This is a genomic window from Rummeliibacillus suwonensis, from assembly GCF_007896435.1.
GTDB lineage: Bacteria > Bacillota > Bacilli > Bacillales_A > Planococcaceae > Rummeliibacillus > Rummeliibacillus suwonensis.
On sequence record NZ_VCBL01000001.1, the window covers coordinates 1,755,942 to 1,871,284 of the forward strand.

Below are 115,343 nucleotides of genomic sequence, written 5' to 3' on the forward strand. Positions count from 1 at the left end.
TATTCCACATGCTAACGCTTCTATATTCGTTGTTCCCATCACTTCTTCTAATGTCGGATTGACAAAAACATCTGCAGCTGAATAGATTTTGGCTAGTTCCTGAACATTTCGAGTATTGCGTATGCCAATGATGTTTTTGGGTAGCTTCTCCATTTGTTTTGGTGTTAGCCCTACTAAAACAATGACTGTATTGAGGCTAATTCTTTTTGAAAGCTCTATAAAGTAGTCAAATCCTTTTTTAGCATTCCATACATTCGCAACGCCCAAAATGATGAACTTGTCCTCTAAATTAAAAGTTTTTCGAAAATCACTTTTAGTAGGCTTAAAAGCTGCTAGATCAATCCCGTTATTGATAACTTTTATAGGATATGCTCCTAAAAAAGAATCTTTCACTAGATTTGCAAGCCACTTTGACGGAGTCGCGATTGTTAAGCTTTTCACCCCTGTAAATGTTTCCTGCTTTTTTATATAATTTTCACTAGAATTATCATAAATATAGCTAGATGGGTATGAGCTTGTCTGCGGACAATACCCGCATCCGGTTTGCCATTTTCTACATTGAATATAATCAAAGTGCGCACAGTGGCCTGTAATTGCCCAACAATCATGGAGAGTCCAAATAACAGGTTTATTTGCTTCTTTCAAATAGTCAAATAACATTTCAATATTGATATAATATCCATGAATGTTATGCAAATGGATAATATCTGGATTTAGTTTTTCTACTTTTTTAATAAAATCTTTTGTTGCTTTTTTGGATCCGAACCCATGCTGATCATATATACGTGTCAAAGCAACATGCGCATAATTATCATACTTCGTCCCTATCCTAATGATTTTTTCATCCTGTATCGTTGAATCTCTACCATATGCGATGTAACTATCATATCCTTGTTCAAGTAGTAACTGATGAATATCTGTCGCGATTCGGCCTGTACTACCAATCCCACAAACAGAGTTAATCTGCAATATTTTCTTCATCCATTGGTCCTCCAAACAACTCGTTTCACATAATCTGTATAAGATAAGATGAGTCGAAGTATTTTATCAGATACATTCGGGATTTCGTAATCGGTCACAGGATAAAGCGTATGTTGCTTTTGAGTTTCTAAAATAGATAAGCCCTGTAAGATCCGCTCCTTTTTTAAACCGACCATCATAACGGAAGCCTCTTCCATCGCTTCAGGTCTTTCATGAGCTTGTCTTATATTAAGTGCTTTAAATCCTAATATGGATGATTCCTCGCTGATTGTTCCGCTATCACTTAAAACAGCCTTTGCTTTTATTTGAAGCTTTACATAATCATTGAAGCCCAATGGTTTTACTGTTTTTACGAGTGGATGAAAAGGAACCTTTTTTGCCGCAATCCTCTTTCTTGTTCTGGGATGTGTGCTAAAAATAATAGGAAGATGATAGATTGTCGCCATTGCATTGATGCTTTCTACTAATTCTAGGAAGTTTGTTTCTGAGTTTATATTTTCTTCTCTATGGGCTGATAACACAAAATAATTTCCTTCTTCAAGCTCTAATTCTTCTAGCATGTTTGAATTTTTAATATCCTCTTCTCTTGAATGGAGGACTTCAAACATGGGACTACCTGTCTTAATAATTCGGTCAGCAGGTAATCCTTCTCTCAACAAATAGTCTCTAGCTATATCACTATAGGTTAAGTTAATATCAGCTATATGGTCGACAATTTTCCGATTTGTTTCTTCGGGTACGCGCTGATCAAAGCATCGATTTCCAGCTTCCATATGAAAAATAGGGATATGCCTTCTTTTCGCGGCAATGGCACATAAGCAACTGTTGGTATCACCTAGAACCAGAAAGGCATCTGGTGTTACTTCTTCTAGAATAGGATCGATTTTCGCTAAAATATTGCCAATCGTTTCAACCGGCGTACCTGCTGCTGCATTTAAGAAATAGTCGGGTTTTTTCAAGTTAAAATCATGGAAAAATACTTCATTTAACTCATAATCATAGTTTTGACCTGTGTGTATAAGCGTATGTTCAATAGCATCGGACTCTTCTAATTTACGAATAACAGCAGACAATCGAATGATTTCGGGTCTAGTTCCAACAACAGTCATGACACTCAATTTCTTCATTCATTAAACCTCCAGGAAGTAAGTATCCGGTTTGTCAGGTTCAAAGCATTCATTTACCCACATAACGGTTACTAGATCCCTGTCGCCCACATTGACAATGGAATGTGTATAGCCAGTGGGGATGTCCACAACTTCCAGTTTTCCTCCACTTACTCGATATTCAATGATTTCATGTGAATCCAGTTTTCTAAAACGGATCAGTCCTTCGCCACTCACCACTAAGAATTTTTCGTTTTTCGTATGATGCCAGTGATTTCCTTTTGTTATGCCTGGCTTTGAAATATTGACGGAAATTTGGCCTCTTTCGGGTGTTCTTAAAAATTCTGTAAATGCGCCTCGATGATCTGCATTCATTTTCAAATGGTATGAGAATTCTTTTTCAGGTAAAAAACTTAAATACGTACTGTAAAGCTTTTTCGTTAATGCATCCTCCATATTGGGAATCGTCAAATTCTTTCTACTTTCTCTGAAACTCTTTATAAGCTCTGCTAATTTTCCAAGCTTCACTTTATAGGCTATAGGTATAGCACAGAAATGATCTTGAGCATTCACCCTCCCTGCTAGCAGCTTTAAGAACTCATCGATTACATCATCGATATAACATAGAGTGAGTTCTGCATCTGGATTACTAATTTGAATATCTATATTTCTTGAGATATTATGACAGAATGTTGCGATGACTGTGTTATAGTTGGGTTTACTCCATTTGCCAAATACATTCGCAAGACGGTAAATATAAACCTCTGCACCTGTCTTCGAGGAATATTCCAATAATAGATTTTCCGCTACTCTCTTACTTTTTCCATAAAGATTCTCTTGTTCAGCCTGAATGGAAGAAGTAAAAAGAACTGGCGCTTTGTTTTCATATTTTTTTAGCTTTTTTAATAAATGATCCGTTAAATGGTAGTTCCCCTCTAAAAATTCTTTTTCATTTTTCGGTCTATTCACACCTGCTAGATGAAAAACAAAATCACATTCTTTCGTATACTGATCAAGTAAAGAGGGATCACTTTCTCTTGTGTACTCGAAAATATCGGTAAAGCCTTTATTTTTTAACTCAGCAATCAGATTTTTCCCTATAAATCCCTTAGCTCCTGTAACAAGAATTTTCATCTATTCATTCCACCTTTTATCTGAGTATATGAATTTCACTGTTCCATTTTTTCAACTCATTTCGCACATAATCCAGTTTTAATAATCTCTCTTTTATTTCATCAATGTTTAAAATATGTGTATTATTAGAATTGTATTCTTCTACTTTTGTGAGTTTTTGACTACCTTCAATAAAGTATTTATCGTAATTCAGATTTCTTTGGTCTGCAGGGACCTTAAAAAATCCTCCTAAATCTTCAGCGACAATATATTCTTCTTTTGTCAGAAGTGTTTCATACTGTTTCTCACCATGGCGTGTGCCAATCACTTTGATGTCATTTTCGGCATGAAAAAGTTCTTTTACTGCTTGTGCTAAATCGCCTATTGTACTCGCCGGTGATTTTTGGACAAAGATATCTCCTGCATCCGCGTGGTAAAATGCAAAAACCACTAGTTCTACTGCCTCTTCTAAATTCATCAAAAACCTGGTCATGCTTGGATCTGTCACCGTCAACGGTTGTCCACTTTTAAGCTGTTCGATAAATAAAGGAATAACCGATCCTCGTGATGCCATCACATTCCCATATCTAGTTCCACAAATAAGTGTTTGCTCTGAGTTGACTGTTTTAGATTTTGCTACAAATACTTTTTCCATCATCGCCTTAGAAATGCCCATCGCATTGATCGGGTAGGCTGCTTTATCGGTAGATAGGCATATCACCTTCCGAACACCAAATTCAATGGCCGCTGTTAAAACATGGTCCGTTCCTATTACATTGGTTTTAACGGCTTCAAGTGGAAAAAACTCACAGGATGGTACTTGTTTTAATGCTGCTGCATGGAAAATATAATCGACATTGTGCATGGCATCTTTTACACTCGCTAAATCTCTAATATCTCCTAAATAGAATTTGAGTTTTTCACTTTTATAGATTTTTCTCATATCATCTTGCTTTTTTTCATCTCTAGAAAAAATACGAATTTCTTTTATATCCGTATTTAGAAACCTTCTCATCACTGCATTCCCAAAAGAACCAGTACCCCCTGTGATCAGCAATGTTTTTGCTTTGAACATTTTTAGCCCCCCAACTTGAATATGGATGATTCTAAAGATGATAGAAAATTTTCCTTACGAAAATGTTTCGTATAATAAGCGTAGGAATTTTCACCCATCCATTCTTTTTCATGACTTTGACAAAACTTTAGAATCATATTGGCCAATTCTTTTTCATCCTCAGCAGGGCAACAAAATCCACAGTTAGCTTCTTTTATGACACGGCTTGTCTCCCCGTTGATGGCGCCAATTATTGGTTTACGAGCAGCCATATAGGACTGTACTTTACCCGGAAGTGTATAGGATATTACCTGGTTATTTTTTAAGGTAATAAGCATCGCATCTGCCATGCTATAAAACTTCGGCATTTCTGTGATAGGCCTTCTGCCATAAAAGATCACATTGTGTAACATTAATGCTTGGCTCAGTAATTGGCATTCTTCAAGCCTTGAGCCATCTCCAATAATATGAAAAATAATATCTTGATATTCACGTAATAGATGTGCAGCTTTGATGATAGTTTCTACACTTTGCATGTCACCAATATTACCAGCAAAAACTAAATGGAAACGATTGTGCTCCCTATTTTCTTCCACCTCCAAATACACATCTTCAGCATATTGAGGAAGGTAATCGATTTGATCGATATCCATTTCAAAAGTTGTTTTAAAATAGTCTTTAAACATGCAAGAAGTAACAGCGATAGCATCTACAGAGTTATAAATCCACTTCGACATTTTTAAAAATGGTTTATAAACAATCGAATTTTCTCTAATTCCTCCAGCAGATAAACTAGCAGGCCATAAATCTAAACAATAGAGCAAAATTTTCGTTTGATATTTTTTCTTATAAATAATAGCTGGAATACTCATTGTGACAGGGGAAAGCTGGTATACTAAAATTCGATCAAACTTTTCTTTTAATAGCAGTGTTTTGAAAGATGCCGAAAGCGTGAAGCTTAAGTAATTCATGAATAATCGATATTTCCCGCTGCCTCTCCCTATTTCAAAATTTCGGATAACCTTTACCCCATTGATGAGTTCAGCTCTTTTTTTCCCCTTACGATATTCTTTTACCACTATTCCTTCTGGGTAATTTGGAAGACCTGTCAAAACGGTCACATCATGTCCTTTTCCTACTAGCGACTCACAAATATCCGTAATTCGAAAGGGCTCTGGATAATAGTATTGGCAAATGACTAGTAATTTCATCAGCCTCTAATCCTCCTTGTTGATTGGTATGAAATGCGGCTTTACCTCTATTCGATCTGTCATTTCGATGTCATTGTTTGCCTGTGTGCTTCCTTCGACAATGCCTTCACGTTTTACAATATATAGGATCGTTTTAAAGAAGCATGTCACATCCATCCTAAAGCCCATTCTTTCTACATATTGACCATCTAATCTTGCTTTAACATGAATAGGTAGCTCATCTCTCCCATTAATCTGTGCCCAACCTGTTAAACCTGGTTTCACACTATTAGCACTATATTTTTCTCGTTCCTCTATTAAATCGTATTGATTCCACAATGCTGGACGTGGACCAATGATACTCATTTGTCCGATCAAAATATTCCAAACCTGAGGTAGCTCATCCAACGAGCTTTTTCTTAAAAATTTTCCTATCCGCGTCATGTATTGATCTGGGTTCTTGAGAAGATGTGTTGGAATATCCTGTGGTGTGTCGATTTTCATTGTTCGAAATTTTAGGATTTTAAATTGCGACTGATGAATGCCCATACGATTTTGCTTAAAAAGGATAGGCCCTTTAGAATCGAGTTTTATCGCTAGTATTAACACGACAAATAAGGGTGATAAAACAATTAAACTGCACGTGGATAATACAAAATCTATCAATCTTTTTATCTTTCCATACATTTCGTTGTTCCCTCCACTTGGCATAACCATTGTTACTAAGAAAAGAAATACCTTATTCCACTGCACAAATATAACTTTCCTACTCTTTACACCCTTCGTTATGGAAGTCCGATGCCATACACTTCTCTTTTAGCTGCATTTATCCTTTGTCCAAAGAAATAAATGATTATTTTGATTGAGGGTTTCCTCTTTATCCAATCTCTCTCGACTTAAAAAGGAATGAATGTCGGATGATCGGAGGATTTTAGATGGTTTCCTTTTCATCCTGAGAAAATTCGACTAACTTCATAGCCAGTGACTGAAAAAAGAGAGTTTGTCCCAAAGAATACATATCATCTTCAACGCAAAAATGGAGTCAATCTTTAAAATGATATGGAGTAAAGTTCATGAACTATCCAATATGATCCATAACTACAGGTTGCTTAGCTTTTCCACGGGACATTAAATTTACTTCCTGAATTAACACCGCACGAAGGAGATGCGTATGCATGGACTCAGGCACCACTCCGCTCCAATCCATAAATGGAGTAAAAAATATTGTGTTCTATACATCTGACATCGAGTAAATCCTTATGAATCCGATTGAAACAGGTACTTCTTAGTCAGTTCTATAGATAAACTTGGCTATTTGGTCTGTTGGCCAAAAGTAGTAGGACTACATGCATCATATGAAATGGAGTATGCTGTTATTCATGAATTGTTTTATTTTAGTGGGATAGTTTGAGGAGTCAAATGGAGAAAGTATGAACAAAAAATAATTGGTTCTTTTACTAAGTGAATGGATGCATTAAAAAATCCCTTATCTATGTTATAGATTGGATAAAGGATTGAACAATAATGGAAACAAAAGAATCGTTTTATGTAAATAAAAATAAGATCATAATCTAGAAGTATTTATGAATTATTTTTTTCTTGAATTTCAATATTGCATTTCCTATTATCATTGCTAATATAAAACTCCATACATAGAAACTTAGCTTATCCGGTAAAAATTTTAGTACCAATATGGCCATCATAATAGTTGAAAGCGTAAGGTAATTTATCTTTTCCTCATGTTCAAACTTTTGGATCTACGTCAAGTTTCTGGACACACAAAAGTTTATTTTTTTCTGCGCAACCTCCATTTTGGAGTGTTCCACGTCCCAAGTAGCCCGTCAAAGTAAAAAGAGCCTTTGATCGCCTACTTGGGAATGTGGAGCAAATCATTCATAGAGGTTGTTCCACAAAAATTAGGGGGGAGGTTCAAATCTTTTATTAACTATTATGTTGAATCAATTTCATAATGCAAAATTTAGATGAAAAACACGAACATTTCGAATCAACATGAACATTAATATTCAGAAGTTTTTGTTCCGCTCCAGACGGCGCTTTCCACGGGCTTGGCTTCAATCTCCTCGTCACTACGTTCCTGCGGGGCTTTCAGCTCAAGCTTTTCCCGTAGGAATCGCCGTCTTCCGCTCCACAACTATCAAAATTAGTTATTCTTAAATGTTCGTATTTTTTAAAAAGAAAATGATTTATGAAATTGATTCGTTATATTATTATTTCGTTATTTGTGTTTAAATAGTGAAATAGTTTAAATTGAAGTTTACTAATTATTAATTATATAAATAAGCCTCATAGACGCCATCTATGGCATTTATGAGGCTTATGAGTTCAAATTGTTGTACGTTAATAGGTAGGTAGTTTACTTATTTATATATGCAATTGCGTTTAATTCATTATCATAGCTATCTCCTTTGTTACCCATTTTAAATTGGATAGAAGGGACTTTACCATACTCAAATGTGAATCCATCTATCGATATTACCTCACTAGTTATTTGATGTGTAAAAGCCCCCTTAATATTTACTGTACTATAATCATAATTTTTATTTGCAAATGTAAAATCAAACCAAGAATTATGTCTTAAATTAACTAGATTGCAATATTTTCCTCCATATTTATAATCATCTTTTAAATTTTGTACTAGCGCAGCTCCGGAAAATGAATTATTCACCCAATTTCCACTACTAGCCGAATATTGAATAGTGTCAGAGTCATAGTTTGGAAAATAATTACCGTATGAATCATATGCATCTGATTTATAATATTGTGTTCCGCCCCTCTTTGAGTGATCAACGTTCCAAAAATCTGGATATCTAATTGAAGCACCTATAACATCCATTTTCCTAGTTTTAGGTATTGTTAGCCAATTTAAAGTAGTATTTGAACGGTATCTTCCAGTTGATAATTTTGAAATTGTTACTGTTAATTTTTTATAGCTTGTAGAATCGACTCCTGTTTCAGTTCCAAAAGTTGAAATCCCACCTTGAGATTGTAATTTTTTAAATTCTTTAACCTCTTTATTCGCTTCTTCTTCGGTTAATTCTGTGTTTACAAACGTTGTCGGTTGAGCACTTGAGGAAGCGACAGTGCCTTTATCGTACACAGCAGTAGTTTTGATATACTTAACAGTTTCTGAAACTTCTGTCGCTTGAATATCTTTATTTAAATCAAAAGCCTCTTGGCTCATGATTTGAATATCTATAGGTTCAAATCCCTGAGAAATCAGATTCTTATACTGTTCTTCATTAATTTCAATTCCATTGTCATTAACATAACTCCAATTTGGATCATCTTTAGTTAAAGGTGATGCTGCTGAGACAGTAATTCCAAAATTACCAATAAAAAGACTACAACAAATGATTATGCTACTTATTGATACTAAAACTTTTTTCAACTTCATCTCTCCCAACCTACTTAGTCATAAGGAACCTACTTAATATCAAAATTATGTCTTAATGTTTGTATGTGTTTAATTAATTCAAAGCAAATAAAAATCATAGCGCAATACATTACGATAAATAAAAAGTAAAAAAAACGTACTTCAATTTCGAAAGTCAAGCACCTATCAGCATTTTCCCTCCTTTCCAGTCTTATATAGTTCCTGCTACTAATGATTTACCTAAATATTTGCCATTTAGATATTTCCAATTATTTATAACAATTAACTATATATTTACATTTTAACTATATTTACAATTTATTGCAACTGAAAATAGTTGAGTTCTATGAGTGGTTTAACAACCCTTAAATTATTGAAAATTGAAGTATCATATATTGACCAAAATTAACGGAATTACTGTTTGAACCCTCTACTTCCAAAAATATATATCAAAAAATCCAATTTCTAATTTTAAGAAATTGGATTTTAATTATAAATGGAGATTTTTTATTGATTGTTTTAGCAAAGATACAGTATTAGAAATAACGTCTATTTATCATTTTTAATATATTCCTTACATAAAATAAACAAACCTATTATCCAAATCCCTAGTAAAAACAAAATTAAGTATTGCAAGTGATGGTTTTTGATAAAATATGTTAAAAACCATTTCTTTTGGGGCCCATCATAACTTAAAACATATTCCATAATTCCATTGATAATAGGCGCTAATGCGATTGAAGCTGATAATATTAAAGAGAAACCAAGCATTGTTTTCTTCATATATTTTCCTCCTTACTTCTATAATGTAAAATACTCGTTTATACAGTAATGTATATTTTTATAATATGTGCAACTTTATCAAGTTATAATATAGTGAATGTAGTATAGATGTATGGACACACTCGAGTTAAATTAATATGATAGAACAAACGAGAGGACGTGTCCAAATATGAAAGCAAAAAAACGGGATTGATTTCTATCAGTACCTCGTGAAGCTATTCAGCGAGCTCCCCAATTTACCAATCTATCATTAGCCAGAACTTTTAAATGATTACATGCCTTAGTCAAAAAACATCCAAGCGACTTGTGCAAAATAGTCAACTATCCGAAAAAAATTTCAGATAGTTGGCTATTCATCGAGCGTACCGAAAAGGTATTTTTTATATTTCGGGCTTACGGAACATACAAATCTGAATATTGATATCCATATTTATAGGGAACGTTCGTGTTTTCATCTAGATTCTGCATGATGAAATGAACCCGATTATAAAAAAATAAGTTTTCTAGCGATAAGTTGCTCATATAATGATGCTAATGGCAGGCCGACTACATTTAAATAATCTCCTTCAATTCGATCAATCAAAAAAATACCATCCGTTTGGATCCCATATCCACCCGCTTTGTCAAATGGGTCGCCGGTTGCTACATAAGCTTCTAATAGTTCATCCGAAACATTTTTGAAAATCACCTTTGTCGTCTCCACAAAAGTTGTTTCTATGCCGTTTTCATCAATAATAGCAACAGCTGTTAACACTTGATGAGATGTACCTAGGAGTGAGCGAAGATGAGATATAGCTTCATCATGACTTGTTGGTTTATGAAGTAATTGATGATCTTTCACAACAATTGTATCTGCCCCAATAATGACGCTTCCAGGTGATTTTTCCCTAACATCTCGCGCTTTTAATAAGGCTACCTCTGTGACATATTGTGATGCTTCAGATGCTTGGACACTTGTTTCTTCTACATCAGATGTCACGATTTCAAACGGTATATGGAATCGAGCAAAAATTTCCTTTCGACGTGGCGATGCAGATGCCAAAACAAATGATTTTGTTGTATGAAATTGCATTCCTTTCACTCCTTCTTTTGTTAGGATACAAAAACCAGAAGGATTTTTAAACTTTAATCTACATGTTGCTTTTTAGAAAATTCCATAGATTCCTGAATCATTTGCTTTAATACTTCGATATCTATATCTGCTAATTTATTGACATAAACGCAGCCCTTGCCGGCTTTATATTTTCCTAATTTTTCGAGAAAGGCGCTTTTCTTATGTTCTTTCATTGATAAATATAGAGAAAATTTCGTTTTTCGAGCTGCAAATCCTGTTAATGGAGCTGTCCCCTCACGACCACTATCATAACGATAATGATAACTTCCGAACCCGATAATATCTTTCCCCCATATTTTCGGTTGAAGCTGTGTGACCTCTTGAAAAATAGCTAGCATGTGAAAACTATCTTCACGCTTTCTTGGATTTTCAATTTGATCCAGTAGCTCCATTACATCATGATCCGTTTCCTTTGTCTTGGTCTTATACATTGATAGCCACCTCGTTTATTATTGTGATATTGATTTAAATATCTAGGCATGTTGATTAGGGAAAAAACAGGTGATAGATTGGGCATAATTCTAAAAAGTCATGTATTTTTAGCTCCATTTATGTAGCTCCTTATTGCGGCTAGCTCGTTTCCTTCATGCAATGAATATACTTCGTTGAAGACAATCCAATGTCCCGCGGAAAAAGCGAATATATCCTGTGAGAGCGAATAAACTCTCCGAAAGAGCAAATAAACTCTCCATGAGAGCGAATAAGTCCTCCGTGAGAGCGAATTAATCCTCCGTGAGAGCAAATAAATCCTGTGAGAGCGAATAAATCCTGTGAGAGCGAATAAACTCTCCGAAACACTAGGTACGGGGCGATTGGGACATGCATTTCAATTTTATATATATTTTTCCATAATATATGGACCTATAAATTATTTCCATCCTTCCCTATTTATTATAAGAGAAAAAAACACCTATTCAACGCCCTTTTGTGTCCCTCATGTTTTCATTTGCCAATTCAGAGGTACACCGCGCTTATTTTTCGTCAAAATGATTTATCGATTATGCGAATAATGTCCTGGATTCGGGATTGCTCCAATTGTACTGACCCAGCGATTTGTGTAGTTGAAGAAACCAACAACGAATGCTGCTTCTAAGATTTCGTGATCATTGAAGCCAACTGACCGTAATCGATCGACTTCTTCTGTTGTCAGTTCAGCTACATTTTTGGTCGCTCGATAAGCGTAATCACATAAAGCGCGCTGCTTTTCTGTTAGCTCAGCTGACCGATAATTATAAGTAAGTTTATCCATCCATGCTGGATTTTTGGTGAGACCACGCAATGCGTCACCATGTGTTGTTAAGCAATAATTACAGCAATTTGTAGAGGATACAACAAGCCCCATCATTTCCTTATCGATATTGCTCAAATAACAAGTTTGTGGATCGAACAAAGACTGTTTAAATGCCAAAAATCCTTTATATTGTCGTGCATTCAATGGTAAGACCTTGAATCAATTACGCCTCCAGCGTAATTGCGTCCGGATTTTTTCGAGCTTGCTCGAAAAGCTCCCTTCAAAATCCGTGACATCCGCCGGAGGCTTTATCTTGATTCAGCAGACATTTGTACACCCGCTGAATAAGGAAAAACAAGCATTCATCTCAGCACCTATTGAGGGTGGGTGTCTTCTGCTGAATCAAGATAAATGATTGAAAAAACCTTGTTGTTCTTCTTGTGCCTTAATCGCTTCATTGAATTCTTGTTGTAATTCTTCTGGTATATCCGCTTCATTCGGCGGTTCTAAATAAGAATATTTTTCTTCTGTCATTCGAATCTCTTCTCCCTTCCATGCAATTGTAAAACGACCTGTCCAAAAATCTGTTAAATCTGAATTTTGATATGGCAACTTACCACCTGTTCATGCGGGGCATAGTGAAACTTCTCCCAGGAGGATTTTTTCTCCCCCTAGGTGTTAGTTGAACCAGTCGGGCTTTAACAGGCAGTTGGCTTCTCTTACTGCCTGTTAAAGTAAGACAAATTTCTATTTCAATCGTGTTTTCAATTTTTCACAGATACGATTGCCCACTTGCTCAGTCGTTGCATGTCCACCGAGATCTGGCGTTACAAATTTTTCTTGAATGACTTCTTCCATTGCAAGAATGATTGCTTTCGCGGATTCTGGATGTCCAAGATGATCGAGCATCATGCTTGTACACCAAATCGACGCGAGTGGATTGGCGATACCTTTTCCGGCTATATCAGGAGCAGATCCATGCACTGGTTCAAACATGGATGGATATTTTTTCTCAGGATTGATATTGGCAGAAGGGGCAATACCCAATCCTCCAACAATTGCCGCTCCTAGATCTGTTAAAATATCCCCAAATAGATTGGAGGCTACAACGATATCCATTGTTTCTGGTTTACTTACGAAAAAGGCTGCTAACGCATCGATATGGACAATATTACTCGTCACATCCGGATATTCTTGATTGATCTTCTTGACATATTCATCCCAAAAAGGCATCGTATGATTGATGCCGTTCGATTTTGTTGCTGCCGTAACATGCTTCCTTTTTCCCTGTTTTTGCGCCAGATCAAAAGCGTATCTTAATACCCTTTCCACCCCTTTTCGCGTGAAAACACTGTTTTGGATGGCCATGTCCGCATCCGTACCTTCATAAATCCGCCCACCAATATTGGAATATTCTCCTTCGTTATTTTCTCGAATAACGATAAAATCGAGATCCTTAGAAGTTTTTCCTGCCAATGGAGATTGAATCCCTTGTAACAATCTTACAGGACGTAAATTGATATACTGTTCAAATTGTCTCCTTATTGGCAATAGTAATCCCCATAATGATACATGGTCTGGTACGCCTGGATACCCAACAGCTCCAAGAAAAATCGAGTCAAAATCTTTCAATTGTTCCAAACCATCTTCAGGCATCATTCGACCGTGTTTGGCATAGTATTCACAACTCCAATCGAATTCCTTATAATCAAATGAAATACCTCCATGTAGTTCACTAACAGTATTTAATACTTTTGTTCCTTCTCTCACAACATCTACACCGATTCCATCCCCTGGAATTAAAGCTATTGAATAGTGATCCATCATCATTCTCCTATACTCGTTTCATTTTTTAGCACTTCTGGATTTGCAATATATTGTGATGGCTTTCCCTGTAATATTTTTAAGACATTTTCTGCAACTGTCGAAGCCATTATCTGATTGCTCTCCACTGTCGTTCCTGCAACATGTGGCGTAACAATTACATTTGGCAATCTCAAAAGTGGTAAATGTTGATCAGGTGGCTCTGGGTCGAACACATCAAGACCTGCTCCCCTTATTTTACCATTTTTCAGTGCATTATATAAATCCTCTTGATGAATAATTGCACCCCGTGCTGTATTGATAAGATAAGCAGAGGGTTTCATAATGGATAAAAGCTTTTGATCAATCAACATTCTTGTTTCATCTGTTAATGGCAGATGTATTGAAATAAAATCACTATCCTTGAAGACCTCTTCTATATTCGTATGAATATGGATACCCATCTGATGTGCAAGTTGATGTTTTTCCGATTTATAGGTACGGACCCATGCAGTAACATCCATTTCAAAACCCATTTTTAATATTTTGGCGACTTCTTGTGCAATATTGCCAAATCCGATTAACCCAACCTTTTTTCCTTTTACTTCTCTGGACAGAATTGAAATTCGAGCATCGTAATGACCGTTCTTCAACTGTTCATGAAATGGCAATACTGATTTTGCTAAGGCGAGAATCAGCATAACAGCATGTTCTGCGGTAGAAGTTTTATTGACTGCAGGAGCGTGTAATACAGGAATGCCTTTTGTTGTAGCATACTCCACATCGATATTATCCAGTCCAACACCTGCACCTGAAATCACCTTTAAATTCGGACCTGCATCAATTATTTTCTTCGTAACTTTTGCTGGCGCTCGAAGGACAATCCCTTGAACATTTTTGACAAGCTCGCATAAACACGCAATGTCATATTGATCCGTTCTGATGACTTCTGCATTCTGTTGTAAAATCTTTTCCCCATTTGGGTGATACATAGAGAGAATCTGAAGAATTCGTGGTTTTTCCATATTTTCATCCTCCGATGATCAGACTCTTAAATTTTCAACAATGGTAGCAATTCCTTGACCTCCGCCGATACAAGCAGTGATCAATCCATATCGCCCGCCTCTTCTTTCGAGTTCATGCATTATTTTGACGGTCAAAATAGCCCCCGTTCCCCCTATTGGATGACCTAATGCAATGGCCCCACCATTTACATTTACTTTTTTCTGATCAATATTTAATTCTCTTAAAACAGCGAGAGATTGTGCGGCAAAGGCCTCATTCAATTCAATGAGATCCATATCATCTAATGATAGTCCTGCCATTCTTAATACTTTTAATGTTGCAGGTACCGGACCAATCCCCATAATTTCGGGTGGTACACCTACAGATGCCTGCGCTATTATCCGAAGTCTTGGATGTAATCCCTCTTTTAGTGCCTTTTCTTCTGACATCAAAACCAGTGCCGCGGCCCCATCATTACGTCCGCTAGAATTACCAGCTGTCACTGTTCCGTCCTTTTTAAAAACTGGTTTTAAAGCAGCTAATTTTTCAAAACTTGTTGAGCGAGGATGTTCATCGGTCTCAAATTGAATGGTTTGTTTGTTCCTTTTAATATCAAAAGGAACAATTTCAGCTTTAAAATTTCCTTGTTTTATCGCGGTAGCTGCTTTTTCCTGACTTTCAAGTGCAAAATAATCTTGTTCTTCTCTACTAATATTATATTTAACTGCCAGATTCTCAGCTGTTAACCCCATCGTTAAATTTCCATATTTCTCAATAGGTTGTGCGCGAGGTTGACTTTCTGTGTTTGGGTCGACTAACTCTGCATTTCCTGCCCCATAGCCATATCTTGCTTTTCGTAAATAATAAGGTGCATTACTCATGCTCTCAGCACCCCCGGCAATGATGACATCTGAAATACCACAAATAATCTGTTGTGCAGCATTATTAATGGCTTGCAATCCTGATCCACATTGTCTCTGAACCGTATAACCTGATACATTAATAGGGAGTTCCGCTCGTAATGCAGCGAGTCTCCCTAAATTTGGCACATCTGAACTTTGTTTCGCATGTCCCCAAACAACTTCTTCTATTTCTTCAGACTTCACATGACTTCTTTTGATCGCTTCGCGTATGACTTTTTCTGAAAGAAAATCGACATCAATATCCTTTAGCGATCCTCCCATGCGCCCAATCGCTGTTCGTACACCATCCATAATCACTGCCTTTCCCATCCTAGCACCTCCCCGGTTTATTCACATTCGCCCATCACTCTAAACAGGGCTTATAGAAATGCTCGTTTTAGTTCTCCCGCAATAATATTTTTTTGAATTTGGCTTGTACCCTCATAAATTTTAGTAATTCTCGCATCTCGGTAATATCTTTCGATTGGATAGTCCTTCATATAGCCAATGCCTCCATGGATCTGTACGGCTAAATCGGCCACTCGATTGTATACCTCTGAGCCATATAGTTTAGCCATCGCTGCTTCTTTCACAACCCTTTTTCCCTGATCTGCCATCCATGCGACACGATAAGTCAACGAACGTAGTAGCTCAATTTCAAGGGCCATATCGGATAACATATGTTGAACTGCTTGTTGTTCGAATATCGGCTTGCCAAATTGAACGCGTTGCCTAGCATAATCTAAACTGTGTTCAAGCAATTTTTCACAGGAGCCGAGATTTCGCGCGGCAAGTCCTGCACGCCCATTGGCTAAAATTTTCAATGCATTGATATATCCCTTTCCTTCTTCGCCAAGAACATTTTCCGCCGGTACCTCTAAATTTTCAAAGAATAGTTCAGCAGAATGCGACCCACGAAGCCCCATCTTCTTCTCAACATTGCCAACAATAAAACCTGGAAAATCTTTTTCAACGATAAAAGAAGTAATACCCTTTGCTCCCTTACTTGGATCTGTAACAGCCATTACAGTAAAAATATGACCACAAACTGCATTGGTAATATAATGTTTGGAGCCATTAATCACATATTTTTCGCCTTTTCTTTCTGCCCGTGTTTTTAAATTGGCTGCATTGGACCCTGCACTTGGTTCTGTTAGGGCAAAGGCACCGATCCATTCTCCACTTGCCATTCTAGGAAGATACTTTTCCTTTTGCTCTTTTGTGCCGAGTTCAACAATACCGACAGTTCCAATCCCTGTATGCGCTCCTATCAATGTTGTATAACCATTATGCGTTTTCCCTAATTCTTCATAGATCGCACATTTTCCAACCATATCGAGTCCAAGTCCACCATATTCTTCAGGAATACTCAGTCCAAACAATCCCAATTCTTTTGACTGTTCGACAACAGACTTAGGGATCTCATCATTTTCTTCGATTTCCATTGCTACTTTTTCAACTTCACGTTGTACAAAATCATGAACAATCTTTTTTAATAGTTGAATATCCTCTGGTAATGTAAAATCCATCGTAGAGACCTCCTATTTTCCTTTAAATTGTGGTTGTCTTTTTTCAAGAAATGCTTGCGTTCCCTCTAGCTTATCTTTGGATTCCATCAAAATAGTTTGGGAAAGCTTTTCTAAGTAAAGAGCAGTGGCCATTTCAAGGTCTGCACCGCGATTGACTGCTGCTTTTGCTAAACGTAAAGCTAAGGGACCTTTTACACTGATTTTTTGGGCATATTCTTTTGCTTTTGCCATCAATTCTGTTTGCGGTACAGCCGCACTTACTAATCCTATGTTTTTGGCTTCTTCTGCTGTGATAATCTCACCTGTCAGAATAAGTTCCATTGCTTTCCCTTTCCCAATGATTCTAGAAAGCCGCTGCGTTCCACCTGCCCCTGGGATAATGCCAAGCCCCACTTCCGGCAATCCCATCTTTGCGTTTAAAGACGCAACCCTAATATCACAGGCAAGAGCCAATTCCAAGCCCCCACCCAAAGCAAATCCATTGATAGCGGCGATGGTCGGCTTATCATATTCCTCTATTTTGCGAAATGTAGCAGTCATATTAGGTTGAAGCGCTTCGATCATTGTTCTTTTGTTTAATTCTTTCATATCTGCACCTGCTGCGAAAGATTTCTTACCGGCACCTGTAAATATCACGACATGCAAATTTTGATAAGATTTCCATTCATCTAATGCTTTTTCGATTTCAAGCAATGTTTCTAAATCTAAAGCATTACGTAATTTAGGACGATTGATTTGGATAAAACCTAACTCGCTTTTTTGTTCTACAATAATATTTTTATATGGCATTTTCTTCTCCCCCAACTATCAATCTATTAGCATCGTCTGAAGATTTTTTGAAACAGTAAAATGAGCATCGGTTAAACGTTTGATTTCATCCAAAGATGAATCTGCTGCCATTTCTTCTAAAATGAAAGAATCATTTTTGATTTTAAAGACAGCTTTATCTGTCACAATAACATCTGCTGTACGTATACCGCTCATCGGATAGGTAAGCCTTTGAATGATTTTTGGGACATGATCTTTTGTTGCATGTGTCATCGCGATAATAATTTTCTGCGCACTTGCCACTAAATCCATCGCCCCTCCAACACCTAAAATATCCTTACCAGGCACTGACCAATTGGCGATTTCACCCTTTTCACTAATTTGAAGCGCTCCCATAACCGCAATATCAATATGTCCGCCACGGATCATGGCAAATGAATCTGCACTTGAGAAAACAGAGGAGCCTATTCCTAATGTGACGGGCTGTTTGCTCGCGCTTATTAGATCCATATCGATTTGTTCTTTTGGAGGCGTTGGTCCCATACCTAAAAGCCCATTTTCAGATTGAAGATACACCTGACTTTTGGAATCAAGAAAATTGGGGATCAGCGATGGAATTCCAATGCCTAAATTGACTACTGAGCCCGCATGGAGTTCTTTTGCCACCCTTTTTGCTATCCTGTTTTTAATGAATGATGGATCAATGTTTGCCGCGCTCAACATATTCACCACCCATTTTTTCATATCGATCATTTTGCACGATATAATCAACATAAACGTGCGGTGTAACGATTTGTTCAGGATCTAACATACCAGCTTCCACGATGTCATCCACTTCTGCGATCACTAAGTCTGCTGCGGTCGCCATCATTGGATTGAAATTACGTGCGGTCTTTGCATACACTAAATTGCCCATTGTATCCGCTTTATCTGCTTTGATCAGCGCAATTTTCGCTCGGATTCCTCTGATGAATAAATATGTTTCTCCATCAAACTCTCTTTCTTCTTTTCCTTCAGCTAACTTTGTTCCGACTCCCGTTTTTGTATAAAACCCAGCAATTCCTGCTCCGCCTGCACGAATAGCTTCTGCAAGTGTACCTTGTGGGATCAACTCGATTTCCAGTTCGCCCTTGTTCCATGCTTTAACAGCATCACGATTTGTCGTAAAATAGGAGCCAATTGCTTTTTTGATATGTTTTGAGATTAATAATTTTCCAAGTCCTTTCCCCGTTTCCCCTAGATTATTACTGATAATAGTCAGCTCTCTAGCATGATCTGATTCAGCAATGACATCGATGAGCGTAAAAGGGGTACCACAAATACCGAATCCACCAACTAATAGACGATCTCCGTTTTGAATCATGTTTACAGCATCTTGTGCAGATATTCTTTTTGCACAATCTCCTATCTTCACGATGAACTGAGCCTCCAATCATCCTTCGTTGTATCAATTCTCATAATTGTAAAATCCCGAACCTGATTTGCGCCCTAAACGTCCTGCTTTCACGTACTTAATCAGAAGGGGGCTAGGTCTATATTTTTCGCCTAAAGTTTGATAAAGATATTCCATATTGCGTAAGCGAACGTCTAAACCTACTAAATCGGCTAATTCTAATGGCCCCATTGGATGATTTAGACCTAGCTTGATGGCTTTATCAATATCTTCAACAGACGCTAATCCCTCCATTAACATATTCATCGCTTCATTTCCAATAAGACAATTCATCCGACTTGTGACAAAGCCGGGGTGTTCATTGATTTCAACTGTTTCTTTCTTTAATCTCGCGCCAACTTCTTTTACTTTTGCGCATGTGTCATCTGAGGTTTCAAGCCCTCGAATAATTTCGATAAGCTTCATCTTGTGAACTGGATTGAAGAAATGCATGGCGACGCATTTTTCTGGTCTAGTTGTTTGAGCAGCAATTTCTGTTGGACTCATCGTTGATGTATTAGTCGCTAAAATGGTATGTTGGGGGCAAATTTGATCCAGTTTTTTAAAAACGTCGATTTTAATGTCAATTAATTCAAAAACAGCTTCGATCACGATATCTGCTTGTCTAGCACTAGCTACTAAATCTGTTGTATAGTTCAAGTTTGCCAACGCTGTTTTAACCTGTTTACTTGTTACATACCCTTTTTCAGCACTTTTGTTCAGTTCCTTTTCAATATAGATTTGAGCATTGTCCAAATTTTCTTGCTGCACATCATTTAAGACAACATTGAAACCATTTACTGCTGCTGTGTAGGCAATGCCTCTTCCCATGACACCCGACCCAACAACCGTTAAATTTTCCATGTTCTGCACCCCTTACATACATTAGATAACCTGCATTCCATTGGCGGATTGCAGGTTATTTGATTATTTATCTAGCCATAACAGTCAGTAATTCAGCGAAAGAAAAGAAGTTAGGTGGGAGATCAACTGCCGCATGCGCCCGATTGGTTTGGGCGGCCAGAATGTTGGTCACTCAGGTGTTGCCACAGGACGTGGCGCTTTTCACTTCCGTTCCTCTATTTCAGTGGGGATGAAGAACCCTCCTGATTAAAGTTTCACTTTATGTGGATTCGTAATTGTCGATTTGGGCCCGTTGTAATTTTCCACTGTAGTCAACATAGACCGCCTTCCACTCTGTATAGACATCTAACGCTGCTACACCTGAATCTCTATGCCCATTTCCTGTACCTTTCGTACCCCCAAATGGCAGATGAATTTCAGCACCTGTCGTTCCAGCATTGATATAAACAATACCTGTGTCTAAATCTCGTATTGCCGTATAAGCTTTATTGACATCCACTGTATAAATAGCACTAGAAAGACCGAATTCTACACTGTTATTCACTTCAATGGCTTCTTCTAAATTCTTCACTGGTAATATGGAAATGACAGGGCCAAAAATTTCTTCCTTCGCAATACGCATTTCTGGTGTAACATCTGTGAAAATCGTTGGTGCATAGAAATTGCCCTTATCTAAGCTTTTTTCAGTTACGATAATGCCACCTGTTAGGAGTTTTGCTCCTTCCTTTTGGCCAATCTTCACATATCCATCAATTCTTTCTAAGGCTGCCTGATTGATCACAGGTCCTATTTTGACTGTTTCATCAAGACCGTCGCCCAATTTTAAAGTTTGAATACGATGAATCAGCTTTTTTTCAAGTTCTTCTTTCACCTCTTGGTGGACAATGACTCGACTCGTGGCTGTGCATCTTTGACCTGCTGTTCCAAATGCTCCCCATAAAATCCCTTCTACAGCAAGATCCAAATCAGCATCCTCTAATACGGTAATAGCATTTTTCCCGCCCATTTCAAGCGATGTGCGTTTTAATAATTCACCTGCACGTCCATTGATGACCTTTCCGACCTCGTTAGAGCCTGTAAATGAGATCAAGTCAATAGCAGGATGTTCAACCATTGCGGTACCAACAACACTACCGGAACCATTCACAAGATTGATCAGTCCTTTTGGTAAACCAGCTTCCTCATAAATCTTGACAAATTCCTGTGCAGTCATGGGTGTTTCGGTGGCTGGTTTCCAAACTACTGCATTACCAGAAACGAGAGCAGGGAGGGATTTCCATGACGCGATGGCAATCGGAAAATTCCAAGGTGTAATGATACCAACCACACCAACTGGCACTCTTACACTCATCGCAAATTTGTCGCGAAGTTCAGATGGGATGGTTTGACCAAATAAACGGCGTCCCTCCCCTGCCATGTAATACGCCATATCGATCGCTTCTTGTACTTCTCCCCGTCCTTCATCAATGACTTTTCCCATCTCACTTGTTAAGATTTGCGCAATGACTTCTTTTCTCTCTTTTAATAAATGAGCCACTTTATATAAAATCTCTGCTCGTTCTGGAGCAGGAACTAATCTCCATCGCTTTTGTGCATTTTTGGCAGCCTGCACTGCTTGGTGAACATCTTTATCTGAGGACTGTGTCACTTCTGCTAGTACTTTTCCATTGGCCGGATTAACAACTGGAACAAATTTTTTTAATGAGCCTTCAAGCCATTCACCGTTGATATAATTTAAAACTTTTGACATTTGTATCCCTCCGGTAACGTAATCATTCGCCTTCATAAAGTAAAGCTTCCATCAGCGGGGGTTTTCTTCATCCCCCACAGAAATAGAGGAACGGAAGTGAAAAACGCCACGTACTGTGGCAACACCTAAATGACCAACATTCTACTCGCCCGAACCAATCGGGCGCAGGAGGCAGTTAATCCCCCATCTACCTTTCCCGTTTCTCTCTAAACCTTGAGATGGGGGTCTTACTGCCCGTTAAAGCAAGATAAGCTATCTTTCATGGAAAATTGAATGCTACAGCTTCTCTACAATAGCTCTTATAAAACTAGATTATTTTTCATTTTTGGTGGTTATGCATACTACCTCGTAATTTTTCTAGCAGATATTTTGATAGGCATTTCTTGCTATTACAGTGGCTTCAATAAAAAGAGAATATGAAGGGATAAAACATGGAAGGTTTTTCTCATATTATTTCAGACATGTTGATTATCCAATTTAATCCATAAAAATAGAGGAATTCGTTGATTTCCGCTCCGGCTTGCTCGCTTTCCTGCGGGCGAATGCTGGGGGCAACAGGATGTTGGTCACGGAGTCGTTGCCACAGGACGTGGCGCCATTAGACTCCGTTCCTTAATCGCTACGCTGCGGGGTCTCATCTACTCGCTTTTCCCGCGGGAGTCGAGCAAGCCTCCGCTCCAATCTTTATAATTGGTCCTGAAAATACAGGGTTTTTCAAAAATTACACCAAATAAGAATTCCTGATTTTTGTAAAATCAACACGCCTGATATCATTTATCATTTTTGCAGAAAGACCAAACATGACTGATTGCAGAAATACAACAAGAAGTCAAAATAATTGAAACAAATTGAGGTAAAGTGAAACCTTCTATAGCGAGTTTTTTCTTCAGCTTATGTATATTAATGAACCAATGAATTGTGGATCTACGCTGATTGCTTACGTCTTGAGGCGGGTTCTTACCGCTCGTTCATAGGGATAACCACTTGCTAAATATGGAAGAAGGATAGAAAGACTCTATCATAACTATGTCTTGAAGGAGATCTATATGCGGAGTTGCATGGAAGTTTAAGTCCTTTTTCATGACCAAGAAAAAGGAGTAGCCATATAAAACTACCCCTTTATAATACTCATATTGATGAACTTTTAAGATGTTCAGAAAGATTATTTCATGTTGATCCTTGTGAAAAATAATAGGGTCATTTTTGTTTTTCAACACGTGATTTAGATTTAATCTTAAATTGCATGGCTAGAATAATAATTGTAAGAAGTGCAATCATTACATTTACGATAAAAGAAAGATTTACAGCTTGAACATAGTCACCGCTATACTTACTGAGTCCAATATTAAGCAATAGGATACCGACAGCCGTCCCTGTCACTTGTCCAAAATTTCTTATCGTTGCAATTAGACTGCCAGCAATTCCAGACTGAGATGGTGGAAGACTCTCGATTACTGAAACATTATTAGGTGAAGCAAATAGTGAAAACCCGATCCCAAGAATCAGCATGACAACAACAATTTGATGGGGAGTTGTTGTGCTATCGAATTGACTTATTAGTAATAAATCTAATGCAATAATAGCCATTCCGATTAATGCAGGAATAAGGGTACCAATTTTATCTGCTAACCAACCACTTAATGGTGAGGCAATAATCATGACAATTGCTTGTGGGGTCATTAATAACCCGATATAAAACACTGGAAACTTTAAAACATGGCTTAAGTACAATGGCAGTAATACATAAGTTGACATCATTAAAAAATAGTAAAAAAAGGTAGCGATAATTCCAATGGTAAACTGTCTATTTTTGAAAAATTTTAAATTGATCATCGGATTATCTGCCGATTTTTCCCTACGTACAAAAATAATCCATGCTAGCACTGATATAATTAATAATGATAATCCACCTAAACTGCTCCATCCTATTGTTTTTTCATTTGAAATGAAAAACAATAACGTGCTCATTGCTAGGAAAAATAACAATGCACCACTTAAATCAAATTGCAATTTTTGCTTTTTTTCTGAATCAAAGGAAGGTAAGAAAAATATTGATCCTAAAATTGAAATAATCCCTAATGGAATATTAATCAGAAAAATAGAGCGCCATCCAAATTGTGAGATGAAAAAACCTCCTAAAGAAGGACCAATAATTGTACCAGCTGCTACGACCGCTCCAATCATTCCTAAAGCTTTCCCTCTATTTCCCCTTTGAAAAATATTCGCTACAATTCCCATCACATTCCCCATAATCATCGCCGCTCCTACAGCTTGAATGCAACGAGATACAATCAAAAAAAGAAGATTGAAGGCTAATGCACTGAGTGTTGACCCAATGATGAATATGACTATACCGAATAGAAAAAAACATTTTCTTCCTTTTTGATCTGATAAACTCCCTATGAAAGGAAGAATGCCAGTAATCAACAACAAATAGGCTACAATAACCCACTGTACTTGTTCTATAGAAACATGAAATGTCTTTTGTAATGTCGGTAACGCAACATTAATAATACTGCTATCAATATTTACCATAAATGTGCCTATTGTAACAAAGATAAAAATGATCCAAGGATTTACTGAATGAGTAGTTATTTTTTCATTCATTTCCATCACCTTTTTGTCCTTCTTCATATTTTTCTATAAAATAATCGAGCATTTGTTTTCTTCCAAGGATGTCTTCATACCATTTATCTAATTCTTGAAGACCTGACTCATTGATTTCATATATTCTCTTAGGACGCCCCTCGCCTTCTGTGATCCACTCAGAGGAAACAAAACCCTCCTCCTCTAATTCTCGTAAAACTCTATAAATCCCACCTCCATCTACCTGCATAGAGTTCGGTTTAATCGTCTGAAAAATTTCTAATATTTGGCTGCCATATAATTTTTGCTTTCTTAAAAAAAGTAATATGAATGCAGGTAGATGGCGAGATTGCTTTCGATTCAAATGTTTGGACAAAACAATCACTCCTTTAAAATGTTAATAACATTATAATGTTATTAACACTATAATGCAAAAAACATGCTCAAATCATTTTTTACTTATATTGTTTGATGACAAATTGTACATTAAGAGCTACACCTAAATTCCAGCATAAAGGTACCTATAAAGTGAAGCTTCCATCAGTGGGGGCTTTCTTCATCACCACTGAAATAGAGGAACTCAGGTGTTGCCACATCCTGTGGCAACACCTGAGTGACCAACATTCTGTCCGCCCGGAACCAATCGGGCGCATGCGGCAGTTGATCCCCCACCTATCTTTCTCATTTCTCTCTAAACCTTGAGGTAGGGGTCTTACTGCCCGTTAAAGCAGGATAAAAACATCGTATAAAATAAATTTCCACTCCAATATTTAAACGTGGAAATCATTCAATTAGATTTATTTTTCTTGTGGGGGACTTTTTGTGAGACTCTTTTCCCAAAAGTGTGATAGAATCTTTATTGAATCGAATACAATGCTTACAGAGCAGGAGAGGTACTAGAACAACCCTCTATAAAAAACTAGGGATAACTATATCTTTAGGGTATAGTTTTTTTATTTTTCTAGCATTCTCCTTTTTAGAACGGCAGGAGGAGATGAAAAAATGAATTTTCCATATAGTAAAGGATGATTACATCAATTACGCCTCCAGCGTAATTGTTATTTAAAACATTGACTTTTAAGTACATGGATGAGCGCATTCGTTTTATCCCATATATCAACGACCATTTATCATGTACTTTATTTTTTTTAAAGGAGACTTTTCAATGAGAATCATCTTATATCTTACAGCAATTGTTTTAGCAAATGTTATTACAGCAAAGTTTGCACCACTTCAATTGGGTGTCTTTATTATCCCTTACGGTTCTTTTCTAATTGGAGCTACGTTCATTTTACGTGATCTTGTACAAAACAAATATGGTAAAAAAAATACCTATCTTTTCATTGGTCTTGCGTTATTCTTATCCGCGATTTCTAGCTATGTTCTAGGCGATACACTGTGGATCGTTTTCGCAAGTGCCATTAGTTTTGCAGTTTCCGAAACAACAGATACTGAAATATATTCAAGATTAAAGACATCCATCAACTTACGGATCTTATATAGTGGTATATTTGGAGGGATTTTGGACTCTTCTATTTTCGTCATTGTTGGTCTATCCCCAATTGGTGCAGGCATGGTTCCATGGGACGCTGTTTGGATGGCGATCTTGGGACAACTTATGATCAAAATTGGCATGCAATTCTTAGGAGTACTTGTTCTTCGTTTGACCAATTTCTCCAAAATAGAATGGGCAAATTAAATCAGGAGATGAATGATAGTGTTAAGAGATGAAAAAGCAATCGTCGTATTTAGTGGTGGACAAGATAGCACGACTTGCTTATTTTGGGCATTACAAACTTTTAAAGAAGTAGAGGCTGTTACATTCAATTATCAGCAACGACATGTAGCTGAAATCGAATGTGCAAAAGAAATCGCAAAAGAATTGAATGTGAAACACCATATTTTAGATATGTCCTTACTCAATCAGTTAGCACCTAATGCGCTTACTCGGGATGATATTGAGGTCAAAGCAGGAGAAAATGGTGAATTACCTTCAACTTTTGTTCCTGGACGAAACTTGTTATTCTTATCATTTGCTGGTATTTTAGCGAATCAAGTAGGAGCCAAACATCTTATTACAGGGGTATGCGAAACTGATTTCAGTGGCTATCCTGACTGCAGAGATAACTTTATCAAATCATTGAATGTGACATTAAATTTGGCAATGGATGAACATCTTGTCATCCACACACCGTTAATGTGGCTGGATAAAGCAGAAACTTGGAAAATGGCCGATGAGATGGGAAAATTGGAGTATGTTCGTACGAAGACTTTAACATGCTACAATGGTATTAAAGGCGATGGTTGTGGAACATGCCCAGCGTGTCAGTTGCGCTCAAACGGTTATCAAAAATATATGGAAATGAAGAAAAAAGAAAAGACGCTATTTTAAAGGGGTTTCTGGCAATAAGCGAAAATGCCTAGCATCAAAATACTCTGAATGAAGAGAAAAAATCTGCTCATATCTAACTAGTAGAATGAGCAGATTTTTTTTAATTGATTAAAGGATTATTTTGCGAAACAGGATTTTTAGAGAATCCTGTTTTTTTATATTTAAAACATCAATGGAATACAATCGTTTTATTGTCTTCCACGATAATCCGATTTTCTATATGCCATTTGACAGCTTTTACTAAGACGCGACGTTCGATTTGCGCACCGATTTTTTTCAACTGTTCTGCATTATCACGGTGATCTACACGTTCTACATCTTGTTCAATGATTGGGCCTTCGTCTAAATCATTCGTTACATAATGGGAAGTAGCACCGATTAATTTAACACCTCGCGCAAATGCACGTTGATATGGATTTGCTCCAATAAAAGCTGGTAAAAATGAATGGTGAATATTAATGATGCGATTTTTAAAGTGATCGACAAACTCGGGGGTTAAAATTTGCATATAGCGTGCTAAAATTAAAACATCCACATTATATTCTTCCACTAATCGAATTTGTTCTTTTTCTACTTGCTCGCGAATATTTTTATTGGCAGGAATATAATAGAATGGGATGCCTAATGCTTCAACCATCGGACGCGCCGTTTCATGATTGCTAATAACGAGTGCAATATCCATCTCTAAATCGCCATTTTGCCATTCCCATAAAAGTTCTAACAAGCAATGTGGTTCTTTTGATACAAAAATGGCAGAACGTTGACGGACATTTCGATAGTAAAAATGATATTCCATTTGGTAATCTTCTGCGATTCTTTCAAATTCCTTTTCCATTTCTACAGCTTTTGCTGGCAAATTGTCACAGTGATATTCAATGCGAATAAAAAACGTACCGTTCTCTGGATCTGTTGAAAATTGGCTAGACTCAATAATATTAGCATTGTGATTATGTAAAAAAGAAGATAATACCGATACGATACCAGGTTTATCCGGACATTTTACTAACAGGCGTGCTCGATTTTCTAATCTATTCGAATGATTTTCTAACTTTTCATTATGTTCAAGTTTATTCGTCATCTAAGTACATCTCCTAGTTTCAATATACCTTAAATTATCAAATAATTTCAGTGAATATTCAAGTTTTTTCTTTTCACAATGACAGTTATTCATTTCTTTTTATTATTTTCTTTCATAGGCGCGTTAATTAGCCAATTTTACTTGTAAAAACAGGAAGAATTCGTTGGTTTCCAGCTACGACTTGCTCGCTTTCCTGCGGGGGTAGAGCAAGAAGCCACAGCGAAGATCTATATAAATGGAGCTAATAATCCATATTTTTGAAGGATTATGTCAAATATATTTCCTGATTTCTGCCCAATCAACACGCTTGGCATGGTTATTCACCTGTACGAAATGAAAAGCAGTTGGATATACTTGTATGAAGACACATTTATCCTATTGAAGGAAAGAAGCGTGAACGATGAATCATTCATTTCATTACGATCCTTTTCAAAATCTGCAAGAAAAAAATATGACTTTCGAAGATGTTTTTCAATATATAGCCAATTTTATGCATCAAAATCCAAAGGGACAATATCGTTTAATTATTGGAACCGATTCACAAGTTCATAAAACGTATACCATATTTATCACTGGTATAGTTATTTTACGGGAAGGAGATGGCGTGTGGGCTTGTATAAGGAGAGTCATTGTACCTCGAAAAATGTTGCATCTACATGAAAGAATTTCATTAGAACTTTCATTTACAGAAGAAGTTGTTTCCATGTTTACAGAAGAAAAAAAGAAAGAGTTAATTGACATTGTTTTGCCCTATATATATGATGGTTCAACTTTTGCAATGGAAGGACATATCGATATAGGAGCTGGAAACCGCAACAAAACGCGAGAATTTGTGAATGAAATGGTTACTAGGATGAAATCTATTGGAGTGGAACCAAAGATTAAGCCCGATGCTTTCGTCGCTTCAAGCTACGCCAATCACTTTACAAAATAGCATGACATAAAATGGAACTTCCATAAATGGAAAACACTGATGAAGATGAAGAATAACGATATTCTGATTTTCATTTTCTAACGAATCTCAAATGACCACAACTAATGAAAAATCCATCCAGCAATATACACGCTGAATGGATTCTTTTATTCATCTCACATGAATAGACAGTTTGCACACTTTAAAACACAAGTAAAAAACAACTATCTATTTATAAAGAACTTCTACACTGAATGAAAAAAACACCACTGTGTCAAGCTTCTTTATAGTACCTTTCCTAAAAATGCTTTTGTTCTTTCGTTTTGCGTATGACCAAATACTTCTTCTGGATGACCTTCCTCGACAATATAGCCACCATCCATGAATATGACACGGTCTGCTACCTCACGGGCAAATCCCATTTCATGTGTGACAATCACCATTGTCATTCCTTCTTCAGCTAGTTGCTTCATAACATCCAACACTTCCTTGACCATTTCAGGATCAAGAGCGGATGTTGGTTCATCAAATAGCATAATTTTAGGTTTCATCGCAAGAGCTCGTGCAATCGCCACACGTTGTTGTTGCCCTCCAGAAAGCTGATCGGGATAATTATAAGCTTTTTCTCGCAGTCCAACTTTATCCAATAGTTCCAATGCTAATTTTTCTGCATCTTTTTTAGCCATTTTGCGAACTTGAATAGGTGCCATTGTGATATTCTCAATAACCGTCATATGAGGAAAAAGATTGAACTGTTGAAAAACCATCCCTACTTCTGTACGAATTTCATTGATATTCGTTTTTGGATCATTTACTTTAACATCGTCTATGTAAATTTCACCATCTGTCATTTCTTCTAATAAGTTAATACATCTTAAAAATGTACTTTTTCCTGATCCAGAAGGTCCAATCACACAAACTACTTCTTTTTCTTGAACTTCATAATCAATACCTTTTAAAACTTCAAGATTTCCAAAACTTTTGTGTAGGTTTTTAATCTTTATCATACCGCAGTCCGCCCTTCGTCATTGTTTTGCGGATGATCTAGTTTTCTTGAACGTCTTTTTCTTGGATTATAATGATTGCTAAAACGTTTTTCAATGTAAGCAACAAGCTTTGTTACAATATAAGTTAAAATTAAATATAATGCTGCTGCTACTAAATAAGGCTCCCAGAAACGTTGATAAGCACCTACTACCACTTTACTTGCATACAGAATATCGTTAGCAGCGATAACCGTTACAAGTGATGAATCTTTTAATAATGCAATAAACTCGTTACCTAATGGGGGAATCATGCGCCGGAACGCCTGTGGTAAAATAACTTTTACCATTGCCTTGCTATGTGTTAAGCCTAATGAACGCGCCGCCTCCATTTGACCTTTATCAATGGACTGGATTCCCGCACGAATAATTTCTGCAACATATGCAGCACTATTTAGAATAAGCGCAGCAATACCTGATACCATATATCCATAGGACTGTCCAAAAATAGAAGGAATCACTGCTAAATGAATGATTAAAATTTGAACAAGCATTGGCGTCCCGCGAAATAGATCAACGTATATTTTCGATGGCCAATAAATCCATTTACTTTTCGATGTTTTACCAAGACCTAATAAGATTCCTAGTATAAGGCCACCCAAATAACCACAAATGGTTAAAGAAACGGTTACCCATATCCCACGTAAAAATAAGTCACGGTAGTTCCAGACTATATCCCAGCGTAAATCAAAGAAGTTCATCTGGTATACCCCCAATCAATTATTTAAGTTCTTGGCTTGTAATCTTAGCTAGTTTGCCATTTTCTTTCATTTTCTTTAGTCCTTCATTTAGGACATCCAATACCTCTTTATTGCCCTTTTTCACCATAAAGCCATAGTACTCTTTTTCAAATGCGTCATCTTCCACTGTTTTCAATTTAGCATCCGGATTATTTTTCAAGTATTCGATGACAACAGCATTATCCCCGATTGCAGCATCAACCGAACCATTGATCACTTCTTGGAATGCAAGCGGTTGGTTTTCATAAGCTTTAATTTTTGGACTTGTTTTTCCTTGTAATTTTTGCGCAGCAATATGACCTGTTGTATTAATTTGAACAGCAATTTTTTTATCTTTTAAATCTTGAAGTGATTTAACTTTTGAGTCTTTTTTAACAACGATTAGCTGAGTCGCTTCATAGTACGGTTCTGTAAAATCATATGTTTCTTTTCGTTCATCTGTAATCGTAATACCAGATGCACCTAAATCGATTTCACCATTCGTTACTTGTTGGAAAACAGGTTCCCAGCCAATATTTTTCACTTCGAATTCCTTACCTGTTTCTTCTCCAATAGCTTTTAAAACGTCAACATCAATTCCGACAACTTTACCGTTATCATCCATTGATTCAAATGGCGCAAATGTTGCTTCAGTTCCTGCTACTAGTTTCTCTTTTTTATTCGAGTCTTTACTTGAAGAATCCTTCGCCCCATCAGAGCCACAAGCTGCTAAAATCATTGAAACAGCCATCACCAACATTAGCATTGATAATAATTTTTTTCTTTTCCCCATAAAATGGACCCCCTATGTGTTATCACTCTATTAATATAAAATTATTAAGCTAGATCAACTATCACTAGTAAGTCCAATTATATAAAATTAAAAATAGTAAAACAATATTTATTTTTTTGATAAATCAAAACTTCACATAGTTGGGTGTTCTTTTTCTTACATTGTATGTTAGTTGTACAAATCGAGTTTTTACCAATATCTGATTCTATACTCATTTTCTTCTAAATGTTAGAAATCTTTCCATCTGGCATATCTGGCAATACATGATAAATAGAACAGGTGTGTTGATTATCCAATTTTGTCCATAAGGATAGAGAGAATTCGTTGATTTCCGCTGCGGATTGCTCATTCTTCACTTGTCTTCCATTTCCATTACAAATAACATATATGACTATTATTACTCAAATTCCAATTTTCTCTTACATATTCACATAAGTATTTCAAGAAAAAGCCAACGAAAACTTTATGGTTTACGTTGGTTCTTATATATCAATATATGAATCCTTGATGAATGTTCTTCTAAATTAACCCTTTTTCGATTAAAATTTTCGATAGTTTCTCAACGCATTCTTCAATTGAATACTTTTCGGTATTCAAGGCGATTTCCGGGTTTTCTGGGGCTTCATAAGGCGCTGTAAGTCCTGTGAAATTGGGTATTTCTGCATTTCGTGCTTTCTTGTATAAACCTTTTGGATCTCGTTTTTCACATTCTTCTAAGGAACATTCGATGTAAACTTCAAGAAACTCCCCATCTTCTACAAGATTTCGCACTACTTCTCGATCTTCTCGAAATGGAGAGATAAATGCAGTGATCACAATTTGACCACTATCAACGAATAATTTTGATACTTCTCCAATACGGCGAATATTTTCTTTTCGATCCGTATCTGTAAATCCTAAATCATTGTTCAAACCATGACGAATATTATCACCATCTAAAACATACGTTTGTAAACCCCGATCGAATAGTTTGCGTGCGAATGTATTTGCAATGGTAGACTTTCCCGATGCAGAAAGACCCGTAAACCATAGGATGAAGCTTCCATGTTTATTTTTCTTACGGCGTTCTTCTTTCGCAATTGACGCCTCATGCCAAACAATATTCGAACTCATTACTTTCCCTCCATTAAATAGATACTTCTTGTTTTAACCCTCTGATCAATACTTCCACCACTTCTTTACGGCTAAATGTGCTTGGAGGTACTTCTCCGTTTCTTAACATTTCACGTACTTTCGTTCCAGATAAAATAATACGGCTTTTCGCATCATGCGGACATGTTTTAGTTGTAGCCATTCCTTCGCATTCCGTACAATAAAAACTATGTTCAAATTTTAACGGTTGAATGCCAATTTCCTCTGGTGTAAATTGATCGAATAATTTTTGGGCTTCATATGTACCATAATAGTTACCTACTCCAGCATGGTCACGACCAACAATAAAATGTGTACACCCATAATTTTTCCGAACTAATGCATGAAATATGGCTTCACGTGGTCCAGCATATCTCATAGCAGCCAAAAATACGCCTAATTGAACTCGTTCTTTTGGATAATATTTATCTAATAATACTTCATAACTTTCCATACGTATGGAAGCTGGGATATCATCTGATTTGGTTTCACCAACAAGTGGATTTAAAAATAAGCCGTCAACAATTTCCAACGCTGTCTTTTGAATATATTCATGTGCACGGTGGACAGGGTTGCGTGTTTGGAAACCCACAATTGTTTTCCAGCCTTTTTCTTCAAATAAGGCACGTGTTTCTTGCGGCTCAAATGTATAAGTAGGAAATTGTTTAGGGGATTTTTTGATTAACGTGATTTTTCCACCAACATACGTGTTAGGACGACTATAAAGTCTTTTAACGCCTGGATGTGCTTCATCTGAAGTACCATAAACGTTTGTCGCCTCTTTCTCTTTATCAGGTGTATAAATATCTGCTATATCGATAGTGCCATATACTTCTCCATCATATAGCAATTTTGCTTGTTCGCCGATTTTTAAAGTTGCTGCTTTTTCTTCAGTTACTGGTAATGTAATTGGAATACTCCATACTATTCCAGTTGATAATCTCATATTTTTGACAACAGACTCATAATCATCTTTCGTTAAGAAACCTTCGATTGGACTGTAGGCACCAACACCTATCAGTTCTAAATCACTGAAAGAAATCGCATCAAGATCAATTTCTTGTTGAATCTTTGTAATGTCTTTTAATGGTTCATAGCGTTGAATTAGTTGACCACCGTGTGGTTGAATACTCATATTTTCTTTCCCTCCGTCATAATTGATGCTGTTTTAGCTGATCAATTCATGTTCATGCTGTTCACTTTTTTAGCTTTCGGTATGTAAGCCACATTCCATTTTAGTCATCCCTTGCCATCTTCCTGCACGTAGATCTTCCATGGAGAAGACCGGCTTTGTACAATATTCACACCCAATGCTTGGATATCCTTGATCGTGTAGTGGGTTATAGGTTAATTCATGTTTTGACACATAGCGCCAAACATCTTTCCATGTCCAATGAATCAGTGGACAGATTTTAATAGAATGAAAACGATTGTCTTTATTGATAAATTCGACGTTTTTTCTCGTTTCTGATTGGTCACGTCGTAAACCTGAGATCCAAGCTTTTGATCCTGTTAAAACTTCATTTAACGGATCCAGTTTACGAATTTGGCAGCACTGATTTGGATTACGCTCCCATAATTTATCACCAAATTGTTCCTTTTGTTGTTCTAATGTGATCGCTGGTTTTTTTAGCACGATATGAAGTGATGGATATTTTTCACGTACACGGTCAATCGTTTCATAAGTTTCTTTAAAATGAACATCTGTATCAAGAAAGACAATTTGTGCATCGGGCTGAACTTTAGAGATTAAATCAATTAACACAATTCCTTCAATACCAAAGCTGCAAGAATAGACGATATCTTTACCATAATGTTGGTAGCTCCACTGAAGGACGTTCAATGCCCCCTTATAGATGTCATCTACATCAAATGACAGGTCCTTCCGATCTTCCCAAGTATCATATGTCAGCATTGTTGTCTCCCTCCTATATGACAAAATCTTCTGGAATAAATACTTTCATTTCTTTTGGTCGTACATATACGAATTCGCCGACAGATAAATTGAGCTGTTCGTATTCCTCTTTTGTAAGTTCTACTTCTACATATTCATCCATATTTTCACGCTTTAATTCCACATACCAAACCGGACCAATCGAATGGCAAAAGAATACCTTTGCGGCAATTGCATCATCGCTTTGTTTTTGCCGATCGATTTTCATATGATGGGGACGGACATATCCTACTGCTTCTTTATCAGATATATTTTGATATTCGGGTACATTTAGTTCTACAGAGCCCACCTTAAGCTTACCCTGATCCAATCTTCCATGGAATAAGTTCACATCGCCTAAAAAATCGTAGACAAATGGACTTTTAGGAGAGTCATAGACTTCTGAAGGTGTACCAATCTGTTCGATTTTCCCTTCATTCATAATGACAATACGATCGGCTACATCTAATGCTTCTTCTTGGTCATGGGTGACAAAAACACTTGTCACATGCATTTCATTATGTAATTTTCTTAACCAACGTCGCAATTCTTTTCTTACTTTGGCATCAAGTGCTCCAAAGGGTTCATCTAGTAATAAGATTTGTGGTTCAACTGCAAGCGCTCTCGCTAATGCTACGCGTTGTCTTTGTCCACCGGATAACTGAGAAGGATAGCGCTTAGCAAATCCACTCAACTTTACAAGATCTAATAATTCATAAACTTTCTTTTCAATTTCAGCTTTTTTAGGGCGCAATTTCTTTTTCCTTACGTTTAAGCCAAATGCTATATTGTCAAATACCGTCATATGCTTAAACAACGCGTAATGTTGAAAGACAAAACCGACATCTCGTTGGTTGACGTGCGTATTCGTTAAATCTTTGCCATCAAAAGAAATTATTCCCTCTTCAATCGATTCAAGACCTGCAATCATTCGAAGTAATGTCGTTTTACCCGATCCTGATGGCCCTAATAGTGCTACTAACTCCCCTTTTGGAATTTCTAGATTAATATTCTGAAGGGCTTGAAACGAACCATATCGCTTTGATACATCCCGTATTTCAATTGTCATTTTGCATCATCCATTCTTAATGTTTTTCCGTACGCCATTCAATCCAAGTCTTGATTAAAAGTGTAACAAGAGCGAGTAATGACATTAAAGATGCCACTGCAAATGCGGCTGAAAATTGGTATTCATTGTAAAGGATCTCAACATGGAGAGGCATTGTATTCGTTTCACCACGAATATGACCAGATACGACAGACACAGCTCCAAACTCACCAATTGCGCGTGCATTACAAAGGATCATTCCATAAAGTAATCCCCATTTTATCGAGGGCAACGTGACACGTAAAAACATCTGCCAACCATTTGCTCCAAGTGATATGGCTGCTTCTTCCTCTGTTTTTCCTTGTGCCTGCATAACAGGAATAAGCTCCCTCGCAACAAAGGGCAGCGTCACAAACATGGTCGCAATGATGATACCGGGAACGGAAAAGATGATTTTCAATCCAAATTCATCTAAAAATGGTCCAAGCACCCCACGAGGTCCAAAGAACAGCACTAAAACTAACCCAGCGATAACAGGTGATACCGCAAAAGGTAGTTCAATTAAAGATAATAAAATCTGCTTACCTTTAAATTGAAATTTCGTAATAAGCCAGGCAGCTGCAATACCGAATACCACATTTAACGGTACAGAAATAATCGCCACTAAGATCGTCAACTTAATCGCTGACAGTGCATCTGGTTCTGTGATGGCTGCGAAATAGACTTCTGCTCCCTTCTCAAATGCTTTAACAAAGATGAAAACAAGTGGGATTAGAAGAAACACCACTAAATATAAGAACATCAATGACATTAAAATATACTTTGTCCAATTGACTTCTTTCTTTGCATGTTTGATGCCATCTGTTGATTTAACTTCCTGTCTGACCAAATCAGTTGTCATTCTTTTATCCTCCTATTCGCTTTGGAATTCATGTTTTCGACTCCATTTTTGAAGTAGATTAATGACAATGAGGCAAACGAAGGATATAACGAGCATGACAACTGCTATAGCGGTTGCCCCTGCATAGTCAAATTGCTCAAGCTTTGACATGATCATAAATGGTGCAATCTCCGTTTTCATCGGCATGTTTCCTGCAATAAATACGACTGAACCATATTCCCCTAAACCTCTAGCAAAGGCCAGAGAAAAACCGGCTAATACCGGTGGCAACAATTCAGGAAAGATTACTTTTAAAAAAATCTGTTGCTTTGAAGCTCCTAAACTTGCAGCAGCCTCCTCTACCTCTTTTTCCATGTTTTCAAGTACTGGTTGCACCATTCTCACAACAAATGGCAAGCCGATAAACATGAGTGCAATTGTAATACCGATTGGAGTAAAAGCAATTTTGATATGGAATAGGGAGAAGAATTGTCCTAACCAACCATCCTTACCATATAACGTCGTTAAAGTAATGCCCGCAACTGCTGTTGGCAAGGCAAATGGTAAATCGATAAATCCATCAATAATACGCTTGCCTGGGAATCGATAGCGAACTAAAACCCAGGCAATCAATAAACCAAATACCGCATTCACCAATGCTGCAACAAAAGCCGTCGCAAAACTTATTTTGTAAGCATGAAAAACACGATCGCTTGTTACAATTTTGATAAAATCATGCCAGCCAAGCTGAGAAGACTCGATAAATACCATGGACAGTGGGATCAATACGATTAAACTCATATACAGCATCGTGATTCCCAATGAAAGTCCAAAACCGGGTAGGACGTTCTTTTTTTTATATTTTTTCTTCATATATTTATACCTCCTACCATTCCAAGCACTTACTTACTATAAATTTGGTCGAATACACCGCCATCATTAAAGTGTTTTTCTTGTGTATCTCTCCAACTACCAAATACATCATCGATAGTAAATAATTTAATGTCAGGGAATTGATCTTTGTATTTTGCTGCAATTTCTTTATTGCGTGGGCGATAATAATTTTTCGCCGCAATCTCTTGACCTACGTCACTATATAAATATTTCAAATATGCTTCTGCCACTTTTGTAGTTCCTTTTTTCTTTGCAACACTGTCTACCACTGCAACATTTGGTTCAGCTAGGATACTAACAGAAGGATTCACAATCTCGAATTTATCTTTTCCAAGTTCTTTTAATGAAAGAAGTGCTTCATTTTCCCATGCGATTAGCACATCACCAATACCCTTTTCAACAAAAGTAGTTGTAGCCCCACGAGCACCAGAGTCTAGAACTTCTACATTTTTATAAAGGTCTTTTACAAATTGTTTTGCTTTTTCTTCATCATTGTTATTTTTTTGAAGTGCATAGCCCCAAGCTGCTAAGTAATTCCAACGAGCTCCTCCAGATGTTTTAGGATTTGGTGTGATAACAGAAACGCCCTTCTTCGTAAGATCATCCCAATCTTTGATACCTTTCGGATTACCTTTCCTTACTAAGAAAACAATCGTTGAAGTGTAAGGTGCTGAATTATCATCGAAACGATTAATCCAATCTTTGTTTAACAGCTTCTGATCAGCAATCGCATCAATATCATAAGCTAATGCCAGTGTTACCACATCTGCTTCTAACCCATCGATAACAGAGCGTGCTTGGCTTCCTGAACCCCCATGAGATTGTTTAATCGTAACTTTCTGACCGGTTTCCTCTTTCCAATGTTTCGCAAATTCTTTGTTGTATTCTTGATACAATTCTCGTGTTGGATCATAAGATACATTCAAAAGTTCAACGGATTTCTTTGCACCTGATCCTTCTGAATCTCCTTTACCGCACCCTGATAATAGTAAAAAAGTGGATAATACCACCGCTGCACTAGTAAATAATTTTCTCTTTTTCATTCGTAATTCCCCCCATATAAACTTTTTCTGAACGAATTAAATATTTGCCGCCAACTAAAAGCAATTCTAAAGTATGTAAAATGCCTTTAGTTTCTCTAATCAGCATTTAAAATATTATAATTCCAATTAGTTAAATAGGTATTTAGAAACAAAAAAAGACTCCACATCAAAAGAAATATAGAAAAATATTTCTTTTAACGTAAGAGCCTCTAGTCTTCTAGTGAGCTTTACAATCATTTAATTCCTACTAACATAGTAACGATAGTATATTTTTTTATAGAGAAATTGTCAATACCTTTTTGGAATTTTCAGTTGAATCATCCGCTTTTTAATGTATTCTAACATGAAAAAGAAAAAAGATTTAAACTTCTAACTGAATCAATTTCATAAATCATTTTCTTCTTAAAAAATACGAACATTAAGAATAACTAATTTTGATAGTTGTGGAGCGGAAGACGGCGACTCCTACGGGAAAAGCTTGAGCTGAAAGCCCCACAGGAACGTAGTGACGAGGAGATTGAAGCCAAGCCCGTGGAAAGCGCCGTCTGTAGCGGAACAAAAATTTCTGAATATTAATTTTCATGTTGATTTGAAATGTTCGTGTTTTTTATCTGAATTTTACATTATGAAATTGATTCAACTATATGAAGGAATAATTCCTATTTTCCGTTAATGAGCATTTAGAATTATTTTTATCATATGTGTTGATTATCCAATTAATAGGGATTAAAATCGCATTCATCTTGACTCTTATTGAAGTGGTGTCTTCTGTACTTGTCGCTACGCTTTCATTACAAAAAGGATTTGCTAAATTAAGATAAATAACCCATCCTTAGAACTCTATTTTAAGATGGGTTATGTTTGTTAGTAGGTTAAATACTCATCCCTACGTCTTCAAAGGTTGGCATATTTTTCATCATGCTACATGCAGCTTCGATAATTGGAAAAGCTAAGGCAGCCCCAGAGCCTTCTCCTAAACACATGTTCATCTTTAGCATAGGTTCCTTGCCAAGAAGTTCGCTCGCCTTTTTCCCACCTGGCTCGTCCGTTGCATGTGAAGTAATGAGGTAATCCTTTACTTTTGGCTCGATAGTCGTTGCGATTAAGGCAGAGGCTGTTGAAATCAGTCCGTCTACTACCACTGGAACTCGATTCGCTGCAGCTGCCAGCATAACGCCAGCCATGCCTCCGATTTCCAAGCCACCAACCTTTGCTAATACGTCAATGCCATCAGCTGAATTGGGTTGATTGATAGTAATAGCATTGCGAATGACTTCTATCTTATGAACTAATCCACCTTTGCCCAGTCCAGCACCTCTACCTGTTATTTCTTTCGGGTCACAATTGGCTAAAACAGATAATATAGCCGTACTTGGAGTTGTATTGCTAATACCCATTTCACCTGTACCTAATAGATTAGCACCTTGTTGTATTTCTTTTGTCGCAATCTCAATGCCGACCTCTAGAGCTTTAATAGCCTCTTCTCTTGTCATAGCAGGTCCTTTAGCCATATTGTCCGTTCCTTTTTTTATTTTCCGAATAATAACTCCAGCATCACTTGGGATATCTTCTTTGATTCCAATATCTACTGCTACAATTTTAGCTCCAGAAACTTTGGCGATTGTCCCTACACCTGTAATTCCTTTGGCAATATTTAATGTTTGTTCAATCGTTACTTCTTGCGGATTACTTGTAACCCCTTCCTCATATACACCATGATCTGCAGCCATTACAATCATTACTTTTTGATCGACAGCAGGAAAAAGTTCTTTCGTAATTCCTGATAATTGAACAGCGATATCTTCTAATTTTCCTAAACTTTTTGGGGGTTTGATAAGGCTGTCCACTCTTTCTCTAGCTTTTACCAACATTTCTTGATCCAAGTCTTCTACTTTTTCAATCGTTTGTTGTAATAAATTCACTTTTCATCTCTCCCGAATAAAATTAAAAGCCTGCAGCTTATTTGCATCGCAAATAAACCGCAGACTTTTCCATCATCTGTGTCATTCAAGTAATAAGGCAGGTCTCCTGGCTTGGGGTCATCATTTGAACAAACCTTCCCAGAACAATGTCCAGTGGTATTTTCGAACAAACTTCCCTATACAGTGGCGGGTCCGCTGAAGCTTTTCACTTCATTCCCTATTCTCCTTAATTAAAGGCACCTTACACTTTTATGAATTTTCTATCATTATGATACTAGGAAATTGAATGGAAAGCAATATGTAAAGGATGACTACTCACATTTCAAATAATTCATTCAGGCACGTTGATTATCCAATTTTCTCCATAAAGTATAATGTATTCGCTGATTTCCGATACGGCTTGCACGATGTATGCGTGATGAGTCTACTTAGCAGGAAGCCTCTGAAAAAGTTAATCTAGCTTCCAAAATATGATAAGCATCGACTTTTTTAGCTTATAAAATGAAAGAAAAGGTAGATTTTTATCGCTAAAAATGGCAATTCTATAGTTTCCCAGTGTCCTCCTTAGCGAAGTTGCGGAGACTCGAAGGCTCAATTGTTCTCTTTTCATTTGGGTTTATTCGCTCTCTTTGGTATTTATTCGCTCTTTCGAAGACTTTATTCGCTCTTTGAGACAATTTATTCGCTCTCTCAAAGACTTTATTCGCTCTTTCCGCAGGACATTGGATTGTTTTTTTATCGAGTATGCGCTACATAAAAGGAACAAGTAAGCCTTCGCTCCCATCTATATAAATGGAACTATAAAATATATATTTTTAAGGATTACGTCAAACACATCTCCTAATTTTTTCCTAATCGATACACCTGGAAGAGCTTATTTAATTGATAGGGATTCAATGAGTTAAATTCTACGAAAAAAATAGAGCACAGAATACCATCTTAGCAGTATTCTGTGCTCTTTGCATAAGCCCCCACGGACTATTTTTAAAAAAATTTCTCGAACAAGCACTTAATCTATTTAAAGTTGACCGATTAACTGATTCGTAGTGGTAATCGTTGAACATCTTTTAGCAGCATAACGTATCGCCATCTGATGATCTTCTACTGAAAAATCCGCAACTGCATCCTTTACAAAGAATGGTTTAATATCATACATAAAAGCATCTGCTGCTGTTAATAAGCAGCCAATATGTGCATATACACCACAAATGATCAGTTGATCTCGATTCCATGTTTTCATTAGCTGCTGCAACTCACTTTTCTTAAAAGCGCTATAACGCCATTTGGTCAACATTATATCATTCTCGCTTGGAGAAAGTTGGGGAATAATGGATGTTTGCTCTTCCTTCTCTTCAAGACCTGTCCCCCAAAAATCTGTTAAAAGCGCACGATCTTCCACCTTTTGATTACCAGGTTGGGCGGTGTAAATAATAGGTATTTTAAGTGACTCACATTTTTGTTTTATTTTTTGAATATTAGCGATCAATCCAGGAATAGGCGATTGTCGTTGATTATAAAAGTCTAAAAAATATTGTTGCATGTCATGTATTAATAATACGGCCTTATCAGATTGAGGCTCCCATTGAACGGTATTTTCAACTTCTAAATTTATCGGCATTTCATAAGACTTAATTTTTGGTATTGACATATAAACACTCCTCAAGATAGATAGGTTCAAAATAGTTTATAAAGAGTAATATTTCCTCTTATTCATTTAATTTACATTTAAAATGATAAATGTGGATTCTCGATTTGATCCATGAATTATAGATGGTCCATTATTTCCGCTACGGATCTAGTTATTTTCTCCTGTAATGCCTATTGCATGAAGCATTGTTTGAAATTTCGCTCCTGTTTCAGCGCGCTCCTCTTGTGGTACAGAAGATTCTACAATGCCGGCTCCCGCATAAATGGTAATTTGATTTTCTTTCACTTGGGCACAACGAATCGTCACGATCCATTCCCCATCACCATTCGCCTCCATATAGCCCACAATGCCGGCGAAGAATTTTCGGTCAAATGGCTCTATTTCATGAATAAGCTGAAAGGCTTCTTCTCTCGGTTCTCCACAAACGGCTGGTGTCGGGTGGAGAGCACTAGCGATCGTAAGCGAAGTCGTTTGTGGATCTTTCAGCTCTCCAGAGATTGTTGTCGATAGATGAATCATGGAATCTGTATATAAAATCGATGGTTGATCCGGTGCTTGAATCGTTTTAAAGAATGGATTTAATTCACGGCAAACCATATCGACCACTACTTTATGTTCATGTAAGTCTTTTTCTGAATTTAATAGACTAGCAGCAAGTCTTGCGTCTTCATCTTTGTCATGCGTTCTTTTTCTTGAGCCTGCGAGAGGATTAGCGATAATCGTATTGCCTTTCTTTCGAATCAGTAATTCTGGACTCGCTCCGACCAATGTATTGATTTCTTTCTCACCTGTATTGATGGCAAAGGTGTAGCCACTTGTATTTGTTTTTGCTAAAGATTCAATAAGTGGTGGCAGATCGACTCTGTCACTCGTAGAAATTTGTAAAGTCCTTGCTAACACTACTTTTTCAAGCTTTGTTTCACGAATGCGATGGATGGATTGTTGTACCATTTCTTCATACGTTTTTGCTGAAGGAACTTGCTTGATTTTTTTGACATCCAAAATATAGGGTAAATCCAATAGATCTTCAGAAATATTTTCTCTTTCTAGTACTAGAGTTTCTTGAGGAACTATTAAAACAGGGCGTTTTGTTGTATCAAATGGAATAGCACCGATCACTAAAGGATTCTTCTCTCCATTTTCATGATACTTGTTCAAAGCTTTTTGAATGATCGCATCCAATTTTTCAAATGAACAAGGTTCATCAATTATCATTTTTTCTTTATATCCTTTTCCTAAAATCGTTTTGATCGGTGTTTTTAAGAAACTATCACCATCTTGATAATTAGCAATTACTTCTGATAATTTTTTCTTTTCTTTTAATTTTTTCATTTGCTTCCTCCTTCTACATCAATGTCAACTGTCAACCGTTTGATTCATTTTAGGCATGTGATTGAATGTTGTTTTCTAACACGCGTGTTGATCAACCGATTCTATCCATTAAATAGGATAGGTACCATCAACTGATTCGCGCCATGATTGCTCACTTTTCCCGCAGGAATTTGAATGTTCTCTAATTCTTATCATTTATGACTATTGAAAGCTAAGCGTAAGAGCCGAGTGTAGCACCACCATCTACAACAATATTGCTCATAGTAATGTGATTTGAATACTCAGATATCAAAAACAAGATGACCCCAACAATATCAGATGGTTTAGCTATTTTCTTCAAAGGAATACCTACTTTATAATTTTCAAGGTTGCCTTCAATCACTTTTTGTTCACTTGACTCATCTGCCCAAAGTGACGTTTGCATATCCGTATAGGTTGATCCTGGTGAAACCACATTGCAGCGAATATTATATGGCGCCAATTCTAATCCTAGACTCTTCATATACATGATTGCTGCCGCCTTAGATGCGCCATATGCACCGATTCCAAGGCGTGGGACTGATGCAGCATTTGATCCAACTGTCACAATCACTCCTTCATGGCGCTCCTTCATATAACGACTTACTGCCTGTGTAACATGAAATACACCCTTCACATTGATATCAAAAAGATCATCCCACTCTTCTTCACCAAAATCACAAAGTGTCCCTTCATGAAGAATACCTGCCACATGAATTAAAGTATGAATAGCTCCTATTTCTTCTTCCACTTGCTGAATGACCGTTTGCACTTTTTGGCGATTGCGTATATCGACAGGATACGCATGAATCTTTTTACCCTTTTCAAGCATTTTCGCTGTACGTTTTTCCAACTCAGATTTGTTGTAGTCAAAGACAACTACATCATCAAAAAGGTTGGAAACTTGCTCTACAACTTCCCCGCCAATTCCTTTTGCTCCACCTACAACTAACACGACTTTTCCCACGATCAACACCCATTTCTATCTATGATTTAAAACATATAAAGAATTATTCTTTATTTTGAAATTGACATTTTTACTGATACCGATGCATACTCCTTTGTTTTCTTTTCTGGCATACAAGCATATGCCAGAAAAGCTAAAAACGCAGGGATTGAAAAAGCGATAAAACTCCAATAACTTTCCCCATTAGATGCTAGAAGCAAGCCACCAATAGTAGGTCCCATTATGGCACCTAATCGTCCTACCCCAAGAGCTGTTCCAAGCGCTGTAGATTTCATATTGGAGGGGAAAAAAGTTGAAATACATGCATTATTTAAATTTTGTGCTCCAATAGAAGCTGCTCCACAGCAGCCGATTAATAGATACAAGACAATTACGGTTGGATTGAAAGCAAGCAGAATCAGGCTCGTTCCTCCTACAAAATAAAACAGCATCAGTACCTTTTTTGTGCCCATTTTATCTGCAGCGATCCCTCCAATTATGGAACCTACAATAGCACCGACATTTAAGCATAGTAAAAAGCCTAAACTAGAAGATAATTTAAACCCTGACGCAACCATCAATTGCGGTAGCCAAGTGGTTAATCCGTATACTAACAGAAGCCCCATAAAACAAATCATCCAAAAAAGCAATGTCATTTTTGTTCGTTTATCTTGAAATAATCGTTTTATCGGTACGCCTGTTGTCTCCATTTCTGTCACTAACATTGTATGATCGTTCAATGGATAGGTAGGATTTATTATTTTGACAATTTTCTTCGCATCTTCCTGTTCTCCCTTATTGACCATATAATATAAAGATTCAGGCAATGTTTTCATGATGAACGGGAGTGCTATCAGTGGAAGGGCACCAATATAGAAAAGAGATTGCCATCCATATGTGGGCAATAGCTGAATCCCTAATAGTGAAACTAGAATCCCTCCAACAGAATAGCCGCTGAACATGATCCCGATCATTAGATTTCGTATCTTTTTGGGAGAATACTCAGATGTTAACGTCACAAGTAATGGAGGAATACCTCCTAATCCTATGCCAGCTAAAAATCGTAAAACTGCAAATTGCGTTATATTCGTCACGAATGCATTTGCAAATGTAAAGACACCGAAAATGGTAATACATGCTACAATAATGTTTTTACGCCCTATTTTATCCGCTACGATACCGCAGATGAGAGAACCTATTAAACTTCCAATAAGGGTTAGACTTCCCACAAACCCTAAAATTGTCGTGGAAACTCCCCACTCCAGATGTAATGATGGAATAATCGCACCGAGTAAGGCTAGATCGTAACCATCAAATAAAATAAGTACGATACACCACGCTAACACGGTCAAATGTACTTTGCTAAATCGGCTGTTATCGATTATTTCTGATATATTGACTTTCTTCACTCATTACCCTCCAAAAAGGTTTTCAGATTTTGAATGGATATGCCTTTTCCTTTTTTATTTTCATATTTGTCCTTCATACAAATGGATACTGTATATGTCTCACTGAAATATTGAGAAATATGCCAAGGTGTGAGGAGATGTGATTTTTTTACTGCACCATTTGAAAGGACTCGGATATCTTTCACAGGATAGGTCAATCCGATGCCAAGGGCCTTTGTATAACTTTCTTTCGCTGTCCAAAATTTATAAAATGTAGCAATTGGATGATTACTTCTGCAAATTTCTTGGTATTCCCATTCATTTAAAACAGAGTGGAAATTTAAAACGTTGATTTCTTTATGCTTTTCAATATCAATCCCAATGGGCTTTTTTGAAAAAGCGGCAACTACATAATCTCCTGAATGTGCGACATTAAAGTGAGCATCCTCTCGGTTCAGACATATAGGTTTTCCGTAGTCATTTTTTGCAAAGAGCAATTCATCATTTGTACATTGTAATTGTTGGACTAATTCTGCACGCACAAGTAAGGCTGCTAGTAAAGAACGTTTTGCATCGTCAATATATTTGTATCGCTTTAAACGTTGTCGTCTTTCCTTGGATACAAATTTGGTAAAAGATTCATACTGATTATCTGTCAGCTCGTTGATATTGATATATATCCACTTCATCGTGTCTCTTGTAATCCCTCTAAGCCAACTTTTCCTTTAAAGACTTTGGTCTTAAATCTGTCCATGTTTCTTCAATATATTGCTGACAATCTTTTTTAAGAGACGAACCGAATACAAGCTTCCATCCATCAGGAATAGTCATAAATTCCGGCCATATTGAATATTGGTCTTCCTCATTTTTTAAAACGATAAATTGAGCATCTTCGTGATCAAACGGATTGTGCATGACAAACACTCCTTTTCAATAAATGTTGTAATTCCTTCCCTATGACTTTTAAAGGTTCTGGCTGACACATATCTTTATGGCGACAGCGAACAGGATAAACCGAAATTTGACCAACATATGGTTGCCAATCCGCTATATCGATTGCTTCAAACCATTCTGGTACAATAGTAGATTGAAATAAATGCATGTCACAGGATGTTTTTCTAGGATGGTGCTGCTTCAATAATGTTATGGAATTTTGATAAGTGGTCATTAAACGTTTCATCGTATCTTCCGATAAGCTAGCTAATGCACTACCATCCTTTTTCAATAAACGAATAACATTAGCTAACGTCAATTCTCCCTCTACAAGTTCAGGATCATATCCACCTAATGCCAATAGTGCCACCAATGATTCTTCTGAAATATTACTTGGCTGATCTTTTCGTTCTTTATGATGCGGATAAGCATCTAAAATGGCTAATAATCCCACTTCATCTCCAGCGCTTTCCAGTTGGACCGCCATTTCATGTACAACATTTCCTCCTAATGACCAACCCAACAAATGATAAGGACCTGTAGGCTGAATGGTTTTGATTTGTTGAATATATTCTTTCGCCATTTCAGCTAAGGTTGATGGTAATTTCTCTTCTTTTGCAATACCACTGGCCTGAATTCCATATAATGGTTGTCGAATATCCAAATGCTGCATCAATCCTGCATAACACCAACTTAAACCGCCAGCTGGATGGATACAAAATAGTGGTGCTTTTTGAGTGATTCCATCCCTTAATGGTAATACGTTGTTTAAAGCAGAATGTTCTTGTTCATGATTCAATCGTTGACAAAGCTTTTCGACTGTTGGTGCCTCAAATAAATGTCCAATCGTCAACTCTTTTCCGAATACTTCTTTAATACGAGACATTAGTTGCACGGCTAATAAAGAATGCCCGCCAAGTTCAAAGAAATGATCATCAATGGCTATTTTTTCGATATTCAATACTTCTTTAAATAACTGACACATTAGTTCCTCGTTTGGCGTTCTCGGTAATTTTGAAGACTTCGAATGATAAGCAGGCTTAGGTAACGCTTTTTTATCTAATTTCCCGTTATTGGTTAAAGGAAATGCCTCTAATTCCACAAACGCACTTGGCAGCATATAATCAGGTAAATCTTTTTGAATAGCTTGTCGAGTACGGCTTTCTTCAAAATCCGTCGCAACGACATAGGCTATAATACGTAAATCATCCTGCTGATCTTCTCTTACAATAACTGCCGCTTGATGAACATTCGGCTGACGTAATAGTACCTCTTCAATCTCGCCTAATTCGATTCGGAATCCTCTGATTTTAACTTGATGATCGATACGTCCAATATAATCAAGCTCACCATCAGTAGTCCAGCGCGCTAAATCTCCGGTACGGTAAAGCCTGCTACCTGGTTTACCAAATGGATTGGCGATAAAACGCTCGGCTGTCAGTGCACTGCGCCCCATGTAGCCACGTGCAAGACCTGCTCCCGCTACATACATTTCACCGATTACACCTGGTGGAACAGGTTCGAGCCATTCGTTTAATACATAGATTTGCAAGTCTGGGATGGCTTTCCCAATCAAGCTTTGATTTTCACCATTCAATAATTTTTGACCTATTTTTTGATAACTAACATGAACGGTTGTTTCCGTAATACCATACATATTCATAAGCTGTGGAGAGCTGTCCGAATGATTTTGATACCATTTTTTTAATCGATCAAATGACAATGCTTCCCCACCAAAGATTACATAGCGCAAGGATAGTTCTCCACTTTGCTGATGATCGTTCGCATCCACTTCTATTAACTGATAGAATGCAGAAGGTGTTTGGTTCAACACCGTCACTTTTTCCTGAATGAGTAATGACAAAAATTGTTCAGGTGCTCGGCTTGTTTCAAAAGGTACAACAACGAGTTTCCCACCATATAAAAGGGCACCCCAAATTTCCCAAACCGAAAAATCAAATGCATAAGAGTGGAAAAGTGTCCAGCAATCATACTCGTTAAAGTGATACCAATCATTTGTGGCATCCAATAATCGAATGACATTTTGATGCGGAACAATGACGCCCTTTGGCACTCCTGTAGAGCCCGATGTGTAAATCACGTAAGCTGCTTGCTGTGGTTGAATAGATATCCCTAAATTTGAAACCGGCTGTTGAGCAATCTCACTCACGAATTCTTGATCCTTCCACACAATTGTTTTAAAAGAAGATATTTCTTTTAGTTCCTCACTAATGATGAAAAGTGGTTTTGTATTTCGAACAATAAAATGAATCCGCTCCTCTGGATAAGTAGGATCAATAGGTACATAGGCAGCACCTGTTTTTAAAACACCAATGATTGCGACTACTAAGTCTACTGATCGGGGCATGAGTAAAGCAATGTAATCCTCTGCCCCCACACCCTTATCTTTTAAATAATGAGCAAATTGATTTGCTTTTTCATTTAATGTTCGATAAGTGATCTCTTCTTGCCCCATTTTCACGGCCAGATGATCAGGAAAACGTTCCACCATTTCTTCAAATCTTTTTATAATGGATGAAGATTCTATCAATGGAGCTTTCGGATTCCAATCATGCGTTATTTGTTCAAACTCACCCTCAAGTAAAATGGAGTAATTGGAAATATTTTTCTGAGAGTTCTGGACGATTTGCTCTAAAACTTTGTTGAATCGAATGAGCAACTTGTCAATCGTTTGTTTTTTAAATAAATCTGTACGATATTCTGCCATAACTTCAATGCCCTGAGGCTCTTCCTGAAGATGCTTTTCACGCATATCAATCGTCAAATCGAATTTAGATGTATTGGCAGAGATAATTTGGGTTTTCCCTTTTTGTCCTTCCAAAACAATATTCATCTCAGGCGTATTTTGTAAAGCGAACATGACTTGGAACAACGGGTGTCTCCCAGGAACACGGGTTGGGTTATGCAGTTCCACTAGTTGATCAAATGGGATATTCTCATTTTGATACGCTTCTAAATTCATTTGTCGTATTCGTTGGACAAGTTCTTTAAATGAAGGATTTCCTGAAGTATCCATTCGGAAAACCACTGTATTGATAAATAAGCCCAGCATATCTTGTAACTCCGCCTTAGAGCGTCCTGCGACTGGACTACCAATTGGTAAATCTTCTCCCGCACCCAATTTCGTCAATAAAATGGCAAAGGCGGCCTGCAAAATAACAAATAAACTGACTTCATGCGATTGCGCTAATAATTGTAATTGGGCATGAAGGTTTGGTGAAATGGTAAAGTCGATCGCATCCCCTTTAACAGAAGATTGGATTGGACGTTTGTAATCATATGGAAGATGTAGCTCCTCTGGTAGATCAATAAGTTGTTGTTTCCAATATTGACGCTCTTTTTCGAGAAGATTTGGATATCCCTTCATCGGTAATTGGAAAATTTCTTCTTGCCAAAGAGTATAGTCTGTATATTGTAATGGATCATCTCGAACAATCGACTGATGATAAGCATTTTCTACTTCTTTCAAAAAGGTACTTAAAGACCAGCCATCAATACTAATGTGATGGAAGGTAAAAATGACTACATGGTAGCGATGATCTACATTTAAAACAGTTGTATATAAACTCGTATCCGTTTCTAAGCAAAATGAATGTCTTGCTGCTACTAGCTTTTCCGATGCTAGTTTTTCAGAAGAGATATTTTTTTGCATCATTTGGATACCTGGATTTTTTAATATCACTTGGTTAGGTTTACCGTTTTTTGTGATATAAACAGTTCTTAAAATCGTATACTTTTCCGTTACTTGATAAAGCGCTTCTTTTAAGGCAAACGCATCTATTAAAGATGGGAAGGTAATCACAAGTGGTATATTATACACTGCACTCGGTCCTTCTAGCTGTTCCACAAACCAAAGTCTTTTTTGAGCAGCCGTTAATGGAGCTTTCTCTACTTTCTTCTTTTTAACATTTGGTAGAATATCGATATAATTGTCGAGCATCGTTGCTAATTTTTGAACGGATGGAGCTTCAAAAATAGAGGCTATCGATAAATTTACTCCATGCAGTTTACGAATTTTAATGATCAGTTCTGTTGCAATCAAAGAATGACCACCTAGTGCAAAAAAGTCATCTGTTATCCCAACTTTATCCACCCCTAAAACTTCAGAGAAAGCTCTGCAAAGATTTCTTTCCATATCGGTTTTAGGTTCGACATAATCACGTTCTATCCATTGTGGAGCTGGCAATTTTTTACGATCTATTTTGCCATTGTTCGTTTGTGGGAATTTTTCTATTGGCATGATGAACATAGGAACCATGTAATCAGGTAATGTTGCTGCGAGCTGTTCTTTGACATCTTCTGGTTGAACGTTTTTCCCTATGACATATGCCACTAATTGTTGCTGTTCCATTTTATCTAGGTGGATCATCACAAGGGCCTGCTCTATATTGGCCAGTTCTTCTAGTTTATTTTCAATTTCTCCTAATTCGATCCGGAAACCACGAATTTTAGTTTGGAAATCCGCTCTACTGATATAACTTAGTGTACCGTTATGATTCCATGCTACTAAATCACCTGTACGATACATCCTTGAACCGGGCTCTCCAAACGGATTGGCGATGAATCGTTCAGCAGTCAATGCACTGCGATGGTGATAGCCTCTTGTAACCCCTTGACCTGCTATATACAATTCACCAATAACGCCTACTGGAACAGGTTGCAAATGATCATCCAATACATACAATTGGGTTTGTGCAAGCGGTTTGCCAAGTGAAGGCATTTCTTCTATCATTCCATCGATTTCTTGACTTGTAGACCATATCGTGGTTTCAGTTGGACCATACATATTCCTTACTTTCGCTCCACAGGCTTGCAGATCATTGGCTAGCGAAATAGGTAATGCCTCTCCACCAACTAAAATAGTTAAATTTTTTAACGCATCTGGCGCATGTTTGACCATCATTTTCCATAAAGTTGGCGTCCCCTGTATCATCGTAATCGAGTTTGTTTGAATCGTTTCCGCTAATAATTGTGGATCATGAATGGTATCTGATGTAGCGATTACTAGTTTTGCACCATGTAATAATGGGAAATAGAACTCTAATATTGAAATATCAAATGAGATCGTTGTTGTTGCTAACCAAGCATCTCCATTGTCTATCTTCAATTGCTGATTCATCGCATGGAGGAAATTTGATAAATTATGCATCTCTACAACGACACCTTTTGGTTTGCCAGTGGACCCAGATGTATAGATCATATAGGCTGCGTCAAACACGGAACGTTTGATCGAGAGATTATTTGTGGGAAATACCTTCCAAGAATCAGAATTTAATAACAAAGCGTTTTCGAATTGGCTATTCTCTTCTGTTGTTACGATACATTTAGGTTGAGCGTCCTGACACATATATTCGATTCTTTCTTTCGGATATGTTGGATCGATTGGGATATAAGCTGCTCGTACTTTTAATGTAGCGATCATCGCAATGAGCATTTCAATAGAACGATCGGCTATAATGGCAACAAAATCGCCTGGTTTTATATTTTGACCGTATAACCATTGTGCACACTGATTAGTCGCTTTCCAAAGTTCTTCATAGGTAAGCGTTTTGTTTTTAAATTCAATGGCTATTTCTTGTGGCGAACGCCTTACTTGTTGTTCTAATAGATCAATAACATCCTCGTCTATGAAAGTATTTCCTTTTTCATTCCATTGTTGGATGACAAGTTCTAATTCTTTGTCACTCATCATTTGATGTAAGAACATTGGACGATCCGGATTTTCTATTAATGCTGTCAACAAATATAAATAATGTTCAAAGTGATCGGCTAAGGATCGATCATCATAACTAGCACTATTTCCTAATAGGTCCACTGTATAATCGCCATTTGCTTCAGCAAAAATATTCAATGAAATATCTTCAATGGGTCCAATGGCAATTTTCTTTGTTATCGCCGAAGCTTCTCCAAATTTGAATTCATCATAAAATGGCATAATATTAATTTGAGCCGAGCAAAATCGTTCATCTTTTGGAATTTGTAAATCTCTACGAATCTGTTCATATCGATAATTACCAAAGCGTTTTGCTTCTTTTGTTTTCTCCTGAATGGCATCGACTAACTCCTTAAAGCTAGATTGCTTGTTCATCACAATGCGTATGGGCAACATATTCATCATTGTACAAGGCACATTCATGGAAACGTTGCCAAAACGGTTCATAAACGGCACATTCAATACGACTTCATCTTTATGGCTAAACCTCGCAATATAAAGTGCCCAACTAGCCATTAACAAATCATGAAATGCCATTTTATTCGCTTTCGCAAATTGTTTTAATGTCGTTACAAATTCCAATGAAAATTTTTCATGATAACGAATAACTGGCGCAAATAATACAGGCTTCTTTTCACTCAAAGTTGCTAATTCATCCATTTTTGCTAAATCAGATTGCCAGTATTCTTTTGCCTCTTTATAGGTAGCGGAAGATTGATCCTTTAATGATTCATGTATAACTTCTTCGAAAGAACCAAAGGAACGTTTCATAGGAGTTTGTTCCAATAATGCTCTATATTTTTCTTGTACAGCACGTTCTAGTAATTGATAGCTATACGCATCACTGACAATATGATGAATCATCAAAAACCAATAATGTGTGTGATCATCCACCTTATATAAGGCCGTTCTATAGATGGGGCCATTTTCTAAATCTAATGGTTCCTCCACAAATTGTTTCATCAGATTCAATACGAAATTCTGTGGATCCTTTTTTATCGAATAATCAAAATAAGGAATATCTACTTTGTCTGGTACATGCCATTGTTGGTAAAAGACACCCGCTTGATCACTAAACCTACTATGCAATGCTTCTGCTTCCATAATCGTATGAGAAGCAGCTTTCCGAAAAAGATCAATATCTAATGGACCTTGAATTTCCAAATATTCACCAGTGTTATAAGCTACATTTTTTTCCTTCATCTGCTGAGCGAACCAGATGGATTGCTGTGCTTCTGTCAATGAAAACATTTGATCAACTCCCATTAATTTGTATGAAGTGTAATTGCGTTATACCAGCCTTCAAGAGATGGCTTTTCTGCAAACTCCATAAAATTCACATTTATACCAGTTACTCTTATATCATCAACAATCGCCATCATGCGGATGGAATCCATTCCTAAATCTAGTAATGATTCTGTCCAATCTACTTCCTCCAGATCCTCATCCAGATACTCTTGCACTAATGTTTTTAATTCTTGTTTTGTCATAGGAAGTCACCCTTTCACTGAAACCTTGCTCTTTTGATCATTTAGTTTTTCTTGAATATATTTTCGAAGGTCTTTTTTGCTTACTTTACCTAGATGAGTTTTTGGAAATGCGTCAATCCATTCGATCCGATCAGGTATTTTATAAGAAGCAAGCCCTCTCTCACGTAAAAAAGCTTTTAATTCGCGCTTTTTGATTTTTTCATCTTTTAAAATAACGAAAGCACAACTTTTCTCACCCAAGTATTCATCAGGCATTGCAACGATCGCCACATCTAGTACACTTGGATGTGCTAATAAATGGTTTTCGACTTCTTCTGCGGCAATTTTTTCTCCACCACGGTTGATCTGGTCTTTATTTCTTCCTTCAACAGTCAAATAGCCTAAATCATTTATACTAACAAGATCGCCTGTACGGTAAAAACCATCTTTTGTGAAGGCTTTAGCATTATGTTCTGGTGCTTTATAATATCCCTGAATGGTATAAGGGCCTCTTGTCAATAAATGGCCTACTGCATTTCTTGGCACCTCTTGATCATTTTCATCCACCACTTTTACTTCATCGTAAGGAGAAAGTGGACGTCCCTGTGTCTGAACCACCAGATCTTCAGGATCATCTAATCTTGTATAATTGACCAATCCTTCAGCCATACCAAATACTTGTTGTAACTGACAACCAAATGTAGGCGCAATCTTTTTAGCAACTTCTGCACTCAACTTAGATCCACCAACAAGAAGAACCTCTAGGCTCGATAAATCTTCTTGCCTATTGCGAGCTACACTTAACCAGTGAATCGCGATTGGGGGCACTAAAGCACACATCGTAACTTGTTCCTTTTCAATTAAAGGAAAGGCTTCATCAGGGCTTGACCCATCACTTAGAATAATCCGACCGCCACCATAAATAATGCCTAAAAACCCCGGTGAACTCATAGGATAATTATGAGCAATTGGTAAAACGACTAAAAATCTCGTTTTCTCTGTTACATGACAAATTTCTACACTTCTTTTTAGCGTGTAGATATATTCATCATGTGTTCGTGGAATTAGTTTCGATAAACCTGTACTACCGCCAGATAATTGCAAAAAGGCAACATCGCTACTTTTAACATCCGTCGTTTGGAGTGATTTCTTTGCGTAAAGCGCAGAGAATGATACACAGTCTTCTGCATCATCTCCTACAAGGATAATATGTTGTAATGAAGCAGTTTCCGATTTTACGCGTTTGGCCAACGTTTCATAATCAAAAGAATTATAAAATTTTGGACAAATATAGGCTTTTGCTTCGGTAAACTTACAGAAATACGAAATTTCAACATATCGATGTGATGGTAATGCAAAAACAGGTAAAGCTCCTATTTTATATAGTGCAAAGCAAGTTTCTATAAATTCGATCCAGTTAGGTAATTGCACGACAACTCGATCTTCTTTTTCAATTCCTAACTGTTGAAAACCACTTGCTAACTCGTCTGTTTTATCATCTAATTGTCGATAAGTGACCTGCTCCCCATATGCTGAAATAACAATACGATTTGGGAATTGTTCAGCACGTTGAGAGAGCATTTCTCCCAATGTGATCCCTTCCCAACACCCATTTTCTCGATATTGTTTGGTACGTTCTTTTGGCCAAGGTACAAAACCTTCTAACATATGTACCCTCCTTTTATAAAATTATCTTATCAATGATAATGAGAATCATTATCACTAAACAATATATAGAATAGCGCTTGGCTTTTTTCTCGTCAAGAGCTTCCACAACATTCCAGCCTAAATACTTATGTAAAACTTATAAAATGCTACTTTATGTGGATAAATTTTCTAAATACATTTAATGGATATATTATATTTAGTTCTTTTAACCTATTATGTAATTTTTATCAAAATTTTATCATTTATTTTATTCCAAAGAGGTGTTCAGAAGATATTAAGTAGTTCGTTTCGCATTCCATTTAATAGTAATTCCTAAATCTTTGGTTTCCGTTGCAGACGACCTTTTTCCGTAGGCAATATAAAAACACCATTTGGGACAAAAACTTGAAAAAATCACAAGCTCAACGTATACTAAAATAAGAAAAGACATACATTAAAAAGGCCGCTTGATGTCAGTACATCAAGCGGTCAAATTGATAGTTGATTCCCTTTTAGGGGATTAGCTTAAAGGATAGATAGCCCACCCTGTAGAGCCGTCAACTCAAGGATGGGTTATTTTTTATGATTAAATGACAGAATTGAAATCACCAATGTCGCAAATGCAATCGCGAACATCAATGCTTCAAATACCGACATAGCATCACCCCCTTTCATAGTGGGAGTGTGCTAACCACCCTTGAGCACCAACTATCTAACATAAATTATAACAATTATTCATTCTATTTTATACTATTTTCCATAAAACCCATTAAAAACAATTATTTGGACATGTTCATGCGAAACAAGAATTCTTTTCTTTAGATTAGCAACTCAACCCATCCTCTATTTTCGAATCAACTATGCCAGACCTTATAGCTACAAAATCACTCGATCATCTGCTACCCTAATGTGGTTTTAGTATGTACCCCAAATTACAGATTATCATCCTTAAATAGCTCTTTGAAAACAATTTCGGGATTCTGTAGAAAACGTTTTGTCAAAATATAATGAATGGTTTCTTCATATCGAATCTTTTCAATCTCTTCACTATCAAAATTATAGATCGTAGCATTTGGATAACCAAGTAAGATAGGCGAATGTGTCGCAATAATAAATTGTGCCTGATGTTCTAAATCTTTCATGATTTTCATAAAACTCAGTTGTCTCACAGGGGAAAGTGCGGCTTCAGGCTCGTCTAATAGATAGATAGCTTTTCCTTTGAACGAATGCATAAATAACGAAAGAAAAGATTCCCCGTGCGATTGGTGATGCAATGATTTTCCTCCATAAGCTGCATATTTTTTTGGATCTTCTAATGCATCAATATAACTAGCAAAGTGATAAAAAGTTTCTGCACGAAGGAAAAATCCTCTCGTAACTTTAGGACTCCAGGACAATCGAATATAATCACCTAATGCAGATTCTGCCTGATCCACATCAAAAGTATTATTTCTTCCCCCTCCTGCCGTGTTAAATTCACATTTATCTGCAATAGCCTCCAAAAGCGTCGATTTTCCAGTCCCATTTTCACCTACAAAAAATGTGACGTTAGAAGGAAAATCAAGAAACTTAAATTTTTGCAACCAAGGAATGTTGAAAGGATAAATCGAGGAATCTATTTCTTGATTTTGTAAATAAGAAACTTTTTTAAGATACACTATGCCCCTCCTCTCCATGACAAGGTGGTATTCATTTTTAAACAGTTAGCACCAAATGAAAAAGCGATTTGCCTTTCACCTTTTTGTTTAAGTCAAACGTGTTTGTGGTCCAAATTCATCCGACCTATCTTCCCTAATCAACAAATATAAGCCATTTAATCAAACAATGATAGCTGCTCTATTTCACCAAGTCGTTCCAATGCTTCAGGTGCGTGATCTTGGAAAAAGGCTTTTTTCAATTGCTTTTCTTTTGTCATCACTTGCTTAGAAGAGTTTTCAATGTTGGATAAGCGGCAACTATAGACAATCGGGAAATAATCATTTAAAAATTTTCCTTCTGCATGAGCCGTCAGAGCAATGATCTGGAAGCCTAATTGTTCTGCGATGAAAAAGACTGGGCTTAGCACATGACTACTTGAGGCTTTACCAAATGGGTTGTCTAGTAATACTGTGCGATTCCTTTTGACATTTGATTCTATCCGTTTACTCTTTTCAGCGATAAAATTCAATATCCCCAAATACAAGGCCATATGTTTACTCCATTTTTCACCACCAGACCATTGATTGGACATTTCCCATGAATAATAGTTGCTTGAAATCTTTGAATCACTTTCTACTTTGCGACATTTTACTTTCATCGTATGATCACCAATAACAATACGAAGAATCGGAACTGTTTCAAATGATTTCTCTAAAAAGTGACGGATCTTAGCGGCATCCTCATCACCGTTAACATCTAAAAATTGCGGCGATTCAATGCTCGTCAAAATCCAATCAATATAATCCCGTATTTTTTCTTTTCCACTTTCTTCATCCCAATCTGGAATCACAAATTCATAGATTGGTTTCCAATTATCCTCTATCTTTACTTTTGTTTTCTTTGGAATTTCTAACAGATTATCACGAACGATTTTCAAATGCTCATGAATATATGTGACAAACTGTTGTAATTCCGCATCATAATCTCGAATTGCTGCTTCCGAAATTTGCATGGTTTGTAAAATTCGGTTTTCGAGTAATTGTTGATGCTCCATTATTTCTTTATAGGTATGTTTACTTTCGACACCCTCCATAGCCGTCTTTTTCAAACGTGGGTCGTGCAATGTTTTGCAGAAACTATTCAATTTCTCCTTGGCATAGTCTACATTTTTTCGTTCATTCTCCACCAATTGTGCCTCATGTTGAAGCGTATCAACCGTTTGCCCGATCACGTTTAACATACTATAACGAAACTGATTGCTTTGTTCTTCCGTCAATAATCCCTGATTCAAATTTGGGTCATTAATTTTATAAACAAGTTCATACCGATTAAAAATAGACTCCCCTTCTGAGCATATTTTTTCTTCATTTTGGTATCGTCTCTGTTCATTTTCTAAAAATTGATGAAGTTTTTCCAGCTCTATTTCTTCTTCTTTCAATTTGTTTTTCACAATTAATAACTCTTCATGGAATTGTTCAAGTTCTCTTGTTTGATAGTTTTCTAAATAGTTTTTGAATAATCCATCTATTTTATTTTCCACTGTTTTCGTGGCTACTGCCGCATCTTGAATCTTCTGATTGTGCTTTTGTATCATGTTTTCAGCTTGATTTATTTTTTTCAAAAGCTCAGAGCTGTACTCACCTGCTTGTACAGGCAAATTATAATCCTTATCTAACGATTCAAATTGTTCAAGTAAACGTTTCTGTTCCTCTTCCAATTCAGCCATTCTTTTTTCGCTATTTTTTGTTTGAATTTCCCAAGAATTACGGCTTGTTTGTATTTGCTTTAATTGATCTGTGAGATGATTGTAGCTTTGTTTTAATGTTTCTCTGTGGATTGTATTCGCAATCATTTTGAACGATTTTACTGCTCTAAATAAGGTATTTTCCTCAATTTCATAATGAATCGCACTTTTGATCTTTGAAATTTCATATTGGCAATCATTCAGCAAATCTGTGACTTCTTCTAGATGACGTTCTGTTTGATTCCATTTTTTATTTTCTTCTTCAAGTTGTGCAAATAAGCTTTTCAAATAAGTACGCAGCTGAGATACTTCTTTTTCTTTTTGCGTGTACTCTTTTGCATTTGGAATTTTCACATCTTGCAAATAATGCATCTTTTTTTCATTCTCATTGTGCTGCACTTCGTATTGTTTGGCTAACTCTTCATTGATTTTCATCATTTCTTTTACATTCTTAAGTTGTATCGAGATGTTTTGTAGTTCATGTTTTAACTCATTGAAATGATTTTTTTCTGCTAAATAGGTTTCGTTCGGATATTGGATGAAAAATGTATCAAAAGATGATTTGTATTGTCGTAATTCATTCCATTCATCTTCCAATTCTTTTCTCTCTTGTTCCTTTAATTTTGCTTGTTGCTGAATCTCTTCATTCCAATTGGCAAAATAAGTGTCGTCCAGATTGCTTTGCCAAATGACTGGAACAACTACTTCTTGATCATTCGACACCCCTTTTATCATATTAGCAGCTTCACTTGTTGATAAAATGAAAATAGGGAATGTTAATTCATGTTGAATAGATGAGACCTTTTCAACTAGCATTGTTTTTTCTTGAGTCGTCGTAATAAGTGTCGTACTCCAGAAAGGATAGGCTGTCAGATCTACCTCAAAATCTTCTTGCATGGACTGGATATAATCTGTCCCCGTTTCTAAATGGGAGAATTGGTTCCACTGATCCATTTGTTTGGCAATATAAGGATCCGCAAAAAACTGCTGTTGATCTGCGTAATCATCTACATAGCGCTTCGCTAATCGCTCTTTTTGAAGGGCTTGTTCTCTTTCTTTTTCTGTTTTCTGTACCTTTTCTTCTAACTGTATATGGAGCGTCTCATATTTTTCATAAAGTGACTGTATATATCCCCATTGCGAAAATTTTTGTACTAGGCTAGATCGTAAAGATTGATGTGCTTGTTCGTACTGATGAATCGTTTGCTCCACTTTTGCCATGGAAACTTTCACATCATTTTCTCTATTTTGAAGTTGCTCCGCTTCCATCTTCTCCTGCTTTATTGTTTGAGTTGATTTTTTGATCTGTTGTACTAGTTCTACATTTTCATTATCTAAAGTCGTCACTTCATCAATCCAGCTAGAAAGCAATAGATGAATATTCTCATTTTCATTGGAAACAAGTTGTTTTTTTAGTTTTCGCATCATTTCTTCAGCATCATTTTTCTTTGCTTCCGTTTTTGCTTTTTCTACATTCGTTTGTTGTATAAGCGCTTGTTGTTCTTTAGCTGTTTTCTTTAATGCTTGTTGCTCGTCTTCTAATTGTCTCTTTTTGAGCTGTTGATCCCGTAATTGATGTTCAAGTGATTCTTTGTCGTTCAAAAATTGATAGTGAAGTTGTCCTTTGACTTGCTCTAATTGGTTATTGATTTCTTCAATATTTTCATCTTGCTCTAACTTGGCTAATTGTTCACGATAAAAATCCAAATTACTAGCCACTTGGCTATATTTTTCACGTTTTTCCGCATATTGAATGGAATAATATTCGTGTTTCCACGATTGTAAGCGATGTTCAAGATTTTCTAGCTGTTCATGTAATTCTTGTTCTTCCTTTTTTAACACATCCAGCTTGTTTTGTTGTTCCAGAATTTCAACAGAATGACGTTTTTGATGGAATTGCTTTAATTTGTTGTGATAGAGTTTAAGCTGTTCCTCATTTTGAGATAAAGCCTGTTGAATACTTTCAATGGTTTCAACAAGCAATGTATGATAGCCTTTTGCGATACTTCTTGAGGCATTGTACTGCTGTTCCTTATCATCTAGTTTTTTAAATTGTGCCACATATTTTTCTAACTCTTTTTGGAGTAATTTATTTTCTTCAATTTTTTCACGTAATTTTTTATATTGTTTTAATTGTGCTCGTTGGTTTTCAAATATATCTGCAAATTCATGTTTCGTAAATCCTGCAATTCCTAGTTCTACAGATGGAATTAGTAAGCGATCGATTAATTCATTCGTTTTCTTACATTCCTCGAAAAATTCTTCGATACTTCCTTCCGATGCGTTAATATTAACAATACTTTCCCATTCATTACGGACGATAAAATAATGATCTTCAATATATTGTTGAAAACTTCTGATGGATTTCGGAAACGTTTTTGCTTTTATTGGATATTGACTTGCCATATAAGAATAGTATTCTGCCATTTCTTTTCTGCTTGCTACCGTTGTCCCTTCAGATGTTTCCTCTGTAAATGGAATAGACTCAATATTGTGAGGATCATTGAGTCCATATTCATATACGTAACGAAGTGATTCTAGATTATTATTTCTTTTGTAAAGCGAAACAGCTGTCACAACATAACGGCGTGGTTTATCGTTTATAATCCATTCAATAGCGATATGAGCGGGCCCATCCTCTAAATAAAGCGTATCTTTAATCTTTCTTTCAGCTAAATTCGTATGCGGGATCACTGCTTGTAGAACCGTTTGGATAAATACCGTTTTTCCTCCACCATTTTCAAGTAAAATCGCTCCGTTAAAACCATCAAATATGAAAAGCTCATCATGATAGCGTTTTTGCCCTTGCTCATAAATAACATTTGTCAAACGAATTTTACTGATTGTTGGCATGCAATCCCTCTCCTTCTCCTGGCATATCTTCTTTTACTTCAAAAGAATATAGGAATTCAAGAATTCCTCGGTTAAAATCCTGATCCATAAAATAGCGACCAATAATCACTTTTGTTTTTTCCGTTAACTCCAGTTCGCCATTTCCAATAGATGTGATGATATCTTCTTTTTCTAGAAAACGTCTAGTCGTATCAATAAAACTAAGCCTGCTTATTGTATTCCCTGTTTGTTTGGTAGAAGTTTCTTTCACATCGTCTAGTGCATCCCATTTCTCCACTAATGTTATCCAACGATACGAAAATTCTTTTTCTAATTTTTTTAGTTGTTCATCATCATGTTCTTTTAAACTAGCCATACGCTTATTTACTTCTTGTAGCCATTGATCCATTGTGATAAATCTTAATGTTGGTTCTACTGAATGATAACTGTCATAAAAAGAGCCAAGTAGTACAATCGTACAAAAATACATTAAATATAGATCCACATTCGTTGCCTTTGAATATAAGTACGTTTTCTTTAATTCCTCATTGCTTATATGGAAGGGTGATAATTTTGTTTCGGGTATTAAATACAATTCCTCCCCAACAGAAATACAAACGGCTGCCATTTCTCCAACAAAGTGGTCTGTTAATGAACGAACAGGTTCCTCAATTTTATAAGCGCGTGCTAAATCACCCGAAACAACCCCATTTTGTGCAAGCTGCGTAAAAAGTGAAAAGGCTTTAAAAATATGTTCTTCTTCGTACCGCACTACATTCTCTCCTCCAATAAATGTTGATATTTCAACGTTTTGATCCGTTTTTTATGATAGAAAAACCTATTTATAAGATGATTCTTTCCATCATTCCATATGTAAATACATATTTTGAATTTCATACCGATCACTGCCTGATAACACGTCGGGTAATTCTTTTACAATCAATTTTCTACCATGTAATTCTTCTAATGCTCCATCTAATAAATGAAGAGATTCCTCATCATCCCAATCATTTTCAGCATATAATGGGCTTCTTTGATGACAAAGTATAAAAAAACTATAAAATAGTCGTTGATCGAGAAATGGATGCTTTAATTCTTTTAATTTTTCGATAAATTGACTAAGTGTCCAATCTGTTTTCCCTTCCAACATTTGAAGCATTTCTCGCATAATTTCCGCATAAAAAGCGCGAACCATTTTAGCGTATTTTTCTTTTTGTTGTTCATCTGCTACTTTGGCAAAAATATTTTTGTTCGTTGTTTGCTCTTCTTCTGACCAAGAATGCGGTGCAAAGATCGATAAAAGCGACCATGATTTTTTCTTTTTCAGTGATAAGAAAGGCATTAGTATCCCTTTCATCGATTCGAGCGGGAGCGGTGTACTAACAATTCGCGACGTAATATCTTGGTCAAAATTAAATGTATCAATCCCTACATAGTAAAGTGATTCTTCTGCCGCTTGTAAAACTTCTCTTTTTAGAATCAAACTTTGATTTAATAATGCTCGATGTTGTCCATGAACCAGTGATAATTCTTTCTCAATTTGAGTCAGTAATTCAAATGCTTCTTTTTCTTTATTTTGAGCTGGTTGATAATAATAATTGGCTTTCATCTCATTGACAAACTGCTTTAATTCTTGAAACTCTTCATTTTCACGATTAAGTCGAAAATTTCGATCATCAATCGCTTGGATAAAGCGATTTTGCGTTTCGATCGAGACGATATTTCGCTTGACTTCATGTTCTAATTTAACAAGTCGTTCATAAATCGTTTCAACATCAATCTGCATTTCATTAATTTGTCTTAATGCTCCCTGGAATTCTCCCTTTTCTAATAATTTTCGCAACATTAACTGATGAATGGATAATTGAAACTCTTGGAAATACTCTTTCGTCGCAAAAACAAGCTCCAATCCATCATCATCTAATGTGTAATATTGTCGATTGGTTTGTACATCAAAATCCGTCGCTTTTATATAAGAAAATTCCAGCGAATCTTCCTTTCTACTTTCCCAGTTAAAAAATGTATAGGCCTTTATCTTCCCATTGGCAGGACGAAAAACATTGATAATTTCTCGAACGATCACTTCCCACTGTTTATCATTCAAGACATATGATTGAACCGTGATAGACTGCAATAATTCTATAATTTCAGCGATGCCTGTTTTCCGTTCTCGGATCAACTTCATCTCATAAAAATAAAGTAATGTAAATAACCCCAAACTCCTCATATCGACAGGATGACCATTTTGATCGGATTTTCTTTTTTGGGAAAGTTCTTGGATTGGTTCAAATAAAAGGATCCGCTTCATTCGCTCTCTAAAGTCTTTTTGAATGATTTCGGAGAAGGATGACTCCATGTGTTTTCACTCCAAATTTGTTTTAATTGAGCAGAAGATAACACCTCCTGCGCTAAGTAAAGATGGTTATGTAAAATAGTATCGATTTGCTGTTGATCTTTCTCTGAAAAATACTGCAAAAAATCTTGTAACGCTTCTTCATTTATCTTTTGTTTTGTCTTGATCGGCATTGCTTGTTTTTGTAGACTTGCCTGATAAAAGGGGATGGCTGGTATAACCTGAATTTTATTCATCAGTAAATGCCATATTTGAATCCCTTCCCAGTCAAGATCTCCGAAGTAATAAATGGTATGTTCTACATTTGGGAGAGGAATCTGTCTTGTGAAATGCTCCATGCTTTTGATAATTTTATAACCTTGTCCATAGATAAGCGTAGAAAAAGGGGTATCAGTTAACGCACCTAGTAATCCATCATAAGTTGTCTTATTTTCGACGACTAAATGGAATTGGTGCTTATTTTGCAAGACTTGAGGATGAATGGCAAAACTTAAAGGATCATGTACAGGAACAATCTTCATACGTTCCCATATTTGCAAACGTTCCAGTACTCTTTTACCGTTTTTCTCTTGTATCCATTTTTCATCTCCCGTAAGTGCGAGACTACGTTCAGGTGCAGGTACTTCTTCTTGCGGCCAATCATGCTGCATAATGTATTGATTAATTTTTTCAATATAAGGGAGATCTTCTTCCCATGCCGATGGTGGCAAACTGTAATAATTATCCAAGGAGAGTTCTCTATGACATTTGATTTGCAATTTTTCAATTTGCTTATGTGTTTTCTGATGAAGTTTTGTTCTTTGAATTTTATATTTATAAGAAAGCGATGGCATACGACCATTATTACCAGCACTTTTCACTGGAACCAATATTCCTTGTTCTTCAAGCCGCTGGATTTCTTGTGCAAATTGTTCATACGTCATGTTGGATGAAACCGCTTTTTCAAATACTTCTAATGGGATAAATGTTCTTTTATAGGTTGAAAGCATCTCCATAAACATACGGCATACACCACCTTCTTGAAAGATTGATCAACACAAATTTGTGAAAAGTTCATCTTCGTTTAGATCAACAATTGCGCCTAAGTCAAATGAGTTCTTTCTTTTTAGTATTTCTTATTCGACAAAATCCTTCTTTTATCATAAGCTATTTGCCAGTTGTTTTTCAAAAATTTACGAGAAAATTGTTTTAGTTTTTTATGTTTTCATTGTAGTTAGATAGAAGAGTTATTTTTTCTTCATACATTTTTCCTTAATCTACCTTTTTATCATTACATTTTGAAATTGAAATTTGAACAAGACAAAATCCATCCAATTTTTTAAGCAATCTTTTAGCCGCAATCCAATATTTAGTAATCTGTAATCACTGTTAATTGGCAATGATAAAAGTGGTGAACATCCAAGTCCCACTATAATCTTTATTGCTTTTTCAAATCGCTCATCGTTATAGCCTAATCATAAAAACTATCCTTGTTAATAGGCGAAAGAAAAATTTCCTTTTCTGATTCCTTCTCTACCTTAAATCAATCATCACTTCTTGAAAAAATAACAGCCTCAACGTATACTAGAAATAAAAGAAACATATGCTAAAAAGACCGTCGATGTTAGTCCATCGAACGGTCAATGTGATAGTCAGTTCCTAAAAGGGATTAGCTATACGGGATGATAACCCATCTGAGCCGTTAACTCAAGGATGGGTTATTTTTTATGATTAAATGACAAAATTGAAATCACTAATGTCGCAAATGCAAGTGCAAACATCAATGCCTCAAATATCGACATTGCATCACCCCCTTTCAAATCGGGAGTGTGCCAACCACCCTTGAGTACTAACTATCTGGAAAATATTATAGCAAACATTTGTTCTATTTAAAACTGTAGATGCGCGAAAATCTATTCAATCATCAAAATTTAGACTTATGAATCAGGTCAAAGTGATTACTTGTCATCATAAACTCACTAGTATTTTATAAATAGTGATAGAATTTTTATTTTTCCATAGAAAGAAGCATCTAGTTTCCTAGTGATAACAATGATTAAGACATTTAGATGAAAAACAGAACTGAAACGAAAGGAAATAGGTAGATGAACTTAGCTAATTACGAAAGAAATATATTTTTGCTCTGTCTTAGGTGGTGCCGGTATGGAATACGGTTTAGCCATTTATATAGGTGCTAAAGGTTGGAAAAACATCAATGATATCATGAGTGATCAAACAACAGATGACTTCTTCTATCAATTAGATAGTTTGTGTGTTTATTATGTCAATCGAGATGAACTTGAGAAATCTGACTATGAACTAATTAAAGAACAGGAGCTTTCTTTTAGAGGCGAACACAATTGGATTCAATTCCGTAGCTATAAACCTGGTTTTGTTCCATGGCATCCTGATGTGGAAGATACAAAAACGCTTATTTTAGTGCTTCAACAAATGATTCAGCTTGTTGAGCAATGTAAAAATGGCTGGCAACTGCCCTTTTTTGAGGATTCAAGCTTGTGTGTCACTCGCCATATAGATAGTCATGGAGAATGGATTGAAAGTGTGTTTCAAATAAAAGATCCATTGGATGAGGATGTGCAGATCTATCCTGCATTATCCGATTTTGAAATTGTCCAAATCAAGAAAAAAAAGCATAGCAATCTTCAACTAGAATTTGAACTATTCTATCTACCTCAAGCCGTAGAAGACCCAACTTATAATCGCCCATTTTTCCCTGTATTTTGTGTCGCAATTGATCGAAATACGGGCATGGTTTGCTATCAACAAATATTGCCTCCGCAAATAAATGCAGCGATAGCACAAGGAGAATTCGTCGATGCACTTAAACAATTGAGTGCCAGACCTCAAACGCTATTTGTTACTCCGAAGATCAACCATTATTTAGAACCTTTAGCCCAAAAACTAAACATCACATTGAAATCTTCCGAGCCATTAGTAGAAATACAACAGTTTAAAAATTACATGCGCTATCAATAGTAAATGTTTTATTATGTTCAAAAATATGAAGTCGAGCGCGCTTTATAAATATTAGTCGTCGTCCTTTAGCATTTTTTAATTTCCTCTTCCATCCAAACTTGAAAAAAGGCCAAACTACACGTATACTAAAGATATCAATCGCATACATTAAAAAAAGACCGTCGATGATGCTACATCGAACGGTCAACATGATAGTTGGTTCCTCCAAGGGATTGGCTGTTTAGAGTGTGATAACCCATCAGAGCCGTTTACTCAAGGATGGGTTATTTTTTATGGTTAAATGACAGAATCGCAATGACTAACGTTGCAAATGCAATGGCAAACATTAATGCCTCTAATACTGACATGGCCTCACCCCCTTCAGAAGAGGAGTGTGCCAACCACCCTTGAGTACCAACCATCTTTAGTATTATAGCAAACACTCATTCTTTTTTGTGTACATATTTATTGAGACTTAAAATCCCACTAAAAACAAATGATCTAGTTTTTAGTGGAATTTTATATTTAAAGACAATTATCATTAGATTACGGTCATCTGTTTTTGATGATTTTTAATAAGTTCTATTTATATTTTATCCTAATCAGTAGGCCTTTTTAAATGGAATTGTTACAATGAACTATATATTAGAAAAATTGGATGTGAAAATGATGGATGTGGAAATGGTGATGCAGGAACTCGAACAACTTGGAAAAGAACGAACGAAAAAAACATATATACGTAACGGCGCACATGAACCATTGTTTGGGGTAGCTACTGGTGCTATGAAGCCACTGTTCAAAAAAATCAAGAAAAATCAACCATTAGCAGAGCAATTATATGCCACAGGCAACTATGATGCTATGTATTTTGCTGGGATGATTGCAGATCCATCGGTAATGACTGTGGAAGATTTTGAACGTTGGATAGATGGCGCTTATTTTTATATGCTGTCCGATTTTGTAGTTGCTGTCACTTTGGCTGAAACAGACATTGCACAAGAAGTTGCTGATCAATGGATCGCAAGTGGTGAAGAACTCAAAATGTCAGCTGGTTGGAGCTGTTATTGCTGGCTATTAGGAAATCGAGCAGATAGTGAATTTAATACCACAAAGATTGCCAATATGCTTGATCAAGTAAAAAAGACGATTCATCATTCTCCTGACAGAACAAAATCCGCCATGAACAATTTTGTTTACACAGTGGGCATTTCATATGTGCCGCTACATGAAAAAGCAGTGGAAACAGCGAATGCTATAGGCCCTGTTGAGATAAACCATACAGGCAAGAAAAAAACGATTTCCGCCTCTGAAAGTATTCAAAAAGAGGTTGAAAGAGGAAAACTAGGTTTCAAACGGAAATATGTCAGATGTTAAAATTAACTGTGATTCCACGATCCAAAAATGCATTGATGGTACAAGCAGATTCGTGAATTAACTCAAACAGTTCCTATTGTCCATCCTAACGCGTCGCTTGTAACTCTAAAAGTAATATTAGTACCAAATTATTCCAAAAATACTGTTGATGGTTTCGCATCGAACGGTCAATATAATAGCCGATTCCTTCAAAAGGATGGGTTTATTAAGAGAAATATACCCCATCATGAGCCGCTAACTCAAGATGGGGTATTCTTTTATGATTAAATGATGACTAAGTGTCACATACTTTCCTCTGAAGACTGATTACTATACAAAGAGAAAGCTAGGTCTTTTTCTTACTCTACATATGCTTTAATAGAGTCTGGGTCAAATCCTAATACCCAGTGACCATTGATGTTTGTTTGAGGCACACCAAGCTGCCCAGTAGCTTGCACAAGTTTTGCTGCAGCGTTTTGGTCTAATTGAACATTAACCTCTCTATAAGGAAGACCCACACTGTTTAAATAATTTTTAAGCATCGTGCAATATGGACATGTACTCGTTGTATAAACTGTAATATCGTTCATGAAGATTCACCCTTTCAATTTATAATATACCTATATGGGTATATTATAATGACAGGAACAATTAGTCAATGATTATGTTCTTTATTTATGGTTCAACATAAAAACTAGGCAATTCATTATATCATCTTATCCTCAAAATATAGCTAATTCATTGATCTCTGCAACAGCTTGCTTTCCTATGGAATGTTGAATTTGCTTCCTTAACTAACTCTGCTCAAAGTGAACGAGTATGCATTTTCGAAGACTTGAACAATCCTCCCACTTCAAACAACCATAAGGTGCCATTGAAAACATGAGTTAATGTGTTCTTTCGCATTTTATGTATGATGAAAAATCATTATTCAAATGAATCAATTTTACAAATCATGTTCTTCTTGAAAAATTGGGCCATTTAATGCTGACTGATTTTAATAGTGAATTTTGAAATTGACTCGATCATTTAAATTTTATCGATTTTTCGATTGTTTGATTTCAAATTTTTATGTAAAAACTAAAAATTATTATTACCTTATAAATAGTTTATACATGATATAAACATCAAAAAAATACTATTTTTTAGATATTATATTCTATAAATTATCAAATAAAGGATTTATTATCAAACAAATTTCACAATAAATAAGGTAATACCCCTATATGTATTTTTATATATAATAGTAAAATCAATGATGGAATTATTATTTTTTAAGAAAATACATTTCATTCATATTTCTATTGAAAGGACGTTTTATAATGTCAAAAGTTGTGATTATTGGAGCTGGCTTTTCCGGTCAAACCGCTGCTCTGTATTTAAACAAAAAATTAGGAAGTCAACATTCAGTCACTGTCATTAACCCATCAGATAGCTTTATATATACTCCTTCTTTAATCTGGGTTGGTATAGGCCGTATGGATCCTGAACGAACAACATTCAGTTTAAGTGAGGTATATAAGAAAAAGGGGATTCACTTTATAAAAGGATGGGCACAAGAAATCCATCCAGATGAACAATTTGTGCTTGCGAAAAAAACGGATGGAACATCGGTAAAATTAGAATATGATTATTTAATCAATGCTACAGGCCCACATCTAAATTTCGAAGGTATACCTGGTTTAGGACCAAAACACGGAAATACGTATTCTGTTTGTAATGTTTCACATGCAGTTGCTTGTCGAAACCAATATTTAGAACAAGTAAAACGAATGGAAACCGGAGAACAAGTGAAGATTTTGATTGGGACAGGTCATGGCGGCTCCACTTGCCAAGGAGCAGCACTTGAATACATTATGAATATTCATACCGATTTAACCAAACGAGGATTACGCGATCACGCGAAATTAATGTGGTTTTCAAATGAACCAAAATTAGGTGACCTTGGTGTAGGTGGTATTAACGCACGGAAGCATGGGTATGTGATGCAATCAGAAAGTTTCATCAAATCTTTATTTGCTGAAATGGATATCTACTATCAAATTCAATCAGCTCCGACAAAGGTTGAAAAAGGAAAACTTTACTTTGAAAATTATGAGGGAGAAGAAGGTACTATCGACTTTGACTTTGCCATGCTTATTCCGCAGTTTTTAGGTGTTCGTTTAAAATGGATAAACAAGGATGGGGCCGATATAACTTCGACTGTCACAAATCCAGCTGGTTTTACTTTGGTTGATGCAAACTACGGGAAAAAATGGGAGGATTTAAAAGCTAGTGATTGGCCTTCTACCTATCAATCTCCTATTTATCCAAATGTTTTTGCAGCTGGAATTGCTTTTGCACCACCAGGGCCTATTTCAAAACCACACGTTACGAAAAATGGAACTGCTATTTCACCTGCTCCTCCTCGTACAGGGATGGCATCCGGTATTATTGGTAAAGTGGTTGCTTTAAATGTAATAGATATGATTCATGGGAAAAAACCATCTCATCATGAAGCAATGACAGAAATGCCAAGCGCATGTATTGCTTCTGTTGGTAAATCCACTATAAATGGAGCGGCAGCAACAATGGTCATGTATCCTACTGCACCTGATTATAAACGTTATCCAGAATACGGGCGTGATTTGTCTGTCACAAGTATGGAAGTTGGTTTAGCAGGAGCATGGATTAAACGTTCATTACACACGATGTTCATTTATAAAATGAAGGGAAATCTTGGTTGGAGCTTTATTCCAGAGTAAAACAAGGAGAGATTAATATGCAAAAAGTACATGAAATGAGACCTACAAAAAGGACGATTCACATTCGTCAAAACAAAATTATTCAGTTATATCGTTTTATCGTATTAAATACAAAAATTTTAAAAACAGCTTTCTTCCCACCCAAAAAATAATGGAAGAGATTCTCTTAAATGTAAAAATAGGACGGAAAACCGTATGAAAATGAATAAACCGTATGAAATCAGATTTATAACCCTGTTCTCATACGGTTTTATTTAGGTATAATGAAAATACCATTTTATCCAATAAATACTTCTTTTTATTACAAGTATATGTTTGGGTAAAATCCGTGAAAAAGACACCCAAATCTAAATATTGATCTCAGACATATTGGTGAGTAAAACGTGAAAAACTTCCAATTAGGTGTCCCACGTGAGAAACGAAACAGCTCATAATAAATGTTCATATTTTTTATATAGATCCTGCTTTATGATATTGATCCTATTATAAGGCTTTTTAGAAATCTACCTTCTAATAGATATCTAAAAGATTGTATTGTTTAGCGAACTCAATCCAATAGCTTCGTTTAGAATTACCCAGTTTGTTACTTATATTTCTTCGATGATTTTCTACTGTACGAACGGAGATTCCTAATTTCTCAGCAATCTCTTTTTGAGAATTGCCAAACACTGTTAAGATAAACACATCTTTTTCACGTTGAGTTAAAGGAAGATCCCATGGCGTTTTTTTATCGTTCATCACTTTTCCATCTTTTTCTACGATTTGTTGATTAGCAAACAATTTTTCGCCATGAATAATCTTTTTTAATTGTTCCACTAATTCATCTCGCTTTAGCTGCTTGATCAAATAGCCATCTGCACCAGCTTCATAGGCTTTTCGTTGATATACCTCTTCATCGTACATGGAAAATATAACGATTTTAGCGTGTGGAAGAATCCGACGTAGCTCCCCAATCGCTTGCATACCATCCATTCCTTCAGGCATTGACAAATCAAGTAAAATCAGATCGAATGAATGATTTAGAGCTTTCACAATTGCCTCTCTTCCATCCTCAGCGAAATGTGTTTCTTCAATTTCAAACAAATCTTCTAACAAAAATGCTAATCCATCTCTTACAACTGGATGATCATCTACAATTAATATCTTCATCTGTCAGTTCTCCTTTAACTTGATCGAGCCTATTACTTTCGTCCCCTCTCCTATATTACTTTCCCAATCGATTTTGCCACCAATCATTTCCATTCTCTCGATCATATGATAAAGACCGAATCCATTCTTTTTAGATGCCAACACATTAAAACCTTTTCCATTGTCTTCTATTTTAAAATAAAGTGTATCTGCCTCCACTTTAAAAGAAATATCGATAGCTGTGGCTTGTCCGTGTTTGACTGCATTTCGAACAGCCTCCTGGATAATACGATAAATATGCAATTCTTTCTCCTTATCTATCATGGCGATATCTTCTATATGTAAGGCAATCGCAATTTTATAAATATATTCCCAATCCTTAACGCTATCCTGCAGAGCTTGTTTGATCCCTAATTGATCGATAATAACCGGTCGAAGTTGTTTGGATAAGCGCTTAATGTCTTCCATTGTTTGCTGTAGAGTATGGTCTAATAATTGCAGATGTTTCTGATACCTGTCATTTATCGTCGCCCCTTTTAATCCTTGCAAACCTAAAAATACACTATATACACTTTGACCGATATGATCATGCAATTCTTGGGTCAAGCGTTTTTGGGTTTCCTCTTGAGCTCTTAAGGTATCATGGACAAGCAGCCTTTTAATCTTATTCTTCTCTTTTTCCATATTCCATTTAGGATCACGAACAGTAAGAATAATATAAGATTCATCCTCAATTTCAATACGCGACGAACTCATTTCTAATGATTCATCCACACCTTCATAGGTAGGCATATGCGCTTGGAACAGAGGAAGGGGATTATCTAATGCTAATATACAACGCTGTTCTCCAGGCTGAACTTCTCGAATCCGACAATAAGAACAATAAGGTACAAGTCCACCTATATGCCAGCCGGTTAAATCTTTTGCTTTTTGATTTAAATAGTAAATACTACGTTGTTCATCCATTAAAATAACGCCATCTGATAAATAATTAAGGATGATTTGAAAAGCTTGCCTATCCATTTTGATTGCCTCCTATACAAACCCTATAACTCGACCGTATCAAACAAAAACCATTAAGTCAAAAATGAAGATTTCAATCCGTTTTCTCGATAATTCAAGCGTTATTTTAATGTAAAAAGGTGGACAAAGTACAAGTTAGTAACTAATTGATGTTAGTATTAATTTTTGAAAATAAAACCGTATGAAACCAAGGTTTATAAAGTGAAACTCCATCAGTGAGGGTTTTCTTCATTCCCCACTGACGGGCAGTTGATCCCCCATCTATCTTTCTCGTTTCTCTCTATATCTTGAGATGGGGGGCTAACTGCCCGTTAAAGTGGGATAAATTTGATTTCATACGGTCTATTTATTTTTAAGAAGGTTATGTTCCAACCTTCTCATCATATCTTATTGCAAAATCATTGAATGTCTCGAACCCATTGGCTGTATCCACCTGTCATGTTCACTACATTTTCAAAACCTTTTGCTTTTAACAAGCTAATAGCAATTGCTGAACGTGCACCAGCCTGACATTGAAGGATTACTTTTTTGTCTGCAGGTACTTCGCTTAGTCGATTCTTCAATGTCCCAACCATGATATGTTTAGCACCTTCGATATGACCTTCATTAAATTCTGTTAAGTTGCGTACGTCGATCAATTCAGCATTTTCTTTTTCTAATATTTCTTCTGCTTCAAGTGGTGTTACATTTTCATAGCTGTCTAATTTTTCAGCTTGTTCCATCACTGAATCCACATCTGCATAACCTAACACATAATCAATACCGATTGAACGTAAAGCGATTAATATATCTTTCATTTGTTCCGGTTTTGCTAATAGGTAAAGTGGTTCTTTATACTCTACAATCCATCCAGACCAGTTTGTAAAAGAATTATTGAATGGAATGTTTACTGTACCAGCAATAAAACCTTTTGCATATACATCAGATGGACGAGTATCAATTACTTGGTTGCCCTCTGCAATAAGTGTTTGTAGTTGTTTGTAAGACTCTATTACTTTTACTTCTGGTAAATTTTTTATTAATTTGATGCCAATTTTATTTACTGATTTCATCACAGCAAAGTAGTATGGCGGTTCTGGTTGACCGTCTAATAAATCTTTGATGAAATCTTCCTCATTATCATATTGCATGGCCCAGTTGAATTGTTTTTCATAACCAACAGTTGAAGATGGTACTGCTCCTAATGCTTTACCACATGCACTACCTGCACCGTGAGCAGGCCATACTTGCAAGTAATCTGGTAGTGCTTTAAAGCGTTCAATTGATTTGTACATTGCTTTTGCACCAACATCTGCAGTCCCAGCTATACCGGCTGCTTTTTCAAGTAAATCCGGACGACCGACATCACCTACGAATACGAAGTCGCCAGTGAAGATCCCCATTGGTTTGTCAGCTTTGCCACCTCGATCTGTTAATAAGAATGAAATACTTTCTGGCGTATGACCTGGTGTATGCATTGTTTCAAAAAGTAGATTGCCAATTTTAAATTGATCACCATCTTTTAATAGTTTATGTGAAATACCTTCTAAATTTTGATATTTCCAGTTTTCATCACCTTCGTCAGAAATGTACATGGTTGCATCAAAACGATCCGCTAATTCTCGAGAACCTGCTACAAAATCAGCGTGTATATGTGTTTCAAGAGAACCTACAATTTTCATGTTTTCTTTTTTGGCTAATTCAATATATGGTTCAACATTACGCATTGGATCAACTATTACTGCCTCACCAGCTTTTTGACATCCAACCATATACGAAGCATGTGCTAACTTTTCATCATAAAAATAACGTAATAACATATGGAATTTCTCCCCCTTTTTTATATACGAAAATGGCTAAGTCCAAGGCCCTCATTTTTTCTAATTAAATTGATTGCTATTTACCTTTTATTTTAATGAGAAAAATCAACTTATTGAGTACATATCTTCTTTTAAATAACCATCTTCACAAACTAATTTATACCCCAATAGGTATTTTGTCAAACAATATAGATATGGCTTGTTTTTAAACTCATTAGAATCTCTAGATAGGCATTTTCTAAAGGCAATTATTCGATCTTATGCTAGCTTAATGTGCCGCTTGTATAATTTTCTAGCTGTAGCTTCTCACTCTTCATCTGCGATTAGATGCCATCTATGTAGCTTTGCATATTCGACACATCATTGGATAATTATTCTATATCTTTACTTTGATTATAATTAAATGGATGGACTTTTTCTTCAATATGTTTCAATGACCTATCAGCCATATAAAATTAAAAAATCCCCCAATCTCTATACTTGCGAAAGGGGAATTTTATAACTTAAATTGTATTCTATTATTGTCTGAATAGTTTTGGGGACAGGATCTGCTTTTTCATAAATCAGCCGTTGCCACTATATTTAGCTTTCTATGAGCATCACTCAGATTTATATAAGTTATCAAAGAACTCATAAAAACTATTTGCGAGGATAAACATATTATCCATTTCTTCTTCGGATTCTATATCATGAATCCCAAAATATACTTTTCCTTGATACTCTCCACTAACTCCTAATAAAATCTCATTTCCTGCTGGATCATTGGCACTTGAAATGAAATCCTCTGGTATTTCACCTTCTAAAACATCATAAACTTTACCTAAATTACTTTTCATATCCCCAACTCCATAAAACCCTATTTACTAAACTTTCTCCCTCATCATCTGAGATTTTGAAGCCAGATTCTTGTGGAAATCCTCCATTATATTCTAGTAGAGATTTGACATATTGCTTAGGTAGTGCAATATCATACTCTTGTTCAAATTATTTTATATCCTGTAAAGAAATTTTTGGATTTTCACTAAGTATTTTTGTCATATTCCCGCTCCTATATTATTACTTATTTTTTCCATTAACTTTTGATTGACCGTCAATGTGTCTAAACTCTCTGTGGATATCTTCATCTACTAACATCATAGTCTTTCCATCTTGATAATAATGCCATATGCAATAAACACTACTGGAACCTTCTCATAAATCTGTTTCTTCCTGAAATATGTGATTTAAATATTGAATGACGTAATCATATCCTTTAAGGCTTCTCATTACTAGACGTTATTGATTTTGTCTTTATAAACTTTTAAAATTATCGTGTTTAAATCACTGATTTCTGAGAAATGCCATTCAAACGTCGTTAGAATTCTATGAAGTTCAAATAACATTTTCTCTATTTCATCACCATTGTTCATATCTAATGAACCAAAATTGTTTAATATAATATCTAAATCTCTAGTTAACACCCTAAAATCCTCAAGGTTCTCGTACTGTTCATCTAAATCTTCTTTATTTACAATATTAATATTTGAATTAAGTTTATCTAGTATGTCCAATATTCCTTCTAACTTTTTATCCATATAAATTCCTCCACTATTATTTCCACTCCTTAACTACTCGTCCAAGTGCTTTCTTAGTCTTGTCAGGATTTAAAGTACCATCTAAATTCAATACGTATTTCACATCCCCTGTCTTATCTATTACTTCCAAATGGTCTTTGTGTAATGCGTCAAGATAAACTCCATAACCCTTTTTCAGATATTGGTTATCAGTTTTCTTTTCCACCTTATAAATTGATTGTCCATCATACTTTACTTTTGATTTTGATAAGGAATTACTTATTATTTTTCCAAATTCCATATCAAAAAACTCATTCATATTTGATACAGGTTTAACAATACCCTTAGTAACCGCACCACTTCCCTTACTTTCCACCTTCGCCATAGAAATCAACTGATCTCTCAACCCAACACTATTCACCGTATTATAAGGCACAATACCTGCATTTACACCGGCTAATTGATGTTGGGGCGCATAGGGATACAGGTTGAGTGTCGGGATTTTTTGGGCTGCGCCTTTTACCTTGTGGACGCCTACTTTGGTAGTGGCTTTGACTGTTTTGGATACAGCCCCTAATCCTTTGGTACCCACTGCGGATAATACGACATTTCCTAATGCATAGGAGATCCATTCCGCACGTGACTTGGCATCCCCATTGATGACATCTCACTGAAAAGAATCAGTAATGGATTTCGAAAGGTAATCGTACGTTTCGATGGGATGAACAATGGCATCCATTGTCCTTTCTATTGTTTTTACGGGATGAGTGGCGAAGTCAAATATGCCTTTTACAAAGTCTTTTCCCGCTTTAAGGAGACCCTTTGAGATGCCCTCCGCGGTTTCCAGCATAGCGACGGTTTGTTTCTGGTCATCATCGAGATTTTCGATGCCTATTTCTTTCGCGATTTTTAAATACTCATCTGGCGTGGAAGCTTTCTCAATCTAATTAAAATAATTCGAATTTAAAAAGCCTTCAATCTTTGTAGAGATTAAAGACTTTATTTGTAGCTTATTGTCAGAATTGTGTGGGTGCCTGTAATTGTGTGGGTGCCTGTCACTTGAACTTAAAACCTAAAAACTCTTTACTACTTTAAAAACTTGCACATTCTACCACCTAAGTTTACCCAGATATAATTTCTTAATATTTTTTCAGAGGTTAGTTATCTTAACTTCTTATATATTTCATATAAATCTAATAATTGTTTTCCAAGTTCGCTATTAAAATCCCATGAATCTGTAATAGCTCTTGGATATGATGGAATATGACTTTTGCTTTCAATCATTAGTTCTATATCTTTATAGAAATTTTTAAGTTGACTTATCGTTCCATCTTTACCTTGACCTAATTCATGAGCTTTCATTTCACACTCTAACTCCATTTTCACTTTTTCAGCTTCATTTATAAAGTTTACGGTTTTATTAGGCTGTCTAGGTTCGTTATATACCATTGTTCTACGCCTCCAATATATTGATTTCCCATTTGAAACTGCGGACCTGCTTTTCCTTTAATTATAATTGTGTCTGGTTTAACTTGCCATTGTTGAATACCTGTCATTCTGTTCCAATCTGGTGGAAGTGCTAAATTACTTCTGTTAACTTGTGGTGAAAATGTTTCAAACAAATATCTTCCTCTTGGATAAGCATTAATATTATCATAAAATCTTAATCCATAAGTATTTGAACCTGCAACATCAAGCCTAATTGTACCGATTTCAAATGATTCTAATGTAGTCTTTCTGAATTGACGTGGTACTCCTTGTGATTTTAAATATTCAGATGCTTGTTTTACCCCAATGTATGGATCATTAAAGTTACCCTTACCGCTACCACTTGCCTCCACCTTCGCCATAGAAATCAACTGATCTCTCAACCCAACACTATTCACCGTATTATAAGGCACAATACCTGCGTTCACCCCGGCTAATTGATGTTGGGGCGCATACGGATACAGGTCAAGCGTCGGGATTTTTTGGGCTGCACCTTTTACCTTGTGGACGCCTACTTTAGCAGTGGCTTTGACTGTGGTCATTCCTGTCTTCGTTACAGCGCCTAATCCTTTGGTGCCCACTACGGATAATCCGAGGGTTCCTAATGCGTAGGAGATCCATTCCGCACGTGACTTGGCATCCCCATTGATGACATCCCGCTGAAAAGAATCAGTAATGGATTTCGAAAGATAATCGTACGTTTCGATGGGATGAGCAATGGCTTGGATAGTGCCCTCTATTGATTTTCCAGGATCGTCTATAAAATCATCAATTCCTTTTAAAAAGTCTTTTCCCACTTGGAGGAGGCCCTTTTGGATGCCCTCCGCGGTTTCCAGCATAGTGACGATTTGTTTTTGGTCATCATCGAGATTTTCGATGCCTATTTCTTTCGCGATTTTTAAATACTCACTTGGCGTGGAAGCTTTTGCGAGTTTCCTTTGCAGTTCTTCGATTCGATCCACTTTTTCTGTCTCTACTCTTGAACAGGTACTTCCTACCTCATCCTTCAGCCAGCCATCTAGCTGATACCGGCTTAATGTGCCAATGGTATAGTTTTCTAGTTGTAGCTTTCCACTCTTCATCTGCGCTTGGATGCCATCTATGTAGTTTTGCATGTTCGACACATCATTGGATAATTCTTCTAAGGCTTTACTTTGATTGTAATCAAATCGATGGACTTTTTCTACTGTCGTCTGAATTTGTTTTTGGGCGTCCGTCACTTCCTCCAGAAAAGAGACATCATTTAATGACGGTGTAGCCACAATGTCTTGGATGGAAAGAATCGTCTGGTTAGCCTCATCTGTGAGGGTGATGGTACGACTGGCTGTGCTTTGGAGGCTAGTTTTTAAGTCTTCTGTTAAAAAAGCTTCGTCAATCCGGCCATTTTTGGCGGATTCTAGCTTTTGCAAATCATGGTCCATAGTCTTTAGTTGACGCTCGTAATCGGCTATAAAAGCTTGGTAATAGGAGATAAATGGAAGGTGTACTTCTTGATAATAGGCCCGAATTGCATCCCCACTTTGTCCTTTAAAGGCATCTTCTAGCGCCAGTATCCCTTGTACCGCTTTTTGAATCTCCGCCATCTCAGTTTGTTTATTTTTTAAGGACTTGAGCGTTTTCTCGATGCCATTCTGTAAACCTGCAACATCTAGTACCTTTGTGATAACGATCCACCTTCCTTTACATATAGTAAAACTTGATACCGTTTTGTATTTCACTGTGTGCTAGCTAAACCGGTCGGGGGTATCCACCACTTTTTACTACTTCGTAATGAAATGGATTTTCCTACCTCTTCTACCCCTTCATAAACGGCTCATTTCAGCATTTGATGGTGATCTCCCAGCTTTTCATCCAGTTCGATCATGCTCTGAACAGCTTGGCGGCTGGTTTCCTCGTTTTGTATTAATAGAACTTTGTAGGATTCTAACACTTGTCCAAGCGCTTGATGAAGGCCTTTCCATTTCTGGATGATCGTTAGAACATTATCCTCACCGATTGCAGAAGGGAGCGAAGTATGAAGCGTATTTGTGGAGGATTTCATCTTAGAAAGGGCTTGGTCAATGTCCGTTTGTTTGATTTTAATTTCCGTACTCATCCCATCGCGTCTCCTTTGATTTCAGTTATTTTGCTCTTGCTTTCTCTTTCTCCTTTTCAGCGGCAAGAGCTTCTTCCAGACTTTGAATCGTCTGCTTGATCGTACTGATTTCACTTTGTAAGCTGCTCGTCTTGTCGCTTATGGCCTTATAAACAGCATCAAATTGTTGCGTGTCTAGCTCAAGATATTTTGTCTTCATTTGTTCATGGCGAGTTTGATCAAACTTATTACCTAATACCCCTTGCCAGGTATGACTGGAGAGGTCAGGTTGTGTCAGCTTTTTTTCATACCCAATCAATTCTTGTTGATATATGTGTAGCTGATTGCTACAGGTCTGAAGCCTTTGAAGTTGATATTGCTTTTCACTTAAAAGTGCATAGTAATACGTTAAAGACATAAGTTCCTCCCCCTTTTATAAAGTGAAGCTTCCATCAGTGGATGGTTAGCTAAACCAATCGGGCTTTTATGGGCAGTTAATCCCCCACCTATCTTTCTTGGTTCTCTCTAAACCTTGTGATGGGGATCTTTACTGCCCATTAAAGCGGGATAAAAAACAAAAGTTCTCTAAACTCTTTCAGAATCATTCAATAAGTGAATCAATTTCATAATGTAAAATTCAGATAAAAAACACGAACATTTTAAATCAACATGAATATTAACATTCAGAAATTTTTGTTCCGCTCCAGACGGCGCTTTCCACGGGCTTGGCTTCAATCTCCTCGTCACTACGTTCCTGCGGGGCTTTCCGCTCAAGCTTTTCCCGTAGGAGTCGCCGTCTTCCGCTCCACAACTATAAAATTAGCTATTATTAAATGTTCGTATTTTTTAAGAAGAAAATGATTTATGAAATTGATTCAAGTACCATCCATTAAAAATAAAATATTATTATGTTAATATTTATCAATTATACCATGTAAAAAATCGACTATTGAGATTAAATTCGCCTATTTGTTCCAATGTAAAATAGGAAATATAAACTAATTACTGGCACCCAAATCTAAGACTATCTAAAGAAAAAATCCTTAACCCCTGAAGAGATGAAGGACATCATTTGCACCCTATTGTCTGAATTGTTTCAGCACCTATCACCTGTAATTCGAGCTACACAATATGCGATAGAACAATACCTCCGTATAGAAATGCCGCTAAAATAACGAAAGCTGGATGCACTTTTCGAATATGCATCGCAAAAAAGGCTACCGCTGCAATACCAAGAAATTGCCAAATTCCAATAGTCGTAAAAGATTCTTTAGCTAATTGCCATGTTACAATGAGCATCATGATGGTTAAAATCGGTTGGACTAGCAATGTCATCCCCTTCACAATGGGTGATTGACGATGTTTATTTAATAAGTTCATCAATAAAATAAGGAGAATCGCAGAGGGTGCAATCGTTGCCAGAAGTGCAATGATAACCCCTAACCAACCGTATTCATCGTACCCAACGAATGCCGCAATTTTTGTGGCAATAGGTCCTGGGAGCGCATTACCTAATGCTAGCATATTTGAAAACTCACTATTGTCTAACCATTGATAATGTTTGACGATTTCATCATACATCAATGGAATCGATGAAGGTCCTCCACCATAGCCAAGTATATTGGCAGTGAAAAAGGCGAAAAATAAATAAAGCAGAATCATGTCATCGCACCACCTTTTTTCCATTTCGTTAGCAATTTAAAATGGAACATACCATAAATAAGGAACAATACCACTGCTATACCTGAGTTCAGATGAACCACTTGCAATAGGATATAAGCAATAGCAAAAGCAATGATCCCCAGTACAATACCAAGTCCCTTTAATGTTTTCTCTCCAAATCTATAAGCCATTTCTCCAAGCATCACCGCAACGACTGGCATGACAGCGGCAATCATCCCTTCAATAATTTTAGAGTTACTTAAAATAGAAACAATAGAAAATAATGTGATCATAAAGAGGGTACTCGGTAAGATGTGACAAATGATTGCCCACACAGCACCTGTTTTCCCCTTTAACATATAGCCTAAATAGCCTGCCATTTTAGTGGCAATAGGTCCCGGTAATGCATTCGCAATGGCTAAAATTTCTCCAAAATCTTCATCATCCATCCATTTATATTTTTTCACCGCTTCATGGCGAAAGAGTGGCATTACAGAAGGTCCACCGCCAAATCCTAAAATACCTGTTCGAATCATTGATATAGCAAGTTGTTGATAAGCTTTCTCCACGATCTTCCCCCCTATAATTTCATGCCAATACGGCTTTTATAACGTTTAATCAATATTTGACAATCGACGCTCATAATACCTGGTAATGGATATAATCGCTTCTCCAAAAATTCTTCCATTTCTCTATTATCTCGAAATAATCCATGCATATGAAGTTTACTAGGTCCTGTCATATGATATAAGCTCGATACTGCTGGATCACTTGCTAAAATTTCCGCTACTTCTTGCAAATTTTTGGGCTCGACTTCTACATTAAAAAAAGCAGAGACTTGAAAACCAATTTGTTCTGGATTAATAACAGCCGTAAAACGTTCAATAACACCCTTTTCTAATAACGCTTGAATACGTGCTTGTACTGCAACACGTGATAGATTAACTTTTTTCCCTAAGTCAGTAAATGAGATACGGCCGTTCTGATTTAAAAGCTCAATAATTTGGTGATCCATTTCATCTAATTGTATTTTTCCCTCATTCATCATGTCATCCTCCTCATTTCTTTTCGTACAACTTCATCTATATTTTCTTTCAGTACGAATAATATTTGAAAATAATCAATTCTTTTCTTCGTAAAGAGAACAATAACATTTACGAAATGTCCTTTTTCTTACACTTTATATTATCGTAAAACATCACGTTTTTTTATAAAAAATGCAATTTTCTGCAATTCATTAATAGAAAACGGTTTCAAATATCTATTATTTAACACAATGTATTAAAAAATGATCTTATTCATTCAATTCGTAATACAAATTTATATAATACTTTTCCTTTCGTCTTATAAATAACGGTTAAAGCCTTCTTTTTTTACAAAACAACATTGACATCGCATAAAGTGTTATGTTTAATAACATTTAAAAGTTACTTTTTTTATCATTTATAATTTTTAAAATTAAATGTCAGAAAAAGTAACACAAAAGGAGGAGATTTCTATGAAAACGAAAAACCCAATTGTCTTGATTGTTCTTTTTTCACTTGGTTGGGCATTTATGTATGCGGATCGGAATATTCTGTCACCTGTTATGAGTATTATTCAAACAGATTGGGGGTTAAACAAAGGTGAACTTGGATTAATTTCTACAGTATTTTTTATTGCTTATGCCTTTATGCAAATTCCAGCTGGATTTTTAGCTGATCGGTTTGGGCGTTTAAAAGTTTTAGTTATCGGTTATATCTTATTTGGAATAGGAACAATCCTTAGCGGCTTTGCACCAAGTTTAATGATCTTTTTATTGGTGAGAATTATTACAGGACTTGGCGAAGGTATGTATTATGGACCTCAATATGCTATTTCTTCCAGTACCATTTCTAAGAAATACCGAGGGATTTCTTCGGCTCTTATTAATAGCGGGATGGCAATTGGGATTTCACTAGGGTTTATTGCATCTAGTTATTTCACATTTACACTAAAGAAAGATTGGCAATTCTCATTTTTCTTTTTTGGAATACTAACTGTCATTGTTGCTGCTTTAATTGCGTTTTTTATAAAAGATGACTATAAACCTATCAAAAATTCACAGGCTGTTTCAAAGAATCAAAGAATAAGCATCAAAGCATTATTCAATAAAAATCACATTATCACTTATATCCTAATTTTCTGTTCACTATATGGTTTTTTTAGTATGATTACGTGGCTGCCATATTATTTACAAACAGAACGCGGAATTGAAGGTTCTAAAACTGGAATCATCTCTTCACTTGTTCCATGGGCCGCTATTCCAGGAGCTATCTTATTTGGCTATTTATCTGATAGAATAAAAAATAAAAAAGGCATTGTAATTTGCCTTGCCTTATTAGGGACTGCCTGTCAATTTATCGTTCCTTATACCGAAAATTTCTCACTCATGATTGCAGGGTTAGTCATTTATGGCTTAATCGGTAAGTTGGCATTAGACCCCGTTTTAATTGCCTATATTGCAGATAACACACATCCATCTATGTATTCTAGAGCATATAGCATCTTTAACTTTGCAGGCATGACATCCTCAATCTTTGCTCCATATATCACTGGTTATTTAGCAGATATTACTGGGCATATTGAAATCGGATTTTATTTATCTGGTGTATTATTGCTTATTGGCGGGATTGCCTTCTTATTTACAGACAGTCCACTAAAAAAGACAATGATCACGCCAAATGATCCAACCCATCCATTTCAACACTCAGATAAAATCGCACATAGTTAATAAATATTAAAAATAAGGAGAGATGTATATGAATCAAACAAAATCGACGATTGGCACAAAAACAATGATTGTTAGTCCGCATTATTTAAGTTCAATGGCCGGTGCTCGTATTCTAGAAAAAGGCGGAAATGCATTTGATGCAGCTGTTGCTGTAAGCGCGTGTCTAGCAGTTGTTTATCCACATATGACAGGTGTTGGCGGAGATTCATTTTGGCTGACGTGGCATGAAGGAGAAAAAAGTTTACGAGCTTACAATGGTAGTGGTCGTTCAGGCTATAAAATTCATCGTGGTTTATACGAAGAGGAAGCAGAGATTCCCACACGGGGGATTCGGAGTGCTATCACAGTCCCTGGTATGGTAGACAGTTGGAATGCTATTTTAAAAGAATATGGTCGTTTAACATTACAGGATGTCCTCGAGCCAGCAATTGAATATGCACGAAGAGGTTTCCCTTTATCACCTGATCAATATACTACCACCAATCAAGTGGCTGATGTGTTACGTGCAACAGAGACGACTGCTCATATCTATTTAACAGATGGAAGCACACCATCTCTTCACAAAAAGTTCATCCAAACAGATTTAGCAGCTACTTTGACGACGATTGCTATAAAAGGACGTGATGCTTTTTATAAAGGGGAAATTGCAAAAGAAATCGTTTCATATATCCAACAACAAAATGGTTATTTAACCCTAGACGATTTTGCCGATCATCATGGTAATTGGACAGAGCCCATTTCAACAACTTATCATGATTATACTGTCTATCAAGTCCCTCCAAACTCACAAGGTTTTTCTGCTTTAGAAGCGCTCAATATTTTAGAAAATTTTGATTTTGAGCAGATTGAGCAAGATTCCTATGAATATTATCATATTCTAGTAGAGGCATTAAAAAAGGCATTTAAAGATCGTAATACTTATTTAACAGATCCAGATTTTTATCAGGCACCATTCGAACGATTATTAAGTAAGACTTATGCAAAAAGACTTGCAGCCGACATCCATATGAAAAAAGCTCACAATTTTTCCACTGTACCCCTTGGTCAAGATACAGCTTATGCAGCTGTTGTTGATGAGGAAGGAAATGCCGTATCATTTATTCAAAGCTTATATTTTGAATATGGTTCAGGTGTAGTTGCTGGTTCAACAGGGGTATTGTTGCAAAATCGAGGTTCTTTTTTCTCACTTGACCCAAATCATGTCAATACATTAGAGCCTCATAAACGGACATTTCATACCTTGATGCCCGCCATAGCTTTTTTAAATGAAAAACCTCGAATTATCTATGGCACACAAGGCGGTGAAGGACAACCGCAAACTCAGACCCTTATGTTTACACGCATGGCTCATTATGGCATGAATCCTCAACAAGCTGTTTCTGCACCACGCTTTGTTTGGGGGCGCACTTGGGGTCAAAAAAGTGAAGCATTAAAAATCGAAAATCGTATACCACAGCAAGTTTATAAAACTTTAATAAATGCTGGACACAACGTTCAAATTGTTCAGCCCTTCGACGGCGTAATGGGTCATGCGCATGCAATTCTTATCAATGATGACGGTTTCCGATGTGGTGGCACAGATCCCCGCTGTGACGGTGCCGCAATTGGCTGGTAAAGGAGAGAGACATATGAAAAACGATTTAAACGCATTTATCGATGCTGATATTACAATAGAGGCAACACAAAAAGGGGTTTTAGATGATACAACATTTGCAGTCAAAGATGTTTTTGCAATAAAACAGCACAAAAATGCTGCGGGTAATCCCGATTGGTTAAAAACACATGATGCTGCCACATCCAACGCCTACGTGATTGACCAATTACTAAATTCGGGAGCTACGTTAACAGGGATTACTCATACAGATGAGCTAATGTATAGCTTAAACGGTGAAAATATTCATTATGGTACGCCAGTAAATCCGCGATATCCAAATTGTATTCCAGGAGGATCTTCTAGTGGCTCCGCTGTCGCCGCCGCATCAAGGATGGTTGATTTTGCTATTGGTACGGATACAGGAGGTTCTACTCGTATCCCCGCTTGTTATTGTGGTATTTATGGATTCCGCCCTTCCCATGGTACTATTGATATGGCTGGCATTATACCACTAGCGCCTTCTTTTGATACTGTGGGTTGGATGTCCGAAAAAATAGAAACTCTAAGTAAAATCGCAAATGTACTTTTGCCAATAGATCACTCTTCTAATCACTTTCAAACGATTTATTTAGCAGAGGATGCGTGGCAATTAATCGAAGAGAATGCAACAAAAACTGTTCTACAAAAACAACTTTCATCTCTAATTCAAGATCATTTTACTGTAAAAACGATCACATTGGCTGATGAATCACTTGCTGCATGGAGTAAATCATTCCGTTTATTACAAGGGAGAGAAATCTGGCAGACCCATGGTGAATGGATCGCCAAAGAAGATCCAATATTTGGAACTGATATTGCAGACCGCTTTCAATGGGCTTCGACAATAAAAGAAGATGATACATGGCAACAAGCAAAACAATTGCGCCGTTCGATTCAACAAAAATTAGATAATTTGTTAAATAAAAATGGATTACTGGTTATTCCGACAACACCTGGATCTGCCCCAGAAATTGGTCGCTCATTAGTAGATGTTGAAAATACACGTACTCGTACAATGCAGTTAAGTTGCATCGCAGGGCTGTCTGGTTTACCACAGTTAACAATTCCAATAACCACTGAAGATGGTAAAGCAGTTGGCTTATCCATTATCGCAGGGCGAAATCAAGATCTCGCTCTACTTCAATGGTTACTAGAAAGAAAACATCTATTGATGAATTAAACGCAAAGCAATGGTACAAAGCATTCATTCTATGGATTGAATGGTATTTCTCTTGGATTGGACACTATTTCTCGGGAATTAGATTTTATTTTCCACGGATAGAACTTTATCCTTGGACTGATCATCATTCATGTGAAATACCTTCAATTTTTCATTCAATTTTTGATAAATGATTTTCATATAAGGTTCACTACATTTCCCTACTGCCTCGTCTAATGCCATCCATTGAATGGCGCTATTTTCATCTGGCTTTACTTTGGTTTGCTCGTTTTCATCTGCTTCGATCAAATAAGTGACGTTTAGATGCACATGTGTTGCAACATGCTCTCCTCTTTTCACATGTCCATCTACACCAAGAATTTCAATCGAGTAAATTTCCTCTGATAGGGGCTTGATATTTGTTAGTCCTGTTTCTTCACCTGTTTCCTTTAGGGCAACATGCAGAAGATCGGCATCTCCATCAGCATGGCCGCCTATCCAGGACCATGACTGATAAATATTATGAAAGGCCATCAAGACTTTGGTACGGTTTTGGTTGACAATCCAAGCAGAGGCTGTAAAATGAGCAAATTCATTTTCCCTTGTTAGTATATTTGAAAAGATATCGGTATATCGTAGCATAACTTCCTGATCTTTAGCCTCTTGTGCGTTACTGGCTTGATATGCTGCTAGTTGATCTCTTAAATTCAAGTGACTCGCCCTCCATTGATCGAACTCTTTTTATCATTCCAATTGTATCTTTAGAATACAAAATGGTCAAAATCTCTTGTAACAAGATTACACAAAAAAAGCACCCTATACAGGATGCCTTTCCTACTTCATTTTTAAAAAATTAAAGTTTTGTAACGTTAGTAGCTTGTGGTCCACGAGTACCTTCTTCAATACCAAATTCTACACTTTGACCTTCTTCAAGTGTTTTGAAGCCGTCGCCTTGGATAGCTGAGAAATGTACAAATACATCGTTTTCGCCTGGAACTTCAATGAAACCAAAACCTTTTTCTGAGTTAAACCATTTTACCTTACCTTGTGCCATTTAAATAACCTCCAACAAATGTAATTTAATAATTTATCTTCCAACCCCATATAAAAAAACGCCTTTCAAAATGATCGATACAAATACGATCACTTTAAAAGGTGAATGTTTTGTTTACGATTAGCCGAATCAATTATTAATTTGCTTAATTATATAACGATTTCTTCCAATTGTCTACTAAAAATGTTTTTTCTAATCCTAATCAATCTTATTGAATGAAAATGGATGAAAGAGGTAATAATTCCACTTTTACAATATATCCAGCCATACTTTAATAGCCGTAAGTAATATAAGAATCGCTAATAACCGTTGCAACATTTTTGTATTTATCTTTTTACTAACACGGGCACCAATTGGAGCTGCGATAAGGCCTGCAACAATAACAAAGACAGCTGGTAAATAATCGATTTGACCGGTAACAATTTTCCCGAATGATCCAGCAATCGATGATATAAAGGTTATCGCTAGGCTGGATGCAATCGTCATTCGTGTCGGAATACGTAAAATAAGAAGCATAATCGGTATCAGCAGAAATCCACCGCCTGCTCCAACAATACCTGCGCCAATCCCTACCATAAATGCCAATATGGCAGCTAATGGCACGTTGAATGTTACCTCAGTAAATGGCATATCATCAATTTGTTTCTTAGGAATGAACATCATAATAGTAGCAAGCAATGCGAGCACACCATAGACAATATTGACGCTTTCTTCAGATAATAGATCTGAGCCAAAGCTTCCTATTAATGTACCAAATAACACTGCAATCCCCATAACAGTAATGAGCTTTTTGTTTAAATAACCACCGTTTCGGAATGCTAAGACACCTGCAATAGATACAAATAACACATCTAATGCACTAATTCCTGATACCTCGTGTGCTGTAAATGCTGCAAATCCAAAAAGCGGCGGCACATACAATAAAAGTGGATATTTGACAATCGCTCCACCAATCCCTAGCATTCCTGAAACAAATGAGCCAACAAAGCCTATTATTATTAACGTAAGGATATACATGAGACTCATAAAATCTCCTTCTTTCTACCAAAAAACAGTGAGCTTTTCATTGAAAATACGCTCCCTATTAAACCTTTTGGATAAAGAATTTAATAACACCATCAATCTCAGATTGTTCTAGAATAGTGTGACCACACGCTTTTGCCCATGCAGGAAGATCCATAAGTGCTCCTTTATCTGTTACATGTACTTCTAGCACTTCACCTGAGCGAAGTGTATCTATGGTTTTTTTAGTACGAACAATTGGCATTGGACAAGATAAGCCTTTTGCATCTAATACGTAATTTGAAATCATATCATCTTTCCTCAATTTCGATATTTATTGATCATACAGAACTGTTAAAAAGCAATCGCAAGTATTTTTCTCCATGATTAAGCCGTAACAGGTAGTCAAGTCTCGCCTCAAAATTCAAGTAATCAGTGAAGATTAAGTGAAAGCTCAACTTCGACTACCTGTACCTCCGTTTCTCAACACATTCAGTGAGGAAAAAATTCTTACTTCCCCCACTCTCCCTGAAGAGTTAATTCATTTTAAAAAGCAGGATAAAAAACAATTTTATGGAATGAAAGATGGATTTTTATTTCAAAAGAAAGCAATGTGATTAGTTTTTCAGTACCTACTTCCCCATTGCGCAAAATTTTATTTTATCTCACTGCACAACGGTTTGGACCGATTTCCATCTCTGTTTGTTCATCCTGATCTGGTGTTAATTTCCCCATATTCACTTGACGGATTTGTTGATACGCATTTGGTTGTGGCGGTAAATTTTCAGTTACAACTGATCGGAACTCAGTTTCATCCTCAATATTTAAGCCGTGATTTTCAGCAAATAAATCACCTAAGCATTTTGCTACCGTACCATCCTCATTCAATTCATCGATAATCATAAAATGAGCTGGCAACACGATTAAGTCTTCTGCTAGTTCACGGTAGCGCTGATATAAGGTTTCACGAAGATCATCGACCCAATCTTCTGCAAGACCTGCTAAATCCGGACGACCGATTGAATCGATAAACAAAATATCACCTGTTAATAGATATTTATTGTCAACAACGAATGAGGTTGAACCAATCGTATGTCCTGGCGAATACAATGCACCCACTTCTAATTTCAATGAGCCCACTTGCACGATCAAGCCATCATCCAAAGGTTCATAGTCATAGACAGCTTCCTCTGCATCTTTTGGAGAAAGATAATATTTAGCACCTGTAGCCGCTGCAATTTGGCGTCCACCTGAAATATGATCTGCATGTAGGTGTGTGTCCAAAACATGTTTAATCGTTACATTTTTTTCTTTCGCAAAGTTTAAGAAGACATCTGTGAAACGTACTGCATCAATAACAGCAGCCTCTTCTCCAGAGATAACCATATAAGATAGACAACCTTTTCCGAGACGAACAAATTGATAGACTTCCCCGCCGTCTGTTAAATCACCTATTTTAATCGGTTCTAAATGCATGCTCCAAGATTTCATACCGCCTTCTAAATAGGCAGCGTCTCGTCCTGCTTCAGATAGCATCTCCGCTACCATCAACGAGGATCCTTCTTTTGCACAAACTACTAATATATCTTGATCAGAAGGAATTTTAGGTAAAATTTCTTCAACTCCATCTAATAATTCAAAGTAAGGAATATTTAAATATTCAAATTTATGGCCATCGATTTTCCAATCTTCAAATGCATCTCGGTTTCGCACATCTAAGATGAATAATTCCTGATTTTCAATAACTTTTCGAGCTACATAACCTGCCGACCATTTATTTACTGCCACTCCCGATTACCCCCTTAGGTATGTTTTAGATTTTTTGATTGGGAGAGCTCATTTGCCCTCCCTCTTAGGATCTTCACATTCGTCAGCATTTCAAATTCGTCAGCATTTTTGCGGTGATCTTCTGCCATTTTTATAATGGCGCATATGACACTAGTATTCTTCCCATTAGAAAGTTAACGCTGGCGCTGCATCTTTTGCAAATTCAAGGAATGTGACAGCTCCACCAACTTCAATGCCATCAACAAAATCCTCTTTTGTTAGCCCCATGACATCCATCGTCATTTGACAGGCAATAAATTTCACGCCTAGTTCTTGTGCCATGTCTACTAATTCCGGAATACTTGGGACATTCGCTTTTGCAAAACCTTCAGCCATAGATTCTTTTCCTTCAGGCATCGGAAGTGTATGCATCCCCTGTTTATGAATTAGGTTCAATCCTTCGAATGTAAAGAAAACACCTACTTCTTTATCCGAAGCTGCTGCTGCAGTCGCAATATTGAATACTTTATAAGCATCAAAAAGATTACCATTACTTGCGATAATTGCTACTCTGTTCGACAATCGAATTCCTCCTCTTGTTAAATAGATTTCGTCAAATCGCCTTGCCAGTCTGTCATACCAGGTAAAACATTATATACTTTTGTAAAACCTGCTTTTGCTAGTTTTTGAGCCGCTAGATCACTACGCTTACCGGTACGACAAATCACATAGATATCTTGATCTTTATTCAATTCTTCCATACGGCTGGCTAGTTCACCCATTGGAATAGATTTTGCCCCGTCAATATGACCAAAAGCATATTCAGCTTCTTCACGAACATCTAAAATAAGAGCGCCATTCCCAATGCCTTTTTCCATTTCTTCAATTGATATAATCTGTTCATGTATTTTTTCCACAACCGTATCATCCGAGCATTTTCGGAGATAGTGGAATAACACGCCATTTTCTTCTGCCACACCTATATATTGATGACCAACAGATTCCGACCAAGCCGGTAAATCTGCTTTAGATCCTTTATCCGTTGCTTGCACTTCTAAAATTTGTCCGTCAACTAGGTTATTCATAGCTTTTTTGGTTTTAACAATCGGCATAGGACACGACAATCCTTTAGCATCTAATCGAACATCCGCTTTTATCAAAAAAATAAGTCCTCCTTATACTATATAGGGTATATAAAATTCAAAAAATTACTCTACTTCGCCTTCCCAAGCTGACATGCCGCCAACCATATTTGTGACATCATATCCTAAAGAATCTAAAAATGCCGTTGCTTGAAAACTACGACCACCAGAACGGCATATCATAATGTATGCTTTCTTTTTATCTAAGTCTGGTAATTTGGCTTCCAATAATCCCAATGGAATATTAATGATTCCTGGAATATGACCAGATCTCACTTCTATCACTTCGCGAACATCGATTAAATTTAATGCTTCATCATTTTCTAGACGTTGTTGTACTTCTTCAGCTGTAATTTCTTTCATTTTACTCATCCTCTCCAAGCGCTCATGCCACCACGAACATTTGTAATTTTTTGATAGCCTAATTTTTTTAATTGCTTGCATGCTTGGCTACTTCGCATGCCACTTTGACAAATAACCACAATTTCCTTATCTTTTGGTAATTTAGAAAAATCGGAACCTAGTGGGATATTCTTAAACTGACGAATATTTCTTCCTTTATATTCACCAGGTGTGCGAACATCGATAAACACTTTATCCCGATCATTGAGGATCGTCTTTAATTGCTCTGTAGAAATCGATTGAATGCCTTTTGCTGGCATCATCCGCCAAGCAATAAATGCTACAACTAAGACGATGATTACTGCTATTTCCATCATGTTTCCTCCTAATATTAATGAAGACATAAAAAATGAGCGTAATTTTTAAACCGCTTTATCATTTTTAATTGATCTCAAAAATTATTTGTGGTATTAAAACAGATTTTGCTATGTTTTCATTTTTGCTTTTTACCCACTTATATGCATATACTTGTATAGGTATTACAAATTTAAAAATATAAAAAACGTTTGTTTATCATCGGCTTTTTACTAGCAAGTTAACTGCGTCTTGGATGGATTCATTCATAACAGATAAATCACCATCAGCATCTCGTACGCATTCAACCAAATTTTCGCTGACAATAACGCCTATTGCTCGATCTACACCTGAACGTACCGCAGAAAGTTGTGTGATGACTTCCTTACAATCTTTGCCTTCTTCCATCATGCGTATTACCCCTCTTAACTGGCCTTCCATACGCTTAATGCGGTTTACGACCTTACTATCATATGTCATAGCTGCACACTCCTTTCTTTATATGTTGTATTCCCATATATGCTTTATAATATACCCCTATAGGTATGGTGTCAACAAAAAACAAAAATTTTTGATAGAAATATTCTTTAAACGCTATTTGACTCGGAATAAAAGTATTGTAAGAGTAAATACAATTCGTCATTATGCGAATAATTCCTTTTGGAGAGTGCATAAATGATCAGAGCGAATATTCTCCTCTATCGAGCAAATAAAAGCGAATGACTTGTAGGATTGCACATTAACCTTGTCCAAACAATCACTGAGATTTATACAAAATAGCATCACACCATTTTACTTCTGTGCAATGCTACTATTGTTTATGATCATTGTTTAAAATCTTTATACGTATACCCTGGGAATCGAACAACAGACCATTTTTTCTTTCGTAAAGCATTCATCAGCTCCGACCCCACGTTTAAATTACTGCTGACAATTTGTTTCGGGGTCATTGCCATCCATTGTGTTAAAGAAATATCAGCATACTTAGGGGCTTTAAATACTTCTAAATACCAAAGAGTTTCATCACCTGTGTTTTGAACATAATGCCCATAACAGAATGGTACATATCCTACATCACCAGCTCTCACGTCAAACGTTCGAGCTGTCGCATCAGCGGCATATGCTGTCAGTCTCCCTTGACCTGAAAGGACATACTGCCACTCATCATTATTAGGATGCCAATGTAATTCTCTCATTCCTCCTGGTAATATCTCAACCAAAGCGGCTGAAATTTCTTTCGATACTGTAAAATTGGTGGAGTCTACAATTCTAACAGAACCACCTGGAGATTTGATAGGTTCTTGCCCTAGCAAATCATGTGTAAAATTTCTAGTACCAAAGGAATCAGAAATGACAACACTTTCAATAGGATCAGGAATCTTTCCTTGATAGATATACTTTTCTTTTTTGGGAATACACTCAAACGCACTTAAGGGCACACCAAAATTGGCAGAGAGGACATCTTTTGGGGTATGAGCAAACCAATCTGAAATCGTGAATGTATCTAAATCGGAGAAGTCTCCAGCATCGAAGACTAACAAAAATTCACATCCATCCTCTAATCCCTGAATAGAGTGTGGGATTCCCGGAGGAAAATACCATAATCCTCCCATGCCTACATCCGCTATGAAATTTTTACCATTCTGATCAACAGCTGTTATCCTTGCTTTTCCTACTGTCACAAATCCCCACTCAACTTCCTTATGCCAATGCATCTCTCTGACACCACCTGGAGTTAATCTCATATTCACTCCAGCAAGTGTAGTAGCGACAGGAAGCTCTCTGTTCGAAATTTGTCTAGACCATCCACCTGGTTTCAGGGTCATATGCGTATCGGAAAATGAAAATTTTAAATTTGGTACCGTTCCTGCATCTGTCGTGGGTGGTACAAGCAAATCTGGATTCTCCAGTGCTCGCACGATATCTCTTGGTCCAGGATCAGTCGCACCTGCCCCATCTGCCCGAATAGGCTCCGGTATTTCATCGGAAAAAACTTTAAATTCAATTGGTTTAGGCATTCATCAACCTCCTATTCAAAAAATCATACATCTCTATTTAATTCGATCAATCGGAATCATGTTACGCCCATTTTGAACGGAATTTTTTGAAAAATTAAATAGAAGCAATAAAAAAATTCAGTTCCAATTAGGACTGAAGCTTTTTTATTGTTTGATTAAAAAGGGAGGAATGAAAAAGGACTTGTCTCAACAATAGACAAGCCCCTTCCCTTTAAATAAAAAAGCAATGCAACTTCTCTTATTTTCCTTTTACAAACAGCACTTTAAACCACTGGTTCACCAAAAAGGGAATAAAGGATAAGACATAAATATAGCCTAATTGAAGTGAGCTTAAGTTGGCTACTTCAAATACCCTTGTCAATGAAGGAAGTAATAACACGAAATGTAAGCACACGACGCCGATTAGAAAGGCAACCCATGTATATTTGTTTGAAAATACACCAATTGTGAAGACGGATTCCTTCGATCTAGAGTTGAAACCATGTATCAATCTTGATAAACATAACGTTGCAAATGCCATTGTACTCGCTGTTAGTGTATCACCTGTTGATAATCCCATTTGGAAGGCAATAATCGTTGAAATAGCGATTAAAATCCCTTCAAGAATCATTTGAACTGTAAATTTTTTACTTAATAATGGCATATGGATATTTCTTGGCTTGTCCTTCATCACTTTTTTATTATGTGGTTCTAATCCAATGGCAATCGCAGGTAAGCTATCTGTTAGTAGATTGATAAATAATAGATGTACAGGCGCAAATGGAACAGGTAAATTAAATACAGTCGCATATAAAACAACAAAAATCGCTCCTGCATTTCCTGATAACAAAAACATAATAGCGTTTTTAATATTGGCGTAGAGGCTTCTTCCGTTCGCTATAGCTTTAATAATTGTTGAAAAATTATCATCTGTTAAAATCATAGAAGAGGCATCTTTTGCTACCTCTGTACCAGTAATCCCCATCGCTACACCGATATCTGCTTGTTTCAGTGCAGGACCATCATTGACTCCATCCCCTGTCATCGCAACAACATTGCCCTTTTCCTGCCAAGCTTTAACAATCCGAAGTTTATGTTCAGGTGATACACGAGCATAGACAGATAGATCCTGAACCTTGTCTTGTAACTGTTCGTCTGTTAATCCTTCAATTTCATACCCTTCAATCGCCTCTGATGGCTCTTTTAAGATTCCGATTTGCTTTGCAATGGCAGTCGCTGTTATTTTATGGTCACCTGTTATCATGACGGGCTTTATCCCTGCTTTTATACAGCTTTCAACTGCTGACTTTGATTCCTTTCTTGGAGGATCCATCATTGCGATCAAACCAACGAAGATTAGATCTTTTTCATCTTCTATATCGATGGTTTGCCTTCTATCCATGTTTTTGTATGCAATAGCTAAGACACGTAGACCATTCATGGAAAAATCACGATTCACGTCTTCGATTTTTTTACGATGTTCTTCCGTAATATGATAGACTCCTGATGAAGTCTCCATCTTAACCATTCGTGATAAGAGAACATCTAATGCACCTTTGGTGATCATCACATTTTGCTGATCAACACGATTCATCGTACTCATTAGCTTTCGATTAGAATCAAAAGGAATCTCAGCTATTCTAGGATGTTGCTCTCTAACAGCTATTTCGTTCAGGTGATAGACTCGTCCTAATTTAACAAGTGCTGTTTCCGTAGGATCACCAATTTCTTTTTGGTCACTTGTTACGGCATCATTGCATAATTGTGCCATTAAAAGAAGATCTTTTTCGATTTCATTTTTGGTGTTTAAACGATCATATGCTTTAACAGTTTGATTGACATAAACTTGTTGAACGGCCATCTTATTTTGTGTGAGGGTTCCTGTCTTATCTGAGCAAATAACCGACACGCTACCCAAGCTTTCAACAGCATAAAGCTTTCGTATAATGGCATTTTCCTTTGCCATTTTCTGAGTTCCGAAAGCCAATACGATGGTGACAATTGAGCTTAACGCTTCAGGAATTGCTGCAACTGCCAGTGATACTGCGAACATAAATGATTCAACTAACGCTCGTCCGCGAACAAGATCAATGGTAAAAATAAATAGACAGATCAGTGTAATACCTAAAGCTAAATTCTCACCAAAATGATCAAGACTGACTTGGAGAGGTGTCTTCTTTTCCATCGCTGTATCCAGGAGATTGGCGATTTTTCCAATCTCTGTTTCCATTCCAATCGCAGTCACAATAACCGTACCACGTCCATTCGTCACAAAACTCCCACTGAAGACCATGTTGCTCTTATCCCCTATGGTTATATTGTCGCCTTGAATGGGATCTGTACTTTTTGCTACAGCTAATGATTCTCCTGTTAAGGAACTTTCATTGATTTGAAGAAAATGACTTTCCAATAATCGCCCATCAGCACTAACATAATCGCCTGCCTCTAATAAGAGGATATCTCCAACTACAATCTCTTCTGAACGAATCTCCACAATCTGATTATTTCTTATCACCTTTGCTGTTGGAGACGTTAAAGCCTTTAAATTATCTAAAGAACGTTCAGCTTTCATATGTTGAACAGTTCCAAGAATCGCATTTAAAATGACGACAATCATAATAACGATTGTACTTTCTACTTCGCCTAATAAAAGCGAAATGACAGCGGCAACCATTAAGATAATAACTAATAAATCTTTAAACTGTTGAAAGAAAACAGCTAATGTACTTATCTTTTTCCCTTCTGTCAAGATATTTAGCCCATATTCTTCTTGCTTGATTTGGACGTCATAATCACTTAAGCCTTCATTAGTCACTTCCAACTTTTCCATAACTTCTACCGATGATTGTTGATGAAATTCTGACATTCACATCCCCTTTCACTATAATCATTAGAAATATAGACATTGCAGTAGATAGAGTGAAACTTCATACAATGAGGGTTTTCTTCCCCCCTACTGTGTGTTCATTGAATCAATAGGCTTTTACAGGCAGTGGATCCGATTTATCCGCTTGTTTTTCTCTGTCTAGAATTTTTCACATATAGGTTGGGAGCAATCGCTCATGAAAGTTTCGCTTGAATCTTGATGTGTAGAGCAACTGCTGCTCGTGTGGATAAAAAACCTCTCTCTATTAACCTAAATACGATTAGCTCTTATAATATATTCCTGATATTTTTCAGTATGATTAGATTTGCTATAGAAATGAAAATTTTTTAATTTGAAGAAGGTTTTCCTGATTCTATTCCGAGATTTTATGGCAAGGTATACAGGAACAACTTATATATACAAAAATCAAAAATAGTTTTTATGATGAATTTTTAACAATCTTTTGTTTCTCCATAAAATTTCTATATTTTTATGGATTTCATAGTTTCCGATGATGATATAAAAATGATAAGATGTGGTTAGAATTTTAATCTTTCAATATCAAGAGGAGATGATCAATTTGAATAGACGACTGAATAAAGCAATTTCTATCACAATGATAACAGGATTGATAGGGACTGCTACCATTTTAGCAACCCCCGATTCATCGGCAGTTTTTGCTAAAAGCGTATACCAAGTTAAAAATGGAAAATTAGTTTCGGCAAAAACAGGGAAAATTGTAAGGGGTTACAAAGTATATAAATCAATCCTCTATAAAAATGGAAAGAAATATACAGGTAGTTATAAAAACTATCGATATAAAAGTGGCAAAAAATTAACAGGCAGTTATAATGGATACCTGTACAAAAACGGCAAAAAGTTAACGGGCGCTTACAATGGATACCAATATAAAAGCGGTAAGAAATTAACAGGCACAAAAGATGGTATAACTTATCAAGATGGAAAAGTAGTATCTGCACAAAATGTGGAGAAAGTTAGTAATACAGCGATTGTTTATGTGCAAGACACCCACCTACTAAATCGCTTAAATGAGATTATGGGTCATAAAAATTTAACGCAAAATATGAAAGTAGCAGATTTAAGAAATTTGAAGGGAACATTATCTTTAGATGGAGATACCGATGAAAGAGAAATGTTTGGAATGTTTGATATTGAAAACATTCAACCATTAGCATTTTGTACAAATATTAGTGAATTGTCTATTGCTAATAATGCGGTCCATAACTTAAGCCCTCTTGTAAAATTAACGAACTTAAAAAAATTAAATATTCGCTTTAACAATATTCAATCCATTGATTCACTTCAAAACTTAGTCAACTTAACTGATTTGGATGTATCCGGAAATACATTGAAAGAAATCATGATCGTTAGCAACTTGACAAAATTGCAAGTATTAAGTGCATGGGATAACAAAATCCAAGATATTGAAGGTGTTAAAAGTTTAACAAATTTAGAAAAACTCAAACTGAATGACAATAAAATCAGAGATATTTTAGAAATTGCTTCTTTGACCAATCTTAAAGAAGTAGATTTATCTAACAATATCATCAAGGACATTCAACCGCTTAGTGAGTCTAAAAAATTAGAAACACTCTATTTATCTTACAATAGTATTTTCTCGGTAGATGCATTAGAAACATTGACCAATTTAAAAACGCTTTATGTGAATGCTAATTACTTAACATCGATGGATTCTCTTGCAGCATTGACAAATTTGTCTACCTTGCATATTGAAGAAAATGAAATCCCAACTTCATCAATTCTTCCAACTGAAACATGGCCATCTATGCAAGATTATGTAAATGATTTGAATAACTAATAATATGAAACTTTATACGGTGTTTTTCTTCTCTTTGAAACCACCAGCTTTTTATTATTAGTTCCTGCTTATACGGACGCTCCATCTAGGATACAGATGCAGGGCTGTTCAACAGAAAAATACCATTCATCATCAGCTGAATGGTATTTTTTATGGTTCCTATTCTTTCTAATTCTAGTTGGGGGGTTATAAATCTTATCAAGATTATTGATTTTCCTATCCACCCACCAACTTACTGATTTTTGAGGACTATAGTCATGAAATTTTTTCTAAATAATAAATCTTTTCAGGATAACTGTAATCACCAAATGTCTTATTATTGATTCGAATAAAATCTTCTTTCATATTGATAAAGATGTTATTTTGCAATATCTTTTTATTTGATTCGCTAAGCTTATTGTAAATAGGTTTATATTGACTGCCTGTATCTGTATTTTGCCAAACCATAAACTGCATCGCTCTTGGTATAGCTATAAATATATTGTTTTGAATAGTTGGATTACTAACACCACTTAATAAAATTCCTCTAGTTGTATCGTTAGGATCTGCATCGTTCCCAATATTCGTAAATGAATTATTTTCAATAATTGGACTAGACCAGTTCATCACACGGATCGCATCTGAATGCATACTTTGAATGGTATTATTGCGAATAACCACATTTTGATGTAGGCTACCTTCCGAATACTTATGTGTACCTATTGCACGATCTAATCCATCAAATCTGTTACTAATGATGAAAACATCGCTATTCGCTTGTTTATCGTATTTGCTCCACGCATGCGTAAATCCTTTTGTCGTAAGATCAGGTGTATCTAGATTGATCGCTTCTTTATCACGTCCATCTACATGACGAGAGGAAATAAAAGAAGAATTTTTAATCGTTACATTCTTGGATGCATCCAATTCAATAAAATGACCACCATTCATATTTTTAAATTGAATATGATCGATCGTAACATTCTGGTTATGCCCCATTACAATTCCCAATGACTGATCATCATAATTCATATCAATGGAGGCATTTCCTTTGCCAATCATTTTAATATTTTTTTCACCATCAAATTTACCATAAACATGCTTTTTTTGAGCTCTTGATGGACGGATGAATTGAAAAAGCGAATGAGATGGTAGCATCTTTTGTGTCCCAGTACTTGCTTCTTTCACAATAGTCACACCATTTTCAAGCTGGATCGTTACATTTGAAGGAATATATAGAGTATTGGTAATCTTATAGGTTCCCTTTTTTAAAATCAGTTTGCCGCCACCGTTTTTCTCTAGTCTTTCGAGATATGAACGTAGCAAATAATAGGTTTTTGTCTTACGATTATATGTAGAAAATTTTTGCATTTTAGTATCTAATACTTTTGATGCTGTCGTGACAGTATAAGTTGGCTTTGTTTTTGCATTGACCGTTGAAGGGGTTCCTTTTGCAAAACAAACCCCTACTGTAAAGATTAGTGTAACCACTAAAGTTGCTGACGACTTCTTTAGAAGACGTTTCAATACCCCTTTTTCTTTTGAAGTTTTCATATTGAATCCCTGCCCTTTTTCCAGTTATGCTACAAAATTATGTATAGTTACTACTATTATTTATACTATTCTAGAAAGCTATATAAAACATTCACATTGGATGTAAGATTTTCTTATCTTCCAATGTAGCTTAGCTAAACTAATCGGATTTTACCAGCAGCTGAGACCCTGCCTTTTCCAAGTAAAGTTTGGAGCAATCGCCGATGAAAGTTTGTTTGATTCTGATGTGTGTATATATTACTCGTTAATGCAGGTAACTTATATTTACAGGCGTGTTCATTATCCAATTTTTTCTTGCAATATAGGGAGCTAATTTCTGCCTGCTCAACACCTCTAGTATATCTATTCAGTATAACGTATATTTAAGAAAAAAATCTACTAGTAATTGTAGCAAATTAAATGAATATGGTTCTTTATCAAAAAGCTAGGTTGCAGGTTGACTGGTACAGAGCTAGCGTGATTCCTAGGATATTAGCAGCAGCTAGGGAGAATAATTTAAGGAACGGGGAGTCTAAGAACGCCACGTCCCTCTTTGACCAACGTCCCGTTACCCTGAAGCTGCTCATCAGACGTCCCTGAAAACATATTGGCAGAACGGAAGGAAGTCACCCCAAGTTACAGTGATAACAATGAATAAAACAAAGAAATAACTTACTGACCATCTTTTATAAAAAAGAGGACAAATACTAGAACAACAGTATTTGTCCTCTTCATATGATATGGGAATTAATACTTTAATAGGAACCTTTGATAGACCCTTTTTAACTTTTTACAAATTAATATATTGACACTTTACACATGTGATTTTACTTTATTGGTATATTTACGGTGGATTACTTCACCAGCCTGTTGTGGGAAGGTTCGGTCACCAAGTAAAATGATATGGCCGCTAACAATAACTGCATCCATCCCTTCATTATATTGACGCGGCTGTTCATAAGTTGCCTTATCAATGATCGTTTCTTCATCAAAGATGACAATATCAGCAATCATGCCTTCACGAATAATTCCACGATTTTGTAAACCTATGATACGCGCTGGTTGAGATGTCATGCGACGAATCATTTCTTCAAGCGATGTTAGTTTTTCTTCACGAACGTATTTTCCTAAGATTTTCGGGAACGTTCCATATGCACGTGGATGAGGTTCCCCACCGAGGAGGCCATCACTGCCAATTGTTCCCGCTGGATGTGTCAAAATTTTACGAACATCATCTTCATTGATAACGAAGTCGATCATACCTATATTATTTTTTTGGCTTAAAATCAGATTAAGTGCAACTTCAGCAGGATTGGGATTCACATCAATCGCTGCGATTTCTTGAATGGTTTTACCTACACAGTAAGCTTTTTCTTCAGAATTAACGGAAGTAACAATGATGCCATCCCATCCTGCCCAACGTGAAATACTATCCCATCCCCTTAAGCCTGTCTTCATTTCTTCAATCATTTTGAAACGTAGTTCTGGCTTTTCCAGTCTTTCAAGCAATTTTTCCGTACCTCCATCATGTACCCATGGTGGTAAAATAGCGCTTAGCATTGTACTACCAGCGGTATATGGATATTGGTCAAAAGTAACTTCAAGACCGTTTTGACGCGCCTCATCAATTTTTTTAATAACCTCTGGTGATTTTGACCAGTTATCGCGTCCACAGTTTTTCAAATGTGAAAAATGAAGATGAGCTCCAACTTCTGTCATCATATCAATCAGCTCTGTCATAGACTCTAAAATTTCATCACCTTCACTGCGTTGATGAATAACAAGTGGCACACCATATTCAGCTATCACTTCACAAAGTGCTTTTAGTTCACGCATATCCGCAAAACAACAAGGCGGATATATTAAACCAGTTGAAAGGCCAACCGCTCCCTCTTCAAGCGAACGACGAAGTACATTTTGCATTTGTGCAATTTCCTCATCGGTCGCGTAGCGATTCTCAAGTCCCATTACTTCCATTCGAATATTGCCATGTGGTGCAAGCGTTGCAAGATTATAGCTTGGTTTTTTATCTTCGATTTGTGATAGATAGTCCCCTACTGTCATCCAATTCCATTCAATATCAGGAGTACCATCAAGTCCAGCTAAGTTTTTGCGCCAATTTGAAACATGCTCGTCCGGAAGTGGTGCTGCTGCGATGCCATCTTGCCCAAGAAGATCTGTTGTGATACCTTGACGAACTTTTGCTTCAATAATACCCTGCTCTAAAATAACCAAGTCTGAATGTGTGTGCATATCGATGAAACCTGGGCTTACGATATGTCGCTTGGCATCGATTTCTTTTTTCGCCTTTAAATCTGTAAGCTTCCCGATTTTTTCAATTTTATCATCTTGAATAGCAATATCGCTATAATACCAAGGAGAACCAGTCCCATCAATGATTTTTCCGTTACGAATGATTAAATCATACATGTTCTTCACGTCCTTTTGATTGTGTAGGTAAAGCTGTTAATGCTGCCATAAGTGCTGCATAACCTGTTACCGCTTGCGTAAGTTGAGATAGTTGAATATATTCATCATCAATATGAGCCAGATATTCAAAAGATGGACCATATCCAATTGTAGGAATTCCGGCTTCTCCAGCAAAATGACTTCCATTCGTACAAAATGAGTAATGTGTTAATACAGTGGTTGGTTGAACTTGTTGTAATGCTTCTAATGAAGCTTTAACAAAATCTGCTTCTGCATCATACACCCATGCAGGGAAAAAACGTTCCGCTGTAATTGTGGCACCTGTATAACATTGTTCTGAACCTTTTGAGTAATAAGCTTTTGCTTGGAAGGTTGGATCTTCACTTGAGATTTCAGCAATTACTTGTTGAATGCTTGCTAGAATAGATTCCTTTGTTTCACCAACAAGAGTTCTACGATCGAATGTTGCCGTACAATTAGATGGCACAACAGATTTACCTGGATATGGAGCAGACTTAATATCTGTTAATTCTAATAATGCATCTCCTAAAACAGGATGATTGGGTAAGGGGACTTTTTTTACAAGATCCACTAACTTCATCATGTGATAGACTGCATTGACACCTGCTGAGGGATTTGATGAATGTGCCGGTTTACCAATCGTTTCTAAAATAATTTCTGCACGCCCTCGTTGACCTATTGCAAGTTGTAAATTCGTTGCTTCTCCAATAACAACATAGTCAGGCTTTTCTACTCTCGTAATGCTTCGCGAAGCAACTCCTTCAAAACATTCTTCATGAACACTGCAAGATACAATGATGTTCCCTTTAAATTGTTTGTTCGTTTGCTTAGCAAAATCGATGGCTGCGATAATCATTGCGCTCACAGCACCCTTCATATCGGAGGTTCCACGACCATACATCTTGTCACCCACGATTTCTGGATAGAACGGTTTTTTTGTCCAATGTTTGCTATTAACAGGGACTGTATCGATATGCCCATCAAATAATACAGTGGGTCCTTCATTTTTTCCTTTGATCTTCAGTAATACATTCCCTACTTCATCCACATGTACTTCATCAAAATATTTTGCTGCAAAGTCTTGGATTTCTTTTGCAACAGCTTCTTCCTCTCCCGAGTAACTTTGATGTTTGACAAGGGATTGGCATAATTCAATAACTAGTTGCGCTGTATTCATTTATTTGTTCCTCCTTGAAATTGGCATATTGACCATGCCATACAATGTTTTCATAAGAGTTTCGATCTGTATCACCTTCAGTAGAAATCACTAAAATTCGAGCATCTGCCCCTATATGCAAAGTTTCGACAATTTCATTTGAAGCTTGTAGTTGCAATGCATAATAGAGAAGTCCGAGTGTAACAGCACCTGATTCTCCAGAAATTACACGAGGATCACCCGTTATCGGATTGCCATATACACGCATTCCAAGTGCAGCAATTTCATCAGTACATGAGAATGCCGCAGTTGCCAAATATGACAATAGGTCATATGCAAAAGTATTAGGTTCCCCACAAGCAAGACCTGCCATAATGGTCTGCATATCCCCATCCATCGTTTTCATCTTGCAAGTTCTAAAAGATTCAAAAAAACAACAAGCTGGTTTCGCTTCAACAATTCCGATGGTTAAATCCCTCTGCAAAAATTGGTTAAGGCTTACAGCGACAGCTCCAGCAAATGAACCAACACCCGCTTGTAATAAAATATGTGTTGGTGGCTCTAATTGTTGTTCCTCTAATTGTTGAACGATTTCAAGTGCCAAAGTGCTATAACCTTGCATAATCCATAGAGGAATTTCTTCATATCCACCCCATGCAGTGTCTTGAATCATGATCCAGCCGTTTTCTTTCGCGAGCGTTGCACAATGTCGAACACAATCGTCATAATTCAAATCCGTTATTAATACATCAGCACCTTCCTCTTGAATCACTTTTAAACGTTGAGTAGTTGAACCTTTTGGCATCCGTACAACAGCTTTTTGCCCAAGCTCTCGTGCAGCCCATGCCACTCCGCGTCCATGATTACCATCCGTCGCCGTTATAAATGTGATTGGCTGTAATTTTTCTTCTGCTTGTTGTTTTAGCATGTCGAAAGATAAGTTTTCAAAAGGAAGATCGAGGACTCTCGCCATATATTTTCCAACTGCTACAATGCCACCTAATACTTTGAAAGCATTTAAACCAAATCGTTGCGATTCATCTTTTACCATGATAGAAGCAACTCCACATTTTTTTGCTAATTCCTTCAGTTCATAGAGAGGCGTTTTTGTATATCTAGAATGAGATTCTTGAAAATTTAAAATATTTAGAATTTCATGTTTTTGAAATGGTGTACGATGTCTTCTTTCCAATGGCTTTGGACCAAATGGATTTTTGGCTATTTGAATACCTATCATTTTCCCCTCCTAAGCAAGAATGCGACTTAAAAATGTATTTGTACGTTCATGTTGTGGATTACGCAGAACCTGTTCAGGTGTCCCATCTTCTACAATCCTTCCTTGATCCATAAAAATGACCCGATCTGCTACTTCATTTGCAAAACCCATTTCATGTGTAACAACCACCATTGACATACCGTTTTTGGCAAGATGGGTCATAACATTCAATACTTCTCCAACAAGTTCGGGATCAAGTGCGGAAGTTGGTTCATCAAAAAGCATTAATTCTGGTTCCATGGCAAGTGCTCGAGCTATTGCTACCCGCTGCTGTTGCCCTCCAGATAGATTAGAAGGATAAAAGTCAAAGCGTTCACTTAGACCTACTGTTGTTAATAATTCTTCTGCTTTTCTTTTTGCAGTCTCTTTATTTTTCTTTTTTACCCAGATAGGCGCTTCCATCACATTCTCTATAGCTGTTAAATGTGGGAATAAATTAAACCGTTGAAATACCATACCTAATTCTTGACGTATGCGTTTCTTCGACTCTTTCCCTTGTACAAGATCTTGCTTATAATACATTTCTCCTTCTTCAATTGCTTCCAAAAGATTCATACAACGTAAAAGCGTACTTTTCCCGGAACCTGAGGGCCCAATTATTACAGTGCGTTCGCCTTTTTCAATCTGCAAATTAATATCATATAATACTTGCTTTTTTCCAAAATATTTATTGACATGACGCATTTCAATCATAAACCCTCATTCCTTTCTCCAAGCGACTCGCAATAAACATTAAAACGGATGTAATGACTAGATAGATGGCTGCAATGATGAGATAGACCTCCAAACTATGGAAAGTTGATGTAATGATTGATTCTCCTGTTCGGAACAATTCCGTAATGGTTAATAACGATACCATAGATGAATTTTTAACCGTCATAACAAATTGATTGACCATAGCTGGTACTAATATTTTTAACGCTTGTGGACCGATAATACGATACATGGCAAGCGGCTTCGACATTCCCAGCGCGGCTGCCGCCTCATATTGCCCTTTATCTACTGCTTGTAACGCAGATCGTACAATTTCAGTCGCATAGGCCCCTGTATTCAAGGATAAACCAAGAACTGCAGCTTGAAATGGTGTAAATTGTACCCCTAATTGAGGAATACCAAAATAAATGATGAACAGTTGTACTAACAATGGTGTCCCACGAAATACCCAAACGTAAAATTCCGTTATTTTACGTAAGATAAAAATAGGCGAAAGTTTACTAAATGCACCCAAAATGGCCAGCACTAATCCGATGACTAAAGATAGAAATGAAATTTGGATCGTCATCCATGCCCCTTCGACTAAGGCAGGGATAAAAGGAGTTAATACTGAGAAGTCTAATCCCATATCATCTACCTCCTATTGATTGTTTTCTAACCATTTTTTAAATAGTTGATCTTTTTCCCCACTTTTCTCCATTTCGGCCAATACCTTATTGACCTCTGATATTAAACTATCATTCCCTTTTGAAGCAGCAATTCCTAGCTCTGAATGATCTAGCTCTTTTCCAACAATTTCGAGATTGCTATCAGGATATGTTTGGAAGTAACCTAATTGATTTAGGTAATCATTAACAACCACATCTACTCGACCTATTTCTAAGTCTTTTATCGCATCCAACGCTTCTTTGTAGGCTACGATTTTAATGTTAGCACCCTCTGCCTTTAATTTTTGTGCAACTTGTTCGCTTGTCGCCCCTGCTTTCACACCAACTTTTTTACCATCTAAATCTTTTTTAGAGGAAATACTTTTATCGGTTTTTGCTTTAACAAGAACCATGCCTGTATCTAAGTATGGATCTGCAAAATCAACTACTTCTTTTCTTTCATCTGTGATATACATTGCCCCAATCACTAAATCCACCTGCTTGTTTTGTAGTGATGGTACAAGAGCTGTAAATTGCATTTGTTTCCACTCCACATCTACACCTAATGCCTTTCCAATCTTGTTTCCTAGATCAATATCATAACCAACTAATTTCTGTGTTTTTTTATCCAAATATTCGAATGGATAATAGTCACCAGTTGCAATCACGATTTTTCCCTTTTTCTTAATACCATCTACTGTGTTATCCTCTGAAGATGTATGAGTATCCTTCGCTTTTGAACTGCTGTCATTAGACCCACACCCAGCAAGTACTAAACATACTGTTGCAAGCATAACCCAAATGATGTTTTTCAATTTCATATTTTCACGCCTCCTTAGTGTTAAGAAAACTAACTTTAGTCTAGCTTTCTTTTATGAATAAAGTATAAAATGAATAAAAAAATCGCAAAAGTCTCAAAATGAGATAGATTTATATTAAAAACGTATTTATTTACGTTAAAAAATATGACATCATAGTTATATAAAACATCACATATAAATTATAAGTCTCATTTTGAAACAAAAATCTTATTTTGAGATTGGAGCGGAAAAATATGAACAATTTTGATCTAAAAACAATTCAATTGCCTATTCAGCAAATCGTTAATGCTATTGCTTCTGTTTTAAAGATAGAAATAGAGGTTGCAGATAAGCATCTTTTTCGAGTAGCCGGTACCGGTCAAATAAAATCGCAAATTTGGAAAGAAATGAATGGTGAGGACCTCATTTATAAACGATGTATTCAAACCAAACAAACGATAGTTATTGAAAATCCTGGATTTAACTCATTTTGTTCTGGTTGCTTACACTTTGGGCATTGTAAAGAGCATGGGGAAATTTGCTGTCCGATTATATTAGATGGTGAAGCTATTGGTGTCATCGGTTTAATTGCTTTTGATAAAATCCAGCAGCAACGACTTTTTACACATAAAGTAGAAAACATTGCATTTCTTGAACAAATTGCACAAATAATCGCTACAAAAATGCAAGAAACAAAATTTTACAAAAACTATATCGTTTCGCAAAAAAAAATATCGACGATTTTTGATTACGTCGATACGGGTATTATTTCCATCAATCAGGATGGCGCATGTGAATATGTCAGTAAGGGAGCACTCCATATGCTCCATATGGATGAAGCAATCGAATCTTTCGTGCTACAACAACTACTTGAACAAGCCGAAAACATACCCAATAGTGGCAGAACAGTTTTTATAGATATTCATGATACAATCCATAAATTTCATATGAAGTATCAAAAAATTGAAGGAAATCAAGCTGTCATTATGCTAGATAACCCTAAAAATATCGAATCTATCAGCCATTCACTACTGAATGCACCTTTGCAAAATCAAAGATTAATAGGAAATCATCCGTCCATTCAAAATATCCGTAACAAAATGAGTAAATTTTCCAACAATTCTATGCCCATCCTTATTATTGGTGAGCAAGGGACCGGGCGGAGTTATATCGCAGAACTAATTCATCAGCAAAGCCCATTGAAAGACAAGCCATTTCATCGTTTCAACTGTTCATACTATTCTGAGGAACAACTATTAAAACAATTATTTGGCTATCATATGAATACTGAATATCTTAAAGGAAAACTAGAACTGGCACACCAAAGTACAATTCTGATCGAAGAAATCGAAACGATGCCGATTAATGTACAAGCCCGATTCATGAAATTTTTAGAAGATGGTCTTATTTTTCGAAAAGGAAAACTTTATCCAATCAATACTCGCATTATCGTTTCGTCTAACCACTACCTCATAAAACAAATGAAAGAAGGTCTTTTCCGTAAAGATTTATATTACAAACTTAATATTACACCTATCCATGTCCCCACCTTACACGAACGAAGTGAAGACATATTACCTTTGGCTGAAAACTTTTTGAAGCAAAATAGTCCAACTAAAAGTCGCCAGTTCTCTCGTGAAGCAAAGATCATTTTAGAAAATTATACTTGGCCTGGAAATATCAAAGAACTAGAAAATGTTATAGCCTATATTTGCGATATGACGGAAGATCCAATTATCTGTCCACAGCATTTACCTGAATTTTTAACAAGACTCGAACAGCAAAATAATATTGAGAAATTTAATCTACAAACGATTGAAATAAAGACCATCACTGAAGTCTTAGAGACCATCAAACGTGTTGGTGGTAGCAAGGATCAAGCTGCACAGCTTCTTGGAATTAGTCGAGCAACGTTATTTAGGAAAATTAAGGATTACCAAATAGGTCCATGATTTTGTTGAAACAAATCTTCAACGTCTTATATCTCTAAACAAAATTTTGTAACTCTTTCTGTTTGTATAATTCGTAATTTTTCTATCACATAAGATGAACGAATATATATTTTAAAGTTACCTCACGAAAAATGCTGTTTCATCGTAAAATTTCATGTTACTTTTTTCTACATTTAATCTTATCTTAATTTCTAAAAAAATGGATCGTATCATAAAAAGAGCCTTAAGTATAATTTAGGAAATAATAGGATTTAATGTAAATATAGAAAAATAAAACCGTATGAAAACAAGTTTTATAAATTTGATTTCATACGGTTTATTTATTTTAATAAAGCTTCTTCAATAGGTAGAAATTTCAAAATATTCTAAAAAAAGGACAAAACATAAGTGATATGATTCGATTCATAGCTTATACTTACAGAATTTTCACTCGATAAGTTAGAGGTAAATTTTCAGCAGTGCTTTTTAATCAATCGAACCCCATCGCAAACCATTCCACATCTAATATGACTTCCGTATTTTAGTGCAAACTCAGTTGCGTTGAAAATTGTTCTAATTCTACCATTGCTTCACTGACCTTAGCTGGTGTAATCTCCCCAATTGGAATCACATGGATGGATTCTTGTGGGAGCGTTGCTTTTTCGGCTACTTGTTGAACCGCCTTATCCGTTAGTTCTTCAATGCCCAATTCTTTTAAGGATAGCGGTAAACCTAATTGTTGATAGAATGGGATAAGTGCCTTAATTTCATCCCAACGATTTTCCAATACTAATTGAACTAAAATACCATAAGAAACTTTTGCCCCATGTAATGCATGATGTGTTTCATCTAAAACTGTCAACCCATTATGAATCGAATGTGCGCCAGCTGTTCGTCCAAAATGATCTCCAAAGCCGCCGACCATTCCTGCGTAAACAATAATTGTCTCCACAACTTTAATAAAATCTTCGTTCAAATTTCCATTTTCAATAGCATGAACAGCCGCAGCCGATGATTGTAACAATATGTCTTTACATTCCTTGGCAGCATAATGAGAAATCATCATTGGTACAGTTTTGTGATCAATCGTTTTTAATTGAACATCTCCTTCGTACCATTTTGCTAATGTATCCCCTATTCCAGCTATAAACAAATCAATTGGAGCACGGACAAGTATTTCAGGCTCGATTAACAATAGGCTTGTAGAAACAGGGTAAATTTCAAAACCCTTGAAAGTACCAAAACTATCATATAATACGCTGATTGGGGTCCAAGGAGAACAATTAGAAGCTAATGTTGGGATTAGAATAACAGGTTTGCTGGTTTTATTTCCTGCTGCTTTCACCAAATCTAAAACCTTGCCACCACCGACGCCAATAATTGCTTCATCATTATGAGCAGTGACTAAGTTTGAAACTTTCTCGATTTCATCCAATGAGCACTCCCCACTATATGTATACTCCTCCGTCTCGATTTCTTTTAAATTTGGCCAGTAATCTTTAGCTGCTGCCCATGATTTTACGCCATGAACGACCAAAACTTTTCTTAAATTTCTTTCTACTAATTTAGATTCTAAAAGTTCTAAAGCACCTTTTTGTAAAATATATTCACTCGGTGCACCGTGTACATGAATTGTTTTCAATGCTTTCACTCTTTCTGTTATATAGAATACTTTACCCTACATTATAGAACTTCATTTGTATCTTTCAAAGATTATTTTATATATTTTTAAAATTATTTGAATCAATTTCATAATGTAGAATTCAGATGAAAAAATACGAGCATTTCTTCACATATATACATCAATATTCAGATTTGTATGTTTCGTTCCAGACGGCGCTTTCCTTGGGCTTGGCTTCAATCTCCTCGAGTCAAATGAAACTTCACAAAGTTGGAGGATTTTTTATCTCTGCTGTACATTAGACCGAGCTTAACTGATTCCCCCATCATCCTCTTATTTAAATTTCGCAGTGGATATTTACGACTTTTGATCAATAGTAAAGTCGCTTTTCTTATTTGAGTGATAAAAATTCATTTTAAAGCCATATTAAGGATGTTCTAAAAAGAAAGGAGAATTATGATGGGAAGAGACAACAAACAAGGTAAAAGTAAAAATAAGGCTTCACTACCTCAGACACCTGCCAATCAAAAAATAGCTCCCTCTCAAGCAAGGGAAGAAGTAGCTAAAGAATTAGCTGAGCTAGAAAAATTGACCACTCACAATAGAAATCAACCAAAAAAGTAGGCTGTTTTCACCTGACGCAAAAAGGAAATCGTTACTTTACTAAAGGAATATTGAAGTGCTTGCTGCAGTGGATTCTCTGTTTGGATGATAAGGGGAAATTCATACAATCGGAACTTACTATTAAGATAAACCGCTTAGCAAAAACGGCTACAGTATGAAACATTGGCTTGAAGCAAGATCTGAATGAAAAAATGATTTGATACAAAAAAGTATCCCACAGACAATCCGTCTCGTGGGATTTTATTATGATAAAATAACACTTTCTACAATTCATATTTTCAATAGAAAAGAACCCACTCTTTCCAAAAAAACAGATTACTCCCCGTACACATAGTTTTTCGCAAAATTTACTATGTAAACAATAATTATTGCTACTACTTGAAATTTGTCTATAATTTGTGAACAAAACATGTTATAATATTATCTTGTAAAACTGATATAATGGAATGGTTAAGCTTTAATGGATATTTTTTTTAGTATGTAGCCATTTTGGTGTTCTTTTATATCTATGGTTCATTTACCTATTGAGCCCTTATAGCTCAGCTGGATAGAGCAAAAGTTTCCTAAACTTTAGGTCGCAGGTTCAAGTCCTGTTAAGGGCATCACCAAGCCATTCAAAGTCCCATTGGATCACATCCAATGGGACTTTTTCATTGATCAATCCTTTGAATTTATAAAAATCCACTCTTTCTGTCGATTTATTTGCCAAATAGATCGGCAAATTTATTTGCTCTTTCTCTGCGTTTATTCGCTAGTTTGATAGATTTATTCGCTCTCTCTATCTGTTTATTTGCTCTTTCCATACGTTTATTCGCTCTATTTAAAACTTTATTCGCCCTTACATCCATTTAAAAGTCGCTATTCTTTGACATATTTTAAATGAGCGAAACTTTTTCGAGAGGCCGATCTAAAACTTTTTAGATTTTTGAAACAGCTCCATGCATTTTATTCTCTACTCAACGATTTTCGTATACCAAGCTGGATTGCCTTTTGTTGTTTGACTGCCTTTGCTCACATAGCGGAATGATACATTGCACGCTTCTAATTTTTCCATAAATGGTTTGATATCCTCATTGGCCACTACCCATAGACTACCATCTTGTAGTCGATAATCGACAATTTCAAAGCCTAAATCTTGTAAAAATTGAACGACTGAAGTTTTCCCTTGTATAACTACATTTTGAATGAGTTCTGACGGTATATCATTTAAATTTGAAATGGAGAAGATTTTAGATTCCTTATTTTTGTTCGTCAAAATGACGGCTGGAATTTTAGAAAGATCTTCTGTTTCTGTTGCGAATGCTTTGTTTAAAATCGATTCTTCTTTTAGTGTGTCACGTTGGGTTACATGCTTTTGAGGATCTGAAAGTTCTTTTATTTTTTCTCTTGCACCAGATGAATGGGGTTTTTTTGTTTGGATCTGAAATTGTATACTAGGTTCTTGCTCATGCTTAACATTCAAATGGAAATCATGGAGTACTTTTTCATTTTCTTCTTCCCCAATTGGATAGATCCCCAATTTTGAAAGAGCTGCCCAAAGACCTTCCATCGTTTTTTCTTGATCAGCATAGAAATCTTTGCCGCTTACACGCCAGAATACCCAGCCAGCTTTTTCTAACGCCTCTTGTTTCAAGAGATTCTCTTCATATTTCTTGGTTCCTTGCCACTTTTCTCCGTCGCATTCAACAGCTAAGCGTTCACGAAGCCCTTCAATCACAAAATCAATTTTATAGTTTCCCACTTCAAATTGTGGAATCACATAATACCCTTTTGATAAAATCCATTTCAATACGTCGATCTCAAAAATCGATTCACACTGCGGTTCCAGCTGTTCTGCCCTTAATGGCAATTGCTCACGCACGAATGGAATATTTTTTGGAATCGATTGATCGTCGTCTTGTAATGTTAATTTACTGTCTTGCGGGAAACTTTGTTCACCAATCTTGAAAATCGAAATATCTCCATCATATAAAGAATTGTTTGGTACGTCTTGTATATAACGATGAATAAGTCCTGCCACTACATCACGATTAATATCGATTGTGGATGGAGGTGCTGACGTTTCTTTTCCTAAAATAATAGTCTTTTCGCCTCTTACTAAAACATTCAGAGTTGACAGATCATACTGAACGCTGCCATCTATAATAATAAGATCGAATTTTTCACTTTCAATTGGAAATGTTTGCAACACTTGTTGAATCGGCATGATCCAAACAGGAATAGTAGATTGAGCCTTTTTTAATGATTCGCGTGCTCCCTCTATAAACTTAAATGCATGCCTTCCCTTTCCAGATCCTATTTTTTTTCTGTAAAATTTCCAGTCTTTAAGCACGGATTTTTCTTCATCCGTTAAGCGCTCCAATTGAAATGCCCATGTTGCATCCTTGATAATCTTTTGTATTAAATTCTTTTGTGCTTTGCGTTCATTTTGAAGCTGTTTTTTCAATGATCTGCTATTGATATCCCCATCCTCTTTTAACCATGTCTCCATTTTCTTCAGTGTAAATGCCTCTTGATAAAAAGTCGGTTCTAATTTGACTTCACCAAAATGATGGGTGATATACTCAACTGTCGATGGCAATTTCTCCGCTAGTTTATCTGCATGCTTTCTCCATTTGTCGATCGTCGGAATTTTTTGGTGTAGTTCTTTCAGATTTCGCAATAAAATTTGCCAAGTTTCAAAATCCTTTTCCTGCAACGCCGTTAAAAATTGATGGGCAATAGGATGAATATTTTCAATTTGCGTTAGATTTTCAAGTTTTTCAATTTCTTCTTCATAAGTTTGTTGCCATTTTGTAAATTTAATATAATTTAATGTATGATCAATTTTGACACTCAAATTTCCGTA

General features: G+C 36.3%; 100 protein-coding genes, 1 tRNA gene, 1 pseudogene and 2 riboswitches (2 of these 104 cut by a window edge). Of the genes and pseudogenes, 14 read left to right on the top strand and 88 right to left on the bottom strand.

Annotated elements, in window-relative coordinates; genetic code table 11:
* From FEU33_RS08160 to FEU33_RS08270, 23 genes and pseudogenes are all read right to left on the bottom strand, one after another.
* Nucleotides 1–981 carry the 5' portion of a glycosyltransferase gene (locus FEU33_RS08160; protein ID WP_146548894.1) on the bottom strand. It extends 222 nt beyond the left edge of the window, so 981 of the gene's 1,203 nt are visible here — the first part of the coding sequence; its start codon is at nt 979–981; its stop codon lies off the left edge, out of view.
* A complete protein-coding gene (wecB, locus tag FEU33_RS08165) occupies nt 978–2,108 on the bottom strand; it encodes a non-hydrolyzing UDP-N-acetylglucosamine 2-epimerase (RefSeq protein ID WP_146548895.1) in 1,131 nt (376 codons plus the stop codon). Before wecB ends, FEU33_RS08160 begins: the two co-directional genes overlap by 4 nt.
* Nucleotides 2,109–2,111: 3 nt before the next feature.
* Nucleotides 2,112–3,221 (bottom strand): capsular polysaccharide biosynthesis protein CapF, encoded by a 1,110-nt coding sequence (locus FEU33_RS08170; RefSeq protein ID WP_146548896.1) that lies wholly within the window; start codon nt 3,219–3,221, stop codon nt 2,112–2,114.
* 16 nt (nt 3,222–3,237) lie between these two features.
* Complete coding sequence (locus tag FEU33_RS08175) at nt 3,238–4,275, bottom strand: polysaccharide biosynthesis protein (RefSeq protein ID WP_146548897.1); 1,038 nt, start codon at nt 4,273–4,275, stop codon at nt 3,238–3,240.
* A 2-nt stretch (nt 4,276–4,277) separates the two neighbouring features.
* Nucleotides 4,278–5,465 (bottom strand): glycosyltransferase family 4 protein, encoded by a 1,188-nt coding sequence (locus tag FEU33_RS08180; protein ID WP_146548898.1) that lies wholly within the window; start codon nt 5,463–5,465, stop codon nt 4,278–4,280.
* A gap of 6 nt (nt 5,466–5,471) precedes the next feature.
* The gene (locus tag FEU33_RS08185) at nt 5,472–6,131 is read right to left on the bottom strand and encodes a sugar transferase (protein WP_146549940.1); all 660 of its coding nucleotides are present in this window, start codon (nt 6,129–6,131) and stop codon (nt 5,472–5,474) included.
* A 1,687-nt stretch (nt 6,132–7,818) separates the two neighbouring features.
* A complete protein-coding gene (locus tag FEU33_RS08190; RefSeq protein WP_146548899.1) occupies nt 7,819–8,853 on the bottom strand; it encodes a hypothetical protein in 1,035 nt (344 codons plus the stop codon).
* A gap of 534 nt (nt 8,854–9,387) precedes the next feature.
* On the bottom strand, nt 9,388–9,621 hold the full coding sequence (locus FEU33_RS08195) for a hypothetical protein (RefSeq protein ID WP_146548900.1): 234 nt from the start codon (nt 9,619–9,621) through the stop codon (nt 9,388–9,390).
* 484 nt (nt 9,622–10,105) lie between these two features.
* Nucleotides 10,106–10,693, bottom strand: a complete 588-nt coding sequence (locus tag FEU33_RS08200; protein ID WP_146548901.1) for a Maf family protein — start codon at nt 10,691–10,693, stop codon at nt 10,106–10,108.
* A 53-nt stretch (nt 10,694–10,746) separates the two neighbouring features.
* Nucleotides 10,747–11,166, bottom strand: coding sequence for a DUF1801 domain-containing protein (locus FEU33_RS08205; protein ID WP_146548902.1), 420 nt, complete (start codon nt 11,164–11,166; stop codon nt 10,747–10,749).
* A 560-nt stretch (nt 11,167–11,726) separates the two neighbouring features.
* Nucleotides 11,727–12,173, bottom strand: a pseudogene (locus FEU33_RS08210) (peroxidase-related enzyme); the annotation flags it as partial.
* A gap of 195 nt (nt 12,174–12,368) precedes the next feature.
* Entirely contained in the window at nt 12,369–12,578 is a 210-nt protein-coding gene (locus tag FEU33_RS08215; RefSeq protein WP_146548903.1) for a hypothetical protein, read from the bottom strand.
* A 135-nt stretch (nt 12,579–12,713) separates the two neighbouring features.
* Nucleotides 12,714–13,790: a tartrate dehydrogenase gene (locus FEU33_RS08220; RefSeq protein WP_146548904.1), complete on the bottom strand. Its 1,077-nt coding sequence runs from the start codon at nt 13,788–13,790 to the stop codon at nt 12,714–12,716.
* Nucleotides 13,791–13,792: 2 nt separating this feature from the next.
* A complete protein-coding gene (locus FEU33_RS08225; RefSeq protein WP_146548905.1) occupies nt 13,793–14,794 on the bottom strand; it encodes a hydroxyacid dehydrogenase in 1,002 nt (333 codons plus the stop codon).
* A gap of 18 nt (nt 14,795–14,812) precedes the next feature.
* On the bottom strand, nt 14,813–16,006 hold the full coding sequence (locus FEU33_RS08230; RefSeq protein ID WP_146548906.1) for a thiolase family protein: 1,194 nt from the start codon (nt 16,004–16,006) through the stop codon (nt 14,813–14,815).
* A 50-nt stretch (nt 16,007–16,056) separates the two neighbouring features.
* Nucleotides 16,057–17,205 (bottom strand): acyl-CoA dehydrogenase family protein, encoded by a 1,149-nt coding sequence (locus FEU33_RS08235; protein WP_146548907.1) that lies wholly within the window; start codon nt 17,203–17,205, stop codon nt 16,057–16,059.
* A 12-nt stretch (nt 17,206–17,217) separates the two neighbouring features.
* Complete coding sequence (locus FEU33_RS08240; protein ID WP_146548908.1) at nt 17,218–17,994, bottom strand: enoyl-CoA hydratase/isomerase family protein; 777 nt, start codon at nt 17,992–17,994, stop codon at nt 17,218–17,220.
* An 18-nt stretch (nt 17,995–18,012) separates the two neighbouring features.
* On the bottom strand, nt 18,013–18,693 hold the full coding sequence (locus FEU33_RS08245; protein ID WP_425328585.1) for a 3-oxoacid CoA-transferase subunit B: 681 nt from the start codon (nt 18,691–18,693) through the stop codon (nt 18,013–18,015).
* Complete coding sequence (locus FEU33_RS08250; RefSeq protein ID WP_280524839.1) at nt 18,674–19,387, bottom strand: CoA transferase subunit A; 714 nt, start codon at nt 19,385–19,387, stop codon at nt 18,674–18,676. Before FEU33_RS08250 ends, FEU33_RS08245 begins: the two co-directional genes overlap by 20 nt.
* A 33-nt stretch (nt 19,388–19,420) precedes the next feature.
* Complete coding sequence (locus FEU33_RS08255; protein ID WP_146548910.1) at nt 19,421–20,269, bottom strand: 3-hydroxyacyl-CoA dehydrogenase; 849 nt, start codon at nt 20,267–20,269, stop codon at nt 19,421–19,423.
* A 259-nt stretch (nt 20,270–20,528) separates the two neighbouring features.
* Nucleotides 20,529–22,019 (bottom strand): aldehyde dehydrogenase family protein, encoded by a 1,491-nt coding sequence (locus tag FEU33_RS08260; RefSeq protein WP_146548911.1) that lies wholly within the window; start codon nt 22,017–22,019, stop codon nt 20,529–20,531.
* 1,197 nt (nt 22,020–23,216) lie between these two features.
* A complete protein-coding gene (locus FEU33_RS08265; RefSeq protein ID WP_244951042.1) occupies nt 23,217–24,632 on the bottom strand; it encodes an MFS transporter in 1,416 nt (471 codons plus the stop codon).
* Nucleotides 24,619–24,981, bottom strand: a complete 363-nt coding sequence (locus FEU33_RS08270) for a PadR family transcriptional regulator (RefSeq protein WP_186731361.1) — start codon at nt 24,979–24,981, stop codon at nt 24,619–24,621. Before FEU33_RS08270 ends, FEU33_RS08265 begins: the two co-directional genes overlap by 14 nt.
* Before the next feature lie 508 nt (nt 24,982–25,489).
* Nucleotides 25,490–25,534: riboswitch (PreQ1 riboswitch) on the top strand.
* A 236-nt stretch (nt 25,535–25,770) separates the two neighbouring features.
* On the opposite strand from FEU33_RS08270, the gene FEU33_RS08275 reads away from it, so the two are divergent.
* Both FEU33_RS08275 and queC read left to right on the top strand, forming a co-directional pair.
* Nucleotides 25,771–26,304: a VUT family protein gene (locus FEU33_RS08275; RefSeq protein WP_146548914.1), complete on the top strand. Its 534-nt coding sequence runs from the start codon at nt 25,771–25,773 to the stop codon at nt 26,302–26,304.
* A 12-nt stretch (nt 26,305–26,316) separates the two neighbouring features.
* The gene (gene queC, locus FEU33_RS08280; RefSeq protein ID WP_146548915.1) at nt 26,317–26,997 is read left to right on the top strand and encodes a 7-cyano-7-deazaguanine synthase QueC; all 681 of its coding nucleotides are present in this window, start codon (nt 26,317–26,319) and stop codon (nt 26,995–26,997) included.
* A gap of 169 nt (nt 26,998–27,166) precedes the next feature.
* On the opposite strand, the gene purU is transcribed toward queC, so the two are convergent.
* Nucleotides 27,167–28,075, bottom strand: coding sequence for a formyltetrahydrofolate deformylase (gene purU / locus FEU33_RS08285; protein WP_146548916.1), 909 nt, complete (start codon nt 28,073–28,075; stop codon nt 27,167–27,169).
* Nucleotides 28,076–28,475: 400 nt separating this feature from the next.
* On the opposite strand from purU, the gene FEU33_RS08290 reads away from it, so the two are divergent.
* Nucleotides 28,476–29,009 (top strand): ribonuclease H-like YkuK family protein, encoded by a 534-nt coding sequence (locus tag FEU33_RS08290; RefSeq protein WP_243881174.1) that lies wholly within the window; start codon nt 28,476–28,478, stop codon nt 29,007–29,009.
* 263 nt (nt 29,010–29,272) lie between these two features.
* Here the strand turns inward: FEU33_RS08290 and FEU33_RS08295 are convergent, their stop codons facing one another.
* From FEU33_RS08295 to FEU33_RS08415, 26 genes are all read right to left on the bottom strand, one after another.
* A complete protein-coding gene (locus FEU33_RS08295; RefSeq protein ID WP_146548917.1) occupies nt 29,273–29,995 on the bottom strand; it encodes an amino acid ABC transporter ATP-binding protein in 723 nt (240 codons plus the stop codon).
* Nucleotides 29,992–30,732 carry an amino acid ABC transporter permease gene (locus FEU33_RS08300; protein WP_146548918.1) on the bottom strand — a complete coding sequence of 247 codons (741 nt, stop codon included), beginning with the start codon at nt 30,730–30,732 and terminating at the stop codon, nt 29,992–29,994. Before FEU33_RS08300 ends, FEU33_RS08295 begins: the two co-directional genes overlap by 4 nt.
* 19 nt (nt 30,733–30,751) lie before the next feature.
* Complete coding sequence (locus FEU33_RS08305; RefSeq protein WP_146548919.1) at nt 30,752–31,543, bottom strand: basic amino acid ABC transporter substrate-binding protein; 792 nt, start codon at nt 31,541–31,543, stop codon at nt 30,752–30,754.
* Nucleotides 31,544–32,062: 519 nt separating this feature from the next.
* Complete coding sequence (cysC, locus tag FEU33_RS08310) at nt 32,063–32,656, bottom strand: adenylyl-sulfate kinase (RefSeq protein ID WP_146548920.1); 594 nt, start codon at nt 32,654–32,656, stop codon at nt 32,063–32,065.
* Between the two features lie 13 nt (nt 32,657–32,669).
* Nucleotides 32,670–33,809, bottom strand: coding sequence for a sulfate adenylyltransferase (gene sat / locus FEU33_RS08315; RefSeq protein ID WP_146548921.1), 1,140 nt, complete (start codon nt 33,807–33,809; stop codon nt 32,670–32,672).
* Between the two features lie 69 nt (nt 33,810–33,878).
* Nucleotides 33,879–34,589: a phosphoadenylyl-sulfate reductase gene (locus FEU33_RS08320; protein ID WP_146548922.1), complete on the bottom strand. Its 711-nt coding sequence runs from the start codon at nt 34,587–34,589 to the stop codon at nt 33,879–33,881.
* Between the two features lie 13 nt (nt 34,590–34,602).
* The gene (locus tag FEU33_RS08325) at nt 34,603–35,676 is read right to left on the bottom strand and encodes a sulfate/molybdate ABC transporter ATP-binding protein (RefSeq protein WP_146548923.1); all 1,074 of its coding nucleotides are present in this window, start codon (nt 35,674–35,676) and stop codon (nt 34,603–34,605) included.
* Between the two features lie 16 nt (nt 35,677–35,692).
* Nucleotides 35,693–36,556: a sulfate ABC transporter permease subunit CysW gene (gene cysW / locus FEU33_RS08330; RefSeq protein WP_146548924.1), complete on the bottom strand. Its 864-nt coding sequence runs from the start codon at nt 36,554–36,556 to the stop codon at nt 35,693–35,695.
* 12 nt (nt 36,557–36,568) lie between these two features.
* Nucleotides 36,569–37,408, bottom strand: coding sequence for a sulfate ABC transporter permease subunit CysT (cysT, locus tag FEU33_RS08335; RefSeq protein WP_146548925.1), 840 nt, complete (start codon nt 37,406–37,408; stop codon nt 36,569–36,571).
* Between the two features lie 29 nt (nt 37,409–37,437).
* Nucleotides 37,438–38,472: a sulfate ABC transporter substrate-binding protein gene (locus tag FEU33_RS08340; protein ID WP_146548926.1), complete on the bottom strand. Its 1,035-nt coding sequence runs from the start codon at nt 38,470–38,472 to the stop codon at nt 37,438–37,440.
* A gap of 872 nt (nt 38,473–39,344) precedes the next feature.
* Nucleotides 39,345–40,394: a nicotinate-nucleotide--dimethylbenzimidazole phosphoribosyltransferase gene (gene cobT, locus FEU33_RS08345; protein ID WP_146548927.1), complete on the bottom strand. Its 1,050-nt coding sequence runs from the start codon at nt 40,392–40,394 to the stop codon at nt 39,345–39,347.
* Between the two features lie 79 nt (nt 40,395–40,473).
* Nucleotides 40,474–40,653, bottom strand: a riboswitch (cobalamin riboswitch).
* Nucleotides 40,654–41,412: 759 nt separating this feature from the next.
* Nucleotides 41,413–42,042, bottom strand: a complete 630-nt coding sequence (locus FEU33_RS08350; protein WP_146548928.1) for an isochorismatase family protein — start codon at nt 42,040–42,042, stop codon at nt 41,413–41,415.
* Nucleotides 42,043–42,189: 147 nt separating this feature from the next.
* Entirely contained in the window at nt 42,190–43,374 is a 1,185-nt protein-coding gene (locus FEU33_RS08355; protein ID WP_146548929.1) for an isochorismate synthase, read from the bottom strand.
* A 211-nt stretch (nt 43,375–43,585) separates the two neighbouring features.
* Entirely contained in the window at nt 43,586–44,359 is a 774-nt protein-coding gene (locus FEU33_RS08360; protein WP_312756014.1) for a 2,3-dihydro-2,3-dihydroxybenzoate dehydrogenase, read from the bottom strand.
* Between the two features lie 50 nt (nt 44,360–44,409).
* Nucleotides 44,410–45,747, bottom strand: coding sequence for an MFS transporter (locus FEU33_RS08365; protein ID WP_146548930.1), 1,338 nt, complete (start codon nt 45,745–45,747; stop codon nt 44,410–44,412).
* Nucleotides 45,744–46,415: a 4'-phosphopantetheinyl transferase family protein gene (locus FEU33_RS08370; RefSeq protein ID WP_146548931.1), complete on the bottom strand. Its 672-nt coding sequence runs from the start codon at nt 46,413–46,415 to the stop codon at nt 45,744–45,746. Before FEU33_RS08370 ends, FEU33_RS08365 begins: the two co-directional genes overlap by 4 nt.
* Nucleotides 46,416–46,434: 19 nt before the next feature.
* On the bottom strand, nt 46,435–46,641 hold the full coding sequence (locus FEU33_RS08375; protein WP_146548932.1) for an MbtH family protein: 207 nt from the start codon (nt 46,639–46,641) through the stop codon (nt 46,435–46,437).
* Nucleotides 46,625–53,644, bottom strand: a complete 7,020-nt coding sequence (locus tag FEU33_RS08380) for an amino acid adenylation domain-containing protein (protein ID WP_186731362.1) — start codon at nt 53,642–53,644, stop codon at nt 46,625–46,627. Before FEU33_RS08380 ends, FEU33_RS08375 begins: the two co-directional genes overlap by 17 nt.
* Before the next feature lie 14 nt (nt 53,645–53,658).
* Nucleotides 53,659–53,883, bottom strand: coding sequence for a phosphopantetheine-binding protein (locus FEU33_RS08385; RefSeq protein ID WP_146548934.1), 225 nt, complete (start codon nt 53,881–53,883; stop codon nt 53,659–53,661).
* A gap of 6 nt (nt 53,884–53,889) precedes the next feature.
* On the bottom strand, nt 53,890–55,530 hold the full coding sequence (locus FEU33_RS08390) for a (2,3-dihydroxybenzoyl)adenylate synthase (RefSeq protein ID WP_146548935.1): 1,641 nt from the start codon (nt 55,528–55,530) through the stop codon (nt 53,890–53,892).
* A 552-nt stretch (nt 55,531–56,082) separates the two neighbouring features.
* Nucleotides 56,083–56,184, bottom strand: a complete 102-nt coding sequence (locus FEU33_RS19395; protein WP_222433413.1) for a putative holin-like toxin — start codon at nt 56,182–56,184, stop codon at nt 56,083–56,085.
* A gap of 257 nt (nt 56,185–56,441) precedes the next feature.
* Nucleotides 56,442–57,167, bottom strand: a complete 726-nt coding sequence (locus FEU33_RS08395; RefSeq protein WP_186731363.1) for an AAA family ATPase — start codon at nt 57,165–57,167, stop codon at nt 56,442–56,444.
* Between the two features lie 155 nt (nt 57,168–57,322).
* Nucleotides 57,323–61,744 carry a coiled-coil domain-containing protein gene (locus tag FEU33_RS08400; protein WP_146548937.1) on the bottom strand — a complete coding sequence of 1,474 codons (4,422 nt, stop codon included), beginning with the start codon at nt 61,742–61,744 and terminating at the stop codon, nt 57,323–57,325.
* The gene (locus FEU33_RS08405) at nt 61,728–62,495 is read right to left on the bottom strand and encodes a DUF6063 family protein (RefSeq protein WP_146548938.1); all 768 of its coding nucleotides are present in this window, start codon (nt 62,493–62,495) and stop codon (nt 61,728–61,730) included. The genes FEU33_RS08400 and FEU33_RS08405 overlap by 17 nt, the downstream gene beginning before the upstream one ends.
* A gap of 90 nt (nt 62,496–62,585) precedes the next feature.
* Nucleotides 62,586–64,079 carry a replicative DNA helicase gene (locus tag FEU33_RS08410; RefSeq protein WP_146548939.1) on the bottom strand — a complete coding sequence of 498 codons (1,494 nt, stop codon included), beginning with the start codon at nt 64,077–64,079 and terminating at the stop codon, nt 62,586–62,588.
* Nucleotides 64,028–65,077 (bottom strand): Wadjet anti-phage system protein JetD domain-containing protein, encoded by a 1,050-nt coding sequence (locus tag FEU33_RS08415; protein WP_146548940.1) that lies wholly within the window; start codon nt 65,075–65,077, stop codon nt 64,028–64,030. The genes FEU33_RS08410 and FEU33_RS08415 overlap by 52 nt, the downstream gene beginning before the upstream one ends.
* A gap of 1,108 nt (nt 65,078–66,185) precedes the next feature.
* Here FEU33_RS08415 and FEU33_RS08420 point away from each other — a divergent pair.
* Nucleotides 66,186–67,052, top strand: a complete 867-nt coding sequence (locus FEU33_RS08420; RefSeq protein ID WP_425328606.1) for a DUF7309 domain-containing protein — start codon at nt 66,186–66,188, stop codon at nt 67,050–67,052.
* A gap of 263 nt (nt 67,053–67,315) precedes the next feature.
* On the opposite strand, the gene FEU33_RS19005 is transcribed toward FEU33_RS08420, so the two are convergent.
* The gene (locus FEU33_RS19005) at nt 67,316–67,432 is read right to left on the bottom strand and encodes a putative holin-like toxin (protein ID WP_222433415.1); all 117 of its coding nucleotides are present in this window, start codon (nt 67,430–67,432) and stop codon (nt 67,316–67,318) included.
* 268 nt (nt 67,433–67,700) lie between these two features.
* Between FEU33_RS19005 and FEU33_RS08425 the strand changes: the two genes are divergently transcribed.
* The gene (locus tag FEU33_RS08425; protein WP_146549944.1) at nt 67,701–68,405 is read left to right on the top strand and encodes a DNA alkylation repair protein; all 705 of its coding nucleotides are present in this window, start codon (nt 67,701–67,703) and stop codon (nt 68,403–68,405) included.
* 338 nt (nt 68,406–68,743) lie between these two features.
* On the opposite strand, the gene FEU33_RS08430 is transcribed toward FEU33_RS08425, so the two are convergent.
* Nucleotides 68,744–68,974, bottom strand: a complete 231-nt coding sequence (locus FEU33_RS08430; RefSeq protein ID WP_146548942.1) for a glutaredoxin family protein — start codon at nt 68,972–68,974, stop codon at nt 68,744–68,746.
* Nucleotides 68,975–69,706: 732 nt separating this feature from the next.
* On the opposite strand from FEU33_RS08430, the gene FEU33_RS08435 reads away from it, so the two are divergent.
* Both FEU33_RS08435 and FEU33_RS19260 read left to right on the top strand, forming a co-directional pair.
* A complete protein-coding gene (locus tag FEU33_RS08435) occupies nt 69,707–71,128 on the top strand; it encodes an NAD(P)/FAD-dependent oxidoreductase (protein WP_146548943.1) in 1,422 nt (473 codons plus the stop codon).
* A 17-nt stretch (nt 71,129–71,145) separates the two neighbouring features.
* Nucleotides 71,146–71,280 carry a hypothetical protein gene (locus tag FEU33_RS19260; RefSeq protein WP_279590418.1) on the top strand — a complete coding sequence of 45 codons (135 nt, stop codon included), beginning with the start codon at nt 71,146–71,148 and terminating at the stop codon, nt 71,278–71,280.
* Between the two features lie 358 nt (nt 71,281–71,638).
* On the opposite strand, the gene FEU33_RS08440 is transcribed toward FEU33_RS19260, so the two are convergent.
* The 15 genes from FEU33_RS08440 to chrS all read right to left on the bottom strand — a co-directional run bounded on the left by FEU33_RS08440 (nt 71,639) and on the right by chrS (nt 82,903).
* Nucleotides 71,639–72,277 carry a response regulator transcription factor gene (locus tag FEU33_RS08440; RefSeq protein ID WP_146548944.1) on the bottom strand — a complete coding sequence of 213 codons (639 nt, stop codon included), beginning with the start codon at nt 72,275–72,277 and terminating at the stop codon, nt 71,639–71,641.
* 3 nt (nt 72,278–72,280) lie between these two features.
* Nucleotides 72,281–73,279 carry a sensor histidine kinase gene (locus FEU33_RS08445; protein ID WP_146548945.1) on the bottom strand — a complete coding sequence of 333 codons (999 nt, stop codon included), beginning with the start codon at nt 73,277–73,279 and terminating at the stop codon, nt 72,281–72,283.
* 398 nt (nt 73,280–73,677) lie between these two features.
* Nucleotides 73,678–75,078: an MBL fold metallo-hydrolase gene (locus tag FEU33_RS08450; protein WP_146548946.1), complete on the bottom strand. Its 1,401-nt coding sequence runs from the start codon at nt 75,076–75,078 to the stop codon at nt 73,678–73,680.
* Between the two features lie 599 nt (nt 75,079–75,677).
* Entirely contained in the window at nt 75,678–75,914 is a 237-nt protein-coding gene (locus FEU33_RS19105) for an SMI1/KNR4 family protein (protein ID WP_244950998.1), read from the bottom strand.
* Nucleotides 75,904–76,044, bottom strand: coding sequence for a hypothetical protein (locus tag FEU33_RS19365; RefSeq protein WP_342355269.1), 141 nt, complete (start codon nt 76,042–76,044; stop codon nt 75,904–75,906). Before FEU33_RS19365 ends, FEU33_RS19105 begins: the two co-directional genes overlap by 11 nt.
* A gap of 90 nt (nt 76,045–76,134) precedes the next feature.
* The gene (locus FEU33_RS19265) at nt 76,135–76,245 is read right to left on the bottom strand and encodes an HNH endonuclease (protein WP_280524854.1); all 111 of its coding nucleotides are present in this window, start codon (nt 76,243–76,245) and stop codon (nt 76,135–76,137) included.
* A 101-nt stretch (nt 76,246–76,346) separates the two neighbouring features.
* Nucleotides 76,347–76,652, bottom strand: coding sequence for a hypothetical protein (locus FEU33_RS08465; RefSeq protein ID WP_146548947.1), 306 nt, complete (start codon nt 76,650–76,652; stop codon nt 76,347–76,349).
* A 16-nt stretch (nt 76,653–76,668) separates the two neighbouring features.
* The gene (locus tag FEU33_RS08470; RefSeq protein WP_244950999.1) at nt 76,669–77,223 is read right to left on the bottom strand and encodes a hypothetical protein; all 555 of its coding nucleotides are present in this window, start codon (nt 77,221–77,223) and stop codon (nt 76,669–76,671) included.
* 569 nt (nt 77,224–77,792) lie between these two features.
* Complete coding sequence (locus tag FEU33_RS08475; protein WP_146548948.1) at nt 77,793–78,080, bottom strand: hypothetical protein; 288 nt, start codon at nt 78,078–78,080, stop codon at nt 77,793–77,795.
* Nucleotides 78,041–79,837 carry a T7SS effector LXG polymorphic toxin gene (locus FEU33_RS08480; protein ID WP_146548949.1) on the bottom strand — a complete coding sequence of 599 codons (1,797 nt, stop codon included), beginning with the start codon at nt 79,835–79,837 and terminating at the stop codon, nt 78,041–78,043. Before FEU33_RS08480 ends, FEU33_RS08475 begins: the two co-directional genes overlap by 40 nt.
* Nucleotides 79,838–79,932: 95 nt before the next feature.
* Nucleotides 79,933–80,214: a YwqI/YxiC family protein gene (locus FEU33_RS08485; protein WP_146548950.1), complete on the bottom strand. Its 282-nt coding sequence runs from the start codon at nt 80,212–80,214 to the stop codon at nt 79,933–79,935.
* A 25-nt stretch (nt 80,215–80,239) separates the two neighbouring features.
* Nucleotides 80,240–80,611: a YwqH-like family protein gene (locus FEU33_RS08490; protein WP_146548951.1), complete on the bottom strand. Its 372-nt coding sequence runs from the start codon at nt 80,609–80,611 to the stop codon at nt 80,240–80,242.
* Nucleotides 80,612–81,315: 704 nt separating this feature from the next.
* Nucleotides 81,316–81,855, bottom strand: coding sequence for a chromate efflux transporter ChrA (gene chrA, locus FEU33_RS08495; RefSeq protein WP_146548952.1), 540 nt, complete (start codon nt 81,853–81,855; stop codon nt 81,316–81,318).
* Nucleotides 81,852–82,427: a chromate efflux transporter ChrB gene (gene chrB, locus FEU33_RS08500; RefSeq protein WP_425328607.1), complete on the bottom strand. Its 576-nt coding sequence runs from the start codon at nt 82,425–82,427 to the stop codon at nt 81,852–81,854. Before chrB ends, chrA begins: the two co-directional genes overlap by 4 nt.
* Before the next feature lie 8 nt (nt 82,428–82,435).
* Nucleotides 82,436–82,903, bottom strand: a complete 468-nt coding sequence (chrS, locus tag FEU33_RS08505) for a chromate efflux transcriptional regulator ChrS (protein WP_146548953.1) — start codon at nt 82,901–82,903, stop codon at nt 82,436–82,438.
* 450 nt (nt 82,904–83,353) lie between these two features.
* On the opposite strand from chrS, the gene FEU33_RS08510 reads away from it, so the two are divergent.
* Genes FEU33_RS08510 through FEU33_RS08520 form a run of 3 tightly spaced genes read left to right on the top strand, consistent with a single transcriptional unit; the run spans nt 83,354 to nt 87,420 of the window.
* Nucleotides 83,354–84,607 carry an MFS transporter gene (locus tag FEU33_RS08510; protein WP_146548954.1) on the top strand — a complete coding sequence of 418 codons (1,254 nt, stop codon included), beginning with the start codon at nt 83,354–83,356 and terminating at the stop codon, nt 84,605–84,607.
* A gap of 28 nt (nt 84,608–84,635) precedes the next feature.
* Entirely contained in the window at nt 84,636–86,222 is a 1,587-nt protein-coding gene (gene ggt, locus FEU33_RS08515; protein ID WP_244951000.1) for a gamma-glutamyltransferase, read from the top strand.
* 13 nt (nt 86,223–86,235) lie between these two features.
* A complete protein-coding gene (locus tag FEU33_RS08520) occupies nt 86,236–87,420 on the top strand; it encodes an amidase (protein WP_146548956.1) in 1,185 nt (394 codons plus the stop codon).
* Nucleotides 87,421–87,498: 78 nt separating this feature from the next.
* Here FEU33_RS08520 and FEU33_RS08525 read toward each other — a convergent pair whose 3' ends face one another.
* The 12 genes from FEU33_RS08525 to FEU33_RS08580 all read right to left on the bottom strand — a co-directional run bounded on the left by FEU33_RS08525 (nt 87,499) and on the right by FEU33_RS08580 (nt 97,923).
* Nucleotides 87,499–88,110, bottom strand: coding sequence for an NUDIX hydrolase (locus FEU33_RS08525; RefSeq protein ID WP_146548957.1), 612 nt, complete (start codon nt 88,108–88,110; stop codon nt 87,499–87,501).
* Nucleotides 88,111–88,252: 142 nt separating this feature from the next.
* Complete coding sequence (locus FEU33_RS08530; protein ID WP_146548958.1) at nt 88,253–88,453, bottom strand: cold-shock protein; 201 nt, start codon at nt 88,451–88,453, stop codon at nt 88,253–88,255.
* A gap of 249 nt (nt 88,454–88,702) precedes the next feature.
* A complete protein-coding gene (locus tag FEU33_RS08535; protein WP_146548959.1) occupies nt 88,703–89,479 on the bottom strand; it encodes a sulfite exporter TauE/SafE family protein in 777 nt (258 codons plus the stop codon).
* A gap of 58 nt (nt 89,480–89,537) precedes the next feature.
* A complete protein-coding gene (locus tag FEU33_RS08540; RefSeq protein ID WP_146548960.1) occupies nt 89,538–89,765 on the bottom strand; it encodes a sulfurtransferase TusA family protein in 228 nt (75 codons plus the stop codon).
* Between the two features lie 350 nt (nt 89,766–90,115).
* Nucleotides 90,116–91,243 (bottom strand): MBL fold metallo-hydrolase, encoded by a 1,128-nt coding sequence (locus tag FEU33_RS08545; protein ID WP_146548961.1) that lies wholly within the window; start codon nt 91,241–91,243, stop codon nt 90,116–90,118.
* Nucleotides 91,244–91,408: 165 nt separating this feature from the next.
* Entirely contained in the window at nt 91,409–91,804 is a 396-nt protein-coding gene (locus FEU33_RS08550; RefSeq protein WP_146548962.1) for a DsrE/DsrF/DrsH-like family protein, read from the bottom strand.
* A gap of 17 nt (nt 91,805–91,821) precedes the next feature.
* Nucleotides 91,822–92,382: a sulfurtransferase TusA family protein gene (locus FEU33_RS08555; RefSeq protein ID WP_146548963.1), complete on the bottom strand. Its 561-nt coding sequence runs from the start codon at nt 92,380–92,382 to the stop codon at nt 91,822–91,824.
* A 48-nt stretch (nt 92,383–92,430) separates the two neighbouring features.
* The gene (locus FEU33_RS08560; RefSeq protein ID WP_146548964.1) at nt 92,431–92,727 is read right to left on the bottom strand and encodes a rhodanese-like domain-containing protein; all 297 of its coding nucleotides are present in this window, start codon (nt 92,725–92,727) and stop codon (nt 92,431–92,433) included.
* A 5-nt stretch (nt 92,728–92,732) separates the two neighbouring features.
* The gene (locus tag FEU33_RS08565) at nt 92,733–93,080 is read right to left on the bottom strand and encodes a rhodanese-like domain-containing protein (RefSeq protein ID WP_146548965.1); all 348 of its coding nucleotides are present in this window, start codon (nt 93,078–93,080) and stop codon (nt 92,733–92,735) included.
* 199 nt (nt 93,081–93,279) lie between these two features.
* Entirely contained in the window at nt 93,280–93,540 is a 261-nt protein-coding gene (locus tag FEU33_RS08570; protein WP_146548966.1) for a metal-sensitive transcriptional regulator, read from the bottom strand.
* Nucleotides 93,541–93,884: 344 nt separating this feature from the next.
* Nucleotides 93,885–95,078 (bottom strand): oxalate decarboxylase family bicupin, encoded by a 1,194-nt coding sequence (locus FEU33_RS08575; protein WP_146548967.1) that lies wholly within the window; start codon nt 95,076–95,078, stop codon nt 93,885–93,887.
* A 238-nt stretch (nt 95,079–95,316) separates the two neighbouring features.
* On the bottom strand, nt 95,317–97,923 hold the full coding sequence (locus tag FEU33_RS08580) for a cation-translocating P-type ATPase (protein WP_146548968.1): 2,607 nt from the start codon (nt 97,921–97,923) through the stop codon (nt 95,317–95,319).
* A 580-nt stretch (nt 97,924–98,503) separates the two neighbouring features.
* Here FEU33_RS08580 and FEU33_RS08585 point away from each other — a divergent pair.
* Complete coding sequence (locus tag FEU33_RS08585; protein WP_186731364.1) at nt 98,504–99,763, top strand: leucine-rich repeat domain-containing protein; 1,260 nt, start codon at nt 98,504–98,506, stop codon at nt 99,761–99,763.
* Nucleotides 99,764–100,018: 255 nt separating this feature from the next.
* Here FEU33_RS08585 and FEU33_RS08590 read toward each other — a convergent pair whose 3' ends face one another.
* From FEU33_RS08590 to FEU33_RS08620, 7 genes are all read right to left on the bottom strand, one after another.
* Entirely contained in the window at nt 100,019–101,296 is a 1,278-nt protein-coding gene (locus tag FEU33_RS08590; RefSeq protein WP_146548970.1) for a right-handed parallel beta-helix repeat-containing protein, read from the bottom strand.
* A 792-nt stretch (nt 101,297–102,088) separates the two neighbouring features.
* Complete coding sequence (locus FEU33_RS08595) at nt 102,089–103,705, bottom strand: N-acyl-D-amino-acid deacylase family protein (RefSeq protein WP_146548971.1); 1,617 nt, start codon at nt 103,703–103,705, stop codon at nt 102,089–102,091.
* Nucleotides 103,698–104,903 (bottom strand): YgeY family selenium metabolism-linked hydrolase, encoded by a 1,206-nt coding sequence (locus tag FEU33_RS08600; RefSeq protein WP_146548972.1) that lies wholly within the window; start codon nt 104,901–104,903, stop codon nt 103,698–103,700. The genes FEU33_RS08595 and FEU33_RS08600 overlap by 8 nt, the downstream gene beginning before the upstream one ends.
* Nucleotides 104,878–106,119, bottom strand: coding sequence for a diaminopropionate ammonia-lyase (locus tag FEU33_RS08605; RefSeq protein WP_146548973.1), 1,242 nt, complete (start codon nt 106,117–106,119; stop codon nt 104,878–104,880). Before FEU33_RS08605 ends, FEU33_RS08600 begins: the two co-directional genes overlap by 26 nt.
* Nucleotides 106,120–106,128: 9 nt before the next feature.
* Nucleotides 106,129–106,851, bottom strand: a complete 723-nt coding sequence (locus tag FEU33_RS08610) for an amino acid ABC transporter ATP-binding protein (protein ID WP_146548974.1) — start codon at nt 106,849–106,851, stop codon at nt 106,129–106,131.
* Nucleotides 106,844–107,500: an amino acid ABC transporter permease gene (locus tag FEU33_RS08615; protein WP_146548975.1), complete on the bottom strand. Its 657-nt coding sequence runs from the start codon at nt 107,498–107,500 to the stop codon at nt 106,844–106,846. The genes FEU33_RS08610 and FEU33_RS08615 overlap by 8 nt, the downstream gene beginning before the upstream one ends.
* Before the next feature lie 12 nt (nt 107,501–107,512).
* A complete protein-coding gene (locus FEU33_RS08620) occupies nt 107,513–108,340 on the bottom strand; it encodes a substrate-binding periplasmic protein (RefSeq protein WP_146548976.1) in 828 nt (275 codons plus the stop codon).
* 233 nt (nt 108,341–108,573) lie between these two features.
* Here FEU33_RS08620 and FEU33_RS08625 point away from each other — a divergent pair, with 233 nt between their 5' ends.
* The gene (locus FEU33_RS08625) at nt 108,574–110,271 is read left to right on the top strand and encodes a sigma 54-interacting transcriptional regulator (protein WP_146548977.1); all 1,698 of its coding nucleotides are present in this window, start codon (nt 108,574–108,576) and stop codon (nt 110,269–110,271) included.
* 520 nt (nt 110,272–110,791) lie between these two features.
* Here the strand turns inward: FEU33_RS08625 and FEU33_RS08630 are convergent.
* Nucleotides 110,792–111,892 carry an iron-containing alcohol dehydrogenase family protein gene (locus FEU33_RS08630; RefSeq protein ID WP_146548978.1) on the bottom strand — a complete coding sequence of 367 codons (1,101 nt, stop codon included), beginning with the start codon at nt 111,890–111,892 and terminating at the stop codon, nt 110,792–110,794.
* Nucleotides 111,893–112,330: 438 nt separating this feature from the next.
* Here FEU33_RS08630 and FEU33_RS08635 point away from each other — a divergent pair, with 438 nt between their 5' ends.
* Together FEU33_RS08635 and FEU33_RS08640 are read left to right on the top strand one after the other, a co-directional pair.
* The gene (locus tag FEU33_RS08635; protein ID WP_146548979.1) at nt 112,331–112,495 is read left to right on the top strand and encodes a YfhD family protein; all 165 of its coding nucleotides are present in this window, start codon (nt 112,331–112,333) and stop codon (nt 112,493–112,495) included.
* 528 nt (nt 112,496–113,023) lie between these two features.
* Nucleotides 113,024–113,097: transfer RNA gene (locus tag FEU33_RS08640), tRNA-Arg, on the top strand.
* A 350-nt stretch (nt 113,098–113,447) separates the two neighbouring features.
* Here FEU33_RS08640 and FEU33_RS08645 read toward each other — a convergent pair.
* Nucleotides 113,448–115,343, bottom strand: the end of a protein-coding gene (locus FEU33_RS08645) for a DUF559 domain-containing protein (RefSeq protein WP_146548980.1). The gene runs 2,391 nt beyond the window's last position; the window shows 1,896 of its 4,287 coding nt (coding positions 2,392–4,287); the start codon falls outside the window, past its right edge; it ends in the stop codon at nt 113,448–113,450.

Coding starts and splice junctions, on each gene's coding strand:
- FEU33_RS08390 (WP_146548935.1), bottom strand. CDS start 55,530: ATGTTAGAAGGTTTTGTACCTTGGCCAAAAGAACGTACCAAACAATAT.
- FEU33_RS08290 (WP_243881174.1), top strand. CDS start 28,476: ATGAATCATTCATTTCATTACGATCCTTTTCAAAATCTGCAAGAAAAA.
- FEU33_RS08235 (WP_146548907.1), bottom strand. CDS start 17,205: ATGGATTTTACATTACCAGAGGATATTCAACTATTAAAAAAGATTGTT.
- FEU33_RS08490 (WP_146548951.1), bottom strand. CDS start 80,611: ATGTCTTTAACGTATTACTATGCACTTTTAAGTGAAAAGCAATATCAA.
- FEU33_RS08205 (WP_146548902.1), bottom strand. CDS start 11,166: ATGTATAAGACCAAGACAAAGGAAACGGATCATGATGTAATGGAGCTA.
- FEU33_RS08400 (WP_146548937.1), bottom strand. CDS start 61,744: ATGCCAACAATCAGTAAAATTCGTTTGACAAATGTTATTTATGAGCAA.
- FEU33_RS08350 (WP_146548928.1), bottom strand. CDS start 42,042: ATGTCAATACCAAAAATTAAGTCTTATGAAATGCCGATAAATTTAGAA.
- FEU33_RS08295 (WP_146548917.1), bottom strand. CDS start 29,995: ATGATAAAGATTAAAAACCTACACAAAAGTTTTGGAAATCTTGAAGTT.
- FEU33_RS08600 (WP_146548972.1), bottom strand. CDS start 104,903: ATGAATACAGCGCAACTAGTTATTGAATTATGCCAATCCCTTGTCAAA.
- FEU33_RS08440 (WP_146548944.1), bottom strand. CDS start 72,277: ATGAAGATATTAATTGTAGATGATCATCCAGTTGTAAGAGATGGATTA.
- FEU33_RS08625 (WP_146548977.1), top strand. CDS start 108,574: ATGAACAATTTTGATCTAAAAACAATTCAATTGCCTATTCAGCAAATC.
- FEU33_RS08380 (WP_186731362.1), bottom strand. CDS start 53,644: ATGTTTTCATTGACAGAAGCACAGCAATCCATCTGGTTCGCTCAGCAG.
- FEU33_RS08180 (WP_146548898.1), bottom strand. CDS start 5,465: ATGAAATTACTAGTCATTTGCCAATACTATTATCCAGAGCCCTTTCGA.
- cysC (WP_146548920.1), bottom strand. CDS start 32,656: ATGAGTTCGAATATTGTTTGGCATGAGGCGTCAATTGCGAAAGAAGAA.
- FEU33_RS08200 (WP_146548901.1), bottom strand. CDS start 10,693: ATGCAATTTCATACAACAAAATCATTTGTTTTGGCATCTGCATCGCCA.
- FEU33_RS08580 (WP_146548968.1), bottom strand. CDS start 97,923: ATGTCAGAATTTCATCAACAATCATCGGTAGAAGTTATGGAAAAGTTG.
- FEU33_RS19395 (WP_222433413.1), bottom strand. CDS start 56,184: ATGAAAGGGGGTGATGCTATGTCGGTATTTGAAGCATTGATGTTCGCG.
- FEU33_RS08340 (WP_146548926.1), bottom strand. CDS start 38,472: ATGAAAAAGAGAAAATTATTTACTAGTGCAGCGGTGGTATTATCCACT.
- FEU33_RS08610 (WP_146548974.1), bottom strand. CDS start 106,851: ATGATTGAAATGCGTCATGTCAATAAATATTTTGGAAAAAAGCAAGTA.
- FEU33_RS08575 (WP_146548967.1), bottom strand. CDS start 95,078: ATGCCTAAACCAATTGAATTTAAAGTTTTTTCCGATGAAATACCGGAG.
- FEU33_RS08220 (WP_146548904.1), bottom strand. CDS start 13,790: ATGGATCACTATTCAATAGCTTTAATTCCAGGGGATGGAATCGGTGTA.
- FEU33_RS08415 (WP_146548940.1), bottom strand. CDS start 65,077: ATGTTTATGGAGATGCTTTCAACCTATAAAAGAACATTTATCCCATTA.
- FEU33_RS08175 (WP_146548897.1), bottom strand. CDS start 4,275: ATGTTCAAAGCAAAAACATTGCTGATCACAGGGGGTACTGGTTCTTTT.
- FEU33_RS08230 (WP_146548906.1), bottom strand. CDS start 16,006: ATGGGAAAGGCAGTGATTATGGATGGTGTACGAACAGCGATTGGGCGC.
- FEU33_RS08620 (WP_146548976.1), bottom strand. CDS start 108,340: ATGAAATTGAAAAACATCATTTGGGTTATGCTTGCAACAGTATGTTTA.
- FEU33_RS08425 (WP_146549944.1), top strand. CDS start 67,701: ATGGATGTGGAAATGGTGATGCAGGAACTCGAACAACTTGGAAAAGAA.
- FEU33_RS08570 (WP_146548966.1), bottom strand. CDS start 93,540: ATGACATATGATAGTAAGGTCGTAAACCGCATTAAGCGTATGGAAGGC.
- FEU33_RS08535 (WP_146548959.1), bottom strand. CDS start 89,479: ATGAGTCTCATGTATATCCTTACGTTAATAATAATAGGCTTTGTTGGC.
- cysT (WP_146548925.1), bottom strand. CDS start 37,408: ATGAAGAAAAAATATAAAAAAAAGAACGTCCTACCCGGTTTTGGACTT.
- chrS (WP_146548953.1), bottom strand. CDS start 82,903: ATGATGAATGAGGGAAAAATACAATTAGATGAAATGGATCACCAAATT.
- FEU33_RS08265 (WP_244951042.1), bottom strand. CDS start 24,632: ATGGAAATGAATGAAAAAATAACTACTCATTCAGTAAATCCTTGGATC.
- FEU33_RS08325 (WP_146548923.1), bottom strand. CDS start 35,676: ATGACAATTGAAATACGGGATGTATCAAAGCGATATGGTTCGTTTCAA.
- queC (WP_146548915.1), top strand. CDS start 26,317: ATGATAGTGTTAAGAGATGAAAAAGCAATCGTCGTATTTAGTGGTGGA.
- FEU33_RS19105 (WP_244950998.1), bottom strand. CDS start 75,914: ATGAAAAGTAATTTAGGTAAAGTTTATGATGTTTTAGAAGGTGAAATA.
- purU (WP_146548916.1), bottom strand. CDS start 28,075: ATGACGAATAAACTTGAACATAATGAAAAGTTAGAAAATCATTCGAAT.
- FEU33_RS08375 (WP_146548932.1), bottom strand. CDS start 46,641: ATGCACAATCCGTTTGATCACGAAGATGCTCAATTTATCGTTTTAAAA.
- FEU33_RS08510 (WP_146548954.1), top strand. CDS start 83,354: ATGAAAACGAAAAACCCAATTGTCTTGATTGTTCTTTTTTCACTTGGT.
- FEU33_RS08445 (WP_146548945.1), bottom strand. CDS start 73,279: ATGGATAGGCAAGCTTTTCAAATCATCCTTAATTATTTATCAGATGGC.
- chrA (WP_146548952.1), bottom strand. CDS start 81,855: ATGATTCTGCTTTATTTATTTTTCGCCTTTTTCACTGCCAATATACTT.
- cysW (WP_146548924.1), bottom strand. CDS start 36,556: ATGACAACTGATTTGGTCAGACAGGAAGTTAAATCAACAGATGGCATC.
- FEU33_RS08530 (WP_146548958.1), bottom strand. CDS start 88,453: ATGGCACAAGGTAAGGTAAAATGGTTTAACTCAGAAAAAGGTTTTGGT.
- FEU33_RS08485 (WP_146548950.1), bottom strand. CDS start 80,214: ATGAGTACGGAAATTAAAATCAAACAAACGGACATTGACCAAGCCCTT.
- FEU33_RS08635 (WP_146548979.1), top strand. CDS start 112,331: ATGGGAAGAGACAACAAACAAGGTAAAAGTAAAAATAAGGCTTCACTA.
- ggt (WP_244951000.1), top strand. CDS start 84,636: ATGAATCAAACAAAATCGACGATTGGCACAAAAACAATGATTGTTAGT.
- wecB (WP_146548895.1), bottom strand. CDS start 2,108: ATGAAGAAATTGAGTGTCATGACTGTTGTTGGAACTAGACCCGAAATC.
- FEU33_RS19260 (WP_279590418.1), top strand. CDS start 71,146: ATGCAAAAAGTACATGAAATGAGACCTACAAAAAGGACGATTCACATT.
- FEU33_RS08605 (WP_146548973.1), bottom strand. CDS start 106,119: ATGATAGGTATTCAAATAGCCAAAAATCCATTTGGTCCAAAGCCATTG.
- FEU33_RS08450 (WP_146548946.1), bottom strand. CDS start 75,078: ATGTTATTACGTTATTTTTATGATGAAAAGTTAGCACATGCTTCGTAT.
- FEU33_RS08435 (WP_146548943.1), top strand. CDS start 69,707: ATGTCAAAAGTTGTGATTATTGGAGCTGGCTTTTCCGGTCAAACCGCT.
- FEU33_RS08590 (WP_146548970.1), bottom strand. CDS start 101,296: ATGAAAACTTCAAAAGAAAAAGGGGTATTGAAACGTCTTCTAAAGAAG.
- FEU33_RS08255 (WP_146548910.1), bottom strand. CDS start 20,269: ATGGAAAATTTAACGGTTGTTGGGTCGGGTGTCATGGGAAGAGGCATT.
- FEU33_RS08170 (WP_146548896.1), bottom strand. CDS start 3,221: ATGAAAATTCTTGTTACAGGAGCTAAGGGATTTATAGGGAAAAATCTG.
- FEU33_RS08275 (WP_146548914.1), top strand. CDS start 25,771: ATGAGAATCATCTTATATCTTACAGCAATTGTTTTAGCAAATGTTATT.
- FEU33_RS08520 (WP_146548956.1), top strand. CDS start 86,236: ATGAAAAACGATTTAAACGCATTTATCGATGCTGATATTACAATAGAG.
- FEU33_RS08560 (WP_146548964.1), bottom strand. CDS start 92,727: ATGAAAGAAATTACAGCTGAAGAAGTACAACAACGTCTAGAAAATGAT.
- FEU33_RS08225 (WP_146548905.1), bottom strand. CDS start 14,794: ATGGAAAAACCACGAATTCTTCAGATTCTCTCTATGTATCACCCAAAT.
- FEU33_RS08595 (WP_146548971.1), bottom strand. CDS start 103,705: ATGTATGATTTAATCATTCGTAACGGAAAAATCATTGATGGGACTGGT.
- FEU33_RS08260 (WP_146548911.1), bottom strand. CDS start 22,019: ATGTCAAAAGTTTTAAATTATATCAACGGTGAATGGCTTGAAGGCTCA.
- FEU33_RS08615 (WP_146548975.1), bottom strand. CDS start 107,500: ATGGGATTAGACTTCTCAGTATTAACTCCTTTTATCCCTGCCTTAGTC.
- FEU33_RS08195 (WP_146548900.1), bottom strand. CDS start 9,621: ATGAAGAAAACAATGCTTGGTTTCTCTTTAATATTATCAGCTTCAATC.
- FEU33_RS08385 (WP_146548934.1), bottom strand. CDS start 53,883: ATGACAAAACAAGAATTAAAAACATTAGTGCAAGAGTATCTGGATGAG.
- FEU33_RS08565 (WP_146548965.1), bottom strand. CDS start 93,080: ATGGAAATAGCAGTAATCATCGTCTTAGTTGTAGCATTTATTGCTTGG.
- FEU33_RS08320 (WP_146548922.1), bottom strand. CDS start 34,589: ATGCTGACATATGATACTTGGGAAGATCGGAAGGACCTGTCATTTGAT.
- sat (WP_146548921.1), bottom strand. CDS start 33,809: ATGAGTATTCAACCACACGGTGGTCAACTAATTCAACGCTATGAACCA.
- FEU33_RS08370 (WP_146548931.1), bottom strand. CDS start 46,415: ATGAAGTGGATATATATCAATATCAACGAGCTGACAGATAATCAGTAT.
- FEU33_RS08300 (WP_146548918.1), bottom strand. CDS start 30,732: ATGAACTTCTTTGATTTACGCTGGGATATAGTCTGGAACTACCGTGAC.
- FEU33_RS08355 (WP_146548929.1), bottom strand. CDS start 43,374: ATGAAAAAATTAAAAGAAAAGAAAAAATTATCAGAAGTAATTGCTAAT.
- FEU33_RS08465 (WP_146548947.1), bottom strand. CDS start 76,652: ATGGATAAAAAGTTAGAAGGAATATTGGACATACTAGATAAACTTAAT.
- FEU33_RS08305 (WP_146548919.1), bottom strand. CDS start 31,543: ATGGGGAAAAGAAAAAAATTATTATCAATGCTAATGTTGGTGATGGCT.
- FEU33_RS08185 (WP_146549940.1), bottom strand. CDS start 6,131: ATGTATGGAAAGATAAAAAGATTGATAGATTTTGTATTATCCACGTGC.
- FEU33_RS08475 (WP_146548948.1), bottom strand. CDS start 78,080: ATGGTATATAACGAACCTAGACAGCCTAATAAAACCGTAAACTTTATA.
- FEU33_RS08240 (WP_146548908.1), bottom strand. CDS start 17,994: ATGCCATATAAAAATATTATTGTAGAACAAAAAAGCGAGTTAGGTTTT.
- FEU33_RS08430 (WP_146548942.1), bottom strand. CDS start 68,974: ATGAACGATATTACAGTTTATACAACGAGTACATGTCCATATTGCACG.
- FEU33_RS08410 (WP_146548939.1), bottom strand. CDS start 64,079: ATGGAGTCATCCTTCTCCGAAATCATTCAAAAAGACTTTAGAGAGCGA.
- FEU33_RS08540 (WP_146548960.1), bottom strand. CDS start 89,765: ATGATTTCAAATTACGTATTAGATGCAAAAGGCTTATCTTGTCCAATG.